Source organism: Pseudomonas sp. FG36 (assembly GCF_057809275.1).
The window spans coordinates 1-97117 of record NZ_JBMDJQ010000021.1 but is presented as its reverse complement, the minus strand read 5'-3'; the positions used below and the strand labels follow the sequence as shown (position 1 = coordinate 97117).

Genomic DNA, 97117 nt, shown 5'->3' with positions numbered 1-97117 from the left:
GCGACCGCTCGGTTCGTAGCCGAGTACTCTATCCAGCTGAGCTATGAGTCCGTGGGGTAGTTTTAGACCAGGTTACCACTGGTTGATTGAAGCAGCCTTGCAAGCAAAGCCACTTCAAAAGTGGCGGACTCAGGAGGATTCGAACCTCCGACCGCTCGGTTCGTAGCCGAGTACTCTATCCAGCTGAGCTATGAGTCCGTGTCTTGCTGTGCCATTCGGATCGCTTGAAGCGCTCCAGGCAAATAATGGCGGTGAAGGGGGGATTCGAACCCCCGATACCCTTATGAGGTATACTCCCTTAGCAGGGGAGCGCCTTCGGCCACTCGGCCACCTCACCGCAACACGAGGCGAATATTAAACACACCCTTCCTCGTTTGCAACCCTTTTTTTGAAAAAAACTTCAAAAGAATTAAAGGCTTGGCTCCTCGTCCTTCTCTTTCTTGATCCGCAGGTAGATTTCCTCGCGGTGAACGGCCACTTCTTTCGGCGCGCTCACGCCGATACGCACCTGGTTGCCTTTGACACCCAGGACCGTCACGGTGATCTCACCGTCACCAATGATCAGGCTCTCGGCGCACCGACGAGTCAGAATCAGCATAGTTTTCTCCTCACATGAATCTTCAGGGACAACAGTCTTTGAAAAGCAGGGCCTGGCCGGGGACGACGGCACTGGCCCGGATCGACCGCCACGGCTGCCTGGACAGGGACAGCCGCTGCGACCAGAAACGCGAAGGGCGCGGCAAGCCGCGCCCCTCCAGGCAGCGTGTCACTCACCCTGTCGGGCAGGAGCATCGAGCTCGAACGCGGTGTGCAGCGCGCGTACGGCCAGCTCCAGGTACTTCTCTTCGATCACCACCGAGACCTTGATCTCGGAGGTGGAGATCATCTGGATGTTGATGCTCTCCTTGGCCAGGGCCTCGAACATGCGGCTGGCAACGCCTGCGTGGGAACGCATGCCGACGCCGACGATCGATACCTTGGCAATCTTGGTGTCGCCGATCACTTCACGCGCGCCGATCTCGCGGGCGGTGTTCTCCAGCACGCTCAGCGCCTTCTCGTACTCGTTGCGGTGCACGGTGAAGGTGAAGTCGGTGGTGTTATCGTGCGAGACGTTCTGCACGATCATGTCGACTTCGATGTTCGCCGCGCTGATCGGGCCGAGGATCTTGAAGGCAACGCCTGGGGTGTCCGGGACGCCACGAATGGTCAGCTTGGCCTCATCACGGTTGAAGGCGATACCGGAAATGATCGGCTGTTCCATGGATTCCTCTTCATCGATGGTAATGAGGGTACCCGGACCCTCCTTGAAGCTGTGCAGCACGCGCAGCGGGACGTTGTACTTGCCGGCGAACTCCACCGAGCGGATCTGCAGCACCTTGGAGCCGAGGCTGGCCATTTCCAGCATTTCCTCGAAGGTGATCTTCTCCAGGCGCTGGGCCTGGGGCACGACACGCGGGTCGGTGGTGTAGACGCCATCGACATCGGTGTAGATCTGGCACTCATCGGCTTTCAGGGCCGCGGCCAGGGCCACACCGGTGGTGTCGGAGCCGCCACGACCGAGGGTGGTGATGTTGCCGTGCTCGTCGACACCCTGGAAACCGGCAACCACCACGACACGGCCAGCCTTGAGGTCGGCGCGGATCTTCTGGTCGTCGATCTGCAGGATGCGCGCCTTGTTGTGCGCGCTGTCGGTGAGGATGCGCACCTGGTTGCCGGTGTAGGACACCGCCGGCACGCCGCGCTTCATCAGGGCCATGGACAACAGGGCGATAGTGACCTGCTCGCCGGTCGAGACGATCACGTCCAGCTCGCGGGGTTCGGGCTTGTCGGTGATCTGTTTCGCCAGGTCGATCAGGCGATTGGTTTCCCCGCTCATCGCCGACAGCACGACCACCAGGTCGGTGCCTTGCTCGCGGAATTTCTTGACCTTGTCGGCAACCTGCTCGATCCGCTCGATGGAACCGACAGAGGTACCGCCAAATTTCTGTACGATCAACGCCATTTCAAAGGTGCCTCAGCCCTAAAGGGCCCCAAAAAACAATCCAACATGAAACGGCCGGCGACTAGACCGCCGGCCGCCTCATCTCAAAGTCCCTGCTCGGCGAACGGCACTGCCAGGGCCAGGGCCTTGTCCAGCGCGGCGACGTCGACGCCACCACCCTGGGCCATGTCAGGGCGACCACCGCCCTTGCCACCGACCGCCGCAGCGGCTTGTTTCATCAGATCGCCAGCCTTGAGTTGGCTGGAGAGGTCCTTGGTCACGCCAGCCACCAGCACGACCTTGCCCTCATGCTCGCTGCCCAGCAGGATCACTGCATGGCCGAGCTTGTTCTTCAGCTGATCGACGAGCGCCAGCAGGGCCTTGCCATCCTGCCCATCCAGGCGGGCGGCGAGGACCTTGGCACCCTTGACCTCAACGGCCGCGTTGGAGAGATCGTCCCCGGCGGCGCTGGCGGCCTTGGCCTGCAGCTGCTCGAGCTGCTTTTCCAGCTGGCGGTTGCGCTCAAGCACAGCCGACAGCTTGTCGATCAGGTTGTCGCGGTTGCCCTTGACCAGCTGCGCGGCTTCCTTGACCTGCTCTTCGGCAGCGTTCAGGTAGGCCAGCGCGGCGGCGCCGGTGACCGCTTCGATACGGCGCACGCCAGAGGCCACGCCGCCTTCGCTGATGATCTTGAACAGGCTGATGTCGCCGGTGCGCTTGGCATGGATGCCGCCACACAGCTCGACAGAGAAGTCACCGCCCATGCTCAGCACACGCACGGTGTCGCCATATTTTTCACCGAACAGCGCCATGGCGCCCTTGGCCTTGGCGGTTTCGATATCGGTCAGCTCGGTCTCGACCGGGGTGTTCCTGCGCACTTCGCGGTTGACGATGTCTTCCAGGGCCTTGATCTGCTCTGGCTTGACCGCCTCGAAGTGGCTGAAATCGAAACGCAGGCGCTGGCTGTCGACCAGCGAGCCCTTCTGCTGCACGTGATCGCCCAGCACCTGGCGCAACGCTTCGTGCAGCAGGTGAGTGGCTGAGTGGTTCAGCGAGGTGGCGTGTTGCACCTCGGCATCGACCTTGGCCTCGACCGGCGAGCCGATGACCAGCGCACCGCTGGCGACCACGCCGTGGTGCAGGAAGGCACCACCGGTCTTGGTGGTATCGCGCACGTCGAAGCGCGCGGCACCGGCCTGCAGGTAGCCGCTGTCGCCGACCTGGCCGCCGGACTCGGCGTAGAACGGCGTGCGGTCGAGCACGACCACGCCCTCCTCGCCTTCGCCCAACTGGTCTACCGACTGGCCATCCTTGTACAGGGCGACGATCTTGCCTTGCCCTTCGGTAGTGTCGTAGCCGAGGAAGTCGGTGGCGGTGTCGACCTTGACCAGGCTGTTGTAGTCCATGCCGAAGGCGCTGGCGGAACGGGCACGCTCGCGCTGGGCTTCCATTTCACGCTCGAAGCCGGCTTCGTCGATGGTCAACTCGCGCTCGCGGGCGATGTCGGCGGTGAGGTCCATGGGGAAGCCGTAGGTGTCGTACAGCTTGAACACCACGTCGCCCGGGACGACCTTGCCCTGCAGTTGGGCCAGGTCCTGCTCGAGGATGCGCAGGCCCTGCTCGAGGGTCTTGGCGAACTGCTCTTCCTCGGTCTTGAGCACGCGCTCGATGTGCGCCTGCTGGCTCTTCAGCTCTGCGAAGGCTTCGCCCATCTCGGCCACCAGGGCGGCGACGATCTTGTGGAAGAAGCTGCCCTTGGCCCCCAGCTTGTTGCCGTGGCGGCAGGCGCGGCGGATGATGCGGCGCAGCACGTAGCCACGGCCTTCGTTGGACGGCAGCACGCCGTCGGCAATCAGGAAGCCGCAGGAACGGATATGGTCGGCGACCACTTTCAGCGATGGCTGGTCATCGTTGCTGCAGCCGATGGCTTCGGCGGCGGCGGCCAGCAGGCTCTGGAACAGGTCGATCTCGTAGTTCGAGTGCACGTGCTGCATCACCGCACTGATGCGCTCCAGGCCCATGCCGGTGTCCACCGACGGGGCGGGCAGCGGGTGCAGGACGCCGTCGGCGGTGCGGTTGAACTGCATGAAGACGTTGTTCCAGATCTCGATGTAGCGGTCGCCGTCTTCTTCCGGCGAGCCGGGTGGGCCGCCCCAGATATCAGCGCCGTGGTCGTAGAAGATCTCGGTGCACGGGCCGCACGGGCCGGTGTCGCCCATGGTCCAGAAGTTGTCGGAGGCGTACGGGGCGCCCTTGTTGTCACCGATGCGCACCATGCGCTCGGCCGGCACGCCGACTTCCTTGGTCCAGATGTCGTAGGCTTCGTCGTCGCTGGCGTAGACGGTGACCCACAGCTTTTCCTTGGGCAGGTTCAGCCACTTGTCCGAGGTCAGGAAGGTCCAGGCGAAGGTGATGGCATCGCGCTTGAAATAGTCGCCGAAGCTGAAGTTGCCCAGCATCTCGAAGAAGGTGTGGTGACGGGCGGTGTAGCCGACGTTTTCCAGGTCGTTGTGCTTGCCACCGGCGCGCACGCACTTCTGGCTGCTCACGGCGCGGGTGTAGGCGCGCTTTTCCTGGCCGAGGAAGCAGTCCTTGAACTGGTTCATGCCGGCGTTGGTGAACAGCAGGGTCGGGTCATTGCCCGGGATCAGGGAGCTGGAGGCAACGCGAGTATGTCCCTGCTCTTCGAAGAAGCGGAGGAAGGCTTCACGGATTTCTGCGCTTTTCATAGGTTCTTCCACGGAAACGGCGGCCACACGTCGAATCGACGAAACGACGGCAAAGGGCCGCATTATATCGGTCCTGCAGTCTCGGTGCAGTGTGTTTATGCGATAGAAACCGTCGATTGGACGGCTTGCAGGGCTAAAGCAATTGAAAACGGCATGACCGCGATGCTATCGCCAGCGTTTCGCTACTGGCAAGCCAATTACGGTCCCGGAGCGGGGAAAATTAACAGGTTGGTGAATTAAAAGAATTTCATCACCGAAGGGATCCAAAATCGCAGGCGCGGGCTTGCCCCGCGCCTGCGGGTATCAGGCCAGGCGTTGCCCCGAATCCGGGACGATCAGGATGCCGGCGCGCAGCCCGTTCTTCACCTTGGGGTTGGGGAAGATGATCCGTGCGCCCTCCTCCTCCACCACCCAACGCGTCTCGGCCAGGTCCTCGGCCAGCAGATCGCCCTTTTTCAGCTCGGAGAAGTTCTCGATGTCCGCCGGCAGGTGCAGGCGGAAGCTGTCGCTGTGCTTGATGATCTCGCGGGCGACACTGAACAGCTTGAGGCCATCCAGGGACTGCTCGGTCTGCGGCTCGGCATCTTCGATGAGCTGGATCAGACGCGCTTCGAGCCTGTCGAGGTTGACCTCCTCGTTCTGCCCGAACGGACGGGCCTTGCCGAGCTCCAGGGTGAAGGCCTCGGCATCGAGCTGCTCATAGGTGAAGGCACTGAAGGTGATCGACGACTTGCTCTGCAGCAGCACCGCCTCCATGCCGGCCGCTGCCAGGCGCGCCAGCTCTCGACGGGAGTGCAGGCGCCCCTCCTTGTAGGGGTACAGCGCGAACTGCTCGATCTTCGACCCACGAATGGCGGTATGCAGGTCGTAGTGCAGGCGGGTGCGTTCGGGCTTGCTGAAGAACACCCGGGCGAACTGTTCGAGTTCGGCGGCGCGTAGCGCCTCGAAGCCACTGGAGAGTTCATGCCGGCCATTGAACAGACGGTTGATGTCCTGCTCGATGAAACGCTCACCCTTGCGGATCGCCGCCGGGTTGCCGAACAGGAACAGCACCCGCGCACGTGGCTTGATCTTGCCGTTGGCCACGCCGTGCAGCAGCCTTTCGAGCAACTCGATCGGCGCTGTCTCGTTGCCATGGATACCGGCCGACAGCAGCAGGTCGAGCCCGCAATCCTCACCTTCGGGCGGGCGCACTTCCAGCGCACCCTCCCCCAGCCAGCGCAAACGCACGCCCCGGGTGGTCACTTGGGTCTTCTCGGCCGGTTCGTGATCGGTCAGGGTCAGCTCAAGCAGTTTGCCAAGGGCGAGCATAGGCGCTTCCTTAGTGGTGGTGGCCGCAGTCCGGGCCGTGGACGTGGTCGTCGTCACCGGCGACATCGGCCGGTTCCATTTCCAGTTGCAGGCTGACCAGATTGGTGGCCATCGGGCGCAGCAGCAGGTTGGCGTACTCGGTGTCGTCTTCCTCGACATCGACGCCGATCAGCAGCTGGCCGCGACCGTCCTGCTGGATCCACACCTCCTTGCCTTGCCAGACCACGGCAAAACGGGTGCACGAGGTTTCCAGCTGGGTGCCGTCTTCATCTTCCAGGATCAGGCGCAGGGCGTCGGACATTGCAATTTCTCTCTTCAAGGTTGGCGTTGGAACGGATAGACCGAACCCAGCTTGAGGATCTGGGTCAGCTCATCCAGTGCCGTGCGGCATTCCACCAGCAACTGCGGGTCGGCCAGGTCGGTCTCGCCGAGGCGATCGCGGTAGTGCTTGTCGACCCATTGCACCAGGGTGTCGTACAGCGGGGCGGTCATGATAACTCCTTGGTTGACCGCCGCCAGTTCGTTTTCCTTCAACGCCACGCGCAGCCGCAGGCAAGCCGGGCCACCGCCGTTCTGCATGCTCTGCTTGAGGTCGAACACCTTGACCTCCTTCACCGGGCCGCCCTGGCTGGTCAGTTGCCCCAGGTACGCCCAGACCCGCTCGTTGTTGCGGCACTCTTCCGGCACCACCAGCAGCATCGAGCCGTCCTCGCGGCTGAGCAACTGGCTATTGAACAGGTAGGAACGCACCGCGTCCTCCACCGTCACCGCCGCCCGCGGCACGCAGATGCCCTGGAAGCGGCCACCCTTGCTGGCCAGTTTAGCCTGCAGCTGGCCAAGCACCGCATCGGTCTCGAGGAAGGCGTCCTCGTGGTAGAACAGCACTTCGCCATTGCCTACCGAGATCACGTCGTTGTGGAATACGCCCTGGTCGATCACTGCCGGATTCTGTTGAGCGTAGACCACGCCATCATCGCTCAGCCCATGCAGGCGGGCGACGGCCTGGGAAGCCTCCAGAGTCTGGCGCGCCGGGTACTTCTGCGGCGCGGGGTAGCGGCTGTCGAAGGCGCTGCGGCCATAGACGAAGAACTCCACCCCCGCTTCGCCATAGGCACGGCAGAACCGCGTATGGTTGGCCGCGCCTTCGTCACCGAACTGCGCCACGGCCGGCAAGGCCTGGTGATGAGCGAAGTGCTTGTCATCGTTGAACATGGCGCCCAGCACCCGGCTGGTGGTCGGGTGCTCGATGCTGCGATGGTACTTGCAGTTCAGGTTGGCGGCGGTGAAGTGCACACGACCGTCCGCAGTGTCGGCGCTGGGGCTGACAGTGGCGGCGTTGGCCACCCACATGCTCGACGCCGAGCAACTGGCGACCAGCAGCGGCATGGCTTCCTTGGCGGCACGCTGGATCACTTCGGCATCATTGCCGGTGAAACCCAGGCGGCGCAAAGCAGCGACATCCGGGCGCTCCTGCGGGGCCAGCACGCCCTGCTTGAAGCCCATCTCCATCAGCGCCTTCATCTTCGCCAGGCCCTGGCGCGCCGCCTCGCGCGGGTTGGAACCCTGCTGGCTGTTGCTCTGCGAGGCCACGTTGCCGTAGGACAGGCCGCCGTAGTTGTGGGTCGGCCCCACCAGGCCATCAAAATTCACTTCAAAGGATTTCATCGGCAAGGCTCCGAGACCTGTTGTTATAGGGTGACGCCCGGCGTCAGGGTCGCCGGCAGTACGAGGTTCGCGGTCTCCAGCGAAGCCACGGGGTAGGCGCAGTAGTCCGCCGCGTAGTAGGCGCTGGCGCGGTGGTTGCCGCTGGCACCGACGCCACCGAACGGCGCGCTGCTGGCGGCGCCGGTCAGCTGCTTGTTCCAGTTGACGATGCCGGCGCGGCTGCGCAGCCAGAAGTGCTGGTAACGGGCGTTGGAGTCCGACAGCAGGCCGGCGGCCAGGCCGTACTGGGTGTTGTTGGCTTCCTCGATTGCCGCATCGAAATCGATGTAGCGGATCACCTGCAGCAATGGGCCGAAGAATTCCTCGTCCGGGCGCCCGGTTACCGCAGTGACGTCGATGATGCCGGGGGTAAGCAAGGCGGCGTCAGCCTGCGGTTGGGTCATCTCCAGCAGCGCCACGGCGCCCTTGCCGAGCAGTTCGGCCTGGGCCGCCAGCAATGCGCGGGCCGCCGGCAGCGAAATCACCGACCCCATGAACGGCGCGGGCTGCTGATCGAAGGCGCCGACACTGATGCTGCGGCTCACCTCGACCAGGCGCTGGATCAGCGCGTCACCCCAGGCGCCCTGCGGCACCAGCAGGCGGCGGGCACAAGTGCAACGCTGGCCGGCGGAGATGAAGGCCGACTGGATGATGGTGTACACCGCGGCATCCAGATCCTTGACCTCGTCAACCACCAGCGGGTTGTTGCCGCCCATCTCCAGGGCCAGGATCTTGTCCGGGCGGCCGGCGAACTGCTGGTGCAGCAGGTTGCCGGTACGGCTGGAACCGGTGAAGAACAAGCCGTCGATACCCGGGTTGGCGGCCAGCGCCACGCCGGTCTCACGGGCGCCCTGGACCAGGTTGAGCACACCAGCCGGCAACCCGGCCTCGATCCAGCACTGGACCGTCAGCTCGGCAACCTTGGGGGTCAGCTCGCTGGGTTTGAACACCACGCAATTGCCGGCCAGCAGCGCCGGAACGATATGGCCGTTGGGCAGGTGACCCGGGAAGTTGTATGGGCCGAACACCGCCACCACGCCATGGGGCTTGTGGCGCAGCACCGCAGTGGCGTCGGCCAGCGGACCGCTCTTCTCGCCGGTACGCTCGCGGTAGCTCTGCACCGAGATGGCGACCTTGTTGACCATGCTGGTCACTTCAGTGGCCGATTCCCACAGCGGCTTGCCGGTTTCCTCGCCAATGCAGCGCGACAATGCCTCGGCATTGGCCTTGAGCTTCTCGGCGAAGGCCTCCAGCACGCTGATGCGCGCCTCCAGGCTCAGCGATGCCCAGCCAGGGAACGCCTGGCGGGCAGCCTGCACGGCATTCTCTACCTGCGCGGCATCGGCGCCCTGCCCTTGCCAGATCACCGCCTGGGTGACGGGGTTGAGCGACTGCAGGGCTTCGCCCTGGCCAGCCAGCCATTGGCCGGCAATGTAATGCGTATTCATTTACTGGGCCTCCCGACCGGCGGACAGTGGCACGGCGCGCACGTTGTCGCCGGCGCCCAGGCGCAGGCGCTTGGCGGTCTGCGGATCGACCACCAGGGTGCCCGCGGCCAGGCGCGCCGGCGCGGCCGTGATGCGGCAGTCTTCGCGCTTGCGGTTGTGGATGATGAAAGGGGTCGCGTCGTCGCCTGGTGTACCAACGGCCAGCACCAGGGTCTCGCTGTCACGCACGGCGCGGATCTTCGAGGTCTCGCACTCGATGGCGGGGCCTGCGTCGAAGATGTCGACGTAGCCCTGATAGTTGAAACCTTCGCGCTTGAGCATGGCCAGCGCCGGCTCGGTATCGGCGTGCACGCGGCCGATGACGTTGCGCGCCGCTTCCGAAAGGAAGCAGGTGTACAGCGGGAACTTGGGCATCAGCTCGGCGATGAACGACTTGTTGCCCACGCCGGTGAGGTAGTCGGCCTGGCTGAACTCCATCTTGAAGAAGTGCCGGCCCAGGCTTTCCCAGAATGGCGAACGACCTGCCTCGTCGGACATGCCGCGCATCTCGGCGATGATCTTGTTGCCGAACAGCTGCGGGAACTCGGCGATGAACAGCATGCGCGCCTTGGACAGCAGACGCCCGTTGAGCCCGCTGCGGTAATCGCTGCGCAGGAACAGCGAACACAGCTCGGAGTTGCCGGTCAGGTCGTTCGCCAGGAACAGCGTGGGAATCTCGCGGTAGATATTCAGCTCCTGGGAAGCGCTGACGGTCAGGCCGACCCGGTAGTTGTACCAGGGCTCGCGCAGGCCGACGGCGCCGGCGATGGCGCTGATGCCGACCACCAGGCCCTCGTCGTTCTCCAGCACGAACAAGTAGTCGGTGTCGCCGCGCTCGGCTTCGCCACGGAAGCTCTTTTCCGCCCAGCCGACCCGCTGGCCGAGGCGTTCCTCGTTGGCAGGCAGGGTGGTCAGCCCGGTGGTGCCGGTGCTGCGGGCCAACTCGATCAGCGCGGGTAAATCGCTGCTGCGTACAGGACGAACGATCATGCTATCTCCTTGTGCGGCGGTCTGTGCCTGCCGCGAAACTCTCTGTTGCGGCGGTTCAGACCGCGACCAGGCGCACACTGGCGCCCTCGCCGACACCCAGGGCCTCGGCAGCTTCGCCGCTGAGGCTGACCGGCTTGCCCGGCACCCAGTCCAGTTCCAGCAGCACGGCGCGGTAGTCCTGCAACTGGCCATTGCACACCAGGTACGGACGGCCGCCCTTGACCGACGCGCCGTCCAGCTTGACCGGCACTACCCGGCTCTGGGCGATGGAGCGGATGCCCGAGGCACGGGCATGCAGGGTCGGGCCGCCGTCGAAGATGTCGATATAGTGCTCGGTCTCGAAGCCCTCACGCATGAGGATGTCGAAGGTGATCTGCGCCCGCGGATGCACCTGGCCCATGGCTTCCTGCGCGGCGTCCGGCAGCAGTGGCACATAGATCGGGTAGTGCGGCATCAGTTCGGCGAGGAAGGTGCGGCTCTTCAGGCCGCACAGGCGCTCGGCGTCGGCGTAGTTGAGGTCGAAGAAGTTGCGGCCGATGGCGTCCCAGAACGGTGACTCGCCCTGCTCGTCGCTGTAGCCGACGATCTCGGTGACCACCGACTCGGCGAAGCGCTCCGGGTGCGAGGCCATGAACAGCAGGCGGCCACGCGAGTTGAGTTCGGCAAAGGCGCTGGTCACCAGCTCCGGCACCACGTAGAAGCTGGTCAGCAGGCTATTGCCGGTAAGGTCGTGGCACAGCGACAGGACGTGGATCTTGTTGTGGATCTTCAACTCGCGGGAGGCGTGCACGAAGGTCTCGTTGCGGAAGCTGTAGAACGGCTCGGAGTAGCCGGCCGAGGCGACGATGGCCGAGCAACCGACCAGCTTGCCGGTGGCGCTGTCCTCGAGCACGAAGAAGTAGCTCTCCTCGCCGTTGAAGCTGACCTCGGCGGCAAAAGAGGTTTCCGACGCAGCGATCTTGTCGCCCAGGCGGCCAGCATCGTCCGGCAGCGAGGTGACACCAATGGGGCTGTCGGCAGCCATGCGCTGCACTTCGTTCAGATCAGCCATTTGCGCGGGGCGCATCACCAGCATGGTGTCACTCCTTTCGGGAAAGCGCACCGATCACCTCGGCACGAAAAAACGGCGGGCACGCGCCACTACCTGCAAGCAGGTGCCCGCACTGGAATCAGGTATCGCCGGCCTCGCTCGAGGCCGGCGACAGGACCGCAGGATCAGCCCTGGGTCAGTTTGCGCACAGCGCGCTCGAAGCGCTCCAGGCCTAAATCGATATCGCTGTCCTCGACCACCAGGCTCGGGGCGAAGCGCACGACATCGGGACCTGCCTGCAGAACCATCACGCCTTCCTTCTCGGCGGCGTTGAGGATGTCCTTGGCCTTGCCCTTCCAGGCGTCACTGAGCACGCAGCCGATCAGCAGGCCGACACCGCGCACCAGGGTGAACAGGCCGGTTTCCTGGCCGATCTTCTCCAGGCGGGTCTTGAAGCGCTCATGTTTGGCCTTGATGCCCGCCAGGGTTTCCGGGGTGTTGACCACATCGAGCACGGCGCAGGCGACGGCACAGGCCAGCGGGTTGCCGCCGTAGGTGGTGCCGTGGGTGCCGACGGCCAGGTGCTTGGCCAGGTCGCTGGTGGTCAGCATCGCGCCAATCGGGAAGCCGCCGCCCAGGCTCTTGGCGCTGGTCAGGATGTCCGGGGTGACGCCGTAGTGCTGGTAGGCATACAGCGAGCCGGTACGGCCGACGCCGGTCTGCACTTCATCGAAGATCAGCAGCGCGTTGTGCTCGTCGCACAGCTTGCGCGCGCCTTCCAGGTAGGCCTTGTCGGCCGGCACCACGCCGCTCTCGCCCTGGATCGGTTCGATGACCACGGCGCAGGTCTTGTCGGAGATCTGCGCCTTCAACGCTTCCAGGTCGTTGTACGGCACGTGGCTGATGCCGGTGATCTTCGGCCCGAAGCCGTCGGAGTACTTGGGCTGGCCACCGACGCTGACGGTGAACAGGGTGCGACCGTGGAAGCTGTTCACGGTGGCGATGATCTCGTGCTTCTCGGGGCCGAAACGGTCATGGGCGACACGACGGGCCAGCTTGAAGGCGGCCTCGTTGGCCTCGGCGCCGGAGTTGCAGAAGAAGGCGCGCTCGGCAAAGGTCGCGTCCACCAGCTTGTGCGCCAGGCGCAGGGCCGGCTCGTTGGTGAACACGTTGGAGACATGCCAGAGGGTATTGGCTTGCTCGGTCAGCGCCTTGACCAGCGCCGGATGGCAGTGGCCAAGGGCGTTGACCGCGATGCCGCCGGCGAAGTCGATCAGCTCGCGCCCGGACTGGTCCCATACTCGGGAGCCCTCGCCTCGCACAGGAATGAAGGCCGCCGGGGAGTAGTTGGGAACCATGACCTGGTCGAAATCGGCACGTTGCACCGGGGCTTGCTCAACGGACATCTGAGTCTCCTGAAGAGGAACGCTGGCCTGGAAGTGGCGAGCGATGAAGGGATTGTAAGGACTGATCGGCGCCTGTCCTTGCTGCCAGGCGACAACTTGTTACAGCGCCAAACCGAGTTTTCACGCGGTTTTCGGCAATGCGACAAACAGTGTCGCAATCGCGCAGTGTAACGGCAGGACAAGGTCGCGGGGAGATGGCAGCGCAAATTGGGAGAACGGTTGTTCACTTCAGAAGAAAGGGCCGCTGCGCGTCCATCGCCGGCAAGCCGGCTCCCACCCCGACCGCGCCACCTTTAAGCCAGGTGCCATCCGTATGAGTGCTGGGTTACCAGCGCTAAGGCCACACCCGAACACATCACCTCCAAGGCCTACACGCACCGGTGGGAGCCGGCTTGCCGGCGATGGGCTGCGGAGCAGCCCCAATGAAATCTCAGCCGCGCTCGGCCGGCGCCGAACTCAGCTCGAACGGGCTGCTGTTACGTCGCTGGTTACGGTCTTCGCGCGGCGTGGCGCCGAAGAAATTGCGGTACGCGCTGGAGAAATGCGGCCCGGAGGAGAACCCGCAGGACAGGCCGATCTGGATGATCGACTTGCTGGTCTGCATCAGCATCTGCCGCGCCTTGTTCAGGCGCAACTCCAGGTAGTACTGGCTGGGCACGCGATTGAGATACTGCTTGAAGATCCGCTCCAGCTGGCGGCGGGACACGCACACATGCTGGGCGATCTCGTCGGTGGTCAGCGGCTCTTCGATGTTGGCCTCCATCAGCAGCACCGCCTGTGTGAGCTTGGGGTGGCTGGAGCCAAGGCGGTTCTGCAGCGGGATACGCTGGCGCTCGCCACCTTCGCGAATGCGCTCGACCACGAGCTCTTCCGACACCGCGCCGGCCAGTTCCGCCCCATGGTCCCGGGCCAGCACCGCCAGCAGCAGATCGGTCACTGCCATGCCACCGCAGGCAGTCAGGCGATCACGATCCCAGTCGAACAGATGGCTGGTGGCGATCACCTTGGGGAAGCGCTCGGCAAAATCATCCTGCCAGCGCCAATGCACCGCGGCGCGGTAGCCGTCGAGCAGGCCCAGCGCCGCCAGTGGGTACACACCTGCGGACAAGCCGCCGATCATGCAACCGCTGCGCGCCAACTGCTTGAGCGCGGCGGACAATGCCGAACCGATCGCCGCCGGCGGCTCATCAGCCAGCAGGAACAGTTTGTGGTAGCCCTCCAGGCGTCCGGCCCACGCTTCGCCCGGCAGACGCCAGGCGCCCTCCTGCCCGGCCTCGGCCTGCAGGAAGGACATTGTGTAGACCACATCCGGATGCACCCGCTGGGCCACCTGCAACACCTCCTCGGCCAACGCCAGGGTCAGCGGCTTGGTGCTGGGCCAGATGAGAAATCCGATTCGCTGGGTGGTCATAGGGCGTGGTCCGAAACCTGAAAAGGAGGGTCGCGCTTGTGGCGCCGGGGCATGCTGCGTGCGTTGCGCAGCATGCCCCATCATGGTGCAAAAGTGCAGCCTTTACTTCAGGCTGCCGGAAAGGAACTGCTTGAGGCGCTCCGACTGTGGGTTGACCAGCACTTCACGCGGGCAGCCCCGCTCTTCCACCAGGCCCTTGTGCAGGAATACCAGCTGGTTGGAAACCTCGCGGGCAAAGCCCATCTCGTGGGTGACCACCACCATGGTGCGGCCTTCCTGGGCCAGCGATTGCATGACCTTGAGCACATCGCCCACCAGTTCCGGATCCAGCGCCGAAGTCGGCTCGTCGAACAGCATCACCTCCGGCTCCATGGCCAGGGCGCGGGCAATGGCCACACGCTGCTGCTCGCCACCGGACATGTGCCCGGGGAACGCGTCCTTGCGGTGGGATACGCCGACCTTGGCCAGGTAGTGCTCGGCCTTCTCCAGCGCTTCCTTCTTGTTCACGCCCAGCACGTGCACCGGCGCCTCGATGACATTTTCCAGCGCGGTCATGTGCGACCACAGGTTGAAGTGCTGGAACACCATCGACAAGCGCGAACGCATGCGCTGCAGCTGTTTCGGGTCGGCGGCCTTGAGCGCGCCGTCCTTGCCGGCGACCAGCTTGAGCTCTTCGTTGTTGAGCAGGATCTTGCCCGCGTGCGGCTGCTCGAGCAGGTTGATGCAACGCAGGAAGGTCGATTTGCCCGAACCGCTGGAGCCGATGATGCTGATCACGTCGCCTGCCTTGGCTTCGAGAGAGACGCCCTTGAGCACCTCATGGCTGCCGTAGCGCTTGTGCAGGTCTTGGATTTGGAGTTTGTACATACTGTCGGATCTCACAGAGCGGTCAGTGCTTGCGCGGCGCCAGGTAACCGAGCCAGCGGCGTTCGGCCATCTTGAACAGGCGCACGAGGATGAAGGTCAGGCACAGGTAGAACACGCCCGCCGTGATGTAGGCCTCGAAAGGCAGGTAGTACTGGGCGTTGACCGTGCGCGCGGCACCGGTGATGTCGATCAGGGTGACGATCGACGCCAGGCTGGTGGTCTGCAGCATCATGATCACTTCGTTGCTGTACTGCGGCAGCGCCCGGCGCAGCGCCGAAGGCAGCAGGATGCGGCGGTACATCTTCATGCGCGACATGCCGATGGCCTTGGCTGCCTCGATCTCGCCATGGGGCGTGGCCTTGAGGCTGCCGGCGATGATCTCGGCGGTGTAGGCGCTGGTGTTGACGGCGAAGGCCAGGCAGGCGCAGAAGGTCGCGCTGGACAGCCACGGCCAGAAGATGCTCTCGCGCACCGCCTCGAACTGAGCCAGGCCGTAGTAGATCAGGAACAGCTGCACCAGCATCGGCGTGCCGCGAATGACGTAGGTGTACAGCCAGGCGCTCATGTTCACCAGCGGCTGTTTCGAGACGCGCATCAGGCCCAGCGGGATGGCCGCCAGCAAGCCGAACAGCAGCGACAGCGCCAGCAGCTTGAGGGTGGTCAGCAGACCGCCCAGGTACAGCGGCATGGCTTCCCAGATGACGTTGTAGTCGAAGATCATAGTTCAGCCGCCTTGACGCCCACCGAGTAGCGCTTCTCGAGATACTTCAGCGCCAGCAGCGAGACACTGGTCAGCACCAGGTACAACGCCGCCACCGCGAGGAAGAAGGTGAAGGGTTCGCGGGTGGCGTCCGCCGCCTGCTTGGCCTTGAACATCATGTCCTGCAGGCCGACCACCGAAATCAGCGCGGTCGCCTTGGTCAGCACCAGCCAGTTGTTGGTGAAGCCCGGGATCGCCAGGCGGATCATCTGCGGCACCATGATGCGGAAGAACACCTGGACCCCGCTCATGCCGTAGGCCGCGCCCGCCTCTGCCTGGCCCTTGGGGATGCCGAGGAAGGCACCGCGGAAGGTTTCCGAGAGGTACGCGCCAAAGATGAAGCCCAGCGTGCCGATGCCGGCGACCAGGGGATTGAGGTCAATATAGTCGTCATAGCCGAGCAGCGGCGCCACCCGGTTGAGGATGTCCTGGCCGCCATAGAAGATCAGCAGGATCAGGACCAGGTCAGGGATGCCACGGATCACCGTGGAGTACAGGTCCCCCAGCCAGGCCAACCAGCGCACCGGCGACAAACGCAGCGCCACGCCGATCAGGCCGAGGACGATGGCCAGGGCCATCGACGACAAGGCGAGCTGCAGCGTCAGCCACGCCCCGTCGAGGATGACTGCCCCATAGCCTTTCAACATGATTCGGATTCCTCAGGGCTTGGGAATGAAAAATGGTGCAAACCTCAGAGATTCTGCTGTTTGCACCATTGCACAGGTGAAACTCGATGGTTACTTCGAGTCTGGACCGTAGATGTCGAAGTTGAAGTACTTCTTCTCGATCTCTTTGTATTTGCCGTTGGCGCGGATCGCGTCGATGGCGGCGTTGATGCGCTCGGCGTTGGCGGTGTCGCCCTTGCGCACGGCGATACCGACGCCATCACCGAAGTACTTGGTGTCGGTGAAGGCCGGACCGACGAAGGCAAAGCCCTTGCCAGCATCGGTCTTCAGGAAGCCGTCCTCGAGCAGGGTGGCATCGGCCACGGTGCCGTCCAGGCGGCCGGCGGCGACGTCCAGGTAGATTTCGTTCTGGGTACCGTAGGGCACCACGGTGGCGCCTTGCGGGGCCAGGACTTCCTTGGCGAAACGGTCGTGGATCGAACCGCGCTGCACGCCGATCTTCTTGCCCTTGAGCTCAGCCAGGCTGTCGCTGACGGTGGTGCCTTCCTTCATCACCAGGCGCGCCGGGGTCAGGTAGTAGCGCTTGGTGAAGTCGACCGACTTCTTGCGGTCGTCGGTGATCGACATGGACGACAGGATGGCGTCGATCTTGCGCACTTTCAGTGCCGGGATCAGGCCGTCGAACTCCTGCTCGACCCAGGTGCACTTGGCTTTCATCTGTTCGCACAGGGCGTTGCCGATGTCGTAGTCGAAGCCGGCGAGGCTGCCATCGGGCTGCTTGAAGGCGAAGGGTGGGTAGGCGGCCTCGATACCGATCTTCAACGGCTTCTCATCGGCCTGCGATACCAGGGAAAACACGGAAAGCGCCAGGGCGCCAAGCAGTGCGAGCTTCTTCATCAGGTAACTCCATCGGTACGGGGCAATACAAGGCAGTTGTAACGGCTGCCCGATATGCGAATGGGTACAGCGCGAGCCGCGCAGGTTTCGACCAAGGTCGCAGACCACGAGCGAGTGAGTGGCATTCTAGCGACAGCCCGGTGGTCGATATTTCTTCAAAGCGACAACTAATTACAGAAGCGCCAGGAACCGCGGCGGGCGATATTGACAGCTCCTGCGAGATATGCAAGAGCAAAAGAGAAATAACCTATACCCAAAGCAATAAGCGGGCCCATTATTGGCAAAGCCTTGTATTCCGGCAAGCGCAGCGTGCGACCCTGCACGAAATGCCCGCAGAATGCACTCATTTGGCACGCAGATGTTTCCGCAAGCCCCGCATTTGGGCGAAATCGGTGACAGCAACGGTTACCGATGAATGTCGGAGTAACAGTTTGTATCAGTAAAGCAAAAACCCCGCCGGATGCCGGCGGGGCTTTGTCCATGGTTTCAGGATCACCGGGGCCGCAAGGCAGCCCCCGACGCTCAGGCCGTAGCCAGGCTCATCGCCTTGTGGGTGTCGATCAGGTGCTGCACCACCCCTGGATCGGCCAGGGTGGAGATATCGCCCAGCGCGTCGTACTCGCCAGTGGCGATCTTGCGCAGGATGCGGCGCATGATCTTGCCCGAGCGGGTCTTCGGCAGCCCCGGCGCCCACTGGATCACGTCCGGCGAAGCGATCGGGCCGATCTCCTTGCGCACCCAGTTCTTCAGCTCGAGGCGCAACTGCTCGTTCGACTCCTCGCCGGCGTTCAGGGTGACGTAGACATAGATGCCCTGCCCCTTGATGTCGTGCGGCACGCCAACCACCGCCGCCTCGGCGACCTTCGGATGCGCCACCATCGCGCTCTCGATCTCGGCGGTGCCCATGCGGTGCCCGGAAACATTGAGCACGTCATCCACGCGGCCGGTGATCCAGTAGTAGCCATCCTCGTCGCGACGGGCGCCGTCACCGGTGAAGTACATGCCACGGAAGGTCTTGAAGTAGGTGTCGACGAAGCGGTCGTGGTCGCCGTACAGCGAACGCGACTGGCCCGGCCAGGAATCGAGGATTACCAGATTGCCCTCGGCGGCGCCGTCGATCAGGTTGCCCAGGTTGTCCACCAGCGCCGGCACCACGCCGAAGAACGGACGGGTCGCCGAACCCGGTTTGAGCCCCGTGGCGCCCGGCAAGGGGCTGATGAGGATGCCGCCGGTCTCGGTCTGCCACCAGGTATCGACGATCGGGCAACGTTCCTTGCCAACGGTCTTGTAGTACCAGTTCCAGGCTTCAGGGTTGATCGGCTCGCCCACCGAACCCAGCAGGCGCAGGCTGGAGCCATCGGCGCCGGCGACCGCCGCCTGGCCCTCGGCCATCATGGCGCGGATGGCGGTCGGCGCGGTGTAGAGGATGTTGACCTTGTGCTTGTCGACGATCTTCGACACGCGGGTGATGTCCGGGTAGTTCGGCACGCCTTCGAACAGCAGCGTGGTCGCGCCATTGGCCAGCGGGCCATAGACGATGTAGCTGTGGCCGGTGACCCAACCCACGTCGGCGGTGCACCAGTACACTTCGCCCGGGCGGTAGTCGAACACGCGCTCGTGGGTCAGCGCGGCATACACCAGGTAGCCGCCGGTGGTGTGCAGCACGCCCTTGGGCTTGCCGGTGGAGCCGGAGGTATAGAGGATGAACAACGCCTCCTCGGCACCCATTTCTTTCGGCGCACAGTGGCTGGAGGCGACCTTCATCAGGTCTTCGTACCAGATGTCGCGGTGCTGGTGCCAGGCGATGTCGCCACCGGTGCGCTTGCACACGATGATCTTTTGCACGCTGCTGGTTTCAGGGTTGGTCAAGGCCAGGTCGACGTTGGCCTTGAGCGGGGTACGGCGGCCACCACGCAGGCCTTCGTCGGCGGTGATCACCACCTTGGACTTGCAGTCGATGATGCGGCCGGCCAGCGCCTCGGGCGAGAAGCCGCCGAACACCACCGAGTGGATCGCACCGATGCGCGCGCAGGCCAGCATGGCGACCACGGCCTCGGGGATCATCGGCATATAGATGGTGACCACGTCGCCCCGGTGCACGTCCTGGCCACGCAGGGCGTTGGCGAACTTGCAGACCTGCTCGTGGAGCTCACGGTAGGTGATGTTGCGATGCTCGGAAGGGTCGTCGCCTTCCCAGATGATCGCCAGCTGGTCGCCGCGCTCTTCGAGGTGGCGGTCCAGGCAGTTGTAGGAGACGTTCAGAGTGCCGTCGGCAAACCATTTGATATCGACATGGTGATCGTCGAACGAGGTCTGCTTGACCTTGGTGAAGGGCTTGATCCAGTCCAGACGCTGGGCCTGCTCGCGCCAGAAGCCGTCCGGGTTGATCACCGATTGCTGGTACATGGCCTTGTAGGTGGCCTCGTCGGTCAGGGTACTGGCCGCAACCTCGGGACGAACGGGATACAGTGGAGCCGCACTCATCTGTGTTACCTCGGTGTAATAGTTGTTTTTGTATGGAAGCGTTTGTAACTGTACCAGAGCGACAAAGACCATTCGACGTTGGTAGTAACGCGACGAACCGTCAGTCCATGAATGTGCAGCAACCGCTCTAGTGCATGGCATCCAGCCATCGCAGGCGGGAAAAGGCAGCGCTTTGCCAGGGATTGTTACAGATTCTGTCAAAAGACTTTATCAAAACCCGCTCTGTTTCAGCCCCGGCCACCCTCCTAGAATTCACCTCGCCAGCAACGGCAACGCGATTAACTTGGAAACAGCCCCCCACGAAGGCAACGTTAATCCGAACCTCATCCTGATAGTTGAAACTTAGTTGCACTCGCGGCGCCACAAGCGCCGCGCGCCCCCTCACGACCTTAGACAGGTAAATTGAAAATGAAAGCTTTACTGGTATTGGTACTTGGCGGTTTTTGCGGCGCGGCACTGGCCGGCGAAGCAAAAGATGTCGAGCAGATTCCGGTTGAACAGTACAGTTATTCGCAGCATCTGGACATCGCCCGCGTCATCTCCATGAGCGAAGTGCCGAACGTCTGCGAAGTGGTGCCTGCGCGCATGACCTATGAGGACTCCCAGGGCCAGAAGCACATTCTCGAATACCGCGTGATGGGCAACGGTTGCTCCAACGGCTGAGGCCATAGGCTTATCGCGAGGCAAGCCCCTTCCAACACCTTTGCATTCGTGGGAGCGGGCTTGCCCTGCGATCAATTTCAGCCTCGATAAACTTCCAGATCATTCCACTGACTTGTTCAACGAATAATCCCGCAACTTGTTGGCAATGGTCGTATGAGAAACGCCCAATCTTTTTCCCAGCGCCCGACTACTTGGAAATTCACTCATCAAACTTTCCAATACCGCCCTTTCAAACCGCCCGACAATCTGCGAAAGATCGCCATCCAGGGAAAACTCGCCCAACGGTTGACGCGCGCCATAATCCGGCAAGCGGATATGTTCGCTCTTCACTACCCCGCCTTCGCACAGTGATACTGCCTGGAACAACACGTTTTCCAACTGGCGCACATTGCCTGGCCAATGATACTGGCCGAGTTTTTCCATCGCCGGCGGCGCCAGGCGCGGCAGCGGGCAGCCGATCTGTCGGCTGGCCTGGTCGAGGAAGTGCTGCACCAGCCCTTCCAGGCCATCCATGCATTCGCGCAGCGGCGGGATGTGCAGCGACAGCACGTTGAGGCGGTGGTAGAGGTCCTGGCGAAACTCGCCACGGGCGCACAACTCGGACAGGTCGACCTGGGTCGCGCAGATCACCCGCACATCCAGGTACACCTCTTCGTCGCTGCCGACGCGGCGGAAACAGCCATCCTGCAGGAAGCGCAGCAATTTGACCTGCAAGCGCGGGCTCATCTCCCCCACCCCGTCGAGGAACAACGTGCCGCCGGCCGTCAGCTCCAGCAGCCCCAGCTTGCCCTCGGCCCGCGCGCCCTCGAACGCCCCCGGCCCATAGCCGAACAGCTCGGTCTCGGCCATCGACTCAGGCAGGCCGGCGCAGTTGAGCGCCATCAGCGGCGCCTGGCCACGCGGGCTGGCCAGGTGACAGGCCCGCGCCAGCAGCTCCTTGCCGGTACCGGTCTCGCCCTCGATCAGCAGCGGTGCATCCAACGGTGCCATGCGCCGCGCCTCGCGCACCACGGCGGCCATCACCCGTGAGCTCTGGAAGATGCTGTCGAAACCCCGCAACTCCTGCTTGCGCACGTTGTAGATGCGCTCACCGATACGATCCGCACGGTGCAAGGTGATTACCGCGCCGGCCAGGGCTTCACTGTCGTCATGCTCGGACTGCAGCGGTGCGATATCGGCCAGGAACACATCGCCCTTGACCTTGATCCGCAGGCCGTTGATCCGCGATTTGTTGGCCCGTATCAGCTCCGGCAGGTCGAAATCCTCGACATAACGCGACAGCGGAATCCCCGGCACTTCGTCCACCCGTACGCCGAGCAGCTGCGCCGCGCCGCGGTTGGCGGCAACGATGCTGCCACCCATGTCGATCGACAGCACCGGGAAGTCCAACGCCCCCAGCAGCGCATTGAGCTCCATGTGCCGGCGCTCGCTGGGCATCAGGCCGACGCGCTTGACCCCGAACACCCCGGCGATCGACTCGAACTTGGGCCGCAGGGCCTGGAACTGCAGGTTGATCAGGTTCGGGCAGTGCAGGTAGATGGCGTTGCCATGATCCCCCCCCACTTCGCCGCGCAACACGTTGATCCCGTACTCCACCAGCAGGTTGAGGATGTCCCGCAAAATGCCGATGCGGTTCTGGCAATGCACTTTGATGCGCATGAAGGCTCTCTAAGCGGCCGAGTTTTTGCTCGTGCCACGGAAAAGTCGTAAAGATAAGCTGACAAAAATAGCCATCTGCCCAGCTCGATGTCCGTGATTTTCCGGGATGACGCTGATTTTGTAAAATTATCGTTACGCACAGAAGATAAACGGCGGCACAGGATGGGCCCTCACCCCGGTGCAAAACCTCGTTTGTAGGGATATTCCTAAGACATGTCCTGTACATAACAAGAACGCCCTTACCAGGAGAGCCACATGAAACAGACGCAATACGTGGCACGCGAGCCCGATGCGCATGGCTTTATCGACTACCCGCAGCAAGAGCATGCGGTGTGGAACACCCTGATCACCCGTCAGCTGAAAGTGATCGAAGGCCGGGCATGCCAGGAATACCTGGACGGCATCGACCAGCTCAAGCTGCCCCATGACCGCATCCCGCAACTGGGCGAAGTCAACAAGGTGCTCGGCGCCACCACCGGCTGGCAGGTCGCCCGCGTCCCCGCGCTGATTCCCTTCCAGACCTTCTTCGAACTGCTGGCCAGCAAACGCTTCCCGGTCGCCACTTTCATCCGCACCCCGGAAGAGCTGGACTACCTGCAGGAGCCCGACATCTTCCACGAGATCTTCGGCCACTGCCCGCTGCTGACCAACCCGTTCTTCGCCGAATTCACCCACACCTATGGCAAGCTCGGCCTGGCGGCGACCAAGGAACAGCGCGTCTACCTGGCGCGCCTGTACTGGATGACCATCGAGTTCGGCCTGATGGAGACCGCGCAAGGCCGCAAGATCTACGGCGGCGGCATCCTCTCCTCGCCGAAAGAGACGGTCTACAGCCTGTCCAGCGAACCGGAGCACCAGGCCTTCGACCCGATCGAAGCCATGCGCACGCCGTACCGCATCGATATCCTGCAGCCCCTGTACTTCGTCCTGCCGAACATGAAGCGTCTGTTCGACCTGGCCCACGAAGACATCATGGCCATGGTCCACCAGGCCATGCAGCTAGGCCTGCACGCACCGAAGTTTCCACCCAAGGTCGCTGCCTGAGCGCCCCTGTCGATAACAACTCAAACCGGAAAACACCCATGAATGCCTTGAACCAAGCCCACTGCGAAGCCTGCCGCGCCGATGCGCCGAAAGTCACCGACGAGGAGCTGGCGGAACTGATCCGACTGATCCCGGACTGGAACATCGAAACCCGCGACGGCCACATGGAGCTCGAGCGCGTGTTCCTGTTCAAGAACTTCAAGCACGCCCTGGCCTTCACCAACGCCATCGGCGAGATCGCCGAAGCCGAAGGCCACCACCCAGGCCTGCTGACCGAGTGGGGCAAGGTCACCGTGACCTGGTGGAGCCACTCGATCAAAGGCCTGCACCGTAACGACTTCATCATGTGCGCACGCACCGACGAGGTCGCCAAGACTGCTGAAGGGCGCAAGTGATGCACTTCGCCGCCATCGCTCGGGTCCCTGGCGACCCGATCCTGGGGCTGATGGAAGCCTACGCCCGCGACGGCAACCCGGCCAAGTTCGACCTGGGTGTCGGCGTGTTCAAGGACGCTGCGGGGCTGACGCCGATTCCGGCTGCGGTCAAGCAGGCCGAGCAGCGCCTGGTCGAGCGGCAGGCCACCAAGAGCTATGTCGGCGGCCATGGTGATGCAGCGTTCACGCGCCTGGTCAGCGAGCTTGTGCTGGGCAGCGATTCCACGCTGCTCAAAAGCCAGCGCGCCGGCGCCACCCAGACCCCTGGCGGCACGGGTGCCCTGCGCCTGGCGGCGGAGTTTATCGCCCACTGCCTGCCGGGCCGCGGTATCTGGCTGAGCGACCCGACCTGGCCGATCCACGAGACGATCTTCGCCGGCGCCGGGCTCAAGGTGTCGCACTACCCCTACGTGGGCGCGGACAACCGCCTGAACGTCGACGCGATGCTCGCCGCACTGGAGCAAGCACCGCAAGGCGACGTGGTGTTGCTGCATGCCTGCTGCCACAACCCCACCGGCTTCGATCTGGGCCAGGACGACTGGCGCGCGGTGCTCGAAATCGTCAAGCGGCGCAACCTGCTGCCATTGATCGACTTTGCCTACCAGGGCTTCGGTGACGGCCTGGAGGAGGACGCCTGGGCAGTGCGCCTGTTCGCCGCCGAACTGCCGGAACTGCTGATCACCAGCTCCTGCTCGAAGAACTTCGGCCTTTACCGTGAGCGCACCGGCGCCCTGCTGGTGTGCAGCCACGACGCCGAGAAACTGCAGGATGTGCGCAGCCAGCTGGCGTTCATTGCGCGCAACCTGTGGTCGACGCCGCCGGACCACGGTGCGGCGGTGGTCGCCGAGATTCTCGGTGACCCGGCACTCAAGGCGTTGTGGAGCGAGGAAGTGAACGCCATGCGCCAGCGCATCGCCGAGCTTCGCGTCGGCCTGGTGAAAGCGCTGGAGCCCCATGGCCTGGCCGAGCGCTTCGCGCATATCGCCGCGCAACGCGGGATGTTCTCCTACACCGGCCTGAACCCCGAGCAGGTGCGCCTGCTGCGCGAGCGACACAGCGTGTACATGGTCGGTACCGGCCGGGCGAACATCGCCGGAGCGGACGCCAAGCGCCTGGAACAGCTGGCAGCGGCCATCGCCGACGTCTGCCGCTGAAACCTGGCTGATGTGGCCTGGGCTCGCGCCGCGATAGCACTATCGCGGCGCAAGCCTCCCACGCCCCTCCTGCATCCCATTGTTCGATAGCCGCCCGCTAAAACCGACCAGCGTCCGGGAAAAATCCCAAACTGTCATCCAGACTGCTGTATCCTGCCCCAGCTTTTCGAAGCCTCACATGCGCCAAGCGCTGCCTTTTCACTCACACTTGCGAGGAACGACGAGATGCATGAAATCCCGAATCTTCCCTTCCCAAGCCTGAACCCCGAAGAGCAATCCGTTGCCGCCCACGCCGAACCGACGCCCGCCGTCGAGCAGGATGGTGACGATCAATCCAGCGCCGACCAGGAATAGCCGCGCATCCCCCTCCGACTGTGTGAAAACGGCTGACCTGCGGGCTATCCCCGTCATCACGTTTTCACACCGTTCAGATACTTCCCACAGGGTGCGGTATCCACGCACCGCTCTGGCCTACCCGAACTCGACAGACTGACGCCTTTCACACAGCAGAGGCCGCCATGTCACGTCGTTCGACCCTCAATTCTGCCGAAAAGGCCAGGATTCGCGCACTTACCCCTGACCAGGTTGTTGTCATCAGTGAGCTTTCCGGCTCACAGGATATCGCCACCTCACTCAGCGACCATTTCGATCAAGCATTCGGTCTTGGCGCACTTTACCCGTCAACGCTGCTGGACCTGGAGCTCGAAAGCGCACTGGATGCGGCCCTGAGCAAGGACAGCGCAAAACAGCACCTCAATCGTTTTCTGGGTCGTGAAGCGTCCCTGCAGGCGAACCTGAACGATTGCGCGCTGTTCTATGGAAGCCTGGCCGCGCAACTCATCAAAGACGCCGACACCCAGAAGTTTCCCGAGCTGGTTCCACGATCACACCTCGACACACCTTATGCAGTCTGCAGCTTTGCCCAGGCACTCTGGCACCATCACCCACGCCTGAGACGTGCGGACGCCTATCTCATTGCAACGCTGCTGCTTCGCGGCCAACTGACGGCGGCATCCAACCGCGACTGGCAATCCACCGTTGAAGTCCACGAGCACCTTGATCTCCCCGTCCTCGCTGGTCACCTGTTCGCGCATACACCCGGCAACAGCCTCTTCGAAAAGCTGCTCAATGAAGCGCAGGCTTCGTTCTTCTATCAAGGATTGCGATACAGACATCCCACCGCGCGCGAGCGCAAGGAGGGTGCGCTTGCAAACCAGTACGGACGCATCGCGATGGACGGTTCGGCCCTGAATGTGCCGGCAGGGCAGGTAGTCGATGCACTACTTGGCGCCAAGGCCTTCGAGCGCCTGGGGCAACGCCTGGCGGCAGCAGCACAATGGGACTGCTCCGCGGCAAACGCTGCCAAAACCCGCGCCTTGGCCGAACAGGCGCTGATATACGCACTCTATCCACCGGAAAAGCGCCGACCAGGCCATATTCTGGATTTCGAAATCTTCAATGCCCATAACAAGTACGAACACCTCAGCGAAATTCGCCTTGATCTGGTCAACAGCCTCCACACGCATCTCGGCGGTGTACCCGCCACGGCGGAAATTGCCGCCGAACTGCTGATACGCCACTTTGCCCCAGAACTGCTGATCGACGACGATCCCCATGACTATCTGTATGAGCCCGATGTGCGCTGGGCCAACCTGCGCCACGGAGCCTATCTGCTGCTGACCCAGTGCAAACCGGTGACATTCGACGCCGCAGAGGCTGCCACTGGCCTGCACAAGGAGGACACAGAGGTGTTCGAAGGCGCCCTGGCCGCGACGCTTGCCGAGTGGGCACAGTTGCACGGCGTGCTCGCGGAGTCACCGCCTTGGTCGAAATCACAATGGCAACAGGCCTATGACCACTATCTCATTGCCTGGGATCGGGAAAGCCTGCGGGACCTGCCTGATCGTTTCGACATGGCAAGGTGGGAGCTGCGCCTGGCAGGAATCGCGCCTGAAGGCAGCAATGTAGACAAGCAGCTGCACCTCAACGCCTACCTGGACCACGGCGCGGGCTACCAACACGGCGAACTGCCTGATGCCACGACACTCTACGACCATGAATTCAAGGCATGGCAACTACGCGCCCAGACAATATACGAAGACATGATGCACCGTTTGCTGCGCCATCTGCCGCAAACGGACCAGGAACAACTACGTGACGGTAGGTGGCATTGCCACGCGGTCACCTGGCCCACCTACATAGGCCCTGTCGAAGGCGGCATTCCCAGCCATGGAGACTCGCCGGCTTCTGACTGGAAGGCGGAAACCGGCACCCAAGGGATAGTCGTCTATCTTCCTGGCGGTACGGCAGACACCATTTATGAACTGTTTCCGGAGAGGCTGAAATGGCGTCGCCATCTCATCACCGCACAGCAGCGCGCGGTATGGGCCGCCGCTCTTGATTTCCGCTATCGGGACTACAACGAAGTCGATATTCCCTGGCACACCAGCTCCACGCCAGAAACTGTCGCGCTGATCGATGCTCCGACCGAAGAACGATTGCAGGCACTGGCACGCTGTTATGCCAAATCGGTCGCGCTGGGGAACTGTGATGCACTGTACAACAGCGGCAAGGGCGCGACGCCACAGGAGCACTTCCTCGCTGAAAGACGCAAGGACAGTACGGGACGCTACCTGGTCAGACTCTTCTCCAATCTCGTACCAGGGCTAGGCTGCTTCAGCGTGCGCAATGCAGGGGAAGCCCTGAGCTGCGGCCTGGACGCACTGGGCTCTTTGGGCAGCGCATTTGCCCTTGGCGGGCGGATCATCAGGCCCCTGTCCAGGCTGTATGGCACAGCCGGCAGGAGCGCCAGCGCCATGCGCCTTGGGATGCTGCAAGCCGCCAGGCACTGGAAAGGCCGGTCGATACCCGCCAAGCTGTATCGCCATGGCGCAGGCCCCAAACGCTGGAGCGGCATCCCTGACGGGAGTTCCCACGCAAAGCTCGGCGAAGCACTCCCCCAGAAAAAACTGCTGCCGGGGCACAAGCCTGATGTCATCACCCTGCTGCTGGGCGAAGGCGACGATATCACCCGGGCCTGGGACAAAGCGTCCAACCCGGTGGTCTACCCGTTATTCATCGTTCGCGACCCTGACCATGTGGACGCAATCGTCAACGGTGTCGCCTACCGCCACCGGATCGGTCAATCCGCAGGCTTGGCCCAGCGTGTGCGACAGACGCCATTGCTGTGGTCACAGGACCCTGTGCGCCTGCCCACCCCTTACCCCGACGCGCCACCACAGGGGATCGCGATACAGCTGGCGCCTGTTGCCAACCAAGCCGGCACGCCAGCGTACGGCCAGCAGGTCAGCCGGGCATTCGAGACCATTCGCATCGAACCGGTACCGATCACCTACCGGGCGAACGGCGCAAACAGCGATAGCGTTGCCCACGTCATGGTCAGGGAGAACCGGCTGGTGCAGTACACCGAGGAAGTGATACCCAACAGGGGTCGTCACAGCCATACCGGACGTATGATTCTCAAGACGCTGAGCGATGAAGAAGCCGATACGATGGGGTTACTCAACCCTCCCCATTATTACAATGAGGGGGTACTTGGCTACCCGGTGAGCGAACACTGGCTTGGCCTGCCCGCCGAAATGACAGCCGACCAGGTCGCGCTGTTCACCGGCCATTGCCCGCCGGTACGACTTGGCAGGCTGAGCCGAGGCCTTGCCGATCGGCGCACCTTGCGCGGTGCTCGCGTTCACTACCTCGACCAGGATTGGCTGCTGGTCGAAGCCGATACCGGCGTGTTCTACGGTACCCCTTTCGACTTCGAGGCCTGGCAACGCAGCCAGACAGCAGCCCTGCTAAATGGCACGCTGAGCCCCACCCGCTATCCCGTTCCAGCGGAAAGTACCCGCCTGACATTCACTCGGGTCACTGATCTCGACGCCATCAGCCAATATCTCGATGTCAGTGAAACCTACCGCATGGTGGCCGCCCGACCTAGCCTGCAACAGGATATCGACAACCTCGCAGGTTTGTTGCGTGACTGGATGCGCCACCAGCGAAGCACCGTGTCGCCCACCGCACCGACCGCCCTGCAACACGCGATCGAGCAACTGGAAGAAGCACAGTACCCACTCTTCGCACGCAATATTCTGACATCAGCCCGCGCACAGGATGGCCTGGCAGGCTTTTCACTGAACGACGTGATGGGGCTGAACAAATCCATCATCCCCGACTTCCATAACCTGGCCAGGTTCGACGCCGTGGAGCAATTGCATGTCAACGGTGTGCTCAATCGGTTGCTGCCCGCGTCCGGGACGCGGGTGGGATATACGCCGATGTCGGTTGCCCAGATGCTCAGCGAAAACGGCATGAACCAGTTGAAGCAACACCTGTCGGGCGCCAACTTCGCCTTCGCCACGGTCACCCTCAGGAACGGCAATCGACGCGTGTACTTCGCGCTTTCCGGCGGCAGGGCCAGGCAGGGAATCATGGTCCAACCCCCTGCGCCCGGCCAGCGCCCACCTCTCGACTACATCGACGCCCGCGCACGTATGCAGGGTGTCGACCCGGACCCTCGCTTCACCCACCTTCCCGTACTGCGTCGCGCCAATTGGCTGACCGTCAGGAATCATCGACGTCACCTGGACTCCGAGCGCCTGATCGCCTCGACAATCAACCAGGATTTGCTCAACCTGCCTGACGAAGTCACCAGCATCAAGGTCTTCACCTTGATGGACACTTGCCGATCCTGCGGCGGCTATGTAATGCCTCGCTTGCGTCTGGACTATCCGAATGCCGAGTTCAGCGTCAGCTGGTTGCTGCCTTATAACAACTGACGTCTCTGTGACAATCAGACGGTGGCCAAGGCGACCACCGTCCCCAACGATGAAACCTTCATCCACAACCCTCCCCCGCACGACTATGATGTCCCGGCATTCGCTTTATCGTTTCCGGAACCTCTCATGCCCGAGCATCGGCCTTCATCCTTCGCGACCACCACCCAGGTGGTCGCCATCGTCCTGTTCACCTTCATCGGCTACCTGAACATCGGCATCCCCCTAGCAGTGCTGCCTGGCTACGTGCACAACGACCTGGGCTTCAGCGCCGTGGTCGCGGGCTTGGTGATCAGCGTGCAGTACCTGGCCACCCTGCTCAGCCGCCCTACCGCCAGCCGTATCATCGACAACCTCGGCAGCAAGAAGGCAGTCATGTACGGCCTGTTCGGCTGCGGACTGAGCGGCGTGTTCATGCTGGCCTGCAGCTTCCTCACCCACCTGCCCTGGCTGAGCCTGATCTGCCTGTTCATCGGCCGCCTGGTGCTGGGCAGCGCCGAGAGCCTGGTGGGCTCGGGCTCGATCGGCTGGGGGATCGGCCGGGTCGGTTCGGAAAATACCGCCAAGGTGATCTCCTGGAACGGCATCGCCAGCTATGGCGCATTGGCCATCGGCGCCCCGCTTGGGGTACTGATGGTCAAGCACCTGGGGCTGTGGAGCATGGGCGCAAGCATCATCCTGCTGGGCGCGATCGGTTTGCTGCTGGCCTGGCCCAAGCGTGCCGCGCCGGTGGTGGCAGGGGTGCGGCTGTCGTTCCTGCGGGTGCTGGGCAAGGTCTTCCCGCATGGCTCGGGGCTGGCCCTGGGCTCGATCGGTTTCGGCACCATCGCCACCTTCATCACCTTGTACTACGCCAGCCGCGACTGGCCCGATGCTGCGCTGACCCTGAGCCTGTTCGGTGCCAGCTTCATCTGTGCGCGACTGCTGTTTGGCAACCTGATCAACCGTATCGGCGGTTTTCGCGTGGCTATCGCCTGCCTGTCGGTGGAAACCCTGGGGTTGCTGATGCTGTGGCTGGCGCCGACGCCCGGGTTGGCCCTGGCGGGTGCAGCGTTGAGCGGCTTCGGGTTCTCGCTGGTGTTCCCGGCGCTGGGAGTGGAGGCGGTCAACCAGGTATCGGCGGCCAACCGCGGCGCGGCGGTGGGGGCCTACTCGCTGTTCATCGACCTGTCGCTGGGCATCACCGGGCCGCTGGTGGGCGCCGTGGCGGCAGGCTTCGGCTTTGCCTCGATGTTCCTGTTTGCGGCAGGGGCGGCGGCGTGCGGGCTGGTGCTGAGCCTGTATCTGTATCGCCAGGCGCGGCGGATGCGCCAAAGTGCACATCAATCCTGATTCGGCTGTAGCTTCACCGGCCTCATCGCCGGCAAGCCGGCTCCCACAGGGTTAGCGCATGGCTCGGGCTTATGCGATCAGAGTGGGAGCCGGCTTGCCGGCGATTGGGCCGCATAGCGGCCCCGACAATATCACTAGCGCTGCGCGAACTGCAGCACCACTTCCAGCGGGTGGCGCAGCTGCTTCTCGGTCATGCGCTTGACCTGGCTGCGGCATGAATAGCCGGTCGCCAGTGCCTCCCCCGCCTTGTCCAGCTTGGTCGCCCAGGACTGCTCGAAGATGGTCTTCGAGGCCTCCTGGTTACGCGCCTCGTGCCCATAGGTACCAGACATGCCGCAGCAGCCGGTGGCCTCGGTGACCAGCTTCAACCCCAGGCGGGCGAATACCTGCTCCCACTGCCTGGTGCTGGCCGGCACATTGGTCTTTTCGGTGCAGTGGGCCATCAGGCGGAAGCTGTCGGCCTTGAACGGCGCCTGCTCGGGCAGCACGTTCATCAGCCACTCCTGGGGCAGCAGTACCGACGGGCACTCCACGCCATCGACCTTCTGGTACTCCTGGCGATAGACCAGGGTCATCGCCGGGTCCAACCCCACCAGCGGCACGCCGCAGTCGGCCAAGGCCTTGAGCTGGGTGGCGTTGCGGACCGCCGCCTTGGCGAAGGCACCGAGGAAACCCTGCACATGCAGCGGCTTGCCGTTGGCGCTGTAGGGCGCGAGGAACACCTTGTGCCCCAGGCGATGGGCCAGCTCGATGAACGAGGCCAGCAGTGGCGTCTCGAAATAGCGGGTGAAGGCGTCCTGCACCAGCACGATGCTGCGCTCGCGCTGGGCCGGGGTCAGCTCACGCAGCGCGGGCACGCTGGCGACCTGAACCCGGCAACGGGTCAGAGTAGCCTGGAAGTTGAAACGACTGATCAGCGGGCTATCGACCATGCCGACCTTGTCCGCCAGCAGCCTGCTCACCCACTTCGAGCCCATCACCGCGTTGTACAGGCCCGGCGCATGAGCCAGGTACGGGATGGTGAACTCCAGCGAGCCGATCAGGTAGTCGCGCAGCGGACGCTGGTAGCGGCCGTGGTACAGCTCGAGGAAGCGTGAGCGAAAGTCCGGCACGTTGACCTTGATCGGGCACTGCCCCGCGCAGGACTTGCACGTCAGGCAGCCGGCCATGGCGTCGTACACCTCGTGGGAGAAGTCGTGCTGCCCCTGCTGTTGCGCACGGCTGTTGCGCAGCCGCGCCGGCAACCCCTTGAGCCAGGAGGCCTTGCGCTGGGCGGCAGCGAGCACATCGATGTTCGCCTCGCCCTGCAGGCGCAGCCACTCACGAATCAGCGAGGCACGGCCCTTGGGCGAGTGCTGGCGTTCGCGGGTGGCCTTCCACGACGGGCACATGGCGTCGTTGGGGTCGTAGTTGTAGCAGGCGCCGTTGCCGTTGCAGTGCACGGCGCTGCCGAAGCTCTGCCACACGCGCTCATCGATGCTGCGGTCGAGGTCGCCGCGCAGGGTCACGCCATCCACCGGGGTCAGGCCTTCGGCGCTGTCCGGTGGGGTGCAGATCTTGCCCGGGTTGAGCTGGTTGTGCGGGTCGAACGCGCCCTTGAGCCGCTGCAGCGCCGGGTACAACTCGCCGAAGTACTCCGGCACATACTCCGAGCGCAGGCCCTTGCCGTGCTCGCCCCACAGCAGGCCGCCATAGCTCTTGGTCAGCGCCGCCACGGCATCGGAGATCGGCTTGACCAGCGCGGCCTGGGCCGGGTCTTTCATGTCCAGCGCCGGGCGCACGTGCAGCACGCCGGCATCGACATGGCCGAACATGCCGTAGGCCAGGCCATAGCCATCGAGCAATGCACGGAAGTCGGCAATGTAATCGGCCAGCTGCTCTGGCGGAACCGCGGTGTCCTCGACGAACGGCTGCGGGCGCACTTCGCCCTCGACGTTGCCCAGCAGCCCCACCGAGCGCTTGCGCATCACATAGACGCGGGTCACTGCTTCGGCGCCTTCGGCGAGGGTGTGGCCCAGGCGCTCGACACCCTTGTCGGCCTGCAGATGCGCGACGAAGGCCTGGACCCGGGCATTGACCTCGTCCGGTTCGTCACCGCAGAACTCCACCAGGTTGATGCCCAGGGTCGGGCGCTCGGGGTCGGCCGGGAAGTATTCGGCGACGCTGTGCCAGACGATGTCCTTCATCGCCAGCATCAGCACCTTGGAGTCGACGGTCTCGATCGACAGCGGCTTGTGCGCCATCAGCGCGTTAGCGTCGCGCAGGGCGTCCATGAAGCTGGTGTAGCGCACGTTGACCAGTACGGCGTACTTGGGGATCGGCAGCACATTGAGCTTGGCTTCGACCACATAGCCCAGCGAACCCTCGGCCCCGCACAGCACGCTGTTGAGATTGAAGCGGCCCTGATCGTCGCGCAGGTGCGCCAGGTCGTAGCCGGTCAGGCAGCGGTTGAGCTTGGGGAAGGTGCTCTCGATCAGCTCGCCCTGGGTTTCCTGGATCTCGCGGGCCATGCGGTACACCTCGCCGACCCGGCCTGGGGTGGCGCAGGCCTGCTCCAGCGCCGCATCGTCGATCGGCAGGCTGTGCAGGCGCTCACCGCCGAGCAGCACGCTGTGCAATTCGAGCACGTGGTCGCGGGTCTTGCCGTAGGTGCAGCTGCCCTGGCCACTGGCGTCGGTGTTGATCATGCCGCCGACGGTGGCGCGGTTGGAGGTGGACAGCTCCGGCGCGAAGAACAGCCCGTGGGGCTTGAGCGCGGCATTCAGCTGGTCCTTGACCACACCCGCCTGCACCCGAACCCAGCGTTGCTCGACGTTGATTTCAAGGATGTTGTTCATATGCCGCGACAGGTCGACGACGATGCCGTCGGTCAGCGACTGGCCGTTGGTGCCGGTACCACCGCCACGCGGGGTCAGCCTGATGTCACGAAAACGCGGCTCGGCCATCAGCGTGGCGACCCGCGCCACGTCGTCGGCGTCCAGCGGAAACACCGCCGCCTGGGGCAGGCGCTGGTAGATCGAGTTGTCGGTGGCCAGCACGGTGCGGGTGCCGTAGTCGGCGCTGATCTGGCCACGGAAGCCGCTGTTCTTCAGGGCGTCGAGGAATTCGGGGTATTGGGCGGCGGGCGCGCGGGGCGGCAGCTGGGCGATCATCGAAGGATGCCTCTTTGATATCGGCTAATTCACGGAAATCTTGTCGCTCCGGCATGAATGGATCATGGGAGGATTTCGAATGCGTCAATGTTCCTGTAGTTTCGCGCAAGGGGCAAACGGATATTCCTGCCGCTATCGATGAGCTTTATGAATGAATTACCGCCACCTCACCCCTTCGATGTCGCTCTTGCTGGCCTTCGAGGCCGCCGCGCGGCATGAAAGCTATACCCGCGCCGCCGCTGAACTGTCATTGACTCAGAGCGCGGTTAGCCGGCAGGTGCAGGCACTGGAGCAGCAATTGGGGCTCACCCTGTTTCGCCGCGAGGGGCGTCAGGTGCAACTGACTGATGTCGGCCGCCTCTACCAGCGCGAACTCAGCGAAGCCCTCGGGCGCATCCGCAGCGCCACCCTGCAGGCCCTGGCCTATCAGTCGGGCGTCGGCACCCTGCGCCTGGCGACACTGCCGACCTTCGGCTCGAAATGGCTGTTGCCGCGCCTGCATGCCTTCTACGGCGCTCACCCCGGCATGCTGGTACACATTCATTCACGTATCGAAGCCATCAACTTCGACACCAGCGAGATCGACGCGGCCATCGGCGTTGCCAGCCACGACCTGCCTGGGCTGATCTGCCATCGCCTGCATGCCGAGGAACTGGTGGTGATCCTGCCACCCGAAGCCAATGCGGATGGTCAATGGAGCCCGCAAAGGATCAGCGAGGAAGTACTGCTCAACGTCGCCAACAACCCCCATGCCTGGGGCGAGTGGTTTTCCCACCATGCCCTGCCCCACCGGGCGATGCGCCTTGGGCCAAGTTTCGAGCTGACCTCGCATTTGATCCAGGCGGTTCGGGCAGGCATAGGCATTGGCCTGGTGCCCAAGATCCTGGTGCAGGAGGAACTGGCCAGCGGCGAACTGTTCAGCCCGGGCACACCATTCGCCAGCCAGCGCAGCTACTACCTGATCTATCCGCCCAGGAACGAGGCATTGCCATCGTTGCGAGCGTTTCGTGGCTGGTTGCTCGAACAGATCTGAGGCCGGCACAGGCAACAAAAAACCCGATGCCGGTTACTCGGCATCGGGTTTCTTGTTGGTACACCTCAGCGCTTACTTGGCGATGCTGCCGGCAGCACCATTGGCCTGGGAGCCGCGCTTGCTCTTCAGTTGGTAGGCCACATACATCACCACCAGCCACACCGGCATCGCGTACACCGACACCTGGATGCCCGGAATCTGCAGCATGATGCCCAGGATCAGCACCACGAACGCCAGCACCAGGTAGTTGCCGTACGGGTACCACAGCGCCTTGAACAGCGGCTTCTGGCCGGTGCGGTCGAGGTGCTGGCGGAACTTCAGGTGCGAGTAGCTGATCATCGCCCAGTTGATCACCAGGGTCGCCACCACCAGCGACATCAGCAGCTCCAGGGCATTCTGCGGCATCAGGTAGTTGAGCAGCACCGCGATCAGGGTCACGGCTGCCGAGACCAGGATCGAACGTACCGGCACACCGCGGCGGTCGACCTTGGCCAGCGCCGCCGGCGCATCACCTTGCTCGGCCATGCCCAGCAGCATGCGGGCGTTGCAGTAGGTGCCGCTGTTGTACACCGACAGCGCCGCGGTCAGGACCACGAAGTTCAGCAGGTGGGCCGCCACGTCGCTACCCAGCAACGAGAACACCTGAACGAACGGGCTGCTGCCGTAGCTGCCGCCGGAGGCGTCGATGCTCGCCACCAGGTTGTCCCACGGGGTCAGCGACAGCAGCACCACCAGGGCGCCGACATAGAAGATCAGGATGCGGTAGATGACCTGGTTGATCGCCTTGGGGATCACGGTCTTCGGCTTGTCGGCCTCGGCGGCGGTGAAACCGAGCATCTCCAGGCCACCGAAGGAGAACATGATGAACGCCAGCGCCATCACCAGCCCGCTGACACCGTGCGGGAAGAAACCACCATGGGCCCACAGGTTGGTCACCGAGGCTTCAGGACCGCCGCTGCCGCTGGTCAGCAGGTAGGCACCCAGGCCGATCATGCTGACGATGGCCACCACCTTGATGATGGCGAACCAGAATTCGGCTTCGCCGAAGAACTTCACGTTCATCAGGTTGATCGCGTTGATCAGCAGGAAGAACGCCGCCGCGGTAACCCAGGTCGGAATCTCCGGCCACCAGTAGTGGACGTACTTGCCCACCGCCGACAGCTCCGACATGCCCACCAGGATGTACAGCACCCAGCAGTTCCAGCCCGACAGGAAGCCGGCGAAACCGCCCCAGTACTTGTGCGCGAAATGGCTGAAGGAGCCGGCCACCGGCTCTTCGACGATCATCTCGCCGAGCTGGCGCATGATCATGAAGGCGATGAAGCCGCAGATCGCATAGCCGAGGATCATCGACGGACCGGCGGACTTCATCACGCCGGCCGAGCCCAGGAACAACCCGGTGCCGATGGCGCCGCCCAGGGCAATCAATTGGATATGGCGGTTCTTCAAGCCACGCTTGAGTTCGCCGGACTGTGAGTTATGTCCACTCATGAACGAAGTCACCTGCTTGTTTTTATCTGTGACGGAATCGGACCCACCGCACTCGTGGCGCAGCGGAATGGGCAAGGTGGTTACCTTGGATACTTGTGACGGGCAGTCGCTCGTGGCCTTGGTGGCCAGGGGCGGATCAACCGGGTGTCAGCAAGCGTGCGCGGTACGCAAGGGAGTCACAGGTAAAACGCGGCGCATTGTATACCCCTGCAAACGCGCAGGCGTCAACGCGTTGCATCGTTTCCTGTGGAAAAAACGCAGCGTTCCTGGGGTGAAGGCCTGAAAAGGCGGAGTGATCGGCGTGCATGGCGCCTCCATTTTGTTGTTTTAAGTGCCTGGCGATCCTGCCTGGCTCTGCACACGGCAATGGCGCTATCTCAGCGCTTGAGCGGGGGTTTGGGAAGGGGGTGGAGGGGGCCGGGGAGGCTCTGGCGCGCAGGCTTTGGAAAGATTTTGTGACGACGAACGGAAAGGCACAGGTAAGCCGGGGAAAACGCCCAGAATCGTATAATTTTCTTTACAAGGTGGTTTGAAAATTTGCCACCGGTCGGGAAATTTTCTGTCCGTTCAGGTACTTGGATCGCGATGGGCCATTTACCCCAGGCACAAAAAAGCCAGCCCGAAGGCTGGCTCTCTCGCTACCGGACCGAATCAGCCGCGCGGCTTGCCGCGACCACGGCCTGCCGGCTTGTCGCCTTCAGGACGGGACGGACGCTTGCGCATCTCGCTCGGACGCTCGGCCACCGTGCTGCCGCGGTTGCCCTTGCGCGGCGCTGCGTCTTCACGCGGCGCACGTGCCGGACGCTCGGCTTGGCCTTCGGCGGCAGGACGCAGGGTGCGCACGCGCTCGCCACGCCCCAGCGGACGGGTCGACTTGCGCTGCAGGCGCTCGAGCTTGTCCTTGGCCTTGAGCTTCATTTCCGGCAGTGCCACCGGCTGCAGGCCGACTTCCGCGGCGAGAATGTCGATCTCGCCCTGGCTCATTTCGCGCCAGCGGCCCATCGGCAGGTCGGAGTTGAGGAACACCGGGCCGAAACGCACGCGCTTCAGGCGGCTGACCACCACGCCCTGGGATTCCCACAGGCGACGCACCTCACGGTTGCGACCTTCCATCACCACGCAGTGGTACCAGTGGTTGAAGCCTTCGCCACCTGGCGCCTTCTGGATATCGGTGAACTTGGCCGGGCCATCTTCGAGCACCACGCCAGCCTTGAGCCGGTCGACCATGTCGTCGTCGACTTCACCGCGCACACGCACTGCGTACTCGCGGTCCATTTCATAGGACGGATGCATCAGGCGGTTGGCCAGCTCACCGTCGGTGGTGAACAGCAGCAGGCCGGTGGTGTTGATGTCCAGGCGGCCGATGTTGATCCAGCGGCCCTCTTTCGGGCGCGGCAGGCGGTCGAACACGGTCGGGCGGCCTTCCGGGTCGTCACGGGTGCAGATCTCGCCGTCGGGCTTGTTGTACATGATCACGCGGCGGGTCGCCTCGGCGGCCTCGACGCGCTTGATCAGCTTGCCGTCGACGGTAATGGCGTCGTGTAGGTCGACGCGCAGGCCGAGGGTGGCCTCGACGCCGTTGACCTTGATGCGGCCCTGGCCGATCCAGGCCTCGACGTCACGGCGCGAGCCGACGCCGATACGCGCCAGTACCTTCTGCAGCTTTTCGCCGGACGGCGGGGTAGGTTGTTGGTCTTGCAGGTCTTTGTCACTCATCTGGGCACCTCCCGGTGTAGTAGTGAAAGCGGGCGCGCATCATACGCGGTTCAGCAAGGGAACGCACTGGAGGGTAGAAGGTTTTTGCCGATCGCCCAGCAGATTCCGCCCAAAGGCGCAAGCCGGCGTCCACAGAGCTGGGCTGTCAGGCCTTTGGTTCGTCCTCGGGCTCGATGGAAACCTCATCGCGCAAATCATCGAAATCGATCTTGAGCCCTTCCTCCATCGCATCCAGCTCCACCAGCAGCGAGCGGAAGCTGGTCTCCTCCTTCGGCTCGATTTCCTCGCCCTCCTCGCCCAGGCTGGCATCGGCCAGGGCTTGCAGGTGAGCGGGCACCGGCGCCTCGTCCGGATCGACCTCGGGTTCCACCTCCAGCTCGCGCAGCTCGGCCAACGCCGGCAGCTCATCGAGGCTCTTGAGGTTGAAATGATCGAGGAATGCCTTGGTGGTGGCGAACATCGCCGGTCGCCCGGGCACCTCGCGGTAGCCGACGATGCGGATCCACTCGCGCTCCATGAGCGTCTTGATGATGTTGCTGTTGACCGCCACGCCACGCACGTCCTCGATCTCGCCACGGGTGATGGGCTGGCGGTAGGCGATCAGCGCCATGGTTTCCAGCAGCGCGCGGGAATAGCGCTGCGGACGCTCCTCCCAGAGGCGGCCGACCCAGGGTGCGTAGTCCTCGCGGATCTGCAGGCGATAGCCGCTGGCCACTTCCTTGAGTTCGAAGGCGCGGCCGTTGCAGGACTTGCCCAGCACCTCCAGGGCCTTCTTGAAAACGGCGGGGGCCGGGCGCTCGGCCTCCTCGAACAGCTCGTACAGGCGCTCGAGGGATTGCGGCTTGCCCGAGGCAAGCAGGAAGGCCTCGATCAGCGACGCCAGTTCACGGGGTTCGTTCAGGTTCATCGATAGTTGTCAGGTCATTCTGCCCGGGCACGGACGTGAATCGGGGCGAAGGGCTCATTCTGCACCAGTTCGATCAAGGATTCCTTCACCAGCTCGAGAATCGCCATGAAGGTCACCACCACGCCGAGCTTGCCCTCCTCGCGGGTGAACAGCTCGACGAAGGGCACGAAGGCACCGCCCTTGAGGCGGTCGAGCACTTCGCTCATGCGTTCGCGGGTCGACAGCACCTCGCGGGTGATCTGGTGGTTCTCGAACAGGTCGTTGCGGCGCATGACCTCGGCCATGGACAACAGGATCTCTTCCAGCGCCACCTCCGGCAACAACTTGCGCACCTTGGCCTGCGGAGCCTCCAGGCGCGGCACGACGATTTCGCGTCCGACCCTGGGCAACTCGTCGATACCTTCGGCGGCGGCCTTGAACCGCTCGTACTCCTGCAGCCGGCGAATCAGTTCCGCGCGCGGGTCGCCCTCCTCCTCCTCGACCTCGCCGGAACGCGGCAGCAGCATGCGCGACTTGATCTCGGCAAGCATGGCGGCCATCACCAGGTACTCGGCCGCCAGCTCCAGGCGCACGCTCTTCATCAGCTCGACATAGCTCATGTACTGGCGAGTGATCTCGGCCACGGGGATGTCGAGAATGTCCACGTTCTGCTTGCGGATCAGGTACAGCAACAGGTCCAGCGGGCCTTCGAAGGCTTCGAGGAAGACTTCCAGGGCATCCGGCGGGATGTACAGGTCGACCGGCATCTCGGTCAGGGCTTCGCCGTAGACCAGGGCCAGTTGCAGCTGGAACGGCGTCTGCGCCTCTGTGGCCGGTGCCTCGGGGGCTTGTACCTGGCTCACGCGTTGACCAGGAACGGCGTCGGATCCCCGCAGCCTTCACGGATAAGCTCGGGCTCGTCACCGGACAGGTCGATGACGGTCGAGGCCTTCAGGTCGCCGAAGCCGCCGTCGATGATCAGATCGACGTGGTGCTCCAGGCGCTGGCGGATCTCGTAGGGGTCGGTCATCGGCTCCTCGTCGCCTGGCAGAATGAGGCTGACACTCATCAGCGGTTCGCCCAGCTCCTCGAGCAGGGCCAGGACGATGGGGTTGGACGGCACGCGCAGGCCAATGGTGCGGCGCTTGTCGTGCATCAGCAGGCGCGGCACCTCGCGGGTGGCGTTGAGGATGAAGGTGTACGGGCCCGGAATGTGGGCCTTGAGCAGGCGGAACGTCGCCGTGTCGATCTTGGCGAAGGTGCCCATCTCGGACAGGTCGCAGCACAGCAGGGTGAAGTTGTGGTGCTTGTCCAGCTGGCGCAGGCGGCGCACGCGCTCGATGGCAGCCTTGTCACCGATCTGGCAGCCCATGGCATAGGCCGAGTCGGTCGGATAGACCACCACCCCACCCTTGCGGATGATCTCGACTGCCTGTTTTATCAGGCGCGCCTGCGGGTTCTCCGCATGAATCTGGAAAAATTGGCTCACGAAGTCGTCCTGTTCATACCGCCATAGGCTGTTCATGTCGGAATCGGCGCCACAGGGGTGGCAGGTCCTCAGGCAATGGCCGGTAGGCACCGATCTCGCCCCAGGTGCCAGGGCCGTGGAAGTCGCTGCCGGCGCTTGCCAGCAGGCCGAACTCACGGGTGAGGATCGACATCGTCCCCACCTGCTCGGGCGGCATCATCCCGTTGACCACTTCCAGTGCCTGCCCTCCAGCCTGAATATAGTCGGCAATCAGCCGTCTGCGCTTGCTGCGGGTCAGTTCGTAGTGCATGGGATGGGCCAGACTCACCCACGCATTGGACTCACGCAGCGTCGCGACAGTTTCCTCAAGCGTCGGCCAGTGCAGCTTGACGTCACCCAGCTTGCCGGCGCCCAGCCACTTGCGGAACGCCTCGCCGCGGTCCTTGACGAAGCCGGCGCGGACCATGAACTCGGCGAAATGCGGACGCGCCGGGGCGTTGCCGCTGTCGCCCAGTTCCTGCTGGACGGCCCGCGCGCCGTCCAGCGCGCCGGGCATGCCCTTGGCCGCCAGCTTGCGGTCGATTTCCTCGGCGCGCAGCCAACGACCACGGTGCAGGTTGGCGATGGCATCGAGCAACGGCGGCGCATCGAGGGGGAAGTCGTAGCCCAACACATGAATGGTGGCGCCGCCCCAGGTGCACGACAGCTCCACGCCGCTGACCCACTGCATGCCGTTGTCCAGGCAGGCCTGGCGCGCCTCCGGCAGGCCTTCGAGGGTGTCATGGTCGGTGAGCGAGAGCGTGCGCACCCCGTGCTCATGGGCCCGGGCGACCAGTGCCGTGGGCGACAGGGCGCCGTCGGAGGCCGTGCTGTGACAGTGCAGATCAACATTCATGGAGGAGCGCTTTCGCAGGAATCGATGTTTGTTATTATGCCGTCACATCCCGCTTCTGGCTGCCACTGTGAAACAATTCATCGATTTCATCCCGCTGCTGCTGTTCTTCATCGTCTACAAGCTTGACCCGCGCCCGGTTGAATTCGCCGGCCACGGCTTCGAGTTCGGCGGGATCTACAGCGCCACCGCCATGCTGATCGTCAGCTCCGTGGTGGTCTACGGCGCGCTGTTCCTGCGCCACGGCAAGCTGGAGAAGGGCCAGTTGCTGACCCTGGTCGCCTGCCTGGTGTTCGGTGGCCTGACCCTGGCCTTCCACAGCGAGACCTTCCTCAAGTGGAAGGCGCCCGTGGTCAACTGGCTGTTCGCCCTGGCGTTCGCCGGCAGCCACTTCATCGGTGACCGGGTGCTGATCAAACGCATCATGGGCCATGCCCTGACACTTCCAGAAACAGTGTGGAACCGCCTGAACGTGGCGTGGATCGCCTTCTTCCTCGTATGCGGCGCCGCCAACCTGTTCGTCGCCTTCACCTTCCAGGACATCTGGGTCGACTTCAAGGTATTCGGCAGCCTGGGCATGACCGTGCTGTTCCTGGTGGCCCAGGGTGTCTACCTGTCGCGCCACCTGCACGATGCCGACCCCTCCACCTCCAAACCCAAGGACTGACATGCTCTACGCCATCATCGCCAGCGACGTCGAAAACTCCCTGGAAAACCGCCTGGCCGCCCGCCCCGCGCATATCGAACGCCTGCAGCAGCTCAAGGCCGAGGGCCGTGTGGTGCTCGCCGGCCCGCACCCGGCCATCGACAGCAACGACCCGGGCGCCGCCGGCTTCAGCGGCAGCCTGATCGTCGCCGAGTTCGACTCCCTGGCCGCCGCCCAGGCCTGGGCCGACGCCGATCCGTACATCGCCGCGGGCGTGTACGCCAAGGTCGTGGTCAAGCCGTTCAAGCAAGTCCTGCCGTAACAGGCTTTACCGGGACGGGCTTCGCAGCGGCAAGCCCGCCCCCACGAAGCCGCTCCCTGCTACACCCCGCGCGGCACTATTCATAAAATCCGACGACTGGCCGACAACCTCCTGAATCGATACGAATCAGGAGTTCCAATGCGTCAAGGTCCGATGTCCCTGCTGCTTTGCCTGTTGCTGCTGTCCCCTTTCGCCGCGGCCGAACAGCCGCTGTCGCTGGAAGCCGGGGCGCGGATCACCGACTTGCAGCAGCGCCTGGAAGAGAGCGAGAAACAGCGCGCGGCGCTGACCCAGCAACTGCAGAACCAGGACAGCGAGCGTGAAAGCGCCCAGCTCGCCCGCCTGCGCCAGGACAACCAGCGCCTGAAGCTGACGATCAAGGAACTGCAGGCAGGCGCCAGCGCCCCGCGAAGCCCGCTGACCGACCAGCAGCAATGGTTCCTGATCGGCTCGGTCGTTGCACTGTTGTCCGCAGTCTGCGGTATCTTAGCCAGCGGCGGACACAGAAGACGCCGGCAATGGTTGAATTGAGTGAGAAATGAGCGAGCTGTTACTGATTGATGATGACCAGGAACTGTGCGAGCTGCTCGGCAGCTGGCTGACCCAGGAAGGGTTTGCGGTGCGCGCCTGCCACGATGGCCAGAGTGCGCGCCAGGCCTTGGCCACCCACGCCCCGGCGGCGGTGGTGCTGGATGTCATGCTGCCCGACGGCAGCGGCCTGGAACTGCTCAAACAGCTGCGCAGCGAACACACCGACCTGCCGGTGCTGATGCTTTCGGCCCGTGGCGAGCCGCTGGATCGCATCCTTGGCCTGGAACTGGGCGCCGACGATTATCTGGCCAAGCCGTGCGACCCCCGCGAGCTCACCGCCCGCCTGCGCGCGGTGTTGCGCCGGAGCCACCCCAGCGCGCCCAGCAGCCAGGTAGAGATCGGCGACCTGATCTTCAGCCCGGTACGCGGCGTGGTCAGCATCGACCAGCGCGAGATGACCCTCACGCTGTCGGAAAGCCGCATTCTCGAAGCCTTGCTGCGCCAACCGGGCGAGCCGCTGGACAAGCAGGAACTGGCGCAGATCGGCCTGGGCCGCAAGCTCACGCTTTATGACCGCAGCCTGGACATGCATGTCAGCAACCTGCGCAAGAAGATCGGGCCGCACCCGGATGGCCGTCCGCGCATCGTCGCACTGCGCAGCCGCGGCTATTACTACAGTCTGTAGGAAATCCGGGGCCGCTGCGCGGCCCTGTCATCTTTACCCAGCCTTTACCCTCGCCTGACCGCCCTTGACCTTGATCTCCCTAGACTGGGCTCATCCGGTAACCACCGGCCCCTGAAAGGAGAGACACCATGCGCAAGACCCTTATCGCCCTGATGTTCGCCGCCGCCCTGCCGACCGTGGCCATGGCCATGCCCGAAGGCGGCCCGCGCCACGACGGCCCGCATCATCGCGGTGACGCGCCTTTCGCCCAGCTGGACCTGAGCCGCGACCAACGCCAGCAGATCGGCAAACTGATGGGCGAGCAGATGAAGCAGCGCCGCGACATCAACGAACGCTACATCGCCAAGCTGCCGGCCGCCGAGCAGAAAGCCCTGAAGGACGAGCTCAAGGCCAGCCACGATAAGACCGAAGGCCAGATCCGCGCCTTGCTCAAGCCCGACCAGCAGAAGAAATTCGACGACCTGCAGAAGGAGCGCGCCGCGCGCAAGGCCGAGTGGCAGGAGTTCCAGGCCTGGAAAGCTGAAAAAACCGGCAAGGCCCAGTAAGCTGTCAGCCCGATGCCCGGCCCGCTTCCCTGCGCGCCGGGCTTTCGCCATTTCCTGGAGGTGCTTGTCTTGCGTTCACTGTTCTGGCGCATCCTGGCCAGCTTCTGGCTGGCCATCGCCCTGGTCGCCGGGCTGTCGATCCTGCTCGGGCACATGCTCAACCAGGACACCTGGATCCTCAGTCGCCACCCGGGCCTGAACAACCTGGCCAGCCACTGGGCCCAGCACTACGAACAGGAAGGCCTGGAGTCGTCGCAACGCTTCCTGGAACGGCGCAAGCAGCGCTACAAGATCGACGTGCAGGTGCTCGACGACAGCGGCGATGCCGTGGTACCCGGCACCTTCCCGCGCCGCGCCGCCGCCTTCGAGGCACGCCAGCACAACGACGAACGTCGCCTGCCGTGGCGCCGCCTGACCGAGGAATACACCAGCCCCGGCAGTGGTGAGACCTACCTGCTGATCTACCGTATCCCCCACCCGGAGCTGGCTGCCTGGCACCGCGAAAGCCTGATCTGGCCGCTCAGCGCCCTGGGCATAGCCTTGGTGGTGCTGACCCTGTTCAGCCTGCTGGTAACCCTGTCGATTACCCGCCCGCTCAGCCGCCTGCGCGGCGCCGTGCACGACCTGGGGCAGACCAGCTACCAGCAGAACAGCCTGGCGCGGCTGGCCGTGCGCCGCGACGAGTTCGGCGTGCTGGCCAACGACTTCAACAAGATGGGCGCACGCCTGCAGAGCCTGATCGGCAGCCAGCGTCAGCTGCTGCGCGATGTGTCCCACGAACTGCGTTCGCCACTGGCCCGGCTGCGCATCGCCCTGGCCCTGGCCGAGCGCGCCGAGCCGGAACAGCGTCAGGCCCTGTGGCCACGCCTGACCCGCGAATGCGATCGTCTGGAAGACCTGATCAGCGAAATCCTCGTGCTCGCCCGGGTCGATGCCGAGCAGGCACATGCGGAGCCGGTGGACCTCAACGCCTTGCTGGGTGGCGTGCGCAAGGATGCCCAGCTGTCAGCGCCGGATCAGGAGGTGCGTCTGGAGATGCAGCCTGGCCTGACCCTGCAAGGCTGGCCGACGCTGATCGAGCGGGCGGTGGACAACCTGCTGCGCAATGCGCTGCGCTTCAATCCGGCCGGGCAGCCGATCGAGCTGCGCGCCAGCCGCGAACAGGACCGTATCGTGCTGAGCGTGCGCGACCATGGGCCGGGGGTGGCGACGGAATATCTGGAGCAGTTGGGGGAGCCATTCTTCCGGGCACCGGGGCAAGAGGCGCCGGGACATGGGCTGGGGCTGGCGATTGCACGCAAGGCGGCGGAGCGCCATGGTGGCAGCCTGAAGCTTGCGAACCATCCGCAGGGTGGGTTCGTGGCTACGCTGGAGCTGCCCAACGAAGTTAGCGCTGGCTGACTGATACAGGGGCCGCCGCGCAGCGGCCCCACTCAATCACTCGCCCCAGGCGCTGACGTACTCGGCAGTTTCCAGGATCGGCGCGGTGCGTGGCTCGGCCATTGGCGTGCCGACATACAGGTAACCGATCAGCTCTTCGTTCTCGGCAAGCCCCAGCCCCTTGTGCACATGGGCATCGAAGGCCATGTCGCCGGTGCGCCATACCGCGCCGATACCCTGGGCATGGGCGGCGATCAGGATGCCATGGGCGGCGCAGCCCGCGGCCAGGCGCTGCTCGATCTTCGGCACCTTGAAGTGATCCTGCAGCCGGGCGATCACCACGATCAGCAACGGCGCGCGCAGCGGCATCGCCCGGGCCTTGTCCAGCGCCGCCTGGGTGGCTTCGCCCTTGGCCTGCACGGCCTCGGCGAACAGCTCGCCGAGCTTTTCCCGGCCCTGCCCTTCGATGGTCAGGAAACGCCAGGGGCGCAGCTGGCCATGGTCAGGCGCACGCAATGCGGCCTGGAACAGCGCCTCGCGCTGGGCGGCATTGGGCGCCGGGTCAGTCAGGCGTGGCACGGAAACACGGTTGAGCAATGCGTCGAGAGCCTCCATGGGCTACCCTCCTGGCAGATTGAAAGTGCGGCCATTCTGCACCATCGAGGGGGATCGTGGGAGCGGGCTTGCCCTGCGATCCAGCCATCGCGGTGCAAGCCCGCTCCGTTGAGGCCAGCAATCGGCGTTTACAAGACCCGGCCCACAGGTAGAATGGCGCCCTTTCCGTAGCGAGTCAGAGCAGATCACATGGCGTTGCCGACCTTAAGGATCATTGGTTTCATCATCGGCATCTTCCTGATCACCCTGGCGGTGAGCATGGTGGTGCCCATGGCGACCCTGGTGGTCTTCGAGCGCACCGGCGACATGCCGTCGTTCCTCTGGTCGAGCCTGATCACCTTCCTCGCGGGCCTGGGCCTGGTCATCCCCGGCCGCCCCGAGCACGTGCACCTGCGCCCCCGCGACATGTACCTGCTGACCGTCAGCAGCTGGCTGGTGGTCTGCGTGTTCGCCGCCCTGCCCTTCCTGCTGACCCAGCACATCAGCTACACCGACGCCTTCTTCGAGAGCATGTCCGGCATCACCGCCACCGGCGCCACCGTGCTCAGCGGCCTGGACAGCATGTCGCCGGGCATCCTGATGTGGCGCTCGATGCTGCACTGGCTGGGCGGCATCGGCTTCATCGGCATGGCGGTGGCGATCCTGCCGTTGCTGCGCATCGGTGGCATGCGCCTGTTCCAGACCGAGTCCTCCGACCGCTCGGAGAAGGTCATGCCGCGCTCGCACATGGTCGCCAAGTCGATCGTGGCGGTGTACGTCGGCATCACCGTGCTCGGCAGCCTGGCCTTCTGGTGGGCGGGGATGGGCCTGTTCGATGCGATCAACCACGCCATGTCGGCAATCTCCACCGGCGGGTTCTCCACCTCCGACCAGTCCCTGGCCAAATGGGACATCCCTGCGGTGCACTGGGTCGCGGTGGTGGTGATGATCATGGGCAGCGTGCCATTCACCCTGTACGTCGCCACCCTGCGCGGCCACCGCCGGGCGCTGATCAAGGACCAGCAGGTGCAGGGTCTGCTGGCCATGCTGGTGGCCACCTGGCTGGTGCTCGGCACCTGGTACTGGGCCACCACCGAGTTGCACTGGCTCGATGCCCTGCGCCACGTGGCGCTGAACGTCACCTCGGTGGTCACCACCACCGGCTTTGCCCTGGGCGACTACAGCCTGTGGGGCAACTTCTCGCTGATGTTGTTCTTCTACCTGGGCTTCGTCGGCGGCTGCTCCGGCTCGACGGCCGGCGGTATCAAGATCTTCCGCTTCCAGGTCGCCTACATCCTGCTCAAGGCCAACCTCAACCAGCTGATCCATCCGCGCGCGGTGATCAAGCAGAAATACAACGGCCACCGCCTCGACGAAGAGATCGTGCGCTCGATCCTGACCTTCTCGTTCTTCTTCGCCATCACCATCTGCATCATCGCCCTGCTGCTGTCGCTGCTGGGCGTGGACTGGATGACCGCGCTCACCGGTGCCGCCGGGACCGTCTCGGGCGTCGGCCCGGGGCTGGGCGAAGTGATCGGCCCGGCCGGCAACTACGCGACGCTGCCGGATGCCGCCAAATGGATCCTTGCCGGCGGCATGCTGCTGGGCCGCCTGGAGATCATCACGGTGCTGGTGTTGTGCATGCCGGCGTTCTGGCGTCACTGACCGACAGGCGCGTGCGGTACTCGCTCGGCGTGCTGTCGAACCAGCGGCGGAACGCCCGGTAGAAGTTGCTCGGGTCGGCGAAACCCAGCAGGTAGGCGGTTTCCAGCAACGTGGTGCCAGGCTGCGCCAGGTACTGCTCGGCCAGTTCGCGGCGGGTGTCGTCGAGCAGGGTCTGGAAGCTGGTGCCCTCGTCCTGCAGGCGCCGCTGCAAGGTGCGCTGCGAAAGGTGTAGGGCCTGGGCCACGGTTTCGCGCTTGGGCTCGCCCTGGGGCAGGATGCGGCACAGCACCTGGCGCACGCGGTGGGTTACCCGGCTTTCCGAGAAACGCGCCAGGTACTCACCGGCGAAACGGTCGTGCAGCACCGCCATCGCCTCGTTGGCGGTAGGCAACGGCGCCTCCATGTCGGCGCGTGCGAACACCAGCGCGTCATGGGGCGCGCCAAACTGCAGTGGCGCGTGGAAAGCCACCTTGTACGGCTCGACATTTTTTGGCAGGGCGCCCTGGATCAGCACCCGTCGTGGCTGGATTGGCCGCCCGCTGAGCCAGGTGCACAACGCCAGGGCGCAGGCCAGCGAGGCTTCGGCGCTGTGCCGGGTCGGCGGCAGGTGGTCGCCATGCACGGTCAGCACCAGGGCGTAGCCGTCGGGTTCGTGGCGAAAGCTCAGGTCCGAACTCTCCGCGATGATGCGCTGGTAGCGCACCAGGCGCTCGAAGCCCTCGGCCAGGGTGCGGCTGGACATCAGCGCATAGCCCACCACATGGAACGAGGCCGGCCGCACCACCCGGGCCATGTTAAGGCCGATGGCCTCGTTGCCCGACAATTCGACCGCCAGCTGCCACAGGCGGGTCATCGAATCCTGGGTGAATCGCGCGTCGGGGTCGTCGAGGGCGGCGAAGTCGAGCCCGAGCTGCTTGAACATGGCCGGACAATCGAGCCCTTCCAGCTCGAGTGCCTTGACGATCCCTGATGCCCAGCTGGCTGACGTGGTTCTCTCACTCATGACAGGCTCTTGTGCTGACCGCTCCTGCGGTGAACTGAAAGGATACTCAATTGGCGCCTATTGTCACTGGCCACGGCACCCAGTGACTCTAGACTCGATTCAGGCTCCACGCCGTGTATCCTGTCAGCAAGACCCGCAGATCCGGAAGCCCGCCATGACCCGCACCGCGCAGTTCCGCAGTTTTGCCGAGTTCTATCCCTATTACCTGGGCGAGCACAGCAACCCCACTTGTCGCCGCCTGCATTTCGTCGGCACCAGCCTGGTGATCGCCCTGCTCGCCTACAGCATCGGCAGCGGCAAGTGGCTGTTGCTGCTGGCCGTGCCGCTGGCCGGCTATGGCTTCGCCTGGGCCGGGCATTTCTTCTTCGAGAAGAACCGCCCGGCCACCTTCAGCCACCCCTGGTACAGCCTGGTCGGCGACTTCGCCATGTTCCGCGACATCCTGCTGGGCCGCCTGAGCCTCTGAATCGGCCCGCAAGGCCAGGTTCGCGTCCCGGCCGGCCACTGCCAAAGCCCGGATCCTGGCCAACACTGCGGTATGTTCCCCGACACGAGCGGCACGCGGTGATGAGCAAGCAAGCCAGTTTCAGCCACATGCGCGATGGCACCGCCCAGGACTGGGCGATCATCGCCGACGACTTTCGCGCCTACGCCCAGCAGCTGCCCCAACGCATCCTCGCCCACCTGCGCCTGCTCGACGGCGACTTCGGTGGCTTCCCCATCGACCGCCTGAGCCATTCCTTGCAGACCGCCAGCCGCGCCCACCGCGACGGTCGCGATGAAGAGTACGTCGTCTGCGCCCTGCTGCATGACATCGGCGACACCCTGGGCAGCTACAACCACCCGGATATCGCCGCGGCGATCCTCAAGCCGTTCGTCAGCGACGAGAACCTGTGGATGATCGAGAAACACGGGATTTTCCAGGGCTACTACTTCTTCCACCACCTGGGCATGGATCGCCACCTGCGCGAGCAATTCCGCGATCACCCGCATTACCAGCGGACCCTCGAGTTCTGCGCCCGCTACGACGCGGCGGCGTTCGATCCGAACTATGAAAGCCTGCCGCTTGCGTTCTTCGAGCCGATGCTGGAGCGCTTGTTCGCCCAGCCCAGGCAGTCGATCTACAAGGCGGCCCTGCAAGCCACCGCCTGATCTGCCACTACCGATAGCGGGCTTGCCCCGCGATCACTGGCACAGCCGACAAGACACTAGGCCGGCTCGCCCAGCTCCGCCAAACGCAGCGCCGCCTCCCGCGCCTGCGCCTCGGCAAACCGATACAGCTCGATCCGCCCGTCCCAGTGTTCGATCAGCGCCGTGCACGACTCCACCCAGTCGCCGCAGTTGAGGTATTCCACCTCGCCCACCTGGCGGATCTCGGCATGGTGGATATGCCCGCACACCACACCATGGAAACCACGCCGGGTGCACTCGTGGGCGATGGCGTCCTCGAAGTCGCTGATGAAGTTCACCGCGCCCTTGACCTTGTGCTTGAGGTACGCCGACAACGACCAGTAGCCGTAGCCATAGCGGGCGCGCCAGTGGTTGAGCCAACGGTTGAGCACCAGGGTGAACTCGTAGGCACGGTCGCCAAGAAAAGCCAGCCAGCGGTGGTAGCGGGTAATCACGTCGAACTGGTCGCCGTGGATCACCAGCAGGCGCCGGCCGTCGACGGTGAGGTGTTCGGCCTCGTCCACCAGCTGGATGTTGCCCAGGATCAGTTTCGAGTAGCGCCGCAGGAATTCGTCATGGTTGCCAGTAACGTAGATCACCTCGGTGCCACGCTTGCTCAGGGTCAGCAGGCGGCGGATGACATTGGTGTGGGCCTGGGGCCAGTAGATGCCGCTGCGCAGTTTCCAGCCATCGATGATATCGCCGACCAGGTAGATGCGCTCGGCCTGGTAGCCCTTGAGGAAGTGCGCCAGGTGTTCGGCCTGGCAGTCGCGGGTGCCCAGGTGCACATCGGAAATCCACAGGGTGCGGACACGCTGCTTGCGTGACGGGCGAAGGGGTTCGGCGTGGCTCATGGGCAGGCTCCGGCGCTGTTTGCTGGAGACTGGCAGGCGCAGGTGACAGATTGGTGGCAGGTACATGACCATCCTGCCTTCGCCTGCAGGTGTACAATCTTCGCCTGCCCCGTGAGGACTCACCATGACCGCCGGCCCCTTGCTCTCGTTGCGCCATTACCGCCACGACCTGATTGCCCACAGCCACGACCATCCACAGTTGGTGTTCGGCCTCGGCGGGCGCCTGGATTTCGAGGTGGATGGCCGCGGCGGCCGGGTCGCTCGCCAGGATCTGATGGTGGTTCCCGCCGGTGCCCACCACACGTGCGGGAGCCGCGAGGGCAGCGATTGCCTGGTGCTGGACGTACCGGGCGGACACTGGCTCGGCGATCATCTGGGCGAGCACGCCGACGACAGCCGCCGCCTGCTCGACCGCCCCGGCCCATTGAGCCTGGACAGCCGACAACAGCAGCTGGTGGACTGGCTGGCAACCAGCCCCGTGGACGACCCGCTGATTGCCCGCCAGGGCGCGGTGTTGCTGTTGGCCAGCCTCAATCCACAGGCCTGCGCACCGGTACTGGCCAGCAGGCGCCTGCCCTATGCCGCCTTCGACCGCCATATCGAGCAGCACGCCGCCTACCCGCTGCAGGTCGCCGACCTGGCGAGGCTGGCCGGGCTGTCCAGTGCGCGGCTGCATGCACGGTTTGCCAGCGAGTGTGGCCTGACGCCGATGGACTACATCCGCCAACGGCGACTGACGATGGCACGCCGACTGTTGCGTGAGACGGTGTTGCCGGTGGGCGAGATCGCCGCGCGCGTGGGATATGGCTCGCAGAGCGCATTCAGCGCGGCGGTGCTGCGGGCGTTCGGCTGCACGCCGCTGGCGTTGCGGCGCGAGTCTGGCGACAAGGAACGCTAGCTGGGCGACAGAAAGCGCCTGCAGTTTTTTTTACACTGCAGCCACTATTTCTGGCGCTTGTACCGGCCCTTCGCCGGCAAGCCGGCTCCCACAGGATCGCGCGCACCTCTGTGGGAGCCGGCTTGCCGGCGAAGGGCCGGTAAAGGAAACCTCACACTCTAGGGACCACCATGAACCACCGCACCGCCCTCGGCGCCCTGCATATCGGCGCGCTGTTCTTCGGCCTGACTGGCGTCTTCGGCAAACTGGCCGCCAGTGCCAGCCCCTCGATCATCGTCTTTGGCCGTGCCGCGTTCGCCGTGCTGGCCCTGGGCCTGTTCGCCGGCCTGGCGCGCCAGGCCTGGCAACCGCTGCGCGGCCAGGACCTGCGCCGCCTGTTGCTGGGCGGTGTGCTGCTGGCCGGGCACTGGGTGAGCTTCTTCATCGCGGTCAAGGTCGGCGGCGTGGCCATCGCCACCCTCGGCTTCGCCAGCTTTCCGGCATTCACGGTGATTCTTGAAGGCTTATTGCTCCGTGAACGCATCCGCCGCAACGAGGCTGTGCTGGTGCTGCTGGTAAGCATCGGCCTGGTACTGGTCACCCCCGCCTTCGACCTGGCCAGCGAGGCCACCGGCGGGCTGCTCTGGGCGCTGCTCTCGGGCCTGCTGTTCTCGCTGCTGTCGCTGACCAACCGCGCCGGCTCCGGGCGCCTGCCCGCCGTGCAGGCGGCGCTGTGGCAGAACCTGGTGGTAAGCCTGTGCCTGCTGCCGTTCGCCGCGCCGGGCCTGGCTGCGGTGGCGCCCATGGACTGGCTATGGATCGCCCTGCTCGGCATCTTCTGCACCGGCGTCGCCCACAGCCTGTTCGTCGCCAGCCTCGCGGTGATCAAGGCACGTACCGCCGCGGTGGTGTTCGGCATGGAGCCGGTCTACGGCATCGCCGTGGCCTGGGTGGTGTTCGCCGAACAGCCGACCCTGCGCATGCTCGCCGGTGGTGCCTTGATCATCTTCGCCATCATCCTGTCCAGCCGTCTGGCCGCCGAGCAACCCACCCGGCAGACCGTGGCCGAAAGCGCCTGATCAGCGATCGTTGTGACCCAGGTCGCGCTGCGGATCGATCTGGTCACGCACCCGCTGCTTGAGCGCCTTGGCCTCGGGGAAGCCGCCGTCGGCCTTGCGCTCCCAGATCTGCACGCCGTCACAGGTGATGCGGAACACCCCGCCGGTACCAGGTTCCAGGGCGACCTGGCCGAGGTCGTCAGCGAAGGTGCTGAGCAACTCCTGCGCCAGCCAGGCGGCGCGCAGCAGCCATTGGCACTGGGTGCAATAAGTGATGACAATTTGTGGCTTGCTGTCTGCCATGTCGGGGAACTCCGTAGGAAGGGCCGCTTATACTAGCGGTCTTTACCCTCTGGTTTGAGACTCACGATGCGCCGCCTGCTGTTCTGCCTCCTGCTGATGCTCACTTCCATCACCTTGCATGCCGCCGAAACGGCACGGCCGAAAATCGGCCTGGTGCTGTCGGGCGGTGCCGCCCGCGGCCTGGCCCATATCGGCGTACTCAAGGCCCTGGAAGAACAGGGCGTGCGTATCGATGCCATCGCCGGCACCAGCATGGGTGCGGTGGTTGGCGGGCTGTACGCCTCGGGCTACAGCATCGCCGAGCTGGAGAAACTGGCCACTACCCTGGACTGGCAACAGGCATTGTCCGACGCCCCGCCGCGCAAGGACGTGCCGTTCCGACGCAAGCAGGACGACCGCGACTTCCTGGTCAAGCAGAAGCTGAGCTTTCGCGACGACGGCAGCCTGGGCCTGCCGCTGGGCGTGATCCAGGGCCAGAACCTCGCCCTGCTGCTGGAAAGCAAGCTGGCCCATGCCGCCGACGTGCGCGACTTCGACAAGCTGCCGATCCCGTTCCGCGCCGTGGCCACCGACATCACCAGTGGCGAGAAGGTGATCTTCCGTCGTGGCCACCTGCCCCAGGTGATCCGCGCCAGCATGTCGATCCCGGCAGTGTTCGCCCCGGTGGAACTGGACGGTCGGCTGCTGGTGGACGGCGGCATGACCGACAACATCCCGGTGGACGTGGTGCGCGAGATGGGTGTGGACCTGGCCATCGTCGTCGACATCGGCACCCCGCTGCGCAACCGCAAGCAGCTGGCCACGGTGGTCGACGTGCTCAACCAGTCGATCACCCTGATGACCCGGCGCAACTCCGAGGAGCAGCTGGCCAGCCTGCGCCGCGAGGACATCCTCGTCCAGCCGCCGCTGTCCGCGTTCGGCGTCACCGACTTCGGCCGCGCCCAGGACATGATCGATGCCGGTTACCGCGCCACCCGCGCCCTCGATCCGCGCCTGGCGGCGCTGCGCCGGCCCGAGGGTGACAGCAACCTGGCGGTGGCGCGTTCGCCGAAGCAGCGCACGCCGATCATCACTGCCATCAAGGTGGAGAACGACTCCAAGGTCAGCGACGACGTGATCCGCTACTACATCCGGCAACCCATCGGCGAGCCGCTGGACCTCGGCCGCCTGCAGACCGACATGGGCACCCTCTACGGGCTGGACTACTTCGACCAGGTGCAATACCGCGTCGCGCACAAGGGCGATGAACACACCCTGGTGATCAACGCCCGCGGCCGGCGAGGTGGTACCGATTACCTGCGCCTGGGCCTGAACCTGTCGGACGACCTGCGCGGCGACAGTGCCTTCAACCTTGGCGCAAGCTACCGGGTCAACGGCATCAACCGGCTCGGCGGCGAATGGCTGACCCGGGCCCAGATCGGCGACGAACAGGAGCTGTACAGCGAGTTCTACCAGCCGCTGGACGTGGGTTCGCGCTACTTCATCGCCCCCTACCTGGCCCTGGGTTCGCAGAATGTCGAGGCCACCCTGGACAACGACCCGGTGGCCGAATACCGCCTCGAGCGCTACGGCTTCGGGCTCAATGTCGGGCGGCAGATCGGCACCTACGGCGAGGTGCGCCTGGGCGTGGGCAAGGCCTGGGGCAACGCCGAGGTGCGCATCGGCGACCAGGACCTGCCCAAGGTCAGCTTCAATGAGGGCTTCTACGAGCTCAAGTACTCCTTCGACACCTTCGACAACGTCTACTTCCCGCACAGCGGCGAAGACATCGGCCTGACCGTGCGCAAGTACGACAAGTCGCTGGATTCGGACCAGAACTACCGGCAGTGGCTGTTCAACCTGGACAAGGCCATCAGCAGCGGGCCGAACACCCTGGTGCTGGGCGGGCGCTACGGGCGCACTCTGGACGATGCCGAAGTGGTGACCTCCAGCTTCGTCTTCGGCGGCGCACGGCAGCTATCGGGGTTCCGCCAGGACTCGATCTCCGGGCAGAACATGAGCCTGCTGCGCATGGTCTACTACCGCCGTCTGACACCACGCGCCTACCTGCCGCTGGACTTCCCGCTGTACCTGGGCGGCTCGCTGGAGCGTGGCCGTGCGTGGAACAACGACAACGAGTTCGACAGCGGCTACATCAATGCGGCGAGCATCTTCCTGGGGCTGGAAACGCCGCTGGGGCCGTTGAACCTGAGCTATGGCGCCAACGATGCGCATGAGAAGGCGGTGTACCTGAACCTGGGGCATACCTTCTAAGCGGCAAGCGGCAAGCTTCAAGCCCCAAGAAAAAGCGGATCGCGTAGGTACACAGATCCGCTTTTTCTTGAAGCTTGCAGCTGCTGTCAGGACTTCTCGAGATTATCGAGAATCTTCGCATGCACGCGCATGCACACTTCCAGGTCGGCCTCATCGACCCCGGTGAACAACTCGAGCCGCAACGCATTGGCGATGGTCTCGATCTGGTCGATCAGCGGCTTGGCCGGCGGGCACAGCAGGATTTTCTTGGCCCGACGGTCTTCCATCACGGCCTGGCGGCGCACCAGCCCCTGGCTTTCCAGGCTGTCGAGCAGGCGCGCCAGGGTCGGGCCCTCGACGCCCACGCTCTGGGCCAGCTCACGCTGGGTCGGCGCCTCGTCGAACCGGGCCAGGTGCAGCAGCACCAGCCAGCGGGCTTGCGACAGATTGAGCCCGGCCAGGCGGCGGTCCAGCTCGGCGCGCCAGCCTCGGGACATCTGGGCCAGCTGCATGCCGAAGCGGTGTTGGTTGTCGGTCAGGGGCATAAGTAACTCAATGAATAGAACTAATTATTAGCCAGCTAACCATGGCCCGACCGATCAGGCAAGGTTCGACGCCATGGAAATGGCTGATAATCATGTAAGGGTATGACAAAGGTCAGCAAATGGCACAAATGCCGGCAATCACACGCCGAACTCCACCGCCAGCGCCGCCCGCACGCAGTGCAGCACACCTTCCGGCACCCGCTGGCCGAACAGCGGCGCCACAGCGGACACCGGCGGCAGCTCGCCCTCGCCGTCGAGGAAGGCATCCTGTACTTCCATCATCAGCTCTTCGGGCAGGTCCAGCGCCTGCTCCAGGCTCAGTTCCTGGCGGCCGATGGCCTCGGCCAGCAAGCTGTAGACGTTCTTCTCGGTGCAGTTGAGTTGCCCGGCGATCTGCGCCGGCGTCATGCCGGCGCGGGCCAGGCTGACCAGTTCGTGGCGCAGGTCGAGCACCACCTTCGGCGCTTCCTCGGTGCCACCGGCGCCATTGAGCACCTCGAGGAAGGCCTGGCCGTAGCGCTCCAGCTTGCGCGCGCCGACGCCACTGACCTGGGCCATGTCGCTGAGGCTGGTGGGCATGCTGCGCAACATCTCCAGCAACGTGGAGTCGGGGAAGATGACATAAGGCGGCACGCTGTGCTCTTCGGCCAGCTTGCGCCGCAAGGTGCGCAACGCCTCCCACAGTTCCCGCTCCTCGGCGCGCACCAGCTGGCTGGCCGGGCTGCCGCCACTGCCGCCGGACGCCTTGGCCACGGTCTGCGGCTTGAGGTCGCGGCGCAGTTGCAGGTTCACCTCACCGCGCAGCAGCGGCCGACAGGTGTCGGACAAGCGCAGGCCGCCGTAGCCTTCCAGGTCGATGTCCACCAGCCCGCGCGCCACCAACTGGCGGAACAGCGAGCGCCATTCGGCCTCGGCCAGCGTCTTGCCGACGCCGAACACCGACAGTTTCTCGTGGCCGAAATTGCGCACCTTCTCGGTGTCCTTGCCCAACAGCACATCGACTAGATGGCCGACACCATAGCGCTGGCCGGTGCGGAACACCGCTGACAAGGCCTGGCGCGCGGGCTCGGTGGCGTCCCAGGTCTGCACGTTGTCGACACAGTTGTCGCAGTGTCCGCAGGGCTGCTCCAGCACCTCGTCGAAATAGGCCAGCAACGACTGGCGGCGGCAACGGGTTTCCTCGCAGAGGGCCAGCATGGCGTCGAGCTTGTGCTGCTCGATGCGCTTGTGGCGCTCGTCGCCCTCGGAGTTCTGCAGCATCTGCTTGAGCATCACCATGTCCTGCAGGCCGTAGGCCATCCAGGCGTCCGACGGCAGGCCGTCACGACCGGCACGGCCGGTCTCCTGGTAATAGGCCTCGAGCGACTTGGGCAGGTCGAGGTGGGCAACGAAGCGCACGTTGGGCTTGTCGATGCCCATGCCGAAGGCAATTGTGGCGACCATGATCAGCCCTTCCTCGTTGAGGAAGCGGTGCTGGTTGGCGGCGCGGGTCTCCGCAGCCAGGCCGGCGTGGTACGGCAGCGCCGGGAAGCCCTGGTCGCAAAGGAAGGCCGCGGTCTCGTCGACCTTCTTGCGCGACAGGCAATAGACGATGCCGGCGTTGCCGCGCCGCTCGCCGAGGAACGCCATCAACTGCTTGCGCGGCGCCTCCTTGGGCACGATGCGGTAGAAGATGTTCGGCCGGTCGAAGCTCGACAGGAAACGCTCGGCGCCCTGCAGGTGCAGGCGCTGGACGATCTCCTCGCGGGTGCGCATGTCGGCGGTGGCGGTCAGGGCGATGCGCGGTACATGGGGGAACAGCTCGGCAAGCTGGCCCAGCTGCAGGTACTCGGGGCGGAAGTCGTGGCCCCATTGCGAGACGCAGTGGGCCTCGTCGATGGCGAACAGGGAAATGTCCAGGCCGCGCAGGAAGTCCAGCATGCGCGGCTGCACCAGGCGCTCTGGGGCCAGGTACAGCATCTTCACCTCGCCGCGGCGCAGGCGCCCGGCCAGGTCGCGCTGCTGCTCGGCGCTGAGCGTGGAGTTCAGCGCAGCGGCGGCCACGCCCAGCTCGTCGAGGGTGGCGACCTGGTCGTCCATCAGCGCGATCAGCGGCGACACCACCACCGTCAAGCCAGGGCGCAGCAAGCCGGGCACCTGGAAGCACAGGGACTTGCCGCCACCGGTGGGCATCAGTACCAGCGCGTCGCCACCGCCCGCCACACATTCGATGATCGCTGCCTGGCGCCCGCGGAAACTATCGTAACCGAAGACATCCTTGAGGACGCGCTGAGCCTGTTCGAGCATTTGCCACTCCAAAATCGCCGTACCATCCTGGACTCAGGCTGGACGATAAATCCGCCGCGCACACACCGAATGCGTAAGCGGTTTTTGCCGGATGGCCGCAAAACGCCACCTGGCACGAAAAACAGCGGAGTATACCCGACTGCCGCGTACCCCGGCATGCCCCGGTGACAGACGTTCGCTTTGCCCCGCGAGCGCCGCAAGGTGCTAGAATTCAGCATCGTTTATTCCCCAAGGTAGCCCTGTAATGTCCTTCGCCGAGCAACTGACCCGCCTGCAAGCCTTCCTCGACGCCGATGAGCTGCACGAAGAAGCGCTGGACTACGTCGCCGCCCACGGCTACCTGACCGCGCTGTCGATCTGCTCCGAGGAAGTTCCAGAACGCGAATGGATCGACGCGCTGTTCGCCGAAGAGCCCCATTACGCCAGCGATGCCCAGCGCACCGAGATCGAGGCCACCCTGGTCGCGCTCAAGGGCCACATCGCCCGCCAGTTGGCCAGCGACGAGGAATTCGACCTGCCTTGTGAACTAGACCTGACCGAAGAGCCGGACGATTCCGACCTGCGCGGCTGGTGCATCGGCTTCATGGAGGGCGTGTTCCTGCGTGAAGAGGCCTGGTTCGAGAACGCCGAGGAAGAAGTCAGCGAAATGCTCCTGCCGATCATGGTCGGTTCGGGCCTGTTCGACGAACAACCCGAGTTCGCCGACATTGCCGGCAACGCCAACCTGCAGGACGACATGATCGTGCAGATCCCCGAGGCACTGAGCGCACTGTTCCTGCTGCTGCACGCCCCCGAAGAGAAGCCCGCCCTGCTCAAGCCACGCCACCACTGATCGAGGTGGTGCGCTACCTGCTGCTGGCCGCCGGCTGGCTCAGCGTCGCGCTGGGGGTGGCGGGGATCTTCCTGCCGGTATTGCCCACCACCCCGTTCCTGCTGCTGGCGGCGGCCTGCTTCGCCCGCAGCTCGCCACGTTTTCACCACTGGTTGGTGAACCACCCGAAACTCGGGCCGTGGATCCGCGACTACCTCAGCGGTGAGGGGATTCCGCTCAAGGGCAAGGTCTATGCAATCGGGTTGATGTGGGCCAGCATCGGGCTGTCCTGCTACCTGGTGCCATTGTTCTGGGCGCGGGCGTTCATGCTGACCAGCGCGGTGCTGGTCAGCGCCTGGATCCTCAGGCAGAAGACCTTGCACCGGCCACAGTGACGCCATCGCGGGGCAGTGCCCCGCGATGGGCTGCTGGCTTACACCGTATCCACCTTCAGCGAATGGTCATTGAGCATGCCGTTGATGATGGTCGCGGTGTCATGCCCGGCCGCGATCAGCCCTCCCGCCCCGGCCGACACCCCGTAATGCTGCGCCAGGTCCACTCCGGCCAGGTCGATGGTCTGGGTCGGAGCCGCGCCAGCGACGCTGCTGACCTCGATGGTCGACACCACATTGACGCCGCTGCCGCTGACCTTGAAATGCAGGTAGTCGTCCAGCGAGGCGCTGGTGGCGTTCTCGCCCTGTAGCAGTTGCGACAGATCCAGGCGATCGCTGCCCGGGGTGAAGTCGGTCACGGTGTCATGCCCGGTATCGCCCTTCTGCCAGACAAAGCTGTCGTTGCCACTGCCACCGGTCAGGGTGTCGTTGCCCGGCCCGCCAATCAGGATATCGTTGCCGGCGCCGCCCTTGAGCACATCGTTGCCCGCGCCGCCGCTGAGCAGGTTGTCACCGTCATTGCCGGTCAAGGTGTCGTTGTAGTCCGAGCCGATCAGGTTCTCGATACCGCTGAGGGTGTCCAGCCCGGCGCCGACGGTGTTCTGCTGCCCGACATGGCCAAGGTCCACGATCACGCCGGCGGTGGCCTTGGCGTAGCTGGCAGTGTCATTGCCGGCTCCGCCGTCGAGCAGGTCGTTGCCAGGACCACCGATCAGCAGGTCGTCGCCATCACCACCGTGCAAGCTGTTGTTGCCCGCCCCCGCCACCAGCACATCGTTGCCGGCACCACCGTTGAGGGTGGTATCGCCGGCCCCGGCCAGCAGTACATCGTCACCGCCGGTGCCGGTGAGGGTGTTGCCGGCCTGGTAAGTGATATCCACCGCTCCGGTGCCGTAGCCGCCATGGTTGTCGCTGACGGTGTAGCTGCCGTGATAGTCCTCGTTGCTGGCATTGCTGTAGTCCACCACCAGGCTCAGCTTGTAGTTCTCGGCAGCCTTGCTGTTGCCGGCGGCGTTCTCGGTATTGATCACATGGATGCTGTACACCCCGTCATGGGTGGCCGTGAAGCTGCCGCCATCGGCGATGGTCTGGTAGCTGCCGCTGGCATCCTTCCATTCCATCAGCAGGTTGCCCGCAGGCCGGTCATGGTCGAGGGTCAGGGTTTCGCCCTTGCGCAGGGTCACTGTCAGGGTGTCCTCGTCGTTGGCATTGGCGGTGCTGATCGAGCCCAGGTAACCAGCCACCACCAGGGCAGCGGTCATGCTGCCGTTGAGGCTGGTGAACTCGCTGCGGGCCAGGTCGCGCAACTGGTTCTCGGCCTTGTTGGCGGTGGCGTCGAACTTGATGGTCTGCGCCTGGGTGCCCGCCGTGAAGCCTGCGCCCTTGTCGGCGAAGTTGGTATTGAAGGTGGTCGGCGCGGCACTCAGGGTGTCGTGGTCCGGGTCGCGGTCATTGGCCAGCAGCGCCTCTGCCGGCACCGTCAGGGTGGCGCCCTTGATATTGGTGATGATGTGGTCGGCACCCGCGACCGGCGCGCCATTGCTGTTGATGTTGATCGTCAGGCTGGCACTGCGGGTATCGCCGTCGTTGTCGCTGGCGGTGAAGCCGAACTTCTCCACCTGACCGCTGCCGTTGTCCTTCGGTGGCGTGTAGGTGAACTCGCCGTTGTCCATGTTCACCACCAGGGTGCCGCCCACGTTGGTCTTGATGTTCAGGCTGTTGCTCACGGTGTCGAACGAGGCCTTGTCCGCGCCGCCACTGGCCGCGTAACCGCCCTGCCCAGCATTGGCCTTCGGATCGTAGGTGTAGGTGGTGCCATCGACCAGCAGCGCCTTGATGAAGCCGCCATCAGCCCCGAAATCGCCGCCGCTCATGAGGCTGCCGGTAATCGGCGCGCCCTGCACCGTGCCGGAGAGCACCGCACTCAGCTGGCTGAGGTCGGTGACCACCACCGAATTGGTATCGGTATGGCTGCTGCCGTCGTAGGCCAGCGGATTGAGGTTGCCCTCGTTGACCCCGCTGCCCATGCCGATGGCGTAGGACTTGATGCCGTTGCTGTCGAGGAAGGATTCCCAGGCGGCTTCCCGTGGCGCGGTCATGGCATGGCCATTGGTGGGCTCACCGTCGGAGAAGAAGTAGCTGATATTCTGCGCGCCTACCAGCTTGCCGGTGGTGGCGAAGGCTTCCTGGGCCTTGGTCGCCGCCGAATCGTAGTAGGTCGAGCCACCTGGGCTGAGCCCGGCGATCAGGTTCTTGGCCTCGCCAATCGTGACCCACACCGGGGTCTGCACCTGCGCACCGGTGCCGAAGGTGACGATCTGCACCTTGATGTCGCCCATCTCGTCGTACTTGTCGAGCAAGGCATTGATCGCCTGCTTGGCCAGTTCCAGGCGGGTCAGCCCCGGCACGCCGGAGCTTGCCGCCATGCTGCTGGACACATCCACCACCAGCAGGATGTTGGAGTCCACCTGGCCGGGCGTGATGCTGCGTACCGCGCACTGCACCGTCGGCACATCGTCGACGATGTTGATGGCGAGGGTGCTGGTGACGCTGTTGCCCAAGGCATCCGTGGCCTTGTAGGTGAAGTACTCGTTGACCGTGTTGGCGCCGTCGTTGGCCCCCCCCGGGGTCTTCGGCGCCGAGGTCAGGGTATAGGTGTAGGAACCGTCGGCATTGAGCTGGATCTGCCCGTACTGGCCCACGGCATTGCCGACCAGGCTGTAGGTCAGCGCGCCGACGCCGCCCTGGACCGAACCGACCAGGCTGCCGGAGGCCGTCTCGCCAGTGGAGCCCGGATCGCTGCCGGTGACGGTGCCGGCGGCCAGGTCATTGCCGTCCTTGTGCAGGTCCAGGGCTTTTTCGTACACGGTGACGTCGTTGTCCTCGCACGCCACCAGCTTGCTGTCCTGCACATTGATGCGAATGGTCGTGGTGCTCTCGTCGCCGTCGGCGTCACGGATGGTGTAGACGAAGCTGTCGGTCGCGCCGGCGGCCGGCACGCTGTCGGGGTTGGCGTGGTAGGTGGCGTTGCCCTGGCTGTCCAGGGTCAGGTAGCCGTACTGGCCGACGATGGTGTCGCCGACATGGCCGATGGCCGAGGTAGAGGTGTCGGAACCGGCGCGCACACCGACCACGTACTGCCCGTCGGCACGCACATCGGCTCCGACCACGTCGTTGTCCAGCACGTTGCCGCTGACACTGGCCCCCTCCTTGACCGAAGCCACGTCGCAATGGGCCTTGGGCACGTCGTCGACGATGCTGACCACGATGGTGCTGGTGGTGGTGTTGCCGAGCGAATCCTTGACCTGGTAGGTGAAGCTCTCGGTGACCACGTTCGGGCCATCGTTGATGTGGTTGGGCGAGTTCGGCGCCGAGGTCAGGGTGTAGGTGTAGGAACCATCCGCGTTCAGCTGGATCTGGCCATACTGGCCGGTGGCATTGCCGACCAGGGTGAAGGTCAAGGCACCGATACCGCCGCTGACCGAGCCTGCCAGCGAACCGCTGGTGGTTTCCGTGGTGGCGTGCGGGTCGCTGCCGGTGACATTGCCCGCTGCCAGGTCGTTGCCGTCCTTGGTCAGGTCCAGGGCTTTCTCGTAGACCTTGGCCGTCTCGTCCGGGCAGGCCACCAGCGAAATGTCGTGCACATCGATGGTGAGGGTGGTGGTGCTTTCATCGCCATCGGCATCGCGGATGGTGTAGACGAACACGTCCGTGGCACCGGCTGGCGCCACCGCATTGGGGTTGGCGTGGTAGGTGGCATTGCCCTGGGCGTCGAGCGTCAGGTAGCCATATTGCCCCGCCACGTTGCTGCCCAGCTGGCCGATGGCCGAGGTCGAGGTATCGCTGCCGGCGCGCACGCCGACCACATACTGCCCATCGGCACGCACATCGGCACCAACCACGTCGTTGACCAGCAGATTGCCGCTGACCGTGCCGCCTTCGTAGACATTGGCGAAATCGCTATGGGCCTTGGGCACGTCGTCGACGATGCTGACCACAATGGTGCTGGTGGTGGTGTTGCCGAGCGAATCCTTGACCTGGTAGGTGAAGCTCTCGGTGACCACGTTCGGGCCATCGTTGATGTGGTTGGGCGAGTTCGGCGCCGAGGTCAGGGTGTAGGTGTAGGAACCATCCGCGTTCAGCTGGATCTGGCCATACTGGCCGGTGGCATTGCCGACCAGGGTGAAGGTCAAGGCACCGATACCGCCGCTGACAGAACCTGCCAGCGACCCACTGGTGGTTTCCGTACTGGATTGCGGATCGCTGCCGGTGACATTGCCCGCTGCCAGGTCGTTGCCGTCCTTGGTCAGGTCCAGCGCCTTCTCGTAGACCTTGGCCGTGTCATCCGGGCAGGCAACCAGGGAGTTGTCGTGCACGTTGATGGTGATCGTGGTGGTGCTTTCGTCGCCATCGGCATCGCGGATGGTGTAGACGAACACGTCCGTGGCACCGACCGGTGCCACCGAATCGGGATTGGCGTGATAGGTGGCATTGCCCTGGGCATCGAGCGTCAGGTAGCCATATTGCCCCGCCACGTTGCTGCCCAGCTGGCCTATGGCCGAGGTCGAAGTGTCGCTGCCGGCGCGCACGCCGACCACATACTGCCCGTCGGCCCGCACATCGGCGCCGGTCACGTCGTTGACCAGCACATTGCCGCTGACAGTGCCGCCTTCGTAGACATTGGCAAAGTCGCTGTGAGCCTTGGGCACGTCGTCGACGATGCTGATCACGATGGTGCTGGTGGTGGTGTTGCCGAGCGAATCCTTGACCTGGTAGGTGAAGGATTCCGTAAGCACATTCGGGCCGTCGTTGACGTGATTCGGCGAGTTCGGCGCAGAGGTCAAGGTGTAGGTGTAGGTACCATCCGTATTGAGCTGGATCTGGCCATACTGGCCGGTAGCGTTGCCGACCAGGGTGAAGGTCAGCCCCCCCACACCACCGCTGACGGAACTGGCCAACGAACCGCTGGCCGTCTCGCCGGTGGAGCCCGGTTCACTGCCGGTAACATTGCCGCCCGCCAGGTCGTTGCCATCCTTGTTCAGGTCAAGTGCTTTCTCGTAGACCGTGACCTCGCTGTCAGGGCCGGCGATCAGCGAGCAATCGCGCACGTCGATGGTAATGGTGGTAGTGCTTTCGTCACCGTCACTGTCACGCACGGTATAGACGAAGACATCCGTGGCGCCCGCCGGAGCGACGGCGTTGGGGTTGGCGTGGTAGGTGGCGTTGCCTTGGGCATCGAGGGTCAGGTAACCGTACTGGCCCTGGACCGGATCGCCCAATTGGCCACTGGCCGATGTCGAGGTATCGGAGCCGGCTCGCACACCCACCACGTAACGACCATCGGCCCGTACGTCCGCGCCGGACGTATCGTTGTCCAACACGTTGCCGCTGACCGTGCCGCCTTCGACGACACTGGCCGTATCGGGATTGGCCTTGGGCAGGTCGTCGATGATGTTCACGTCCAGCGAGCCAGTCGCCGTGCTGCCATCGGTGTCCGTGGCGGTGACGGTGAAATGCTCGGACAGGCTGTTGGCGCCGTCGCCGTTGGCGTGGCTCTCGTTGTCCAGCAAGGTGTAGCTGTAGCTGATCACACCCGTGGCCGGGTTGTAACCGGTGATGGTCAGGGTGTTGCCCAGCGCCGTGGTGATTGACTGCGGGAAACTTGCCGCCACGCCGCCACTGACCACGTTGATGCCGCCGACGCTCAAGGTCTGCAGGCCATCGGGCGCCGCCACCGTGAAGGTGCCGCTCTGCGTCAGCGCACCGGGATTAGGTGCACTGCCGTCAGCCAGGTTCTTCTCGTAGACGGTCAGCTCGCCGCCATTGACGTCCAGGCCGTCGAGGGTCACCGGGTCATTGAGGTTGCTGACGTTGAGGGTCAGGGTCGCGGTGCTGGTGTCACCGTCGGCGTCTTTCAGGGTGTAGGTAAAGTTCTCCACCCCACTGCCGCCACCGTGCAGGTTCTTGAAGTCCGGATCGTTGGTATTGAGGGTGTAGGTGTAGGAACCATCCGCCGCCAGCACCAGGGTGCCGTAGGTGCCGACGAAGGTACCGGCCACCACCGGGCCGCTGGGGATGCGGTCCGCGCCCTGGATATCGTTGGTCAGCACATTGCCGCTGAGTTCCAGATGCTGTTCGGTGGCGGTGGTGGCATTGCTGTCGTTCACAGCCTTGGGCAGGTCGTCGACGATGTTCACGTCCAGCGAGCCAGTGGCCGTGCTGCCATCGGTGTCCGTGGCGGTAACAGTGAAGTGCTCGGACAGGCTGTTGGCGCCGCCGCCGTTGGCGTGGCTCTCGTTGTCCAGCAAGGTGTAGCTGTAGCTGATCACACCCGTGGCCGGGTTGTAACCGGTGATGGTCAGGGTGTTGCCCAGCGCCGTGGTGATTGACTGCGGGAAACTTGCCGCCACGCCGCCACTGACCACGTTGATGCCGCCGACGCTCAAGGTCTGCAGGCCATCGGGCGCCGCCACCGTGAAGGTGCCGCTCTGCGTCAGCGCACCGGGATTAGGTGCACTGCCGTCAGCCAGGTTCTTCTCGTAGACGGTCAGCTCGCCGCCATTGACGTCCAGGCCGCCGAGGGTCACCGGGTCATTGAGGTTGCTGACGTTGAGGGTCAGGGTCGCGGTGCTGGTGTCACCGTCGGCGTCTTTCAGGGTGTAGGTAAAGTTCTCCACCCCACTGCCGCCACCGTGCAGGTTCTTGAAGTCCGGATCGTTGGTATTGAGGGTGTAGGTGTAGGAACCATCCGCCGCCAGCACCAGGGTGCCGTAGGTGCCGACGAAGGTACCGGCCACCACCGGGCCGCTGGGGATGCGGTCCGCGCCCTGGATATCGTTGGTCAGCACATTGCCGCTGAGTTCCAGATGCTGTTCGGTGGCGGTGCTGGCATTGCTGTCATTCACAGCCCTGGGCACATCGTCACGAACGATAACGTCCAGCGTGCCGCTGGCCACATCGCCATCGGTGTCGCTGACCAGCACCGGGAACTGCTCGCCCAATGTATTGGTCCCGGCACCGTCCGGATGATGTTCCGCGCCGGTCAGGGTGTAGCTGTAGCTCACCACGCCCGTGGCCGGGTTGTAACCCGTAATGGTCAGCACATTGCCGAGCCCGGTGACGATGGACTGGCCGACGCCGGTCACCACGCCTGCGGTGACCACATTGATGCCACCGACACTGAGGTTGAACACGCCATCGGCGGCAACCACCGTGAAGCTGCCCGACTGGGTCAAGGCCGCAGGGTTGCTGGCCGAGCCCTGGGGCAGGTTCGCCTCGTCCAGGATCAACTCGGCAGGGCTGACATCAAGACCGGTGAGGCTGACCGGATTGTCGGCGGGTGGCGCGCCGGCCGGCAGGGGCGCCGCGTCATTGCCATCGAGCCCACCGAGCTCGAGATTGGCCAGCAATGGGAAGCCGTTGAAGCCCGCCGTAGGGAAACCGATGGTGGGATCCACCCGACCGGCCACCTCGGTCAGTATCACGAAACTGTGGCCGCCACCGAGCGCACCTGACACGCCACCAGGGTTGCCGCCCGCCGCGGTCGCTTCAGCTTCCTGCGTGGGGTCGGCGCCTGCGGCAATGGCTTTTTGCAGTTGCTCGACGTCACTGAGCTGAGCGTTGCTGGGCTGCGCGTCCGGCGCTTGTACATGAGGAGCACGATCGGCCAGCAGGTCGGGGGTCATCTCCAGGCTGCTGCCACGACCCAGGGTCAGTTCGGCACCGTTTTGCAAGCGCACCGCCACCGCGCCCTCGCTCCCGGTCTCCAGTTGCTCGCCGGCGAACAGGCGATCCCCTTCCACCAACAGACGGCGATGACCGTCATCGCCCACCGCGAATACCTGGCCGACTACCTTGCCGACCACACCGACTAATTTAGCCATGAGCGTACGCCTCCCCTGCCGATGGGCTTTTCGCAGATCAAGGCGTGCCGGGTAATGTGCGCAAGGTTCCGAGTGCCATGGTTGTTGGAACCGTTGCTGTCACGTTCGTGAGAAACCACGCTCCCTGTGACGACTGCCGCGATAGTGGACGAGGCGAATGGCCATTATTGAGTGCCATTTTTTTGTCGCCAAATTCCGCTTTCGCCTTCCTCCCCTGTCTCCTTAGCTGCAAAAAATCTGGAACTTTCACCAAGGCCCGAAAATCGCCTGTCCCAGCCAATTCCCGTAACCACCTGAATGAAACAATGTCCCGGATTCCTTAGACCGCATAAGTTTTTTTTCGCATATATCTTATGAAAAAATCTTCTTAGCTCGCCCGGTAAATGTTCTTAGCTCTGTTGTTACAAACCTGAAACGGTTTGATTCTAATTTTTCGTCATTTTTTTGGCGAATCGCAGGACATTATTCAAGACCAGGGAGATGTACCCCATGCGCGCTTTAACCCCCATCACCAGTGCGATTTTGTTGGCCATGGCGTGTGCCAACAGTCAGGCGATGTCGATTACCGAGGCTGTCCAGAACGCCGTGGACCAGCATCCCGAGATCAGCGCCAGCCGCAACAGCAGGCTGTCGGCCGACGAGGATGTGAAGTTCGCCCGCGGGGGGTACTACCCAACCGTCGATCTGGTCGCAGGCTACGGCCGGCAACGTTCGGACAACACCAACACCCGCGGCTTCAACCCGGACGGCACGCGTAACCACAACAAGGAAACGCTCAACTACACCCAATCCGAGCTGCGTCTGCGCCAGATGCTGTTCGACGGCTTCAATACCTCCAACGAAGTCGCCCGCACCGAAGCGGTGGCCACCTCGCGCGCCTACTACACCCAGGCCACCGCCGAGAGCATCGCCCTGCGCGCCATCGAGGTCTACCTCGAGGTGCTCAAGCGCCGTGAACTGGTAACCCTGGCCAAGAACAACCTGCAGGCCCACCTGCGGGTCAACGACCAGATCGGCCTGCGCAGCGAACGCGGCGTGGGCAGCACCGCCGACCTCGACCAGTCCCGCGCCCGTCGCGCCCTGGCCGAAAACAACCTGGACACCGCCGAGGTCGACCTGGCCGACGCCGAGGCCAACTTCTACAGCGTAGTCGGGCGCCTGCCCGATGAGCTGGAAACTCCCGTCACGATCAAGGGCGAAGTGCCGGGCGACCTGCTCAATGCCCGCCAGGGCATGCTGGAGAACAACCCCTACCTCAAGTCGGCGCAGGCTGACGTGCGCTCCGCCGAGCAGCAGTACGAAGTGGCCAAGTCGCCCTTCTACCCGCGCCTGGATGCAGTGCTGGCCACGGGTGCCAACAACAACATCGGCGGCCAGAAAGGGCATGACAACAATGACTGGCAGGCCGGCGTCGAGCTCAGCTACAACCTGTTCCGCGGCGGCAGCGACAAGGCCCGCCTGCAGTCGGACGCGCACAAGATCAACCAGGCGATGGACATCCGCAACAACGCCCTGCGCGAGCTGAACGAAAACCTCAGCCTGGCCTGGAACGCGATGAACAATGCCCGCAAGCAGACCCCGAGCGCCCGCGAGTACGCCGAGACCACCCAGCGCGTGCGTGCCGCCTACCAGGACCAGTTCGGCCTGGGCCAGCGCACCCTGCTCGACGTGCTCGACAGCGAGAACGAGCTGTACAACGCCAACCGTCGCTACACCGAGGTGCGCTATACCGAAGAGTTCTCCATGTACCGGGTGCTGGCGACCATGGGCGAGCTGCTGAGCAAGCAGCGTATCTCGCTGCCGCCGGAAGCCATCGCCAAGACCGAAGTGCGCAACGAGGCGAAGTTGCCTGACATGCGTTAGGTTCTGACGAGACAAGGGACTTTTCGCCAGCGCCCATTTCCCGTCCACCGCGGCAGGAGTAGGCCATCGTGACCAGTATGCAAAGCGCGCAACCGCGCCTGGATGTTGATGATCCGTTGCTCGATGGCCTGCTGATCCTGTGCAAGCTGCATGGCTGCACGGCCAGCCGTGCCAGCCTGTGCAGTGGCCTGCCACTGGCCGAGCAACGCCTGGGCCTGGGCCTGCTGCCCCGCGCCGCCGCGCGCGCCGGGTTGCAGGCTCGCGTGCTGCGGCGTGACCTGGACGCCATTTCCCCACTCAACCTGCCGGTGCTGCTGATCCTCGATGACGGCCGCAGCGCCGTGCTGCAACGCTGGGGCGAAAACGGCCGGGCATTGCTGCTGCCCTGCGAGGCCGAGGGCGGTGAGCAGTGGGTCGAGCGCGAAGCCCTGGCGCAGGCCTATAGCGGCCAAGCCCTGTTCGCCCGCCCCCGGCATACCCTGGAGGACGTGCGCACGCCGCTGATCCCGCGGGTCAACGCCTGGTTCCGCGACACCCTGCGCCACTCCCGCTGGCTGTACAGTGATGCCCTGCTGGCCAGCCTGCTGATCAACCTGCTGGGCCTGATGGTGCCGCTGTTCGTCATGCAGACCTACGACCGCGTGGTCCCCAACCAGGCGCTGTCCACCCTGTGGGTGCTGGTCGCCGGCCTGTTCATCGGCACCGCCTTCGAACTGGTGCTGCGCATGGTCCGTGCCCACTTGCTGGACCAGGCCGGCAAGAAGACCGACCTGATTCTCTCCGCCACCTTGTTCGAACGCATCACCGGCATGAGCATGAAGGCGCGCCCGGCTACCATCGGTGGCTTCGCCCAGAGCATCCATGACTTCCAGGGTCTGCGCGAATTCCTCACCGCCGTCACCCTGACCAGCATCATCGACCTGCCGTTCGTGGCCCTGATGCTGCTGGTGATCGGCCTGCTCGGAGGCTGGCTGGTGGTGATCCCGCTGATCGCCTTCCCGCTGGCGGTAGGCCTGGCGCTGTTCATCCAGGTGCGCCTGCGCGACACCGTGCAAAAAAGCCTGAGCCTCGGCGCGGTGCGCCAGGCGCTGCTGATCGAGACCCTCGGCGGCCTGGAAACCCTGAAGGCCTGCGGCGCCGAAAGCGAACGCCAGTACCAGTGGGAACACACCAACGGCGCCATCGCCCGCCTCGACGCCCATGCCCGCAACCTGTCGTCGCTGGCCAGCAACGGCACGCTGTTCATCCAGCAGTTCTGCGGCATGGCGACGATCGTCGCCGGGGTGTATAGCATCATCGCCGGCAACCTCAGCGTCGGCGCGCTGGTGGCCAGCTACATGCTCGGCAGCCGGGTGCTCGCCCCGCTCGGCCAGATCGCCGGGCTGATCACCCGCTACCAGCAGGCCCAGCTGACCATGCGCAGCACTGATGCCCTGATGAGCCTGCCCCAGGAGCGCGAGGCCGAGCACCAGGCGCTGGAGCACACCGCGCTGCAAGGTGGCATCACCATCAACCACGCCACCTTCCGCTATGCCGGGCAAACGGCGCCAGCCCTCAACGATGTGAGCGCCACCCTCAAGCCGGGCGAGCGCATCGGCATCATCGGCCGCAGCGGCTCGGGCAAGAGCACCCTTGCCCGGCTGTTGATGGGCTTCCATCACCCCGACGAAGGCCAGGTGCTGCTGGACAACCTCGACCTGCGCCAACTGGATATCAGCGACCTGCGCAGCCAGCTCGGCTACGTGGCGCACGACCTGCCGCTGCTGGCCGGCAGCCTGCGCGACAACCTCACCCTCGGCGCACGGCACGTCAGCGATGCGCGCATGCTCGAGGTGGCCGAACTGACCGGCGTCAGCGAGCTGGCCCGCCAGCATCCGCAAGGCTTCGACCGCCCGGTGGGCGAGCGCGGCCAGCTGCTCTCCGGCGGCCAGCGCCAGGCCGTGCTGCTGGCCCGGGCCCTGCTGCTGGAGCCGCCGATCCTGATACTCGACGAGCCCACCAGCCACATGGACAACAGCAGCGAGGAACAGCTGCGCCAGCGCCTGCTGAACTGGGTGCCCGGCAAGACCCTGCTGCTGGTCACCCACCGCACCTCGATGCTCAGCCTGGTGGACCGGCTGCTGGTGCTGGACAACGGCAAGATCGTTGCCGACGGGCCGAAGGATGCGGTCATCGACGCGCTGCGCAAGGGCCGTATCGGCGCGGCGCTGTGAACCAACACTGTTGAATCCCTGTGGGAGCGGGCCCCGGCCTGCATCGGAGGTAGAACATGCCCATCAGCCACAGCGTGCGCAGCTACCTCCAGGGCGGCGACAGCCGCGCCGAACGCGACTATATGCCAGAGTTGGCCGGCGCCACCCTGCAGGAGTCCCCCAGCCTGTCGCGCCTGACCGTGTGGCTGGCAGCGATCCTGCTGCTGGTGGCGCTGGTCTGGGCCAACTTCGCGGTGCTCGATGAAGTCACCGTCGGCGAAGGCAAGGCCATCCCGTCGAGCAAGGTGCAGGTGGTGCAGAACCTCGAAGGCGGCATCGTCACCGAGATCTTCGTGCGCGAGGGGCAGATGGTCGACAAGGGCGCCACCCTCCTGCGCCTGGATGACACGCGCTTCAAGTCGAACAAAGGTGAAAGCGAGGCCGACCGTTACGCCCTCAGCGCGCAGGTGGAGCGCCTGTCGGCCGAATCCGAAGGCCGCCCCTTCGTGCTGTCGAGCGAAGTCCGCGCCAAGGCGCCGCAGGTGGCCGAGGACGAGGCCGCGCTGTACGAATCACGCCAGCGCCGCCTGACCAGCGAGAAGCAGACCCTCAATGAACAGCTGCGGCAGAAGACTCAGGAGCTGGCCGAGTTCCGTTCCAAGGTCGACCAGTACCGCTCGGCAGTGGGCCTGTTGCAGCAGGAGCTGGACATGTCCTCGCCGCTGGTGAGCAAGGGCGCCATCTCCCCGGTGGAGATCCTGCGCCTCAAGCAGCGCAGCGTCGAGGCGCGCGGCCAGCTGAACGCGACCAACCTGGCCATCCCTCGCGCCGAAGCGGCGATCGCCGAGATCCGCAGCAAGATCCAGGAATCGGACGCAAGCTTTCGCTCCGACGCCGCCAAGGAGCTCAACGACAAACGCACCGAACTGTCGAAGATCACCGCCACCAGCATCGCCATCGACGACCGGGTCAACCGCACCACCGTGGTGTCGCCGGTGCGCGGTATCGTCAAGCTGCTCAAGGTCAACACCATCGGCGGTGTGGTGCAGCCGGGCAGCGACCTGGTGGAGATCGTGCCGATCGAGGACAACCTGCTGATCGAGGCCAAGGTAAGGCCGCAGGACGTGGCGTTCCTGCACCCGGGGCAGACCGCAATGGTCAAGTTCAGCGCCTACGACTACACCATCTATGGCGGGCTCAAGGCCAAGCTGGAACTGATCGGCGCGGACACCGTCACCGACGACAAGGGCAATGCGTTCTACCTGATCCAGGTGCGCACCGACAAGAACCACCTGGGTGGCGACAAAAAGCCGCTGCTGATCATCCCGGGGATGGTCGCCACGGTGGACATCATTACCGGGCAGAAGAGCGTGCTGGACTATCTGTTGAAGCCGGTGATGAAGGCCCGGACCGAGGCGTTGCGCGAGCGCTGACCGCTATCTGGATATCAGTGGGAGCGGGCTTGCCCCGCGATAAGGCCGGCACAGCCAACCGTTTGATCAACCCTGGCCGTGATTACGCTCGAAGGTTTCCGCGCCCATGGCTGCGATCTGCCCGTCGATCAACGCCTCGAACGGGCGCAACAACGCATCGAAGCCAGCAGGCGCTTCCAGCACGTTCAGCGCCTGCACGATCGCCTCGATGGTGGATACGGCGCCTGGCTCAGGTGCCTTGCGCAACCGGTAGCGCGAAGGCAGGACTTCGCCCAGCGTCACCCGTGGCAACGCTTCCAGCTGCGGGTTCAGGTAGAGCATCTTGCGTGCCTTGCGCCAGGTACCGTCGGGTACGATCAGCAGCAATGGCAGATCATCACCCTGCCCGTATGCCTGCAGGACTTCTGCCTCATCACCCGGGAACAACAGGACCGGGCGATAACCCGGTGTCGCCAGCAAGGTCGCCAGGTCATCGAACACCTCGCCGATTCGCAGCTCGGCATTGACCAGCCCAAGGGCCGCCAGGCGTGCCGTGTTCAAGGCGTGGCCGGTTTCACTGGGGTGTTGCAACACGACCACGCGGGTACGGCTGTCCAGGTGCGGGATCAGTGGGCAGAGGCAATGGGCGAGCGGGCGCTGGCAGCGCTCGCAGCGGGGTCTGGGCATGGGGGTCTCCGTTGGCGGAGGGATTTTGCCACAGGCTGGAAATTTGGGCCCGCTTTGCGGGCCTTTCGCCGGCAAGCCGGCTCCCACACCGACCGCGCGAACCTCAAGCCTTGCGCTGTCCCTGTAGAAGCCCGCTTGCCAGTGATGAAGGCAACGCACATCACCGGTTGAACCGCTCCGCCAGGCTGTGCAGGTACTCCGCCATGCGCTCGAGGTCCTGGCTGATCTCGGCGCCCTGCTTGGCCTGCCCCGCGCTCTCGTCGCACAAATGGGCGATGCGCACGATCTGCTGGTTGATATCCTCGGCCACATGGCTCTGCTGCTCCGACGCCGTGGCCATCTGCTGGCTCATGCCGGTGATGCGGCTGATCGCCTGGGCGATCCCCGCCAACGCCTCCTGCACCGCCTCGACGCTGTGCACGCTGTCGCTGGAGATCTGCTGCCCACGGCTGGCGCTGGCCACAGCACGGTCGGCACCGGAACGCAGGGTGGAGATGATGTGGTGGATCTCCTCGGTCGAGGCGCGGGTGCGCTGCGCCAGCGACCGCACCTCGTCCGCCACCACGGCGAAGCCCCTGCCCTGCTCGCCGGCCCGCGCCGCCTCGATGGCGGCATTGAGCGCCAGCAGGTTGGTCTGCTCGGCAATCGAGGTGATCACATCCACCACGCTGCCGATGGACTGGGTCTGCTCGGCCAGGGCATTGACTGCCTGGCCGATGTCGCTGACTGCCTCGTTCATGCTGCCCATGGCGCGCAGGCTCTGCTGCGCCAGGTCGCTGCCCTGCTGGGCCAGCTGGTCGGCGTCGCTGGCGGCGTGGGCGGTGGTCTGCACGTTATGGGTCACCTGCTGGATGGTCGCCGCCATCTGCGCGATGGCGGTGGCCGACTGGTCGGTCTCGCTGCGCTGGCGGTCGAGCATCTGCGCCTGGGCATCGGACAGCCCGGCGGACTGCGCGGCCCGTGACTTGACCCCGACACCGGCATCCACCAGGCGGGTCAGCGCGGTCTGCAGGCGCGCCTCTTCGCTGATGATGGCCAGGTCGAGCTGGCCCTGCAGGCCGGGGTTGTCACTGTAGGTCAGGGCCACCAGCGGGCTGGTGAAGGCCTTGGGGTGCTCTTCGAGAGTACGGCGGATCGACTGGTTCTGCCGGTGCTCGACCACGTACCAGGCCGCCAGCAGGCTGGCCATCAGCACCCCCAGCGCCGCATAGGGGGGCAACCACAGGTAAGCGGCGGCCGATAGCAGGCCCGCACCGATCAGCGGCCAGCCATGGCCGATGCCATGCCCCAAGCGCGCCGCCAGCGCTACCGGTGAGCGCCCCGCCCGCAGACGGGCATACAGCTTCTCCGCCCGACGGATCTGCTCCCGGCTTGGCACCGAGCGCACCGATTCGTAGCCACTGATGCGGCCGTTCTCGTACACCGCCGTGACATAGGCGCTGACCCAGTAGAAATCGCCATTCTTGGCGCGGTTCTTGACCACGCCCATCCACGGCTTGCCTTGCTTGATGGTGTCCCACATATGCCCGAAGACCGCCGGCGGCATGTCGGGATGACGCACCAGGTTGTGTGGCTGGCCGACCAGTTCGTCGTAGGTGAAGCCGCTGATGGCCACGAATGCGTCGTTGCAATAGGTAATGCGACTGTTCAGGTCGGTGGTGGAGATCAGCCGCTGGTCTTGGGAAAAGGTTCTTTCGTGCTCGGTGACGGGCAAATTCATGCGCATCGTTGGCGATCCCTTGCTTATCCAGATGAGTGGGAAAATCATCAAAGCAAGTAGATATTTAGCAGAAGGCCAGCATGCCAGCGGTCAAGTTTTGTAGGAAATTCGCCCGCCCTGACGGAATGTTCACAACGCGACAGGCCTCACCCTACGTTGAGCTGGCTCTTGAGCAGGTCGCGGAAGGTCTGGATCAACGGTTCCCGGCTGCGGCCACGGCGGATGATCAGGGAAAACGGTGCCTGGTAGCCGAACGTGGCTGGCGACAGCACGCGCAGGTCGCCCTTGTCGACCCAGGCCTGGGCGTAGTGCTCGGGCAGGTAGCCGATGTAGGCGCCGGAGAGAATCAGGATCAACTGCGCCTCCATGCTCTCCACGGTGGCCGCGCTGTGCTTGAAACCATGCCTGGCCAGCTCGGCCTGGCTCCAGTAGCCCCGTCCGACCATGCGCTGCTGGGTGATCACCGGCTCAGGAATGCGCCGCTCGCCGAACAGCGCGTGACGACTGCTGCAATACAGCCAGTGCTGCTCACGGTACAGCGGCTGGTAGACCAGCCCGCTCATGCGCGACGAGAACGCGCCGATGGCCAGGTCCAGGCGGTTGTCCTGCACGCCCAGTTGCAGTTCGTAGGGGCTCGATACCGACAAATGCAGGTGCACCGCCGGGTGTTCCTGGCTGTAGGCGCCGATGGCCTCGGCCAGCGGCAGGGCACTGTCGCCAACGGTGGAGTCGATCACCCCCAGGTTGAGGGTGCCGCGCAGCTCGCCCTTGAGCGCCGCGGCGTACTGTTCGAAACCGTCCAGCTCACCGAGCAGGCGCAAGGTCTCCTGGTGGAACAGTTCACCCTTGCTGGTCAGGCTGAAGCCGCCCCGGCCACGGTGGCAGAGCACGATGCCCAGGGCGCTTTCCAGCTGGCTCATGTAGGTGCTGATCGCCGAGGTCGACAGGTTGAGGTCACGCTGGGCATTGGCGAACCCCTGGTGGCGCACCACGCTGGCGAAGATGCGCAGCAGTTTCAGGTCGGGCAGCGATGAGGCCATGGCGCAGGGTCCGCAGGGTGGAAATCGCCAGAGTCTAACCCGGTTGCCGGCCGATAGTTCAGAGAATCCTGAAGTAAGTATTTGTCGGTAGCGATTCTTCCCGACCACTACCTTGCGCAGACTGCGGCGAAATGTCCCTGCCCGCCAGCATGACCAGATGATCCAGGCGCGCGGCGGCACAGGTTCGAACAAACAGAACAATCGACCGACTGATGAGGCCCACCGTGGACAAGATTCTCCACCAACCACTGGGCGGCAACGAAATGCCGCGTTTCGGCGGCATCGCCACCATGCTTCGCCTGCCCCACCTGCAAAGCGCCGAAGGCCTGGACGCCGCGTTCATCGGCGTGCCGCTGGACATCGGCACCTCGCTGCGTTCCGGCACCCGCTTCGGCCCGCGGCAGATCCGCGCCGAGTCGGTGATGATCCGCCCCTACAACATGGCCACCGGCGCCGCCCCGTTCGACTCGCTGTCGGTGGCCGACATCGGTGACGTGGCGATCAACACCTTCAACCTGCTCGACGCCGTTCGCATCATCGAAGAGGCCTACGACGAGATCGTCGAGCACAATGTCATCCCGCTGACCCTGGGCGGCGACCACACCATCACCCTGCCGATCCTGCGTGCCCTGCACAAGAAGCACGGCAAGATCGGCCTGGTCCACATCGATGCCCACGCCGACGTCAACGACCACATGTTCGGAGAGAAGATCGCCCACGGCACCACCTTCCGCCGCGCCGTGGAAGAAGGCCTGCTCGATTGCGACCGCGTGGTGCAGATCGGCCTGCGCGCCCAGGGCTACACCGCCGACGACTTCAACTGGAGCCGCCGCCAGGGCTTTCGCGTGGTGCAGGCCGAGGAGTGCTGGCACAAGTCGCTGGCGCCGCTGATGGCCGAAGTGCGCGAGAAAGTCGGTGGCGGCCCGGTGTACCTGTCGTTCGACATCGACGGCATCGACCCGGCCTGGGCGCCCGGCACCGGCACCCCGGAGATCGGCGGCTTGACCACCATCCAGGCGATGGAGATCATCCGCGGCTGCCAGGGCCTGGACCTGATCGGCTGCGACCTGGTCGAGGTTTCCCCACCCTACGACACCACCGGCAACACCTCGTTGCTGGGTGCCAACCTGCTGTTCGAAATGCTCTGCGTGCTGCCAGGGGTGGTACGCCGCTGATACCTCATCGCTGGCAAGCCGGCTTCCTGCGGGAGCTGGCTTGCAAGCGATGAAGACGTCACGACGCCAGCATAGAAACACCCCGGCAGGAGCCATTCGGGAGGGCCATAGAGGCCCGCCAACACAAGACAGAACCGCCGGGCGCCTTGCACCGTCCGGACGGCCGATCTCGCCATAATAAAGATAATCGGGAGACCCCCAATGGCCTTGGACATCATCGTTGTACTGATCTATGCCGCCGGCATGCTCGCGCTTGGCTGGTACGGCATGCGGCGCGCGAAGACCCACGAAGACTACCTGGTGGCCGGGCGCAACCTCGGCCCGACCCTGTACATGGGCACCATGGCCACCACCGTGCTCGGCGGCGCCTCCACCGTCGGCACCGTGCGCCTGGGCTATGTGCACGGCATCTCCGGCTTCTGGCTGTGCGCCGCACTGGGCCTGGGGATCATCGCCCTCAACCTGTTCCTGGCCAAGCCGCTGCTGCGCCTGAAGATCTTCACCGTGACCCAGGTGCTGGAGCGCCGCTACAACCCGATGGCCCGCCAGGCCAGCGCGGCGATCATGCTCGCCTACGCGCTGATGATCGCGGTGACCTCGACGCTGGCCATGGGCACCGTGCTGCAGGTATTGCTCGACGTGCCTTTCTGGATGGCGCTGCTGTTCGGCGGCGGCGTGGTGGTGGTGTACTCGACCATCGGCGGCATGTGGTCGCTGACCCTGACCGACATCGTCCAGTTCGTGATCAAGACCGTGGGCCTGATGTTCATCCTGCTGCCGGTGTGCCTGTACAAGGCCGGCGGCTGGGACGCCCTGGTGGCCAAGCTGCCGGCGGCCAGCTTCAGCTGGACCACCATCGGCTGGGACACCATCATCACCTACTTCCTGATCTACTTCTTCGGCATCCTGATCGGCCAGGACATCTGGCAGCGGGTGTTCACCGCCCGTGACGAGAAGGTCTGCCAGCGCGCCGGCACCACCGCCGGTGTCTACTGCGTGCTGTACGGCCTGGCCTGCGCGCTGATCGGCATGGCCGCCCATGTACTGATGCCCGACCTTGCCAACCCGAACAACGCCTTCGCCGAGATGATCAAGGGCCAGCTGCCCGAGGGCATCCGTGGCCTGCTGATGGCCGCCGCCCTGGCCGCGATGATGTCCACCGCCAGCGCCGGCCTGCTGGCCGCCTCCACCACCCTGACCGAAGACCTGCTGCCGAAACTGCGTGGCGGCAAGCAGTCGAGCCTGGGCATCAACCGTCTGTTCACCTTGCTCACCGGCCTGGTGGTGCTGGGCATCGCCCTGGCGGTCAACGATGTGATCAGCGCCCTGACCCTGGCCTACAACCTGCTGGTGGGCGGCATGCTGATCCCGCTGATGGGCGCGATCTTCTGGAAGCGCGCAACCACCGCCGGGGCCATCGCCAGCATGACGCTGGGCTTCGCCACCGCGTTGTTCTTCATGTTCAAGGACGGCCTGGACGCCAACTCGCCGATCTACTACAGCCTGGCGATCGGCCTGGCGAGCTTCGTGCTGGTCAGCCTGGCGTCACGCAAGCCAGTGGCAACGGTGAACCTGGCCTGACACGCCAAGCGTCATCACCGGTAAGGCGGCCCCTTCCACAGGTGCCGCCTTGCCAGCGAAAGGCCCATAGCCGACTCAGACGACCATTCGCCCTATATAACGGATTGATCTAAAACTCTCACTTCCTGCCCCGGTCACTACCTAAGTGCCCACTTTCGCGGCACACCCTCCCCAACGGCAAAACCGGTAAGGACTTATGTGCGGATTAGCAGGAGAGTTACGTTTCACCCCCATCGACCAAGCACCTCGCCCGGCGGACCTCGCCGCGGTGGAGCGCATCACCCACCACCTGGCGCCCCGCGGCCCCGACGCCTGGGGCTTCCATAGCCAGGGCCCGATCGCCCTCGGCCATCGGCGCCTGAAGATCATGGACCTGTCCGACGGCTCGGCGCAGCCCATGGTCGACAATGACCTGGGCCTGGCCTTGGCCTTCAATGGCGCCATCTACAACTTCCCCGAGCTGCGCCAGGAACTGCAAGACCTGGGCTACCGCTTCTGGTCGGACGGCGACACCGAGGTGCTGCTCAAGGGCTATCACGCCTGGGGCGCGGCACTGCTGCCCAAGCTCAACGGCATGTTCGCCCTGGCCATCTGGGAGCGCGACAACCAGCGCCTGTTCCTGGCCCGCGACCGCCTGGGCGTCAAACCCTTGTACCTGTCGCGCAACGGCGAGCGCCTGCGCTTCGCCTCGACCTTGCCGGCGCTGCTCAAGGGCGGCGATATCGATCCGGTGATCGACCCGGTCGCGCTCAACCACTACCTGAACTTCCACGCCGTGGTGCCCGCGCCGCGCACCTTGCTGGCCAATGTGCAGAAGCTCGAGCCCGGCACCTGGATGCGCGTCGACCGCCATGGCGAGGTCGAGCGCCAGACCTGGTGGCAGCTGCACTACGGCCCGAACCCGGACGAGCGCGAACTCGACCTGGAGGGCTGGACCAGCCGCGTGCTCGACGCCACCCGCGACGCCGTGGCCATCCGCCAGCGCGCGGCGGTGGATGTCGGCGTGCTGCTGTCCGGCGGTGTCGATTCCAGCCTGCTGGTCGGCCTGTTGCGCGAGGCCGGGGTGGACGACCTGTCGACCTTTTCCATCGGCTTCGAGGACGCCGGCGGCGAACGCGGCGACGAGTTCCAGTACTCCGACCTGATCGCCCGGCACTACGGCACCCGTCACCACCAGTTGCGCATCGCCGAGCACGAGATCATCGAGCAACTGCCGGCGGCATTCCGCGCCATGAGCGAACCGATGGTCAGCCACGACTGCATCGCTTTCTACCTGCTGTCACGGGAAGTGGCCAAGCATTGCAAGGGCGTGCAGAGCGGCCAGGGCGCCGACGAACTGTTCGCCGGCTACCACTGGTACCCGCAGGTCGATGGCGCCGAGGATGCCTTCGCGGCCTATCGCCAGGCCTTCTTCGACCGCAGCCACGCCGAGTACCGCGACACCGTGCAGGCGCCCTGGCGCCTCGACAGCGACGCGGCCGGCGACTTCGTACGCGAACACTTCGCCCGCCCCGGCGCGCCGGACGCGGTGGACAAGGCCCTGCGCCTGGACAGCACGGTGATGCTGGTGGACGACCCGGTCAAGCGGGTCGACAACATGACCATGGCCTGGGGTCTGGAGGCGCGCACGCCGTTCCTCGACTACCGCCTTGTGGAGCTGTCGGCGCGCATCCCGGCGCGCTTCAAGCTGCCTGACGGCGGCAAGCAGGTGCTCAAGCAGGCGGCGCGGCGGGTCATCCCCCACGAGGTGATCGACCGCAAGAAGGGCTACTTCCCGGTACCCGGCCTCAAGCACCTGGAAGGCGCCACCCTGGGCTGGGTGCGCGAGCTGCTGACCGACCCAAGCCAGGATCGCGGCCTGTTCGACCCGGCCATGCTCGACCGCCTGCTGAGCAATCCCCACGGCCAGCTCACGCCACTGCGCGGCTCCAAGCTGTGGCAACTGGCGGCCCTGAACCTGTGGCTCAGCGAACAAGGAATCTGACCGATGAAAGCCCACGAGATCGCCTACGGCCAGCGCTTGCTGCGCGGCCAGGCGCCGTCCTACGAGCGCCTGCAGGCGCGCCTGGCCGGAGATGGCAGCGAGCCTCACGACCGGCCACGGGCACTGCACTGTGGCTGGGGGCGGCTGCTGATCGGGCATACCTACCCCGATCCGCTCAGCCTGGCCGAAGACCTGCTGCAGGAGCAGGCGGGCGAGCGCGACATCGCGCTGTATGTCGCGGCGCCCCAGCAGGTGCTGGCCCAGGCCCCGCAACAACTGTTCCTCGACCCCTCCGACACCTTGCGCCTGTGGTTCACCGACTACCGCCCCGCGCAACGGGTGTTCCGCGGCTTCCGCATCCGCCGGGCGCAGGGTCCGGCGGACTGGCAGGCGATCAACACGTTGTACCAGGCCCGCGGTATGCTGCCGGTCGACCCCGAGCTGCTCACCCCCCGCGAACTCGGCGGGCCGGTGTACTGGCTGGCCGAGGACGAGGACAGCCAGGCGGTGATCGGCAGTGTCATGGGCCTGGACCACAGCAAGGCCTTCGACGACCCCGAGCACGGCTGTAGCCTGTGGTGCCTGGCGGTGGACCCGCATTGCACGCGGCCCGGCGTCGGCGAAGTGCTGGTACGCCACCTCATCGAGCACTTCATGAGCCGCGGCCTGGCCTGCCTCGACCTGTCGGTGCTGCACGACAACCGCCAGGCCAAGCGGCTGTACAAGAAGCTCGGCTTTCGCAACCTGCCGACCTTCGCCATCAAGCGCAAGAACGGTATCAACCAGCAACTGTTTCTCGGCCCTGGCCCTGAAGCGACGCTCAACCCCTATGCGCGAATCATCGTCGATGAAGCGCTGCGGCGCGGCATCGAGGTGCAGGTCGACGATGCCGCCAGCGGCCTGTTCACCCTCAGCCTGGGCGGGCGGCGGATCCGCTGCCGCGAGTCATTGAGCGACCTGACCAGCGCCGTGACCATGACCCTGTGCCAGGACAAGCGCCTGACCCGACGAGCCCTGCACAACGCCGGGTTGCAAGTGCCGGCGCAAAAGCTGGCGGGCAATGCCGACGACAACCTGGCGTTTCTCGACGAGCATGGCGCGGTGGTGGTCAAGCCGGTCGATGGCGAGCAGGGCCAAGGGGTGGCGGTCAACCTCACGACGATCGATGAAGTCAGCCATGCCGTGGAACAGGCCAGGCGTTTCGACAGCCGTGTGCTGCTGGAGAGCTTCCATGCCGGCTCCGACCTGCGCATCCTGGTGATCGGCTTCGAAGTGGTAGCGGCGGCGATCCGTCACCCGGCGCAGGTGGTCGGCGACGGCAAGCACAGCATCCGCGCGCTGATCGAAGCGCAGAGCCGTCGGCGCCAGGCCGCCACGGGCGGCGAGAGCCGCATTGCGCTGGACGACGAGACCGAACGTACGCTCAAAGGCTCAGGCCTGGTTTACGACGACATCCTCCCCGCCGGGCAACGCCTGGCCGTGCGCCGCACCGCCAACCTGCATACCGGCGGCACCCTGGAGGATGTCACCGAGCGCCTGCACCCGGTACTGGCCGACGCCGCCGTGCGCGCCGCCCGCGCCCTGGAGATCCCGGTGGTCGGCCTGGACTTCATGGTCCGCGATGCCGAGCACCCGGACTACGTGATCATCGAAGCCAATGAGCGCGCCGGGCTGGCCAATCATGAACCGCAACCGACGGCCGAGCGCTTCGTCGACCTGCTGTTTCCCCACAGCCGGCTACCAGCCTGAATTCATCGCGGGGCAAGCCCATCCCCACGCCTGGTCGCGTGGGGATGGGCGTGGTCCCGCGATAGGGCCCATTACTGCGTCAAGGAGAAATCCTCATGCCCGAACGACACCCCGAACCCGATCTCGACTACCTCAAACGCGTCCTGCTGGAAATGCTCGCCATCCCCAGCCCCACCGGTTTCACCGACACCATCGTGCGCTACGTCGCCGAACGCCTGGATGAGCTGGGCATCCCCTTCGAGCTGACCCGCCGCGGCACCATTCGCGCCACCCTCAAGGGCCGTCAGAGCTCGCCCGACCGTGCCGTCTCGGCGCACCTGGACACCATCGGCGCCAGCGTTCGCCAGTTACAGGACAATGGCCGCCTGGCCCTGGCACCGGTGGGCTGCTGGTCGAGCCGCTTCGCCGAAGGCAGCCGGGTCAGCGTGTTCACCGACACCGGCGTGTACCGCGGCAGCGTACTGCCGCTGATGGCCAGCGGGCACGCCTTCAACACCGCCATCGACCAGATGCCGATCAGCTGGGAGCATGTGGAGGTGCGCCTGGACGCCTACTGCACCACCCGCGCCGATGCCGAAGCACTGGGCATCGCCATCGGCGACTTCGTCGCCTTCGACCCCTTGCCGGAGTTCACCGAAAGCGGCCATATCAGCGCACGCCACCTGGACGACAAGGCCGGTGTCGCTGCGTTGCTGGCGGCGCTCAAGGCCGTGGTCGAAAGTGGCCGGCAACCGCTGATCGACTGCCACCCGCTGTTCACCATCACCGAGGAGACCGGCTCGGGTGCCGCGGCCGCCCTGCCCTGGGACGTCAGCGAGTTCGTCGGCATCGACATCGCACCGGTGGCACCGGGGCAGGCGTCCAGCGAGCACGCGGTGAGCGTGGCCATGCAGGACTCGTCCGGGCCCTACGACTATCACCTGTCGCGCCACCTGCTGAAACTGGCCGGCGACCGCGACCTGCCAGTGCGCCGAGACCTGTTCCGCTACTACTTCAGCGACGCTCACTCGGCGGTGACCGCCGGGCACGATATCCGCACCGCCCTGGTAGCCTTCGGCTGCGATGCCACCCACGGCTATGAGCGCACCCATATCGACAGCCTGGCGGCGCTCAGCCGGCTGCTCAGCGCCTACCTGCTCAGCCCGCCGGTGTTCGCCAGCGACTCGCAACCGGCCAGTGCTTCACTGGAGCGCTTCAGCCACCAGCTGGAGCACGACGCGCAGATGGAAAGCGACACCCGGGTGCCGGCGGTGGACAGCCTGGTGGGCAACAAGGGCTGAGAGCAATCTGCAGGAGCGGCGCTGCGCCGCTCCTGCACAGGCCTCCTGCGCCAATCGACTGCGCATGACAGATGTTTTCACGTAGCATGCGCACATCCCCATCAACCACTGCCCAAACCCATGCTGATTCCTCACGACCAACTCGAAAGCGAAACCCTCACCCGCCTGATCGAGGACTTCGTCACCCGCGACGGCACCGACAATGGCGACGACACGCCGCTGGAAACACGGGTGCTGCGGGTACGCCAGGCGCTGACCAAGGGGCAGGCGTTCATCCTGTTCGACCTGGAAAGCCAGCAATGCCAGTTGCTGGCCCGGCATGAAGTACCGCGGGAACTGCTGGAGTAACGGCTTGTCAGGCCCGCTGTTTCTCCAGTTCCAGGGCCTTGATACGTTTGTAGACTTCTACCCGGTGCACCTCCACCTCTCGAGGTGCAGAGATGCCGAAGCGCACCTGGCCGTTCTCCACCGACATCACCTGAATCCTGATGCCCCCCTCAATGACGATGACCTCGCCCACTTCGCGTCCGATAACCAGCATCTCCGTTGCCTCTCGCTCAAGGGAAAATCGGAGACTGCCTCGCCAGCTTTCGCCTACTCAATCCTTCGCCGCAGAAATAGACATTTCCTACTTGTGAAGGTAAAGAAAGCCTACAGCAATTCGCTGATTAATTAGCTTTACGTGACTTTGCCCGCATCTTGACCGCCATGTCCGCCATTTCGTCGTATAGCCGCTCAGGTGCCTGGCACTTGAGCTTCCAGGCCTGGCGCCCGGCTTCATGGGGAAGGATCAGGAACTCGTCGGCAGCCACCCGTTCATGAATATACTCGGCGATGTCGGCCGCATTGATCGGCGAGCCTTCCAGCAACTTGCCCACTTGCGCCTTCATCGCCGGGTCCGGCCCACGGAACGAGTCGAGCAGGTTGGTCTGGAAGAACGACGGGCACACCACATGCACCGCCACCTCCACCTGGCGCAGCTCTACCAGCAGGCTTTCGGACAGCGCCAGCACACCGGCCTTGGCCACGTTGTAGTTGCTCATGCCCGGCCCCTGCATCAGCGCCGCCATCGAGGCGATGTTGATGATCCGCCCACGGCTGCGTTCGAGCTGTGGCAGGAACGCCTTGCAGCCCTTGACCACACCCATCAGGTTGACCGCGATCTGCCAGTCCCAGTCTTCCAGGGACAACTCGGCGAAGAAGCCGCCCGAGGCCACCCCGGCATTGTTGACGATCACATCGACCCCACCGAGCTTCTCCTCGCAGGCCTGGGCCAGGGCGGTGAGCTGGCTGTAGTCGCGCACGTCGCAGCGCTGGGTGAAGCCGTCGCCTCCGGCCTGACGCACCAAAGCCAGGGTTTCGCGCAAGCCCGCCTCATTGACGTCTGCCAGGGCCAACTGCCAGCCCTCGCGGGCCCAGCGCAGGGCAATCTCGCGGCCAAGGCCGGAGCCGGCGCCAGTGATCATCATTCGGTTGTGCATGGTGGAGCGCCTTGAACAGTGGGAATGGCTGGAGTCTAGCCACAACACCCTGGCTGCCGGTACGGCATCAAATTGCTGAATACGCCAGTATCGGGCGGCAGGTATTTCAATCGCCAGGCAGGCGGATTGAATTTTTAGCCAAGGGCACCGGTCGGAACCATTAAGCGGCTACCGCTGCGCTCCAGCCCTTCCATCACGCAAGGACTCCGCCATGACCACGATCCTCATCATCATCCTGATCCTGCTGCTGATCGGTGGCTTACCGGTCTTCCCTCACTCCCGCTCCTGGGGTTACGGCCCGTCCGGCATCATCGGCGTGGTGCTGGTGGTCCTGCTGATTCTCTTGTTGCTGGGCAGGATATGAACCTGGCCTGGCATCACGCTCAGGCCTGAGCGCGGCTGCCCAGATAGTGCTCCAGGTCTTGCATCACCACACGCAAGACCTGGGCATCACGGTGCAGCCGCTCAAGATGCAAGGGTTCGCTGGCACAACTGGCCTCCAGCCGCTCGCAGGCGGTGATCAGGTCGACCGCGCGCAAGATGCGTGCGCCGCCCTTGACCCGATGCGCCAGTGCCGCCAATGCCTGAGGATCCTCGGCTGAACTTTCCAGGAGAGCCAGGCAGGCGAGGTCATCACGATTGCTGCGCCGCAGATCGGCCAGCACCGCCTCCAGCGCGTCCAGGTCACCGCCCGCCAACTGGCGCAGATGCTCGAAATCGAATTTCGCCCCACGTGCCTCCCCATCCGGCAAACGCTTGCCCTGCCTGGCCGCACTGCCGGCCAGCACGCCCACCAGCGCCTGCAAGTCGAGCGGCTTGAACAGGCAATCATCCATGCCGGCCGCACGGCAACGACGCCGTTCGTCCGCCAACGCGCTGGCGGTAAGCCCGACTATCCGACACGCCGCCCTGCCCCTGCGCCGCTCATGCAGACGAATCGCCCTGGCCAGGCCATAACCGTCGAGTCGCGGCATGCTGCAATCGCTGATGACAACATCGAAGTGCTCGTTCAACCACAGCCGTAGTGCCTGCGTCCCGTCTTCCGCAACCCGGGCCTGATGCCCGAGGTAATCGAGTTGTTGAGCCAACAGCAAGCGATTGGCCGGGTAGTCGTCCACCACCAGCACGCGCAACCGTAAGTCGCCCACCGGGACATCGCTGCGCGGTGGTACTGCAGGTACTGCCAGATCCAGCGACTGGATTGCCAGTTCCAGGTGGATCTGCGCCCGGGTGCCCTTGCCCAGCTCGCTGCTCAACTGCAAGTGACCGCCCATCAACTGGCACAAACTGCGGCAGATGCCCAAGCCAAGCCCCGCGCTGTTGCGTGGCGACTGGCGCTGATTGCTGGCCTGGCGAAATGGCTGGCCCAGCTCGGCCAGTTCCGCCTTGGCAATGCCGATACCGGTGTCCTCGACGCTCAAGCCTACCACCAGGCAATCGCCACGGGACTGAGCGCAAATGCTCACCTGGACCCGTCCCTGCGTCGTGAACTTGATTGCATTGCTCAACAGATTGGCCAGCACCTGCCGCAAGCGCACCGGGTCGAGCAGCACCGGGCGGTCAACATCGCCTTGAACCGTGAGATCAAGCCGCAATCCCTTGCCACGGGCCTGTTGCTCGAACAACTGGATAACCTGCGTCACCTGCTCACGCAGGCATACCACCATCGGCGTCAACTGCAACTGGCCCGCTTCGATGCGGGTCACGTCGAGGATATCGCCGATCAGTTCCTGCAATCCTCGGGCGGCGTCGGCTGCCACCTCGATGGCCAGGTGATCGAGTACGCCCTGACCCGCCTTGCGCTGCGCCAGTTCCAGCATGCCCAGCAGAGCGTGCAACGGTGTGCGGATTTCATGGCTCATGGCTGCCAGAAAGTGGGTCTTGGCCTGGTTGGCCGATTCTGCCTCTCGTTTGGCACGGCGCAGTTGCACCTGCAGGCGGCGCAGGTAGCGAATCCACAACGCGGCCACAGCCAGTGCGGCAAAGGCGCCGAAAAACCCTACCAGCAATTGGGTCCGGTAGCGCTGCCAGCCGCTGGCGGCAATGATCATCGGACTGCGCCAGCGCCGGGCCAGCGCATCGGTTTCCTGCGGGGCCAGTTCGAGCAGCGCCTTGTCCAGGATACTCTGCAGATGCGCCTCTGCTTGGTTGCTGGCGAATGCAAAATGCGCCACCGGCAAGGCCAGGCTGTTGATCCGCAGGCGCCCGGGGTACCAACGAGCAACCAGCAACCGGGCCTGGTCGAGGGGCAGCACGGCTGCCGCAACCCTTCCGGCAGCCACCGCGTGCACCGCCTCCAGAGCACCGCCGACCGGCGCTTGCAGGATCCCCGGGTGCGCCTGGGCCAGCAGATCCTGCGCTGCACTGCCCTCGACCAAGGCCAGCAGCTGGCCGCTCAGTTGTCCCAGATCATCCGGCCGTCTGGCGTGCTCCAGCGCTACCAGCACATGCGCAGAACTCAGGTAGCCACGACTGAATCGCAGGAGCTCTCCACGCGCCGGGCTGTAGGGCAGGCCGGCAATCAGCTGTGCCTTTCCCAGGCGTACCTGCCCGACCATCTGCGCCGCATTGCCGCCCGCCTCGACCTGAAACTCCAGGCCGGTTCGCCGACCAATCAATTGCAGCAGATCAAGGCTCAGGCCCTGCAGTTGCCCTTTGCCATCGCGAAAGCTCAATGGCATCGCTTGCTCATCCACAAGGACACTGACCCGAGGATTCTCGGCCACCCAACGCCGCTCGGCTTCGCTCAGGGCAACGCCTGACGATCGGCGTAAAGCGGCAGGCAACGTATTCCAACGCCCAAGGATGTCGTCATGGTGCTCACCCAGCCCCCCCAGGATGCGATCAACCATGCCAATCAAGGGTACGTTGTCAGGTGCCATGGCGAAACCGACGGCCTGACGCGCCAGGGCCGGTTGGCCGATTTCCTCGGCTGCGCTCCATTGGTTGCGGCCCAGCAGATAGCGGCTACCCAGCATGCTGCCCAGATAAAGGTCGGCGTCTCCCAGCGCCAGGGCCGCGAGGGCACTGAAGGGCGAGGGATGGAGCTGGATCTCGGCCATGGGATACAGCGCCTGGACTTGTCGACTCGGGCGATAGCCATCGACCAGCGCCAGTCTGAAGCTGGCACCGCTGCGGATCTGCTCCTGGGCGTTGTGCTGCGGGGCAATCAGCAGCGGACGATCCATCGCATAGGGCAAAGACAGTCGCAGCCCGGCCTCGAGAGCCTGCGGGGGGCTGACCGAACCAATCAGGTCGAGATTGCCCTGGCGCAAGGCTGTCGCCGCCTCGGCGAACGAGGCGAACACCTGCAGCTGTACTTCGAGGCGCAGTTGGCTCGCCAGCAGCCCGACGTAATCGGCGGTGATGCCCTCATACGCCTGCCCCGTGGTGAGCATGTCGAACGGTGGGTTGTCACGGGCGATCACGCCCAGGCGCAACTCGCGGTGCTCCCACAGCCAGCGCAGCTGCGCGTTGTCCAGGACCGGCGGCGACGTCTGCGGCGCGGGGCGCGCATGCAGTTGCACGGCGGCGCAGGTTGGCAGGTAGCTCAGACACCCCAGTATCCCTATCAGCAAGGCACGCAGGAACACGGGACGACAGCGCTCAGATGAGCGCGTTGCGACGGGCGAAATCCGCCAGGTCGATCAACGAGCTGAGTCGCAGCTTTTCCAGAAGGCGAATCTTGTAGGTGCTGATGGTCTTGTTGCTCAGCAACATGGCCTCGCCGATGGCCTTGTTGCTATAGCCTCGCGCCAGGTGCTGCAGGACCATCAGCTCGCGATCGGTCAAACTGGCGATGCACTGTGCCTCGGTTGCCTGCAGGTCCTGGCGGTTGACCGAGCTGAGCGCCACCTCGGGAAAGTAGCTGTAGCCAGACAGCACCGCGCGCACCGCCTTGCCGAGCTCATCGAGGTCATCGGTTTTGGACACATACCCCACGGCCCCGGCCTGCATGCAACGCAACGAGTAGGACTCGGCCAGTTGCGAGGTCAGTACCACGATACGCGTGAGCGTCCCCAGCGCCTTGATCCGAGCGATCACTTCCAGCCCATCCAGGCCCGGCATGGCGATATCGAGAATCACCAGGTCCGGCGCCTGCTCACGGGCCAGGCGTACCGCATCGATGCCATTGTCGGCCTGGCCGACTACTTCCAGGCGTTGCTGGCGCAGCAGCATGCAGACGGTACTGCGGATGAAGGGGTGGTCGTCGACCACCAGGACTCTGTGCATGGCGTTTACCTCGTGCACCATATCAGCCGGCTACAGCTCGGCGTCGAAGACCACGGTGACCTGGCCGGTATAAGTGCTGCCGGGATGCTGGAGCATGGCCTGTACATCGTTGCGCCCTACCTCGAAATGCAGTTGCCCGGGTCGATTGAGGGTCGGCATCGCTGCCTCGAACTGCAACGCCGCGAGTCGCCCGGTGGGCAAAGGCAGCCGCTCCACCGCCTGGCCCCGATGCTGGACACCCGCAGGCAGGCTCATGGCAACATCAACAGGTACCTGCTCTCCTCCATCGTTTTTGATGGCACACTTCGCGCCCGTGTCGTACTGACAGAGCTTGTAGACCTTGAACGGGCCCGTGGACCACACCCTGAACGGCAAATCGCGATAGAGACGTTGCGGCGCCTTGCCACCTGCCAGCCACGCCTGCCAGCCATTTCTGGGCTCCAGCACGGCCCGATCGGATCCCGGCGGGAACTCGAACATGAAGGCATGCTGTACATCGAGTTCGAAATTGACCGTAAGGCTGTCTCCGCTCAGGTTGCTCACATCGTTGCCGAAATCGAAATCTCCGCCGGGGCCGATGCGGTAGGTGATGCTCCCTCGGTAGGTACCGGCCTTTAGCCGATAAGGGGGAGGTATGTTCATGTTGAAGCCGATGCTGAGCTCTTCCACGTCAGCCTGCATCACGGTACCTGCAGGGGCATAGGTGCTACGTGACCAGCATGGCGCGGGAGTGACTGAATCGCTCGGACGCCACAGCACTTTCGCCCTACCATCCCCCCAACTACCCGACGCCCCGCCACCGGAAACGCATCCGCCAAGTATTCGGTTAAACGCTGGGTTGCGATCGAGACTTGGACTTTTGGCAGTCACGCTGAACAACGTCCATTCGAAACTCATCCGACGCGGTTCGCCTGTTTCATCGTGATAGACATCGACCTCCCGGCGCCCTGGGAGCTGGAGGAAGAATTCGTTTCGAGGATCCGCTGCTTCCTGTACCGCTTTTTTCGTGAATGTAATGGGCAGGTCGACCGTAGTGATCCCGCGGCAAGTTGCGGGCCACTGCCTACATAGACCACCCGACGGTGTCGTATTCTCGAAGCGCCCCGACCCGCCCCCCCTATACTGGGCGCTGATGGTCACTTCCAGTGCGCTGGCCAATGGCATGACCCCGCACAGCAAGGTAGCCCAGGCCCAGCGTCCCCACCCTCGCCGGCTTGTGGAAGAGGAAAGCACGATCATCCCTCCACCACCATCGCACGGGGCTTATCGCCCTCATGTAGCTCGAACTGGTGAACCTTGCCCACTTCCCCGCTGAACTGCCGGGTACGGCCAGGCAGAAGATGATGCTTGGTGGCAGGATCACAATCCTGCCCCGCAGCCTAGCATTGGCGGAAATGGTCGAGCACGACCGTGGCATTGCCCTGGTTGACGACCGTCAAACGACCGCCCTCGCGCCGTACCGGCGTCTGGAAGCGCGTCTCGGCGGGCCTGACAAACAGCAACGAACCATATCCGGCCAGCAAGTTGACCCCGGCCTTGAGGCTGTCACGGTATTTTTCTGCTTCCTGCTCATCCACGGCGAAGCCGTCGCCCAGCTCCGGCAGCACCGGCACGAAGCGCAGGCGGAAATAGCGCTCCTGCTCTCGCGAACCACGGTAAAGCAGGCGCACCGCCTGCATACCCTGGGCCGGCACGATCAGCCGCGCCGGGCTGGCGACCAGGCCGCGCTGCTCCAGTGGCAGGCCATCGGTGTCCACCTCGTGGGCCACGCCAGCGCTGTCATACACCAGCTCGGCGACGCTGACCTTGACGAAGGCGGTGGTGTCGCCGCCGTTGCGCACCCGTTTGAGCAAGGTGCTCTTACCACCATCGAGGTAGTCGTACAACGCCCCGACATTGAGTTCGGGGGCGGCGCTGGCGGCCAAGGGCAAGGCCAGCAGCGCCAGGGCCAGCAGGCGGAGGATGTTCATGGTCAAAGCTCCGTACGTGGGTGACGGGAAAGTATCGGTGGGGTATGGCCATGTAGCCATGGCAGAACCAGCGGGATCCTTCCCGCTGGGTATTCGGAAATTTCCTGTAATCCGGTAAACCTTTGGTGCAAAGCCACTGCCCGGGCCAGACACGCTAGCCCTGCCCTCCGCGCGCGACCGTGGCCACCTTGGCAATCTCGGGTGCGCACCGCTGGTCGCCTGCCAGCAGCACATCGTCCTCCCGCGCCAACGTGCTCATGTCCAGGCTCAGCAGGCATACCGCCTGCCCCTGTTGACGGATCTCCAGGGTCGGGGTCGACTCGCTCATCTCGACCGCAAAGAAACCATCGGTCTCGGTGACGCTGCGGCTGGCATGGTTGATCACCTGGGCGCCGCGCATCGGCTTGCCATGCTCGTCGAACAGGCGACCCAGCACGGTAACCGTGCGCAACACCCGCACTTGGCGGTATTCGATACCGCCGCGGTTGAGGTGATAGTCCAGGCTCGCGGGCTGGATTACCGCCGCGGTGGCGGCGCTGCCCTCGAAATCGAACTGCACGTGCCCGGCCTTGTAGGCTGCGACCGGGATCACGTTGCGCCCAGGCCGCAGGTTGGCGGAACCACCATGGCGGTCGTCGGCGCGCAGCTTCAACCCGTCGATATCGGTGTCGACGTCGACGATCAGCCCGGCCTGGTGCGGCAGGTACTGACCACTCATGGCCGCCTTGCCGGCCCCCACGGCCACCATGCTCTCCAGATTGAGGCCACCGTTGAAGTCGCCGCTGTAGGACGAGCGCTGGACATAGGCATCGCCGTGCACGACCTGGTTCTCGAACTGGGTGTCGCCGCCAAGCCCCGCGCCGTAGCGGTCCGCGCTGAGCGTGGCGCCGACGCTGCGCAGTGGCCCGATATCGACATCTTGCTGGTAGGCCAGCGAGGCGTTGAGGTCGCGCCCACCGTCTCGCGAGGTGCGGCTGCCGACACTGGCCGATACACGCCGGCCACTGCCGCCACCCAGGCTCATGCTCAGGCTCAAGTTGACCCCGCGGCTGCGAGACTCGCCTGTGGCTGCCGTGCCTGGACGATCGAACAGCGACAGTCGCCAGTTGGCGTCCGAGCCCAACAGACGACCGTAGTAAGACCAACCCAGGTCGAGGCCAGTGCCAGCATTGGCGCCTTCAGCATGCGAAAGCCGCACGCTGGCGGTGTTGCGTGGGTCGAGACGGTGGCTCAACGACAATGACGACTGTGTCTGGCGCGCCTGGAATGGCCGCGATGCTTCATCGTCAAAGCGGCTCCAGTCGGGGCGCGCCAGCCAGGTTCGGCTGTGGCTGGCAACCAGCGAGCCCCTGTCGTAGGCATGGATCAGCTGCAAGTCGTAGCCGTTGCCCTGGCCTTGGGTCTGGAACAGGTTGGCGTACAGCTTGAAACGCTCACGCAGGTCCCAGTCCAGCGAGGTGCCGTACTGCATGGCGTCATCGACACGCTGCGCCGACAAGCCAAGGATCGCCCGTGGATGCAGCATGTAGTTGGCCAGCACGCCAGCGGCGAGGCTGTCGTCGGTGTCACGCTCCCAGTTGCTCAGCAACGTGCTCTGGCGCCCCAGGTAAAGGTTGTAGCGCCAGGGCACATCGGTACTGCGCCAGTTGCTGGGTTTGTAGATGAACTCCTGAGTGCGCGAGGTTTCCTGGCCGTCTTCGACCAGGCGTACCTCGACTTCGTAAATGCCCCCGGGCAGGACCTTGGTGTCGAGGGTCTGCAATCCAGGCTGCACCGGCTGGCTGTTGATCAGCACGCCGTTGCGGTAGACCTCGGCGACGGCGGGACGATTGGGGGTAACGTAGATCGGCGTGGCACTCGGTGCGCCAGTGTCGATGGCCAGGCTGTCGCTGCTGCCCAGCATCAAGCCGAGGGTGGTATCGGCCGTGCTGCCCATCAGCCGGGGCTGGCGGGTCAACCCCTGGGCGCTGGGGGTGAAGTAGCCCAGCCGGTAGAACTGGTTTTCCACCAGGCGCTCGGCATACAGCTGGTCGACCCGATGGCGCGTGCCCTGGCGACTATCGCTGCCCCGGTCGAGCTGGCCGTCGGCCAAGGTCGTCCAGTTGCCCACGCTGCCCTGGCCCTGCAAGGCATAACGACCACTGGTGGCATGGCCGTCATTGACCAGGTTGAGCTGGTTGCGCAGCAGCAGCCCATAGCTGCCCTGCTCCGGCTGACGATGAAAACGTTCACTGACATCGGCGATCTCGGCCTGGTCGGTCAACAGCGACAACTGCGAGTTCACCAGGCTGTAGTGCACCGCGCGCAGGCCGTCGGGGCAATCGACGCGGCAGTCCCCCAAGGGGCGGCCGTCAATCAGGCGCTCACGCCAGCGGCGGCGCAGGCTTTCCGGTTCACGGCTGTCGAGGGTGTCGGTGAACTCCAGCAGCTGTACGCGCTGATCGCGGCTGAGCACCACCATGGCATCACCGAGATAGCGCCCATCGAGGTCGACCCGGACCGCCAGCGGCACATCGAAAAAATGCGCTTCGAACTCACGCGGCAGGCCATCGATGGCACCGAGGGCATTGCCGGCGGCCGGGCTGGCGGGCGAATGGGCGGCCAGCCAGGCCGGCAGCAGCAACCAGCGGCCCATGGCCGCCAGGGTGGAATGATTGGTCATGAGGCGTCGCTTGCAGGCAATACCCACCCGCCCCTCGGCGGGAGCCGAGGGTCAGGGGGAACAACGGATGAACGAAGAGGGAGGGCTCAGGGTGCGGCGGTTTCGAAGATCATGCTCACCAGGCCCTGGTAGTTGCCAGGCACATAACCGGTAGCCGGCGCGGGCTGGGCCGCCACCTCGAAGCCGATGATCGCGCCAGGTGCCGCCTGGGTGGCGCTGACGACTTCGGCCGGGGTGGTCTGCAGCACGGTGTCGCCGACCTTGACGTCGAGGCCGATGTTTTCGGTGCCGCTGGCGATGACCGCCGGCGAAACCAGATAGGCGGTGATCGGGCCCACGGTGCTCTTGACCTGCAATTCCTTGCGGATCGGATCGAGCTTGGCCTGATACGAGTTCCAGGCCATTTCCTGCGGGTCGTTCATCCAGTTGCCGCCCACCGGCTCGACGAAGAAAGCGTCGGTCGGCACCTGGGCGGTCACCTGGACCTGCTTCTCGATCGGGTCCACCGCAAAAGCGGAGCCGGCGAAGAACATGGCCAGGGGAAGGGCGAGTAACGTACGTTTCACGAATCTGATCTCCTTGAAGTGGTCAATGCCTGCCGGCGCATGGCCAGCAGGTGAGGAGAAGTATTGGTGAACACGTCGCGGCGATGACTAAGACCGTTCCGAGCGAGCCTAAGAAATTTCCTAGCGGCAGGTGACGCGACAACGCTGGAAGCACAATGCCCCGGCATGGGCCGGGGCATTGTGTGTTCAGCTCAAGCTATCAGTGCGATACCGCGCCACTGGCCCCAAGGCCGGTCTGCGAGCGGACGAACTGCGGGAAGAACAGCGCACGTTCGTTCTCGGCGGCCTTGGACTTGTCGGTGACCGAGAAGAACCAGATGCCGGCGAAGGCGATGATCATCGAGAACAGTGCCGGGTACTCGTACGGGTAGATGGCTTTCTCATGACCGAGGATCTGCACCCAGATGGTCGGGCCGAGGATCATCAGGCCCACCGCACTGACCAGGCCCATCCAGCCACCGATCATGGCGCCGCGGGTGGTCAGTTTCTTCCAGTACATCGAGAGCAGCAGCACCGGGAAGTTGCAGCTGGCGGCGATGGAGAAGGCCAGGCCGACCATGAAGGCGATGTTCTGCTTCTCGAACAGGATGCCCAGGCCGATCGCCAGCACGCCCAGGGCGACGGTGGTGATCTTCGACACGCGGATCTCGTCCTTGTCGTTGGCCTTGCCCTTGCGCCAGACGCTGGCGTACAGGTCATGGGACACCGCCGAGGCGCCGGCCAGGGTCAGGCCGGCGACCACCGCGAGGATGGTGGCGAAGGCCACTGCCGAGATGAAGCCGAGGAACACGCTGCCACCCACCGCGTCGGCCAGGTGCACCGCCGCCATGTTGTTGCCGCCGATCAGGGCGCCGGCGGCATCCTTGAAGTCGGGGTTGGTGCTGACCAGCAGGATCGCGCCGAAGCCGATGATGAAGGTCAGGATGTAGAAGTAACCGATGAAACCAGTGGCGTAGAGCACCGACTTGCGGGCTTCCTTGGCGTCACTGACGGTGAAGAAGCGCATCAGGATGTGCGGCAGGCCGGCGGTACCGAACATCAGCGCCAGGCCCAGCGAGAACGCCGAGATCGGATCCTTGACCAGGCCACCCGGACTCATGATCGCCTCGCCCTTGGCATGCACCTTGATCGCCTCGGAGAACAGGGTGTTGAAGTCGAAGCCGACGTGCTTCATCACCATCAATGCCATGAAGCTGGCGCCGGACAGCAGCAGCACCGCCTTGATGATCTGCACCCAGGTGGTGGCCAGCATGCCGCCGAACAGCACGTACAGGCACATCAGGATACCAACCAGGATCACCGCCACATGGTAGTCCAGGCCGAACAGCAGCTCGATCAGCTTGCCAGCACCCACCATCTGGGCGATCAGGTAGAACGCCACCACCACCAGCGAACCGGAAGCCGACAGGGTGCGGATTTCCTTCTGCCCAAGGCGATACGAGGCCACGTCAGCGAAGGTGTACTTGCCCAGGTTGCGCAGGCGTTCGGCAATCAGGAACAGGATGATCGGCCAGCCGACCAGGAAACCGATGGAGTAGATCAGGCCGTCGTAGCCCGAGGTGAACACCAGCGCGGAAATACCCAGGAACGAGGCCGCCGACATGTAGTCACCGGCGATCGCCAGGCCGTTCTGGAAACCGGTAATCTTGCCGCCGGCGGCATAGTAGTCAGCCGCCGACTTGTTGCGCTTGGAGGCCCAGTAGGTAATACCCAGGGTGAAGGCGACGAAGGCCACGAACATGGCGATGGCAGCGACGTTCAGCGGTTGTTTCTGCACCTCGCCGGTCAGGGCATCGGCGGCCCACACGGCGGGTGCGAAGGCACCGCAGGCCAGTACGGCCAGGGTTTTGGCGTGTCGGATCATTGCTTGGCCTCCTCGAGGATCGCCTTGTTCAACTCGTCGAATTCGCCGTTGGCGCGGCGCACATAGAGCGCGGTGAGCACGAATGCCGAGAGAATCAGCCCGACACCGAGGGGGATGCCCCAGGTGATCGACGAGCCGGCGCTGAGCTTGGCGCCCAGCACGTGCGGACCATAGGCGATGAGGAGGATGAAGGCGCAGTAGAGGCCGAGCATGATCGCCGAGAGGATCCAGGCGAAACGCTCGCGCTTGGTGACCAGTTCCTTGAAGCGGGGACTGTTCTGTATCGATTGGTAAATGCTGTCGTTCATTGTTTTTGTCCTAGCAGCACAGATTAGGGAGAACCCGACTCCACTTTATGCTGCCGCTGGACGCCAACCAGACGACCTTAGTCTTAGATGCAACGGTGTTTTGCAAAATTTGCAACAACCGCAAACGCATCGCGGGGCAAGTCGCATCGGCGAACCGCCGCTCCCATTGCT

The 97117-nt window shown here is 64.5% G+C and carries 75 protein-coding genes, 2 tRNA genes and 2 pseudogenes; 32 read left to right on the top strand and 47 right to left on the bottom strand.

Going from position 1 to position 97117, the window contains the following annotated elements; genetic code table 11:
• Positions 1 to 121 precede the first annotated feature (121 nt).
• From ACODS9_RS17265 to acs, 18 genes are all read right to left on the bottom strand, one after another.
• A tRNA-Arg gene (locus tag ACODS9_RS17265) sits at positions 122 to 198 on the bottom strand.
• Between the two features lie 48 nt (positions 199 to 246).
• Positions 247 to 337: transfer RNA gene (locus ACODS9_RS17260), tRNA-Ser, on the bottom strand.
• A 72-nt stretch (positions 338 to 409) separates the two neighbouring features.
• A complete protein-coding gene (csrA, locus tag ACODS9_RS17255; protein ID WP_003254503.1) occupies positions 410 to 598 on the bottom strand; it encodes a carbon storage regulator CsrA in 189 nt (62 codons plus the stop codon).
• Positions 599 to 766: 168 nt separating this feature from the next.
• A complete protein-coding gene (locus tag ACODS9_RS17250) occupies positions 767 to 2002 on the bottom strand; it encodes an aspartate kinase (protein ID WP_028691060.1) in 1236 nt (411 codons plus the stop codon).
• 83 nt (positions 2003 to 2085) lie between these two features.
• The gene (gene alaS, locus ACODS9_RS17245) at positions 2086 to 4710 is read right to left on the bottom strand and encodes an alanine--tRNA ligase (RefSeq protein WP_367858239.1); all 2625 of its coding nucleotides are present in this window, start codon (positions 4708 to 4710) and stop codon (positions 2086 to 2088) included.
• 303 nt (positions 4711 to 5013) lie between these two features.
• The gene (astE, locus tag ACODS9_RS17240) at positions 5014 to 6021 is read right to left on the bottom strand and encodes a succinylglutamate desuccinylase (RefSeq protein ID WP_046854626.1); all 1008 of its coding nucleotides are present in this window, start codon (positions 6019 to 6021) and stop codon (positions 5014 to 5016) included.
• Between the two features lie 10 nt (positions 6022 to 6031).
• On the bottom strand, positions 6032 to 6322 hold the full coding sequence (locus tag ACODS9_RS17235) for a hypothetical protein (protein WP_011534960.1): 291 nt from the start codon (positions 6320 to 6322) through the stop codon (positions 6032 to 6034).
• Between the two features lie 14 nt (positions 6323 to 6336).
• Positions 6337 to 7686, bottom strand: coding sequence for an N-succinylarginine dihydrolase (gene astB / locus ACODS9_RS17230; RefSeq protein WP_489094357.1), 1350 nt, complete (start codon positions 7684 to 7686; stop codon positions 6337 to 6339).
• A gap of 23 nt (positions 7687 to 7709) precedes the next feature.
• On the bottom strand, positions 7710 to 9173 hold the full coding sequence (gene astD, locus ACODS9_RS17225) for a succinylglutamate-semialdehyde dehydrogenase (protein ID WP_489094356.1): 1464 nt from the start codon (positions 9171 to 9173) through the stop codon (positions 7710 to 7712).
• Entirely contained in the window at positions 9174 to 10202 is a 1029-nt protein-coding gene (gene astA / locus ACODS9_RS17220; protein ID WP_046854623.1) for an arginine N-succinyltransferase, read from the bottom strand.
• Positions 10203 to 10257: 55 nt separating this feature from the next.
• Complete coding sequence (gene aruF / locus ACODS9_RS17215; RefSeq protein ID WP_489094355.1) at positions 10258 to 11277, bottom strand: arginine/ornithine succinyltransferase subunit alpha; 1020 nt, start codon at positions 11275 to 11277, stop codon at positions 10258 to 10260.
• Positions 11278 to 11417: 140 nt separating this feature from the next.
• Positions 11418 to 12638, bottom strand: coding sequence for an aspartate aminotransferase family protein (locus ACODS9_RS17210; protein ID WP_489094354.1), 1221 nt, complete (start codon positions 12636 to 12638; stop codon positions 11418 to 11420).
• A 430-nt stretch (positions 12639 to 13068) separates the two neighbouring features.
• Positions 13069 to 14049 (bottom strand): transcriptional regulator ArgR, encoded by a 981-nt coding sequence (gene argR / locus ACODS9_RS17205; RefSeq protein WP_038706575.1) that lies wholly within the window; start codon positions 14047 to 14049, stop codon positions 13069 to 13071.
• Between the two features lie 102 nt (positions 14050 to 14151).
• A complete protein-coding gene (locus tag ACODS9_RS17200; protein ID WP_023630946.1) occupies positions 14152 to 14916 on the bottom strand; it encodes an ABC transporter ATP-binding protein in 765 nt (254 codons plus the stop codon).
• A gap of 22 nt (positions 14917 to 14938) precedes the next feature.
• The gene (locus ACODS9_RS17195; RefSeq protein WP_046854620.1) at positions 14939 to 15637 is read right to left on the bottom strand and encodes an ABC transporter permease; all 699 of its coding nucleotides are present in this window, start codon (positions 15635 to 15637) and stop codon (positions 14939 to 14941) included.
• Entirely contained in the window at positions 15634 to 16323 is a 690-nt protein-coding gene (locus tag ACODS9_RS17190) for an ABC transporter permease (RefSeq protein WP_023630944.1), read from the bottom strand. Before ACODS9_RS17190 ends, ACODS9_RS17195 begins: the two co-directional genes overlap by 4 nt.
• 90 nt (positions 16324 to 16413) lie before the next feature.
• On the bottom strand, positions 16414 to 17199 hold the full coding sequence (locus ACODS9_RS17185) for an ABC transporter substrate-binding protein (RefSeq protein ID WP_023630943.1): 786 nt from the start codon (positions 17197 to 17199) through the stop codon (positions 16414 to 16416).
• 522 nt (positions 17200 to 17721) lie between these two features.
• A complete protein-coding gene (acs, locus tag ACODS9_RS17180) occupies positions 17722 to 19683 on the bottom strand; it encodes an acetate--CoA ligase (protein ID WP_489094353.1) in 1962 nt (653 codons plus the stop codon).
• Between the two features lie 408 nt (positions 19684 to 20091).
• Between acs and ACODS9_RS17175 the strand changes: the two genes are divergently transcribed.
• Positions 20092 to 20346 carry a DUF2790 domain-containing protein gene (locus ACODS9_RS17175; RefSeq protein WP_023630669.1) on the top strand — a complete coding sequence of 85 codons (255 nt, stop codon included), beginning with the start codon at positions 20092 to 20094 and terminating at the stop codon, positions 20344 to 20346.
• Positions 20347 to 20445: 99 nt separating this feature from the next.
• On the opposite strand, the gene ACODS9_RS17170 is transcribed toward ACODS9_RS17175, so the two are convergent.
• Positions 20446 to 22005, bottom strand: coding sequence for a sigma-54-dependent transcriptional regulator (locus ACODS9_RS17170; RefSeq protein ID WP_110702354.1), 1560 nt, complete (start codon positions 22003 to 22005; stop codon positions 20446 to 20448).
• A gap of 255 nt (positions 22006 to 22260) precedes the next feature.
• Between ACODS9_RS17170 and phhA the strand changes: the two genes are divergently transcribed.
• The 6 genes from phhA (at position 22261) to ACODS9_RS17140 (ending at position 30759) form a co-directional block, all read left to right on the top strand.
• A complete protein-coding gene (gene phhA / locus ACODS9_RS17165; RefSeq protein ID WP_023628482.1) occupies positions 22261 to 23049 on the top strand; it encodes a phenylalanine 4-monooxygenase in 789 nt (262 codons plus the stop codon).
• 38 nt (positions 23050 to 23087) lie between these two features.
• Positions 23088 to 23444: a 4a-hydroxytetrahydrobiopterin dehydratase gene (locus tag ACODS9_RS17160; RefSeq protein ID WP_023628481.1), complete on the top strand. Its 357-nt coding sequence runs from the start codon at positions 23088 to 23090 to the stop codon at positions 23442 to 23444.
• Positions 23441 to 24637: an amino acid aminotransferase gene (locus tag ACODS9_RS17155; RefSeq protein WP_489094352.1), complete on the top strand. Its 1197-nt coding sequence runs from the start codon at positions 23441 to 23443 to the stop codon at positions 24635 to 24637. Before ACODS9_RS17160 ends, ACODS9_RS17155 begins: the two co-directional genes overlap by 4 nt.
• Before the next feature lie 225 nt (positions 24638 to 24862).
• Positions 24863 to 24991, top strand: a complete 129-nt coding sequence (locus ACODS9_RS17150; protein ID WP_263974800.1) for a hypothetical protein — start codon at positions 24863 to 24865, stop codon at positions 24989 to 24991.
• Positions 24992 to 25155: 164 nt separating this feature from the next.
• The gene (locus tag ACODS9_RS17145) at positions 25156 to 29430 is read left to right on the top strand and encodes a deaminase domain-containing protein (protein ID WP_489094351.1); all 4275 of its coding nucleotides are present in this window, start codon (positions 25156 to 25158) and stop codon (positions 29428 to 29430) included.
• A 126-nt stretch (positions 29431 to 29556) separates the two neighbouring features.
• Positions 29557 to 30759, top strand: a complete 1203-nt coding sequence (locus ACODS9_RS17140) for an MFS transporter (protein ID WP_489094350.1) — start codon at positions 29557 to 29559, stop codon at positions 30757 to 30759.
• A gap of 134 nt (positions 30760 to 30893) precedes the next feature.
• Here ACODS9_RS17140 and ydiJ read toward each other — a convergent pair whose 3' ends face one another.
• Positions 30894 to 33911: a D-2-hydroxyglutarate dehydrogenase YdiJ gene (gene ydiJ / locus ACODS9_RS17135; protein ID WP_489094349.1), complete on the bottom strand. Its 3018-nt coding sequence runs from the start codon at positions 33909 to 33911 to the stop codon at positions 30894 to 30896.
• Positions 33912 to 34062: 151 nt separating this feature from the next.
• On the opposite strand from ydiJ, the gene ACODS9_RS17130 reads away from it, so the two are divergent.
• Positions 34063 to 34944, top strand: a complete 882-nt coding sequence (locus ACODS9_RS17130; RefSeq protein ID WP_489094348.1) for a LysR substrate-binding domain-containing protein — start codon at positions 34063 to 34065, stop codon at positions 34942 to 34944.
• 72 nt (positions 34945 to 35016) lie between these two features.
• Here the strand turns inward: ACODS9_RS17130 and ACODS9_RS17125 are convergent, their stop codons facing one another.
• From ACODS9_RS17125 to ACODS9_RS17100, 6 genes are all read right to left on the bottom strand, one after another.
• The gene (locus tag ACODS9_RS17125; RefSeq protein WP_023632492.1) at positions 35017 to 36435 is read right to left on the bottom strand and encodes an amino acid permease; all 1419 of its coding nucleotides are present in this window, start codon (positions 36433 to 36435) and stop codon (positions 35017 to 35019) included.
• 651 nt (positions 36436 to 37086) lie between these two features.
• Complete coding sequence (rluB, locus tag ACODS9_RS17120; RefSeq protein ID WP_038706581.1) at positions 37087 to 38151, bottom strand: 23S rRNA pseudouridine(2605) synthase RluB; 1065 nt, start codon at positions 38149 to 38151, stop codon at positions 37087 to 37089.
• Positions 38152 to 38296: 145 nt separating this feature from the next.
• Positions 38297 to 39058 (bottom strand): SMC-Scp complex subunit ScpB, encoded by a 762-nt coding sequence (scpB, locus tag ACODS9_RS17115; protein ID WP_489094347.1) that lies wholly within the window; start codon positions 39056 to 39058, stop codon positions 38297 to 38299.
• A gap of 14 nt (positions 39059 to 39072) precedes the next feature.
• Positions 39073 to 39900, bottom strand: coding sequence for a segregation and condensation protein A (locus ACODS9_RS17110; RefSeq protein ID WP_489094346.1), 828 nt, complete (start codon positions 39898 to 39900; stop codon positions 39073 to 39075).
• The gene (locus ACODS9_RS17105) at positions 39897 to 40526 is read right to left on the bottom strand and encodes an L-threonylcarbamoyladenylate synthase (protein WP_038707583.1); all 630 of its coding nucleotides are present in this window, start codon (positions 40524 to 40526) and stop codon (positions 39897 to 39899) included. The genes ACODS9_RS17110 and ACODS9_RS17105 overlap by 4 nt, the downstream gene beginning before the upstream one ends.
• Before the next feature lie 13 nt (positions 40527 to 40539).
• Positions 40540 to 41400 (bottom strand): PHP domain-containing protein, encoded by an 861-nt coding sequence (locus ACODS9_RS17100; protein WP_038706583.1) that lies wholly within the window; start codon positions 41398 to 41400, stop codon positions 40540 to 40542.
• A 67-nt stretch (positions 41401 to 41467) separates the two neighbouring features.
• Here ACODS9_RS17100 and ACODS9_RS17095 point away from each other — a divergent pair, with 67 nt between their 5' ends.
• The 6 genes from ACODS9_RS17095 (at position 41468) to ACODS9_RS17070 (ending at position 45527) form a co-directional block, all read left to right on the top strand.
• Positions 41468 to 42064: a septation protein A gene (locus ACODS9_RS17095; protein WP_023631974.1), complete on the top strand. Its 597-nt coding sequence runs from the start codon at positions 41468 to 41470 to the stop codon at positions 42062 to 42064.
• A gap of 1 nt (position 42065) precedes the next feature.
• Positions 42066 to 42365 (top strand): YciI family protein, encoded by a 300-nt coding sequence (locus ACODS9_RS17090; protein ID WP_038706584.1) that lies wholly within the window; start codon positions 42066 to 42068, stop codon positions 42363 to 42365.
• A 138-nt stretch (positions 42366 to 42503) separates the two neighbouring features.
• Positions 42504 to 42896: an SH3 domain-containing protein gene (locus tag ACODS9_RS17085; RefSeq protein ID WP_046854610.1), complete on the top strand. Its 393-nt coding sequence runs from the start codon at positions 42504 to 42506 to the stop codon at positions 42894 to 42896.
• Positions 42897 to 42903: 7 nt separating this feature from the next.
• On the top strand, positions 42904 to 43581 hold the full coding sequence (locus ACODS9_RS17080) for a response regulator transcription factor (protein WP_038706585.1): 678 nt from the start codon (positions 42904 to 42906) through the stop codon (positions 43579 to 43581).
• 128 nt (positions 43582 to 43709) lie between these two features.
• A complete protein-coding gene (locus tag ACODS9_RS17075; protein ID WP_023632412.1) occupies positions 43710 to 44126 on the top strand; it encodes a Spy/CpxP family protein refolding chaperone in 417 nt (138 codons plus the stop codon).
• Between the two features lie 12 nt (positions 44127 to 44138).
• Positions 44139 to 45527 carry a sensor histidine kinase gene (locus tag ACODS9_RS17070; RefSeq protein WP_401106231.1) on the top strand — a complete coding sequence of 463 codons (1389 nt, stop codon included), beginning with the start codon at positions 44139 to 44141 and terminating at the stop codon, positions 45525 to 45527.
• Positions 45528 to 45563: 36 nt separating this feature from the next.
• Here ACODS9_RS17070 and ACODS9_RS17065 read toward each other — a convergent pair whose 3' ends face one another.
• Positions 45564 to 46121 carry an NAD(P)H nitroreductase gene (locus ACODS9_RS17065; protein ID WP_038706586.1) on the bottom strand — a complete coding sequence of 186 codons (558 nt, stop codon included), beginning with the start codon at positions 46119 to 46121 and terminating at the stop codon, positions 45564 to 45566.
• Positions 46122 to 46310: 189 nt separating this feature from the next.
• On the opposite strand from ACODS9_RS17065, the gene ACODS9_RS17060 reads away from it, so the two are divergent.
• On the top strand, positions 46311 to 47765 hold the full coding sequence (locus tag ACODS9_RS17060; protein ID WP_046854608.1) for a TrkH family potassium uptake protein: 1455 nt from the start codon (positions 46311 to 46313) through the stop codon (positions 47763 to 47765).
• Here ACODS9_RS17060 and ACODS9_RS17055 read toward each other — a convergent pair.
• Positions 47722 to 48768, bottom strand: a complete 1047-nt coding sequence (locus tag ACODS9_RS17055) for an AraC family transcriptional regulator (RefSeq protein WP_102684312.1) — start codon at positions 48766 to 48768, stop codon at positions 47722 to 47724. The genes ACODS9_RS17060 and ACODS9_RS17055 overlap by 44 nt on opposite strands.
• Positions 48769 to 48922: 154 nt before the next feature.
• Between ACODS9_RS17055 and ACODS9_RS17050 the strand changes: the two genes are divergently transcribed.
• Both ACODS9_RS17050 and ACODS9_RS17045 read left to right on the top strand, forming a co-directional pair.
• Complete coding sequence (locus ACODS9_RS17050; protein ID WP_023631733.1) at positions 48923 to 49234, top strand: Mpo1-like protein; 312 nt, start codon at positions 48923 to 48925, stop codon at positions 49232 to 49234.
• A gap of 101 nt (positions 49235 to 49335) precedes the next feature.
• The gene (locus ACODS9_RS17045) at positions 49336 to 49920 is read left to right on the top strand and encodes an HD domain-containing protein (protein WP_401106236.1); all 585 of its coding nucleotides are present in this window, start codon (positions 49336 to 49338) and stop codon (positions 49918 to 49920) included.
• A 56-nt stretch (positions 49921 to 49976) separates the two neighbouring features.
• Here ACODS9_RS17045 and ACODS9_RS17040 read toward each other — a convergent pair whose 3' ends face one another.
• A complete protein-coding gene (locus ACODS9_RS17040) occupies positions 49977 to 50792 on the bottom strand; it encodes a UDP-2,3-diacylglucosamine diphosphatase (RefSeq protein WP_046854605.1) in 816 nt (271 codons plus the stop codon).
• A gap of 124 nt (positions 50793 to 50916) precedes the next feature.
• On the opposite strand from ACODS9_RS17040, the gene ACODS9_RS17035 reads away from it, so the two are divergent.
• Together ACODS9_RS17035 and ACODS9_RS17030 are read left to right on the top strand one after the other, a co-directional pair.
• Positions 50917 to 51690, top strand: coding sequence for a helix-turn-helix transcriptional regulator (locus ACODS9_RS17035; RefSeq protein ID WP_489094345.1), 774 nt, complete (start codon positions 50917 to 50919; stop codon positions 51688 to 51690).
• Between the two features lie 170 nt (positions 51691 to 51860).
• Positions 51861 to 52748 (top strand): DMT family transporter, encoded by an 888-nt coding sequence (locus ACODS9_RS17030; RefSeq protein WP_489094344.1) that lies wholly within the window; start codon positions 51861 to 51863, stop codon positions 52746 to 52748.
• On the opposite strand, the gene ACODS9_RS17025 is transcribed toward ACODS9_RS17030, so the two are convergent.
• The gene (locus ACODS9_RS17025; protein WP_023633166.1) at positions 52749 to 53030 is read right to left on the bottom strand and encodes an Rdx family protein; all 282 of its coding nucleotides are present in this window, start codon (positions 53028 to 53030) and stop codon (positions 52749 to 52751) included.
• Between the two features lie 66 nt (positions 53031 to 53096).
• Between ACODS9_RS17025 and ACODS9_RS17020 the strand changes: the two genes are divergently transcribed.
• Positions 53097 to 55283, top strand: a complete 2187-nt coding sequence (locus ACODS9_RS17020; protein WP_046854602.1) for a patatin-like phospholipase family protein — start codon at positions 53097 to 53099, stop codon at positions 55281 to 55283.
• Between the two features lie 86 nt (positions 55284 to 55369).
• On the opposite strand, the gene ACODS9_RS17015 is transcribed toward ACODS9_RS17020, so the two are convergent.
• Complete coding sequence (locus ACODS9_RS17015) at positions 55370 to 55807, bottom strand: MarR family transcriptional regulator (RefSeq protein ID WP_038706592.1); 438 nt, start codon at positions 55805 to 55807, stop codon at positions 55370 to 55372.
• Positions 55808 to 55945: 138 nt separating this feature from the next.
• Complete coding sequence (gene recQ, locus ACODS9_RS17010) at positions 55946 to 58093, bottom strand: DNA helicase RecQ (protein ID WP_401106247.1); 2148 nt, start codon at positions 58091 to 58093, stop codon at positions 55946 to 55948.
• Between the two features lie 244 nt (positions 58094 to 58337).
• On the opposite strand from recQ, the gene ACODS9_RS17005 reads away from it, so the two are divergent.
• Entirely contained in the window at positions 58338 to 58925 is a 588-nt protein-coding gene (locus ACODS9_RS17005) for a YecA/YgfB family protein (RefSeq protein WP_023630694.1), read from the top strand.
• An 8-nt stretch (positions 58926 to 58933) separates the two neighbouring features.
• Positions 58934 to 59299 carry a YbaN family protein gene (locus ACODS9_RS17000; protein WP_489094343.1) on the top strand — a complete coding sequence of 122 codons (366 nt, stop codon included), beginning with the start codon at positions 58934 to 58936 and terminating at the stop codon, positions 59297 to 59299.
• Positions 59300 to 59337: 38 nt separating this feature from the next.
• Here the strand turns inward: ACODS9_RS17000 and ACODS9_RS16995 are convergent, their stop codons facing one another.
• The gene (locus ACODS9_RS16995) at positions 59338 to 67179 is read right to left on the bottom strand and encodes a retention module-containing protein (RefSeq protein ID WP_489094342.1); all 7842 of its coding nucleotides are present in this window, start codon (positions 67177 to 67179) and stop codon (positions 59338 to 59340) included.
• 489 nt (positions 67180 to 67668) lie between these two features.
• Between ACODS9_RS16995 and ACODS9_RS16990 the strand changes: the two genes are divergently transcribed.
• The 3 genes from ACODS9_RS16990 to ACODS9_RS16980 all read left to right on the top strand — a co-directional run bounded on the left by ACODS9_RS16990 (position 67669) and on the right by ACODS9_RS16980 (position 72667).
• Complete coding sequence (locus ACODS9_RS16990; protein WP_046857706.1) at positions 67669 to 69042, top strand: TolC family outer membrane protein; 1374 nt, start codon at positions 67669 to 67671, stop codon at positions 69040 to 69042.
• A 77-nt stretch (positions 69043 to 69119) separates the two neighbouring features.
• Positions 69120 to 71255: a type I secretion system permease/ATPase gene (locus ACODS9_RS16985; RefSeq protein ID WP_489094358.1), complete on the top strand. Its 2136-nt coding sequence runs from the start codon at positions 69120 to 69122 to the stop codon at positions 71253 to 71255.
• A gap of 56 nt (positions 71256 to 71311) precedes the next feature.
• Positions 71312 to 72667, top strand: coding sequence for an HlyD family type I secretion periplasmic adaptor subunit (locus tag ACODS9_RS16980; RefSeq protein ID WP_489094341.1), 1356 nt, complete (start codon positions 71312 to 71314; stop codon positions 72665 to 72667).
• A 66-nt stretch (positions 72668 to 72733) separates the two neighbouring features.
• Here ACODS9_RS16980 and ACODS9_RS16975 read toward each other — a convergent pair whose 3' ends face one another.
• From ACODS9_RS16975 to ACODS9_RS16960, 4 genes and pseudogenes are all read right to left on the bottom strand, one after another.
• A complete protein-coding gene (locus ACODS9_RS16975; protein WP_401106255.1) occupies positions 72734 to 73333 on the bottom strand; it encodes a tRNA-uridine aminocarboxypropyltransferase in 600 nt (199 codons plus the stop codon).
• Between the two features lie 160 nt (positions 73334 to 73493).
• Positions 73494 to 74522, bottom strand: coding sequence for a methyl-accepting chemotaxis protein (locus ACODS9_RS16970; RefSeq protein ID WP_442963667.1), 1029 nt, complete (start codon positions 74520 to 74522; stop codon positions 73494 to 73496).
• Positions 74523 to 74750: 228 nt separating this feature from the next.
• Positions 74751 to 75053: pseudogene (locus ACODS9_RS16965) on the bottom strand (PAS domain-containing protein); the annotation flags it as partial.
• A 146-nt stretch (positions 75054 to 75199) separates the two neighbouring features.
• Positions 75200 to 76093 carry a LysR family transcriptional regulator gene (locus tag ACODS9_RS16960; protein WP_046854595.1) on the bottom strand — a complete coding sequence of 298 codons (894 nt, stop codon included), beginning with the start codon at positions 76091 to 76093 and terminating at the stop codon, positions 75200 to 75202.
• Between the two features lie 224 nt (positions 76094 to 76317).
• Between ACODS9_RS16960 and speB the strand changes: the two genes are divergently transcribed.
• The 6 genes from speB (at position 76318) to ACODS9_RS16930 (ending at position 84210) form a co-directional block, all read left to right on the top strand.
• Positions 76318 to 77268, top strand: coding sequence for an agmatinase (gene speB / locus ACODS9_RS16955; RefSeq protein WP_489094340.1), 951 nt, complete (start codon positions 76318 to 76320; stop codon positions 77266 to 77268).
• A 201-nt stretch (positions 77269 to 77469) separates the two neighbouring features.
• Positions 77470 to 78849, top strand: a complete 1380-nt coding sequence (locus ACODS9_RS16950) for a sodium:solute symporter family protein (protein WP_046854592.1) — start codon at positions 77470 to 77472, stop codon at positions 78847 to 78849.
• 196 nt (positions 78850 to 79045) lie between these two features.
• The gene (locus ACODS9_RS16945) at positions 79046 to 80833 is read left to right on the top strand and encodes an N-acetylglutaminylglutamine amidotransferase (protein WP_489094339.1); all 1788 of its coding nucleotides are present in this window, start codon (positions 79046 to 79048) and stop codon (positions 80831 to 80833) included.
• A 3-nt stretch (positions 80834 to 80836) separates the two neighbouring features.
• Positions 80837 to 82582 (top strand): N-acetylglutaminylglutamine synthetase, encoded by a 1746-nt coding sequence (gene ngg, locus ACODS9_RS16940; RefSeq protein ID WP_401106263.1) that lies wholly within the window; start codon positions 80837 to 80839, stop codon positions 82580 to 82582.
• 95 nt (positions 82583 to 82677) lie between these two features.
• The gene (locus ACODS9_RS16935; protein ID WP_367858215.1) at positions 82678 to 83862 is read left to right on the top strand and encodes an osmoprotectant NAGGN system M42 family peptidase; all 1185 of its coding nucleotides are present in this window, start codon (positions 82678 to 82680) and stop codon (positions 83860 to 83862) included.
• A gap of 120 nt (positions 83863 to 83982) precedes the next feature.
• Positions 83983 to 84210: a YheU family protein gene (locus ACODS9_RS16930; protein ID WP_401106266.1), complete on the top strand. Its 228-nt coding sequence runs from the start codon at positions 83983 to 83985 to the stop codon at positions 84208 to 84210.
• Between the two features lie 7 nt (positions 84211 to 84217).
• Here ACODS9_RS16930 and ACODS9_RS16925 read toward each other — a convergent pair whose 3' ends face one another.
• Both ACODS9_RS16925 and ACODS9_RS16920 read right to left on the bottom strand, forming a co-directional pair.
• Positions 84218 to 84403, bottom strand: a complete 186-nt coding sequence (locus ACODS9_RS16925) for a carbon storage regulator (protein WP_401106268.1) — start codon at positions 84401 to 84403, stop codon at positions 84218 to 84220.
• A 127-nt stretch (positions 84404 to 84530) separates the two neighbouring features.
• Positions 84531 to 85343 carry an SDR family oxidoreductase gene (locus ACODS9_RS16920; protein WP_046854587.1) on the bottom strand — a complete coding sequence of 271 codons (813 nt, stop codon included), beginning with the start codon at positions 85341 to 85343 and terminating at the stop codon, positions 84531 to 84533.
• A gap of 211 nt (positions 85344 to 85554) precedes the next feature.
• Here ACODS9_RS16920 and ACODS9_RS16915 point away from each other — a divergent pair, with 211 nt between their 5' ends.
• On the top strand, positions 85555 to 85707 hold the full coding sequence (locus ACODS9_RS16915) for a DUF3309 family protein (protein ID WP_046854586.1): 153 nt from the start codon (positions 85555 to 85557) through the stop codon (positions 85705 to 85707).
• 19 nt (positions 85708 to 85726) lie between these two features.
• On the opposite strand, the gene ACODS9_RS16910 is transcribed toward ACODS9_RS16915, so the two are convergent.
• The 8 genes and pseudogenes from ACODS9_RS16910 to ACODS9_RS16875 all read right to left on the bottom strand — a co-directional run bounded on the left by ACODS9_RS16910 (position 85727) and on the right by ACODS9_RS16875 (position 96946).
• Positions 85727 to 88936, bottom strand: a complete 3210-nt coding sequence (locus tag ACODS9_RS16910; RefSeq protein ID WP_489094338.1) for an ATP-binding protein — start codon at positions 88934 to 88936, stop codon at positions 85727 to 85729.
• A gap of 13 nt (positions 88937 to 88949) precedes the next feature.
• Positions 88950 to 89576, bottom strand: a complete 627-nt coding sequence (locus tag ACODS9_RS16905; RefSeq protein WP_489094337.1) for a response regulator — start codon at positions 89574 to 89576, stop codon at positions 88950 to 88952.
• Positions 89577 to 89606: 30 nt separating this feature from the next.
• Positions 89607 to 90257: a hypothetical protein gene (locus ACODS9_RS16900; RefSeq protein WP_489094336.1), complete on the bottom strand. Its 651-nt coding sequence runs from the start codon at positions 90255 to 90257 to the stop codon at positions 89607 to 89609.
• A gap of 554 nt (positions 90258 to 90811) precedes the next feature.
• Positions 90812 to 91546, bottom strand: a pseudogene (locus tag ACODS9_RS16895) (fimbria/pilus periplasmic chaperone).
• A gap of 154 nt (positions 91547 to 91700) precedes the next feature.
• Positions 91701 to 94208, bottom strand: coding sequence for a CS1-pili formation C-terminal domain-containing protein (locus ACODS9_RS16890; protein ID WP_489094335.1), 2508 nt, complete (start codon positions 94206 to 94208; stop codon positions 91701 to 91703).
• Positions 94209 to 94294: 86 nt separating this feature from the next.
• The gene (locus ACODS9_RS16885; RefSeq protein WP_046854580.1) at positions 94295 to 94774 is read right to left on the bottom strand and encodes a CS1 type fimbrial major subunit; all 480 of its coding nucleotides are present in this window, start codon (positions 94772 to 94774) and stop codon (positions 94295 to 94297) included.
• Positions 94775 to 94973: 199 nt separating this feature from the next.
• Positions 94974 to 96638 (bottom strand): cation acetate symporter, encoded by a 1665-nt coding sequence (locus ACODS9_RS16880; protein ID WP_038706600.1) that lies wholly within the window; start codon positions 96636 to 96638, stop codon positions 94974 to 94976.
• Positions 96635 to 96946, bottom strand: a complete 312-nt coding sequence (locus ACODS9_RS16875; protein WP_023629970.1) for a DUF485 domain-containing protein — start codon at positions 96944 to 96946, stop codon at positions 96635 to 96637. Before ACODS9_RS16875 ends, ACODS9_RS16880 begins: the two co-directional genes overlap by 4 nt.
• Positions 96947 to 97117: the final 171 nt, after the last annotated feature.

Bases quoted from the DNA above. Each gene is read 5' to 3' on its own strand.
- csrA (WP_003254503.1), bottom strand. From the start codon at position 598: ATGCTGATTCTGACTCGTCGGTGCGCCGAGAGCCTGATCATTGGTGAC.
- ACODS9_RS17250 (WP_028691060.1), bottom strand. From the start codon at position 2,002: ATGGCGTTGATCGTACAGAAATTTGGCGGTACCTCTGTCGGTTCCATC.
- alaS (WP_367858239.1), bottom strand. From the start codon at position 4,710: ATGAAAAGCGCAGAAATCCGTGAAGCCTTCCTCCGCTTCTTCGAAGAG.
- astE (WP_046854626.1), bottom strand. From the start codon at position 6,021: ATGCTCGCCCTTGGCAAACTGCTTGAGCTGACCCTGACCGATCACGAA.
- ACODS9_RS17235 (WP_011534960.1), bottom strand. From the start codon at position 6,322: ATGTCCGACGCCCTGCGCCTGATCCTGGAAGATGAAGACGGCACCCAG.
- astB (WP_489094357.1), bottom strand. From the start codon at position 7,686: ATGAAATCCTTTGAAGTGAATTTTGATGGCCTGGTGGGGCCGACCCAC.
- astD (WP_489094356.1), bottom strand. From the start codon at position 9,173: ATGAATACGCATTACATTGCCGGCCAATGGCTGGCTGGCCAGGGCGAA.
- astA (WP_046854623.1), bottom strand. From the start codon at position 10,202: ATGATCGTTCGTCCTGTACGCAGCAGCGATTTACCCGCGCTGATCGAG.
- aruF (WP_489094355.1), bottom strand. From the start codon at position 11,277: ATGCTGGTGATGCGCCCCGCGCAAATGGCTGATCTGAACGAAGTGCAG.
- ACODS9_RS17210 (WP_489094354.1), bottom strand. From the start codon at position 12,638: ATGTCCGTTGAGCAAGCCCCGGTGCAACGTGCCGATTTCGACCAGGTC.
- argR (WP_038706575.1), bottom strand. From the start codon at position 14,049: ATGACCACCCAGCGAATCGGATTTCTCATCTGGCCCAGCACCAAGCCG.
- ACODS9_RS17200 (WP_023630946.1), bottom strand. From the start codon at position 14,916: ATGTACAAACTCCAAATCCAAGACCTGCACAAGCGCTACGGCAGCCAT.
- ACODS9_RS17195 (WP_046854620.1), bottom strand. From the start codon at position 15,637: ATGATCTTCGACTACAACGTCATCTGGGAAGCCATGCCGCTGTACCTG.
- ACODS9_RS17190 (WP_023630944.1), bottom strand. From the start codon at position 16,323: ATGTTGAAAGGCTATGGGGCAGTCATCCTCGACGGGGCGTGGCTGACG.
- ACODS9_RS17185 (WP_023630943.1), bottom strand. From the start codon at position 17,199: ATGAAGAAGCTCGCACTGCTTGGCGCCCTGGCGCTTTCCGTGTTTTCC.
- acs (WP_489094353.1), bottom strand. From the start codon at position 19,683: ATGAGTGCGGCTCCACTGTATCCCGTTCGTCCCGAGGTTGCGGCCAGT.
- ACODS9_RS17175 (WP_023630669.1), top strand. From the start codon at position 20,092: ATGAAAGCTTTACTGGTATTGGTACTTGGCGGTTTTTGCGGCGCGGCA.
- ACODS9_RS17170 (WP_110702354.1), bottom strand. From the start codon at position 22,005: ATGCGCATCAAAGTGCATTGCCAGAACCGCATCGGCATTTTGCGGGAC.
- phhA (WP_023628482.1), top strand. From the start codon at position 22,261: ATGAAACAGACGCAATACGTGGCACGCGAGCCCGATGCGCATGGCTTT.
- ACODS9_RS17160 (WP_023628481.1), top strand. From the start codon at position 23,088: ATGAATGCCTTGAACCAAGCCCACTGCGAAGCCTGCCGCGCCGATGCG.
- ACODS9_RS17150 (WP_263974800.1), top strand. From the start codon at position 24,863: ATGCATGAAATCCCGAATCTTCCCTTCCCAAGCCTGAACCCCGAAGAG.
- ACODS9_RS17145 (WP_489094351.1), top strand. From the start codon at position 25,156: ATGTCACGTCGTTCGACCCTCAATTCTGCCGAAAAGGCCAGGATTCGC.
- ACODS9_RS17140 (WP_489094350.1), top strand. From the start codon at position 29,557: ATGCCCGAGCATCGGCCTTCATCCTTCGCGACCACCACCCAGGTGGTC.
- ydiJ (WP_489094349.1), bottom strand. From the start codon at position 33,911: ATGATCGCCCAGCTGCCGCCCCGCGCGCCCGCCGCCCAATACCCCGAA.
- ACODS9_RS17130 (WP_489094348.1), top strand. From the start codon at position 34,063: ATGAATTACCGCCACCTCACCCCTTCGATGTCGCTCTTGCTGGCCTTC.
- ACODS9_RS17125 (WP_023632492.1), bottom strand. From the start codon at position 36,435: ATGAGTGGACATAACTCACAGTCCGGCGAACTCAAGCGTGGCTTGAAG.
- rluB (WP_038706581.1), bottom strand. From the start codon at position 38,151: ATGAGTGACAAAGACCTGCAAGACCAACAACCTACCCCGCCGTCCGGC.
- scpB (WP_489094347.1), bottom strand. From the start codon at position 39,058: ATGAACCTGAACGAACCCCGTGAACTGGCGTCGCTGATCGAGGCCTTC.
- ACODS9_RS17100 (WP_038706583.1), bottom strand. From the start codon at position 41,400: ATGAATGTTGATCTGCACTGTCACAGCACGGCCTCCGACGGCGCCCTG.
- ACODS9_RS17090 (WP_038706584.1), top strand. From the start codon at position 42,066: ATGCTCTACGCCATCATCGCCAGCGACGTCGAAAACTCCCTGGAAAAC.
- ACODS9_RS17085 (WP_046854610.1), top strand. From the start codon at position 42,504: ATGCGTCAAGGTCCGATGTCCCTGCTGCTTTGCCTGTTGCTGCTGTCC.
- ACODS9_RS17080 (WP_038706585.1), top strand. From the start codon at position 42,904: ATGAGCGAGCTGTTACTGATTGATGATGACCAGGAACTGTGCGAGCTG.
- ACODS9_RS17075 (WP_023632412.1), top strand. From the start codon at position 43,710: ATGCGCAAGACCCTTATCGCCCTGATGTTCGCCGCCGCCCTGCCGACC.
- ACODS9_RS17070 (WP_401106231.1), top strand. From the start codon at position 44,139: ATGCCCGGCCCGCTTCCCTGCGCGCCGGGCTTTCGCCATTTCCTGGAG.
- ACODS9_RS17065 (WP_038706586.1), bottom strand. From the start codon at position 46,121: ATGGAGGCTCTCGACGCATTGCTCAACCGTGTTTCCGTGCCACGCCTG.
- ACODS9_RS17060 (WP_046854608.1), top strand. From the start codon at position 46,311: ATGGCGTTGCCGACCTTAAGGATCATTGGTTTCATCATCGGCATCTTC.
- ACODS9_RS17055 (WP_102684312.1), bottom strand. From the start codon at position 48,768: ATGAGTGAGAGAACCACGTCAGCCAGCTGGGCATCAGGGATCGTCAAG.
- ACODS9_RS17050 (WP_023631733.1), top strand. From the start codon at position 48,923: ATGACCCGCACCGCGCAGTTCCGCAGTTTTGCCGAGTTCTATCCCTAT.
- ACODS9_RS17045 (WP_401106236.1), top strand. From the start codon at position 49,336: ATGAGCAAGCAAGCCAGTTTCAGCCACATGCGCGATGGCACCGCCCAG.
- ACODS9_RS17040 (WP_046854605.1), bottom strand. From the start codon at position 50,792: ATGAGCCACGCCGAACCCCTTCGCCCGTCACGCAAGCAGCGTGTCCGC.
- ACODS9_RS17035 (WP_489094345.1), top strand. From the start codon at position 50,917: ATGACCGCCGGCCCCTTGCTCTCGTTGCGCCATTACCGCCACGACCTG.
- ACODS9_RS17030 (WP_489094344.1), top strand. From the start codon at position 51,861: ATGAACCACCGCACCGCCCTCGGCGCCCTGCATATCGGCGCGCTGTTC.
- ACODS9_RS17025 (WP_023633166.1), bottom strand. From the start codon at position 53,030: ATGGCAGACAGCAAGCCACAAATTGTCATCACTTATTGCACCCAGTGC.
- ACODS9_RS17020 (WP_046854602.1), top strand. From the start codon at position 53,097: ATGCGCCGCCTGCTGTTCTGCCTCCTGCTGATGCTCACTTCCATCACC.
- ACODS9_RS17015 (WP_038706592.1), bottom strand. From the start codon at position 55,807: ATGCCCCTGACCGACAACCAACACCGCTTCGGCATGCAGCTGGCCCAG.
- recQ (WP_401106247.1), bottom strand. From the start codon at position 58,093: ATGCTCGAACAGGCTCAGCGCGTCCTCAAGGATGTCTTCGGTTACGAT.
- ACODS9_RS17005 (WP_023630694.1), top strand. From the start codon at position 58,338: ATGTCCTTCGCCGAGCAACTGACCCGCCTGCAAGCCTTCCTCGACGCC.
- ACODS9_RS16995 (WP_489094342.1), bottom strand. From the start codon at position 67,179: ATGGCTAAATTAGTCGGTGTGGTCGGCAAGGTAGTCGGCCAGGTATTC.
- ACODS9_RS16990 (WP_046857706.1), top strand. From the start codon at position 67,669: ATGCGCGCTTTAACCCCCATCACCAGTGCGATTTTGTTGGCCATGGCG.
- ACODS9_RS16985 (WP_489094358.1), top strand. From the start codon at position 69,120: ATGCAAAGCGCGCAACCGCGCCTGGATGTTGATGATCCGTTGCTCGAT.
- ACODS9_RS16980 (WP_489094341.1), top strand. From the start codon at position 71,312: ATGCCCATCAGCCACAGCGTGCGCAGCTACCTCCAGGGCGGCGACAGC.
- ACODS9_RS16975 (WP_401106255.1), bottom strand. From the start codon at position 73,333: ATGCCCAGACCCCGCTGCGAGCGCTGCCAGCGCCCGCTCGCCCATTGC.
- ACODS9_RS16970 (WP_442963667.1), bottom strand. From the start codon at position 74,522: ATGGCCAGCCTGCTGGCGGCCTGGTACGTGGTCGAGCACCGGCAGAAC.
- ACODS9_RS16960 (WP_046854595.1), bottom strand. From the start codon at position 76,093: ATGGCCTCATCGCTGCCCGACCTGAAACTGCTGCGCATCTTCGCCAGC.
- ACODS9_RS16950 (WP_046854592.1), top strand. From the start codon at position 77,470: ATGGCCTTGGACATCATCGTTGTACTGATCTATGCCGCCGGCATGCTC.
- ACODS9_RS16945 (WP_489094339.1), top strand. From the start codon at position 79,046: ATGTGCGGATTAGCAGGAGAGTTACGTTTCACCCCCATCGACCAAGCA.
- ngg (WP_401106263.1), top strand. From the start codon at position 80,837: ATGAAAGCCCACGAGATCGCCTACGGCCAGCGCTTGCTGCGCGGCCAG.
- ACODS9_RS16935 (WP_367858215.1), top strand. From the start codon at position 82,678: ATGCCCGAACGACACCCCGAACCCGATCTCGACTACCTCAAACGCGTC.
- ACODS9_RS16930 (WP_401106266.1), top strand. From the start codon at position 83,983: ATGCTGATTCCTCACGACCAACTCGAAAGCGAAACCCTCACCCGCCTG.
- ACODS9_RS16925 (WP_401106268.1), bottom strand. From the start codon at position 84,403: ATGCTGGTTATCGGACGCGAAGTGGGCGAGGTCATCGTCATTGAGGGG.
- ACODS9_RS16920 (WP_046854587.1), bottom strand. From the start codon at position 85,343: ATGCACAACCGAATGATGATCACTGGCGCCGGCTCCGGCCTTGGCCGC.
- ACODS9_RS16915 (WP_046854586.1), top strand. From the start codon at position 85,555: ATGACCACGATCCTCATCATCATCCTGATCCTGCTGCTGATCGGTGGC.
- ACODS9_RS16905 (WP_489094337.1), bottom strand. From the start codon at position 89,576: ATGCACAGAGTCCTGGTGGTCGACGACCACCCCTTCATCCGCAGTACC.
- ACODS9_RS16900 (WP_489094336.1), bottom strand. From the start codon at position 90,257: ATGCAGGCTGACGTGGAAGAGCTCAGCATCGGCTTCAACATGAACATA.
- ACODS9_RS16890 (WP_489094335.1), bottom strand. From the start codon at position 94,208: ATGACCAATCATTCCACCCTGGCGGCCATGGGCCGCTGGTTGCTGCTG.
- ACODS9_RS16880 (WP_038706600.1), bottom strand. From the start codon at position 96,638: ATGATCCGACACGCCAAAACCCTGGCCGTACTGGCCTGCGGTGCCTTC.
- ACODS9_RS16875 (WP_023629970.1), bottom strand. From the start codon at position 96,946: ATGAACGACAGCATTTACCAATCGATACAGAACAGTCCCCGCTTCAAG.